The sequence below is a fragment of the Actinomycetota bacterium genome, from assembly GCA_030776625.1.
In the GTDB taxonomy this organism is placed as follows: Bacteria; Actinomycetota; CADDZG01; order CADDZG01; family WHSQ01; genus MB1-2.
Map to the genome: position 1 here is coordinate 741,509 of JALYHL010000001.1, position 93,296 is coordinate 834,804.

At 66.1% G+C, this 93,296-nt stretch carries 98 protein-coding genes and 1 tRNA gene (1 of these 99 cut by a window edge); 25 read left to right on the top strand and 74 right to left on the bottom strand.

The features are described 5' to 3' along the window. The 3 genes from M3N53_03575 to M3N53_03585 form a co-directional block, all read right to left on the bottom strand. Window positions 1–414, bottom strand: the start of a protein-coding gene (locus M3N53_03575) for an AAA family ATPase (protein MDP9067417.1). 3,060 nt of this gene lie to the left of the window's left edge; the window shows 414 of its 3,474 coding nt (coding positions 1–414); it begins with the start codon at window positions 412–414; its stop codon lies off the left edge, out of view. Between the two features lie 163 nt (window positions 415–577). After that, the gene (locus tag M3N53_03580) at window positions 578–1,045 is read right to left on the bottom strand and encodes a hypothetical protein (GenBank protein MDP9067418.1); all 468 of its coding nucleotides are present in this window, start codon (window positions 1,043–1,045) and stop codon (window positions 578–580) included. Window positions 1,046–1,350: 305 nt separating this feature from the next. After that, window positions 1,351–1,728: a VOC family protein gene (locus tag M3N53_03585; GenBank protein ID MDP9067419.1), complete on the bottom strand. Its 378-nt coding sequence runs from the start codon at window positions 1,726–1,728 to the stop codon at window positions 1,351–1,353. A gap of 207 nt (window positions 1,729–1,935) precedes the next feature. On the opposite strand from M3N53_03585, the gene M3N53_03590 reads away from it, so the two are divergent. Then, complete coding sequence (locus tag M3N53_03590; GenBank protein MDP9067420.1) at window positions 1,936–2,784, top strand: alpha/beta hydrolase; 849 nt, start codon at window positions 1,936–1,938, stop codon at window positions 2,782–2,784. Here M3N53_03590 and M3N53_03595 read toward each other — a convergent pair. Both M3N53_03595 and M3N53_03600 read right to left on the bottom strand, forming a co-directional pair. Then, window positions 2,781–3,776, bottom strand: a complete 996-nt coding sequence (locus M3N53_03595; GenBank protein MDP9067421.1) for a hypothetical protein — start codon at window positions 3,774–3,776, stop codon at window positions 2,781–2,783. The two genes, M3N53_03590 and M3N53_03595, sit on opposite strands and share 4 nt — an antisense overlap. Before the next feature lie 65 nt (window positions 3,777–3,841). Then, on the bottom strand, window positions 3,842–5,041 hold the full coding sequence (locus M3N53_03600) for a hypothetical protein (GenBank protein MDP9067422.1): 1,200 nt from the start codon (window positions 5,039–5,041) through the stop codon (window positions 3,842–3,844). A gap of 160 nt (window positions 5,042–5,201) precedes the next feature. On the opposite strand from M3N53_03600, the gene M3N53_03605 reads away from it, so the two are divergent. Further along, complete coding sequence (locus M3N53_03605; protein MDP9067423.1) at window positions 5,202–5,669, top strand: hypothetical protein; 468 nt, start codon at window positions 5,202–5,204, stop codon at window positions 5,667–5,669. Between the two features lie 87 nt (window positions 5,670–5,756). Then, the gene (locus M3N53_03610) at window positions 5,757–6,491 is read left to right on the top strand and encodes a maleylpyruvate isomerase family mycothiol-dependent enzyme (protein ID MDP9067424.1); all 735 of its coding nucleotides are present in this window, start codon (window positions 5,757–5,759) and stop codon (window positions 6,489–6,491) included. 51 nt (window positions 6,492–6,542) lie between these two features. Here M3N53_03610 and M3N53_03615 read toward each other — a convergent pair whose 3' ends face one another. The 3 genes from M3N53_03615 to ggt all read right to left on the bottom strand — a co-directional run bounded on the left by M3N53_03615 (window position 6,543) and on the right by ggt (window position 10,218). Then, a complete protein-coding gene (locus M3N53_03615) occupies window positions 6,543–7,094 on the bottom strand; it encodes a GNAT family N-acetyltransferase (protein ID MDP9067425.1) in 552 nt (183 codons plus the stop codon). Between the two features lie 103 nt (window positions 7,095–7,197). Continuing rightward, window positions 7,198–8,418 carry an MFS transporter gene (locus tag M3N53_03620; GenBank protein MDP9067426.1) on the bottom strand — a complete coding sequence of 407 codons (1,221 nt, stop codon included), beginning with the start codon at window positions 8,416–8,418 and terminating at the stop codon, window positions 7,198–7,200. A gap of 54 nt (window positions 8,419–8,472) precedes the next feature. Beyond that, the gene (gene ggt / locus M3N53_03625; GenBank protein MDP9067427.1) at window positions 8,473–10,218 is read right to left on the bottom strand and encodes a gamma-glutamyltransferase; all 1,746 of its coding nucleotides are present in this window, start codon (window positions 10,216–10,218) and stop codon (window positions 8,473–8,475) included. A 170-nt stretch (window positions 10,219–10,388) separates the two neighbouring features. On the opposite strand from ggt, the gene M3N53_03630 reads away from it, so the two are divergent. After that, complete coding sequence (locus tag M3N53_03630; protein ID MDP9067428.1) at window positions 10,389–10,556, top strand: hypothetical protein; 168 nt, start codon at window positions 10,389–10,391, stop codon at window positions 10,554–10,556. A 149-nt stretch (window positions 10,557–10,705) separates the two neighbouring features. Continuing rightward, complete coding sequence (locus tag M3N53_03635; GenBank protein ID MDP9067429.1) at window positions 10,706–11,650, top strand: EamA family transporter; 945 nt, start codon at window positions 10,706–10,708, stop codon at window positions 11,648–11,650. A gap of 14 nt (window positions 11,651–11,664) precedes the next feature. Here the strand turns inward: M3N53_03635 and M3N53_03640 are convergent, their stop codons facing one another. Beyond that, window positions 11,665–12,966, bottom strand: coding sequence for a hypothetical protein (locus tag M3N53_03640; GenBank protein MDP9067430.1), 1,302 nt, complete (start codon window positions 12,964–12,966; stop codon window positions 11,665–11,667). 320 nt (window positions 12,967–13,286) lie between these two features. Between M3N53_03640 and M3N53_03645 the strand changes: the two genes are divergently transcribed. Next, window positions 13,287–13,895: a hypothetical protein gene (locus M3N53_03645; GenBank protein MDP9067431.1), complete on the top strand. Its 609-nt coding sequence runs from the start codon at window positions 13,287–13,289 to the stop codon at window positions 13,893–13,895. A 175-nt stretch (window positions 13,896–14,070) separates the two neighbouring features. On the opposite strand, the gene M3N53_03650 is transcribed toward M3N53_03645, so the two are convergent. The 9 genes from M3N53_03650 to M3N53_03690 form a co-directional block, all read right to left on the bottom strand. Further along, window positions 14,071–15,543, bottom strand: a complete 1,473-nt coding sequence (locus tag M3N53_03650) for an SPFH domain-containing protein (GenBank protein MDP9067432.1) — start codon at window positions 15,541–15,543, stop codon at window positions 14,071–14,073. A 25-nt stretch (window positions 15,544–15,568) separates the two neighbouring features. Further along, window positions 15,569–16,066: a hypothetical protein gene (locus tag M3N53_03655; protein ID MDP9067433.1), complete on the bottom strand. Its 498-nt coding sequence runs from the start codon at window positions 16,064–16,066 to the stop codon at window positions 15,569–15,571. 51 nt (window positions 16,067–16,117) lie between these two features. Then, window positions 16,118–16,900, bottom strand: a complete 783-nt coding sequence (locus M3N53_03660; protein MDP9067434.1) for a thioesterase family protein — start codon at window positions 16,898–16,900, stop codon at window positions 16,118–16,120. Window positions 16,901–16,942: 42 nt separating this feature from the next. After that, the gene (locus M3N53_03665; GenBank protein MDP9067435.1) at window positions 16,943–17,302 is read right to left on the bottom strand and encodes a hypothetical protein; all 360 of its coding nucleotides are present in this window, start codon (window positions 17,300–17,302) and stop codon (window positions 16,943–16,945) included. Then, window positions 17,292–18,758: a site-specific DNA-methyltransferase gene (locus M3N53_03670; protein MDP9067436.1), complete on the bottom strand. Its 1,467-nt coding sequence runs from the start codon at window positions 18,756–18,758 to the stop codon at window positions 17,292–17,294. The genes M3N53_03665 and M3N53_03670 overlap by 11 nt, the downstream gene beginning before the upstream one ends. An 83-nt stretch (window positions 18,759–18,841) precedes the next feature. Next, window positions 18,842–19,432 (bottom strand): hypothetical protein, encoded by a 591-nt coding sequence (locus tag M3N53_03675; protein MDP9067437.1) that lies wholly within the window; start codon window positions 19,430–19,432, stop codon window positions 18,842–18,844. Between the two features lie 72 nt (window positions 19,433–19,504). Further along, window positions 19,505–19,987, bottom strand: coding sequence for a nuclear transport factor 2 family protein (locus tag M3N53_03680; GenBank protein ID MDP9067438.1), 483 nt, complete (start codon window positions 19,985–19,987; stop codon window positions 19,505–19,507). Between the two features lie 21 nt (window positions 19,988–20,008). Continuing rightward, entirely contained in the window at window positions 20,009–21,265 is a 1,257-nt protein-coding gene (locus M3N53_03685) for an MFS transporter (protein ID MDP9067439.1), read from the bottom strand. A 124-nt stretch (window positions 21,266–21,389) separates the two neighbouring features. Then, the gene (locus M3N53_03690; GenBank protein ID MDP9067440.1) at window positions 21,390–21,839 is read right to left on the bottom strand and encodes a cyclic nucleotide-binding domain-containing protein; all 450 of its coding nucleotides are present in this window, start codon (window positions 21,837–21,839) and stop codon (window positions 21,390–21,392) included. A gap of 61 nt (window positions 21,840–21,900) precedes the next feature. Here M3N53_03690 and M3N53_03695 point away from each other — a divergent pair, with 61 nt between their 5' ends. Next, window positions 21,901–22,770, top strand: coding sequence for a metallophosphoesterase (locus M3N53_03695; protein ID MDP9067441.1), 870 nt, complete (start codon window positions 21,901–21,903; stop codon window positions 22,768–22,770). Window positions 22,771–22,908: 138 nt separating this feature from the next. Continuing rightward, window positions 22,909–23,391 carry a CAP domain-containing protein gene (locus M3N53_03700; GenBank protein ID MDP9067442.1) on the top strand — a complete coding sequence of 161 codons (483 nt, stop codon included), beginning with the start codon at window positions 22,909–22,911 and terminating at the stop codon, window positions 23,389–23,391. On the opposite strand, the gene M3N53_03705 is transcribed toward M3N53_03700, so the two are convergent. Together M3N53_03705 and M3N53_03710 are read right to left on the bottom strand one after the other, a co-directional pair. Next, complete coding sequence (locus tag M3N53_03705; protein MDP9067443.1) at window positions 23,392–24,528, bottom strand: hypothetical protein; 1,137 nt, start codon at window positions 24,526–24,528, stop codon at window positions 23,392–23,394. After that, complete coding sequence (locus M3N53_03710; protein MDP9067444.1) at window positions 24,525–25,091, bottom strand: hypothetical protein; 567 nt, start codon at window positions 25,089–25,091, stop codon at window positions 24,525–24,527. Before M3N53_03710 ends, M3N53_03705 begins: the two co-directional genes overlap by 4 nt. On the opposite strand from M3N53_03710, the gene M3N53_03715 reads away from it, so the two are divergent. Next, window positions 25,072–25,575: a hypothetical protein gene (locus M3N53_03715; protein MDP9067445.1), complete on the top strand. Its 504-nt coding sequence runs from the start codon at window positions 25,072–25,074 to the stop codon at window positions 25,573–25,575. The two genes, M3N53_03710 and M3N53_03715, sit on opposite strands and share 20 nt — an antisense overlap. A gap of 385 nt (window positions 25,576–25,960) precedes the next feature. On the opposite strand, the gene M3N53_03720 is transcribed toward M3N53_03715, so the two are convergent. Genes M3N53_03720 through M3N53_03745 form a run of 6 tightly spaced genes read right to left on the bottom strand, consistent with a single transcriptional unit; the run spans window position 25,961 to window position 30,725 of the window. Continuing rightward, window positions 25,961–26,863 carry a sucrase ferredoxin gene (locus M3N53_03720; protein MDP9067446.1) on the bottom strand — a complete coding sequence of 301 codons (903 nt, stop codon included), beginning with the start codon at window positions 26,861–26,863 and terminating at the stop codon, window positions 25,961–25,963. After that, window positions 26,853–28,001, bottom strand: coding sequence for a cupin domain-containing protein (locus tag M3N53_03725; GenBank protein MDP9067447.1), 1,149 nt, complete (start codon window positions 27,999–28,001; stop codon window positions 26,853–26,855). The genes M3N53_03720 and M3N53_03725 overlap by 11 nt, the downstream gene beginning before the upstream one ends. Before the next feature lie 16 nt (window positions 28,002–28,017). After that, complete coding sequence (locus M3N53_03730; protein ID MDP9067448.1) at window positions 28,018–28,191, bottom strand: hypothetical protein; 174 nt, start codon at window positions 28,189–28,191, stop codon at window positions 28,018–28,020. 46 nt (window positions 28,192–28,237) lie between these two features. Then, window positions 28,238–29,035 carry an ABC transporter permease gene (locus M3N53_03735; protein MDP9067449.1) on the bottom strand — a complete coding sequence of 266 codons (798 nt, stop codon included), beginning with the start codon at window positions 29,033–29,035 and terminating at the stop codon, window positions 28,238–28,240. Beyond that, window positions 29,035–29,790, bottom strand: coding sequence for an ABC transporter permease (locus M3N53_03740; GenBank protein MDP9067450.1), 756 nt, complete (start codon window positions 29,788–29,790; stop codon window positions 29,035–29,037). The genes M3N53_03735 and M3N53_03740 overlap by 1 nt, the downstream gene beginning before the upstream one ends. Next, window positions 29,787–30,725, bottom strand: coding sequence for an ABC transporter ATP-binding protein (locus M3N53_03745; protein ID MDP9067451.1), 939 nt, complete (start codon window positions 30,723–30,725; stop codon window positions 29,787–29,789). Before M3N53_03745 ends, M3N53_03740 begins: the two co-directional genes overlap by 4 nt. Before the next feature lie 140 nt (window positions 30,726–30,865). On the opposite strand from M3N53_03745, the gene M3N53_03750 reads away from it, so the two are divergent. The 3 genes from M3N53_03750 to M3N53_03760 are packed head-to-tail and all read left to right on the top strand — an operon-like array spanning window position 30,866 to window position 33,733. Continuing rightward, a complete protein-coding gene (locus tag M3N53_03750) occupies window positions 30,866–32,017 on the top strand; it encodes a hypothetical protein (GenBank protein MDP9067452.1) in 1,152 nt (383 codons plus the stop codon). Beyond that, window positions 32,014–32,943, top strand: a complete 930-nt coding sequence (locus tag M3N53_03755) for an ABC transporter ATP-binding protein (GenBank protein ID MDP9067453.1) — start codon at window positions 32,014–32,016, stop codon at window positions 32,941–32,943. The genes M3N53_03750 and M3N53_03755 overlap by 4 nt, the downstream gene beginning before the upstream one ends. Further along, window positions 32,930–33,733 carry an ABC transporter permease gene (locus M3N53_03760; protein ID MDP9067454.1) on the top strand — a complete coding sequence of 268 codons (804 nt, stop codon included), beginning with the start codon at window positions 32,930–32,932 and terminating at the stop codon, window positions 33,731–33,733. Before M3N53_03755 ends, M3N53_03760 begins: the two co-directional genes overlap by 14 nt. Before the next feature lie 93 nt (window positions 33,734–33,826). Here the strand turns inward: M3N53_03760 and M3N53_03765 are convergent, their stop codons facing one another. Further along, window positions 33,827–34,618, bottom strand: a complete 792-nt coding sequence (locus M3N53_03765; GenBank protein ID MDP9067455.1) for an alpha/beta fold hydrolase — start codon at window positions 34,616–34,618, stop codon at window positions 33,827–33,829. A gap of 59 nt (window positions 34,619–34,677) precedes the next feature. Between M3N53_03765 and M3N53_03770 the strand changes: the two genes are divergently transcribed. After that, window positions 34,678–35,517: an oxidoreductase gene (locus M3N53_03770; GenBank protein MDP9067456.1), complete on the top strand. Its 840-nt coding sequence runs from the start codon at window positions 34,678–34,680 to the stop codon at window positions 35,515–35,517. Here M3N53_03770 and M3N53_03775 read toward each other — a convergent pair. After that, complete coding sequence (locus tag M3N53_03775) at window positions 35,514–36,173, bottom strand: TetR/AcrR family transcriptional regulator (protein ID MDP9067457.1); 660 nt, start codon at window positions 36,171–36,173, stop codon at window positions 35,514–35,516. The two genes, M3N53_03770 and M3N53_03775, sit on opposite strands and share 4 nt — an antisense overlap. A gap of 65 nt (window positions 36,174–36,238) precedes the next feature. Here M3N53_03775 and M3N53_03780 point away from each other — a divergent pair, with 65 nt between their 5' ends. Beyond that, window positions 36,239–37,279 (top strand): hypothetical protein, encoded by a 1,041-nt coding sequence (locus M3N53_03780; protein MDP9067458.1) that lies wholly within the window; start codon window positions 36,239–36,241, stop codon window positions 37,277–37,279. Window positions 37,280–37,285: 6 nt separating this feature from the next. On the opposite strand, the gene M3N53_03785 is transcribed toward M3N53_03780, so the two are convergent. Together M3N53_03785 and M3N53_03790 are read right to left on the bottom strand one after the other, a co-directional pair. Next, entirely contained in the window at window positions 37,286–38,467 is a 1,182-nt protein-coding gene (locus tag M3N53_03785; protein MDP9067459.1) for an FAD-binding oxidoreductase, read from the bottom strand. Window positions 38,468–38,516: 49 nt separating this feature from the next. Further along, window positions 38,517–40,721, bottom strand: a complete 2,205-nt coding sequence (locus tag M3N53_03790) for a transglycosylase domain-containing protein (GenBank protein MDP9067460.1) — start codon at window positions 40,719–40,721, stop codon at window positions 38,517–38,519. Window positions 40,722–40,814: 93 nt separating this feature from the next. Between M3N53_03790 and M3N53_03795 the strand changes: the two genes are divergently transcribed. Both M3N53_03795 and M3N53_03800 read left to right on the top strand, forming a co-directional pair. Next, window positions 40,815–41,297 carry a hypothetical protein gene (locus M3N53_03795; GenBank protein MDP9067461.1) on the top strand — a complete coding sequence of 161 codons (483 nt, stop codon included), beginning with the start codon at window positions 40,815–40,817 and terminating at the stop codon, window positions 41,295–41,297. Window positions 41,298–41,823: 526 nt separating this feature from the next. Beyond that, window positions 41,824–42,708, top strand: a complete 885-nt coding sequence (locus tag M3N53_03800; GenBank protein MDP9067462.1) for a GDSL-type esterase/lipase family protein — start codon at window positions 41,824–41,826, stop codon at window positions 42,706–42,708. Between the two features lie 3 nt (window positions 42,709–42,711). Here M3N53_03800 and M3N53_03805 read toward each other — a convergent pair whose 3' ends face one another. The 7 genes from M3N53_03805 to M3N53_03835 form a co-directional block, all read right to left on the bottom strand. Further along, the gene (locus M3N53_03805) at window positions 42,712–43,569 is read right to left on the bottom strand and encodes a PAC2 family protein (GenBank protein MDP9067463.1); all 858 of its coding nucleotides are present in this window, start codon (window positions 43,567–43,569) and stop codon (window positions 42,712–42,714) included. Between the two features lie 48 nt (window positions 43,570–43,617). Next, the gene (locus M3N53_03810) at window positions 43,618–45,396 is read right to left on the bottom strand and encodes a M3 family oligoendopeptidase (protein MDP9067464.1); all 1,779 of its coding nucleotides are present in this window, start codon (window positions 45,394–45,396) and stop codon (window positions 43,618–43,620) included. 48 nt (window positions 45,397–45,444) lie between these two features. Next, complete coding sequence (locus tag M3N53_03815) at window positions 45,445–45,741, bottom strand: hypothetical protein (protein MDP9067465.1); 297 nt, start codon at window positions 45,739–45,741, stop codon at window positions 45,445–45,447. A 297-nt stretch (window positions 45,742–46,038) separates the two neighbouring features. Beyond that, window positions 46,039–47,268, bottom strand: coding sequence for a lysyl oxidase family protein (locus tag M3N53_03820; GenBank protein ID MDP9067466.1), 1,230 nt, complete (start codon window positions 47,266–47,268; stop codon window positions 46,039–46,041). 105 nt (window positions 47,269–47,373) lie between these two features. Continuing rightward, window positions 47,374–49,131 (bottom strand): hypothetical protein, encoded by a 1,758-nt coding sequence (locus M3N53_03825; protein MDP9067467.1) that lies wholly within the window; start codon window positions 49,129–49,131, stop codon window positions 47,374–47,376. 181 nt (window positions 49,132–49,312) lie between these two features. Then, the gene (locus M3N53_03830) at window positions 49,313–50,134 is read right to left on the bottom strand and encodes a response regulator transcription factor (protein MDP9067468.1); all 822 of its coding nucleotides are present in this window, start codon (window positions 50,132–50,134) and stop codon (window positions 49,313–49,315) included. A 304-nt stretch (window positions 50,135–50,438) separates the two neighbouring features. Further along, window positions 50,439–51,827 (bottom strand): ferredoxin reductase family protein, encoded by a 1,389-nt coding sequence (locus M3N53_03835; protein ID MDP9067469.1) that lies wholly within the window; start codon window positions 51,825–51,827, stop codon window positions 50,439–50,441. Between the two features lie 56 nt (window positions 51,828–51,883). On the opposite strand from M3N53_03835, the gene M3N53_03840 reads away from it, so the two are divergent. Further along, complete coding sequence (locus M3N53_03840) at window positions 51,884–52,282, top strand: VOC family protein (GenBank protein MDP9067470.1); 399 nt, start codon at window positions 51,884–51,886, stop codon at window positions 52,280–52,282. Between the two features lie 112 nt (window positions 52,283–52,394). Here the strand turns inward: M3N53_03840 and M3N53_03845 are convergent, their stop codons facing one another. The 7 genes from M3N53_03845 to M3N53_03875 all read right to left on the bottom strand — a co-directional run bounded on the left by M3N53_03845 (window position 52,395) and on the right by M3N53_03875 (window position 57,841). Then, the gene (locus M3N53_03845) at window positions 52,395–52,601 is read right to left on the bottom strand and encodes a cold shock domain-containing protein (GenBank protein MDP9067471.1); all 207 of its coding nucleotides are present in this window, start codon (window positions 52,599–52,601) and stop codon (window positions 52,395–52,397) included. A gap of 145 nt (window positions 52,602–52,746) precedes the next feature. Then, window positions 52,747–53,229, bottom strand: a complete 483-nt coding sequence (locus tag M3N53_03850) for a hypothetical protein (GenBank protein ID MDP9067472.1) — start codon at window positions 53,227–53,229, stop codon at window positions 52,747–52,749. Window positions 53,230–53,303: 74 nt separating this feature from the next. Next, window positions 53,304–53,726, bottom strand: coding sequence for a PPOX class F420-dependent oxidoreductase (locus M3N53_03855; GenBank protein ID MDP9067473.1), 423 nt, complete (start codon window positions 53,724–53,726; stop codon window positions 53,304–53,306). Then, window positions 53,723–54,685, bottom strand: coding sequence for a VWA domain-containing protein (locus tag M3N53_03860; GenBank protein ID MDP9067474.1), 963 nt, complete (start codon window positions 54,683–54,685; stop codon window positions 53,723–53,725). Before M3N53_03860 ends, M3N53_03855 begins: the two co-directional genes overlap by 4 nt. After that, entirely contained in the window at window positions 54,682–55,620 is a 939-nt protein-coding gene (locus tag M3N53_03865) for a DUF58 domain-containing protein (protein ID MDP9067475.1), read from the bottom strand. Before M3N53_03865 ends, M3N53_03860 begins: the two co-directional genes overlap by 4 nt. Before the next feature lie 17 nt (window positions 55,621–55,637). Then, complete coding sequence (locus tag M3N53_03870) at window positions 55,638–56,579, bottom strand: MoxR family ATPase (GenBank protein MDP9067476.1); 942 nt, start codon at window positions 56,577–56,579, stop codon at window positions 55,638–55,640. 107 nt (window positions 56,580–56,686) lie between these two features. Then, the gene (locus M3N53_03875; protein ID MDP9067477.1) at window positions 56,687–57,841 is read right to left on the bottom strand and encodes a trypsin-like peptidase domain-containing protein; all 1,155 of its coding nucleotides are present in this window, start codon (window positions 57,839–57,841) and stop codon (window positions 56,687–56,689) included. A 113-nt stretch (window positions 57,842–57,954) separates the two neighbouring features. On the opposite strand from M3N53_03875, the gene M3N53_03880 reads away from it, so the two are divergent. Beyond that, window positions 57,955–58,902, top strand: a complete 948-nt coding sequence (locus M3N53_03880) for a VWA domain-containing protein (GenBank protein ID MDP9067478.1) — start codon at window positions 57,955–57,957, stop codon at window positions 58,900–58,902. A 27-nt stretch (window positions 58,903–58,929) separates the two neighbouring features. On the opposite strand, the gene M3N53_03885 is transcribed toward M3N53_03880, so the two are convergent. From M3N53_03885 to M3N53_03945, 13 genes are all read right to left on the bottom strand, one after another. Then, the gene (locus M3N53_03885; protein MDP9067479.1) at window positions 58,930–60,042 is read right to left on the bottom strand and encodes an iron-containing alcohol dehydrogenase; all 1,113 of its coding nucleotides are present in this window, start codon (window positions 60,040–60,042) and stop codon (window positions 58,930–58,932) included. A 10-nt stretch (window positions 60,043–60,052) separates the two neighbouring features. Then, window positions 60,053–60,628 (bottom strand): CDP-alcohol phosphatidyltransferase family protein, encoded by a 576-nt coding sequence (locus M3N53_03890; protein ID MDP9067480.1) that lies wholly within the window; start codon window positions 60,626–60,628, stop codon window positions 60,053–60,055. Between the two features lie 509 nt (window positions 60,629–61,137). Continuing rightward, on the bottom strand, window positions 61,138–62,004 hold the full coding sequence (locus M3N53_03895) for a PfkB family carbohydrate kinase (protein ID MDP9067481.1): 867 nt from the start codon (window positions 62,002–62,004) through the stop codon (window positions 61,138–61,140). A gap of 25 nt (window positions 62,005–62,029) precedes the next feature. Then, window positions 62,030–62,920 (bottom strand): hypothetical protein, encoded by an 891-nt coding sequence (locus tag M3N53_03900; GenBank protein ID MDP9067482.1) that lies wholly within the window; start codon window positions 62,918–62,920, stop codon window positions 62,030–62,032. 52 nt (window positions 62,921–62,972) lie between these two features. After that, complete coding sequence (locus tag M3N53_03905) at window positions 62,973–64,505, bottom strand: right-handed parallel beta-helix repeat-containing protein (protein ID MDP9067483.1); 1,533 nt, start codon at window positions 64,503–64,505, stop codon at window positions 62,973–62,975. After that, window positions 64,502–65,356, bottom strand: coding sequence for a carbohydrate ABC transporter permease (locus M3N53_03910; GenBank protein MDP9067484.1), 855 nt, complete (start codon window positions 65,354–65,356; stop codon window positions 64,502–64,504). The genes M3N53_03905 and M3N53_03910 overlap by 4 nt, the downstream gene beginning before the upstream one ends. Before the next feature lie 21 nt (window positions 65,357–65,377). Continuing rightward, window positions 65,378–66,634 carry a sugar ABC transporter permease gene (locus tag M3N53_03915; GenBank protein MDP9067485.1) on the bottom strand — a complete coding sequence of 419 codons (1,257 nt, stop codon included), beginning with the start codon at window positions 66,632–66,634 and terminating at the stop codon, window positions 65,378–65,380. A 99-nt stretch (window positions 66,635–66,733) separates the two neighbouring features. Next, window positions 66,734–68,071, bottom strand: coding sequence for an extracellular solute-binding protein (locus M3N53_03920; protein MDP9067486.1), 1,338 nt, complete (start codon window positions 68,069–68,071; stop codon window positions 66,734–66,736). A 16-nt stretch (window positions 68,072–68,087) separates the two neighbouring features. After that, window positions 68,088–69,287, bottom strand: a complete 1,200-nt coding sequence (ugpC, locus tag M3N53_03925; protein ID MDP9067487.1) for a sn-glycerol-3-phosphate ABC transporter ATP-binding protein UgpC — start codon at window positions 69,285–69,287, stop codon at window positions 68,088–68,090. Window positions 69,288–69,407: 120 nt separating this feature from the next. Next, window positions 69,408–70,088 (bottom strand): sterol desaturase family protein, encoded by a 681-nt coding sequence (locus M3N53_03930; protein MDP9067488.1) that lies wholly within the window; start codon window positions 70,086–70,088, stop codon window positions 69,408–69,410. Window positions 70,089–70,141: 53 nt separating this feature from the next. Further along, window positions 70,142–70,525 (bottom strand): TraR/DksA C4-type zinc finger protein, encoded by a 384-nt coding sequence (locus tag M3N53_03935; GenBank protein MDP9067489.1) that lies wholly within the window; start codon window positions 70,523–70,525, stop codon window positions 70,142–70,144. 190 nt (window positions 70,526–70,715) lie between these two features. Next, a complete protein-coding gene (locus M3N53_03940) occupies window positions 70,716–70,892 on the bottom strand; it encodes a hypothetical protein (protein MDP9067490.1) in 177 nt (58 codons plus the stop codon). Window positions 70,893–71,032: 140 nt separating this feature from the next. Further along, window positions 71,033–71,503 (bottom strand): SRPBCC family protein, encoded by a 471-nt coding sequence (locus tag M3N53_03945; protein ID MDP9067491.1) that lies wholly within the window; start codon window positions 71,501–71,503, stop codon window positions 71,033–71,035. Window positions 71,504–71,571: 68 nt separating this feature from the next. Here M3N53_03945 and M3N53_03950 point away from each other — a divergent pair, with 68 nt between their 5' ends. The 5 genes from M3N53_03950 (at window position 71,572) to msrA (ending at window position 76,639) form a co-directional block, all read left to right on the top strand. Next, a complete protein-coding gene (locus M3N53_03950) occupies window positions 71,572–72,423 on the top strand; it encodes a phospholipase (protein ID MDP9067492.1) in 852 nt (283 codons plus the stop codon). A 109-nt stretch (window positions 72,424–72,532) separates the two neighbouring features. Next, window positions 72,533–72,820, top strand: a complete 288-nt coding sequence (locus M3N53_03955; protein MDP9067493.1) for a GlsB/YeaQ/YmgE family stress response membrane protein — start codon at window positions 72,533–72,535, stop codon at window positions 72,818–72,820. 5 nt (window positions 72,821–72,825) lie between these two features. Beyond that, complete coding sequence (gene malQ / locus M3N53_03960) at window positions 72,826–74,676, top strand: 4-alpha-glucanotransferase (protein ID MDP9067494.1); 1,851 nt, start codon at window positions 72,826–72,828, stop codon at window positions 74,674–74,676. After that, window positions 74,673–76,082, top strand: a complete 1,410-nt coding sequence (locus M3N53_03965) for a RecQ family ATP-dependent DNA helicase (protein MDP9067495.1) — start codon at window positions 74,673–74,675, stop codon at window positions 76,080–76,082. Before malQ ends, M3N53_03965 begins: the two co-directional genes overlap by 4 nt. A 92-nt stretch (window positions 76,083–76,174) precedes the next feature. Continuing rightward, window positions 76,175–76,639: a peptide-methionine (S)-S-oxide reductase MsrA gene (msrA, locus tag M3N53_03970; GenBank protein ID MDP9067496.1), complete on the top strand. Its 465-nt coding sequence runs from the start codon at window positions 76,175–76,177 to the stop codon at window positions 76,637–76,639. Window positions 76,640–76,648: 9 nt separating this feature from the next. On the opposite strand, the gene M3N53_03975 is transcribed toward msrA, so the two are convergent. The 4 genes from M3N53_03975 to M3N53_03990 all read right to left on the bottom strand — a co-directional run bounded on the left by M3N53_03975 (window position 76,649) and on the right by M3N53_03990 (window position 78,050). Then, window positions 76,649–77,011, bottom strand: coding sequence for a PaaI family thioesterase (locus tag M3N53_03975; GenBank protein MDP9067497.1), 363 nt, complete (start codon window positions 77,009–77,011; stop codon window positions 76,649–76,651). Further along, window positions 77,011–77,229, bottom strand: a complete 219-nt coding sequence (locus M3N53_03980; GenBank protein MDP9067498.1) for a DUF3072 domain-containing protein — start codon at window positions 77,227–77,229, stop codon at window positions 77,011–77,013. The genes M3N53_03975 and M3N53_03980 overlap by 1 nt, the downstream gene beginning before the upstream one ends. Window positions 77,230–77,304: 75 nt before the next feature. Beyond that, window positions 77,305–77,697, bottom strand: coding sequence for a sulfite exporter TauE/SafE family protein (locus tag M3N53_03985; protein ID MDP9067499.1), 393 nt, complete (start codon window positions 77,695–77,697; stop codon window positions 77,305–77,307). Then, window positions 77,694–78,050: a sulfite exporter TauE/SafE family protein gene (locus tag M3N53_03990; GenBank protein ID MDP9067500.1), complete on the bottom strand. Its 357-nt coding sequence runs from the start codon at window positions 78,048–78,050 to the stop codon at window positions 77,694–77,696. Before M3N53_03990 ends, M3N53_03985 begins: the two co-directional genes overlap by 4 nt. A 71-nt stretch (window positions 78,051–78,121) precedes the next feature. Between M3N53_03990 and M3N53_03995 the strand changes: the two genes are divergently transcribed. Both M3N53_03995 and M3N53_04000 read left to right on the top strand, forming a co-directional pair. Continuing rightward, a complete protein-coding gene (locus tag M3N53_03995; GenBank protein MDP9067501.1) occupies window positions 78,122–78,805 on the top strand; it encodes an HNH endonuclease in 684 nt (227 codons plus the stop codon). Window positions 78,806–78,807: 2 nt separating this feature from the next. Further along, a tRNA-Leu gene (locus M3N53_04000) sits at window positions 78,808–78,880 on the top strand. A 23-nt stretch (window positions 78,881–78,903) separates the two neighbouring features. Here M3N53_04000 and M3N53_04005 read toward each other — a convergent pair. From M3N53_04005 to mfd, 13 genes are all read right to left on the bottom strand, one after another. Next, complete coding sequence (locus M3N53_04005; protein MDP9067502.1) at window positions 78,904–79,617, bottom strand: SCO1664 family protein; 714 nt, start codon at window positions 79,615–79,617, stop codon at window positions 78,904–78,906. Window positions 79,618–79,626: 9 nt separating this feature from the next. Next, window positions 79,627–80,157, bottom strand: coding sequence for a DUF3090 family protein (locus M3N53_04010; GenBank protein MDP9067503.1), 531 nt, complete (start codon window positions 80,155–80,157; stop codon window positions 79,627–79,629). Further along, window positions 80,158–80,769: an MSMEG_4193 family putative phosphomutase gene (locus M3N53_04015; GenBank protein ID MDP9067504.1), complete on the bottom strand. Its 612-nt coding sequence runs from the start codon at window positions 80,767–80,769 to the stop codon at window positions 80,158–80,160. Further along, a complete protein-coding gene (locus M3N53_04020) occupies window positions 80,766–82,703 on the bottom strand; it encodes an AMP-binding protein (protein ID MDP9067505.1) in 1,938 nt (645 codons plus the stop codon). Before M3N53_04020 ends, M3N53_04015 begins: the two co-directional genes overlap by 4 nt. Window positions 82,704–82,931: 228 nt before the next feature. Continuing rightward, window positions 82,932–84,116, bottom strand: coding sequence for a hypothetical protein (locus tag M3N53_04025; GenBank protein MDP9067506.1), 1,185 nt, complete (start codon window positions 84,114–84,116; stop codon window positions 82,932–82,934). Window positions 84,117–84,237: 121 nt separating this feature from the next. Continuing rightward, window positions 84,238–85,149 (bottom strand): Ppx/GppA family phosphatase, encoded by a 912-nt coding sequence (locus tag M3N53_04030; protein MDP9067507.1) that lies wholly within the window; start codon window positions 85,147–85,149, stop codon window positions 84,238–84,240. Continuing rightward, on the bottom strand, window positions 85,146–85,523 hold the full coding sequence (locus tag M3N53_04035) for a DUF501 domain-containing protein (GenBank protein MDP9067508.1): 378 nt from the start codon (window positions 85,521–85,523) through the stop codon (window positions 85,146–85,148). The genes M3N53_04030 and M3N53_04035 overlap by 4 nt, the downstream gene beginning before the upstream one ends. A 107-nt stretch (window positions 85,524–85,630) precedes the next feature. After that, entirely contained in the window at window positions 85,631–85,990 is a 360-nt protein-coding gene (locus M3N53_04040) for a S1 RNA-binding domain-containing protein (GenBank protein ID MDP9067509.1), read from the bottom strand. Between the two features lie 96 nt (window positions 85,991–86,086). Then, entirely contained in the window at window positions 86,087–86,515 is a 429-nt protein-coding gene (locus M3N53_04045; GenBank protein MDP9067510.1) for a septum formation initiator family protein, read from the bottom strand. Further along, window positions 86,512–87,795 (bottom strand): phosphopyruvate hydratase, encoded by a 1,284-nt coding sequence (eno, locus tag M3N53_04050; GenBank protein MDP9067511.1) that lies wholly within the window; start codon window positions 87,793–87,795, stop codon window positions 86,512–86,514. The genes M3N53_04045 and eno overlap by 4 nt, the downstream gene beginning before the upstream one ends. An 85-nt stretch (window positions 87,796–87,880) precedes the next feature. Continuing rightward, window positions 87,881–88,849, bottom strand: coding sequence for a nucleoside triphosphate pyrophosphohydrolase (mazG, locus tag M3N53_04055; GenBank protein MDP9067512.1), 969 nt, complete (start codon window positions 88,847–88,849; stop codon window positions 87,881–87,883). Beyond that, on the bottom strand, window positions 88,849–89,904 hold the full coding sequence (locus M3N53_04060) for a peptidylprolyl isomerase (GenBank protein ID MDP9067513.1): 1,056 nt from the start codon (window positions 89,902–89,904) through the stop codon (window positions 88,849–88,851). The genes mazG and M3N53_04060 overlap by 1 nt, the downstream gene beginning before the upstream one ends. Beyond that, window positions 89,901–93,269 carry a transcription-repair coupling factor gene (gene mfd, locus M3N53_04065; GenBank protein ID MDP9067514.1) on the bottom strand — a complete coding sequence of 1,123 codons (3,369 nt, stop codon included), beginning with the start codon at window positions 93,267–93,269 and terminating at the stop codon, window positions 89,901–89,903. Before mfd ends, M3N53_04060 begins: the two co-directional genes overlap by 4 nt. Window positions 93,270–93,296 lie beyond the last annotated feature (27 nt).

A 93,296-nucleotide genomic window follows, 5' to 3' on the forward strand; every position in this document is an offset into this window, starting at 1 on the left:
CACCGGTGTCCCCCAGACCGCCATCACTCCGTCTCCGATGAACCTCTCGACGACTCCTCCATAGAGCCCGACGATGTTCTCGGCTTGCTCGAAGTAGAGAGCCAGCATGTCCCGGACATCTTCTGGGTCTCTGTGTTCGGAGTACGTCGTGAACGCGACCAGATCCACGAACAGGACCGAGACGACCCTCCGCTCCGCCCAGACCGAGGTCGTCTCAGCGAACGGATCGGCCGCACTAACGGCTGCCTCGACTACGGGCGTCCCACATTCGCCGCAGAAGGCCCCACCCGGATCCAGAACGGCTCCGCATGTAGGGCAGCCGGCTTCCAGAGCCGCACCGCAAGAAGTGCAGAACTTCCGGCCGGTGCGGTTCGGTGCATCGCAGTTCGCGCAGAACAGCTGGGCTCCTTGCAAACTCTCTCCCGATCGCTTGCTGGTGGCACACCGCTTCTCCGCGGACCCAAGCGTAGACTGAAGTCGTCCAGCGTCTCGGCCGAGCGGTCGGATCGGCCGCAGCAGGAGTGCGGTGCCCTCAGCGACATCGTTCCGAACGATGAGATGAGGAGGCGTTCCTTTTTTAAGGCTCCTCGTTCTGCGCCGAGGGGAAGCGGGGCACGTACTCGCGTCTGAATCTGAAGTTATGCCGCAGTTGGGCTACGAAGTGGAGGAACCAGCTGATCAGGAACGCGGTTGCAGAGACTCCCACCAAGGCCCGGGTCGATCCGGTCAGTCGGTTCGTGACGAGTGCTGCCCCTGCGGCCAACAGAGCGGAGTTGATGCTCGCGATGACCGTTGGTGTGGTGATCATGAACTGCAGCCAGGGACGGAAGTTTGTTGATTCCCCGAAGCTGTAGGTGGTCGCTATCCCTGCCTCATCATCGTATTGCGATGTCGTGAAGTAAGGCTCCAGCTCCGGTGCCAACTCCAGGTAGCCGTGGCGCAAACGATTCATCGCTACCACGTGGTACAGGTCCTGCGCGTTGATCTGCACCAGACGTGCAAACGTAGCGATACCTAGGAAGAGCACGACCGGTAACAGGACCATCGCGAAGGTAAGAAAGGAGCCCTCGAAGGCAGTCGCGTCGGCAACCAGTGCCAACGCAACCACTGCCGCAGACAAAACGGTAAGAAACACAGTGGTCCGAGAGGACGCCTCTGCCCATGTCATCGAACGGGTCCCGAGCACATCCAATGCTCGGTGGCCAGGATGGTGGCCGCGCTATCGCTGAATGTCGGATATTGGCGGCCTAGACCGCTTTGATCACCTTCCATTCCACCCCCGGGCTTCATCCGCTAAGAGTGCTTGTGAATCCTGTGTTCTGCTCCGCGGCCGGTCGGCGCGGAGAAAGGTCACAGCGCCCGCTCGGCGACGGCCAGCAGGTTCCCCTCCGAGTCTTTGAACCAGGCGCCGCGTTCGCCCGAAACCTCCGCGATCCCGTCAACGGTCTTGATCCCAGGCATGTCGTACTCCTCGAACACGACCCCGTTCTTGCGCAGCTGATCGACCACCCCGTTCAGATCGTCCACCTGCCAACCCAACTGCGTGTGCGTCCCCGATGCCTGCCCGGACGATTCGAAGAGGACAAAGCGGCCCTCCCCGCATTCGTACTGCAACCCGTCCGGTCGCTCTTGGGGGGGCTTGAGGCCAAGCTTCTCCTCGTAAAAAGCGCGAGCTCGATCCAGGTCCTGAGCGGGAATCATCGCGGAGACGGTAGAGCTGCCAAGCATCCTGTCCTCCCTGACTTGACCAACAGTGCATCAGGCGCACTTCCTGCGTCCTTTGTCAATGCCCGTCATCAGGTACGAGGTGACGCTTCATCCGACCCACGCCCCGAGCCAGTGGAGACTTGTTCCACCTCTCGGCGCTGTCGCTTTAGCCATCATGGGACGCGCTGACATCTCCGAAGGAGGCTCTGTTCCGCCTAGGGTGAACTTGTGGCCGCTCAAGTGAGTGTCATCAATGGGGCCGAAGTCTTCTGGGAATCTGCGGGTGAGGGTGCGGCCGTCGTCTTGATCCACGCGGGCGTAGCGGATCTCCGCATGTGGGACGACCTCTTCGGGAAACTCTCGCTGGACTTCCACTGCATCCGCTACGACCTCCGGGGTTTTGGACGCTCCTCGTTTCCCCCGGGCCCGTTCTCGCACGTCGACGACCTCGAGGCCCTGCTCGATGCGGCGGGTGTTGATTCGGCCACTCTGGCCGGTGCTTCATTCGGGGGTGGAGTCGCGGTCGATTTCACCCTCGCTCACCCTCACCGGGTTTCACGCCTCGTCCTCGTTGCGGCTGCCCTGCGAGGCCACGAGTGGTCGGAGGAGGTACGCCGTTTCGGCCGCGAGGAAGAAGCCGCACTCGATGCCGGTGATGTGGACGCGGCCGTGGAGCTCAATCTCAAGATGTGGGTAGACGGACCGCGTCGGGAACCCACAGCAGTGCCAGCGCGAACGCGAGCAAGCATCGGGGAGATGCAGCGCAACGCGTTCGAAAAACAGATCGCCGCCTACGAGCAGACGCATCCGCCGACGGAGGTAGACGACGTCCAACCGCCCGCGGCCACCAGGCTGGCTGACATCCGAGTACCGACCTTGGTCGTCGTCGGCGAGGATGACGTTTCGGACTTCCTCGAAATCGCCGACCGCGCCAGCCGAGAGATCGCACACGCCCGGAAAGTTGTGATCCCGGGGACGGCCCACATGCTCACCCTCGAAAAACCCGACGAGTTCGCCAACCACGTACTTCGCTTCCTTAAGGAGCCTGAGACGGAGGGAGGACGGACCAACCTCTAGCGCGTGGGGACGAGCGCGCCAACCATGATCCCCATGACGTCCTCCCGTGGCCGCGTGTTGTCGTAGATCGACGTAAGGCGCAGCGTGTCCCCTTTCTGCACCCGGATGCCTCGCCCGCTGGACCACGTTGACATCTTCGTGAGGTACCACGGCTCACGCTTGATGCCGTAGCTCGCGCGCGACGTGTAGATGTCGTCATCCTGCGTCAGGTTCTCGAGGGTGAGACTGAGGCCACCGTCGTGGAGGTGCCCGCCCAGGAAGACGAAGCGGCCGCTCGTGGGCATCTTGTAGGTCCAGCGTTCCCTGTCGAGGCCACTCCCCTCGTCGACGTCGTACACGGGATCAGAACGACAGTTCCTGACGTCAAGCCACACCGGCTCGATGTTCGTAAGCCCCTCTGCCTCGGCGTCGGCCACGTAACGCATGTCGAACTGCACGTAGACCTCCGATGCCCCGTGCATGCCGTCGAGATGCGCGGTGAAGGCCCACCACGGCGTCGACTGGGTCAGCCGCTGGCTCACCTTCGGGTCCCATCGGTAGCCGTATCCATCCGGTAGGACGAACTTCGTCGCTTCCTTGCCCGTGGCGAAGAAGCGCTCGTAGCCGGGGAATCTCCCATCATCATAGGAATCGCACGTCATGTCGCGCTCGTAGGGGTTCAGCCACACGGCGTGGTGGAGGTGCACCTCGTGGTGTCCCACCGCTTTACCGTCACCGTCCACGAGCTTGGCTTGGCCCGAGGTGACGTAACCCGCCTCTGACGGAGCGGCGACGCCGGTCATGATCTCGTGCATCTCGCCGGCCTCGATATCGAACGGGCCGATCAAGCAGCGGTAACCCGGATCCGTCCGGAGGCAGTACGAGGGCACGGCCCCGAGAGGAGGCGTCGCACCCGCGGCCGAGGAGCCCGCCACCGGTGCCGCAACGAGTAGGAACGCCAGCACGAAACGTCGCAGGATCATGTGAGACGGCTTCGACATCGAGAGGTCCATACCTCTTGGCCCCTTCGCCGCTCGTCTACAGGCTTTTGGTGAACCTGAGACAGCGGCCGTGGCGGCTACTTGCCGGTGAAGCGCAGGATCTCGAGGCCCCGACGGTAGTCGTGGACGTAGACGATGTCGTCGCTGATCCACTCCGCCGACGAGGTGTGGCCCGCGATCGGCTGGAAGTAGCCGATCTCCTCCATCTTGCCGTTGCTGCTCACTTCGACGAAGCGGGTGCCCCAGTCGTAGTGGCCGATCGCCACGACGCCGCCGTTGCGCCAGTCCGGGTGCGGGTCGAACCAGTGCCCGCAGTAGAGCGTGTGTGCCGGAGCATTGCCGTCGGCGTACGCACCGCGGCCCCCAACGCGCCACTCCGACAGCTTCTTGAAGATCGCGCCCGGACGCGGGCCCTTCTTCACCGCCGCCCTCGCGTCGAACGTCGCCAGCGCGTGGACGTCATCTTGAGCGCAGTCGCTGCCGGCGGTGGAGGTGCCCTGCGGCGCCACCTCGGCGCTCATCAACAGAAGAGAGTCCTTCGCCTGTCGCGGCCAGATCGCCGAGTGGTAACCGAGCGCGTGGAAGTCCGGGGAGAAACCACTGAGCTCCTTCGGCTTCAGGGGGTTGCGCATGTCCAGGTAGAACGAGGGCTGCCCCGCGCCGATGAGCAGGCCGGGTGCGACCTCCTCGAAGTCGTGCATGTAGTTCGCCCCGTCGACGTGGTCTTTCCAGTTGGCGATCTCCTTCGGCTCCGCCGGATCACGCAGGTCGAGGACGTGACCCGTGCGACCGATCGCGTACTTGCAGTCCAGGAAGCACGTCCAGGTGTGATCCGACAGCGCGATCGAGCCCGCCACTTTCGGCGCGGTCTTGTCGCTGACGTCGATCACCTTCAGCGCGGTCGGTGACCCGCCCTGCGTGTACGCGTTCACCAACAGGATCTTGCCGTTCGTGTCCGGGTCCTCCTGGGCCAGCGCCGCTCCCGAGCCGATCTGCGGCGCGAGCAGCTGGCCGGCTAGCTGCGGCGACTCCGGCTTGGAGGTGTCATAGATGAAGAGGCCTCGCGGATCGGTCAGGTAGTAGTACTTGCCGACGAGCTTGCCGCCCGAAGTGCCGACATGACGCGGGTTGATGCTGACCCACTCGACGTTGTCGCTCGAGAATCCGCCGCTGTCGGCCGCGGCTAGGTTCGGCTCGGCCGCGGCGAGCGGCGCCGTCATCAGGACGGCCGCCGAGGCTGCGGCGATAAGTGCGATGCGATTACGACGCAAGTCCAACCACCTCCTGGAGATATCTGCGGGAAAGATTCGACGCCCCTCGGCCCCAGACCTGCTGGCCCGGACGGCCCGGGCGTGACCAAGCGCGGCGCCCAGCGGGCGCGACCTCAGCCGGACAGGTAACTTCGCAGCCGGGAGTGATCTCGTGGGAGGGGGAGCGATGGCTTCGCTGGACGGGCGCGGTGGCTCGAGCATGAAGACAAGAGACGGATCAGCGGGTGTTCGGCCGTCGAGGCGGGAGCGTTTCCCTCAGCTCGTTGCCCTGGTGTTCGGCGCGATGACGGTTCTGTTCGGGGCGTGGGCGTTCTTCGACCCGCGCTCGTTCTTCGACAACGTCGCCGTGTTCGAGCCGTTCAACCGGCACTTCATCCATGACATCGGGGCGTTCCAGATCGGCCTCGGGTCGGTCCTGGTCCTCGGCGCCATCCTGCGGGACTCTCTTCAGGTGGTCTTATCGGGTGTAGGCGTCGGCGCGGTCTTCCACGTGATCTCCCACATCCTGGACCGTGACATCGGCGGCAAGCCCGCTACGGACATACCGTTCTTTGCGCTGACGGCAGCGATTCTCGTGGCTGCCGCAGTGGCTAGAACCGACACGGTGAAAACCGACCGCTCTCAAGGCACCTGAGAGAAAGGAAGGATCCTCTGCCGGGCATGCCTCTGGTTCACGGAACCTAGGCGGCCGCGTCGGGTTGATCCCCGCTAGGCTGCGGCCATGGCCGAAGTCGCCGATCTCTACAAACAGCTCCGCGACGACATCTCTGCGCTCGTGACGGGGCTTGAGCCGCAGGCGCTGGAGATGTCGGTTCCGGCGACTCCCGGCTGGAGCGTCAAGGACATCGTCGCCCACCTCGCGGCCGACGCCACCTATGTCATCAACGGCGACTTCCCGGCGCAGTTCTTTCAGGCGTTCGGGGAGGCTGACGCCGTTGCCGTTCTCAACGACTGGACGGGGCGCCACGTCGAGGAGCGCAAGAGTCATTCGCTCGAACAGCTACTTCAGGAATGGAACGCTTCGGGGGATCAGCTCATAGCCATGATGCGAGGAGAGACGCCGTGGCCTGATGGGTCCTTCATGTTCGCCGACCGCGCTCTGTTGACAGACGCCACGGTGCATCAGCAAGACATCTTCGGAGCTCTCGGTATCGAACACGCCCGCGACAGTGCGCCGATCAAGATCGGCCTCAGGGGCTATATCACCGTGCTCGGATGGCGTCTCGCCTCCTCGGGCGTCCTGCCGCTGCAGGTGGATACCGGGGAGAAGTCGTATACCGCCGGAGACGGGGAACCCGCCGCGAGCGTCAAGGCGACTCCCTTCGAGCTGTTCCGCGCTATGTCGGGACGTCGGAGCCCGGAGCAGATCGCCGCATACGAGTGGCAGGGCGACCCGGCCCCCTACATCCCCTACTTCTATCCCTACGGCATCAGGCAAGACGCTTTGGTCGAGTAAGAAGCCGTGCCGCGGCCGAGCAGAGTACGCCCCTCAGGGTAGTAGCCCCTCTTACAGCTCTCCGGGCAAGAGAGACCACATGACGACGTCACCGCGACCGCCGCGTTGCAACGCCACCGAACGCAGGACGCCCTCGCGTGTAAAGCCGACCCGCTCGAGGACGCGTTGTGAAGCTTCATTGGCCACCGAGGTGACAGCCTCGATCCTCTCTAGCCCAAGACCAAATGCGTACTGCGCCAGGGCTCTGCACGCTGTCGTCGCGACTCCGCGTCCGCGGGCCGCGGGCAATAACCAATAGCCGACCTCGCCGATTTTCTCGTCCCAGCGGATCTTCCGCACAGTCCCACCGCCCATGAGGGATCCCGTTCCGGGATCACAGATCCCGAGGGTGGCGGCGTACCCCTCCTCCAACCACAGCGGAAGCCTCTCCTCGATGACAGCCCTCACCATCTCCAGAGGCGGGTGGGAGAACGGCATGTCCGCGGGCTCAACGATGCCGTCATCGTTCAGGGCCGCGTGAACGATCTCAAGATCGTCGACTGTGAACCGTCGTAACAGGACGCTATCGAACAGGATCCCTTCTGCAGGAAAGTCGATCTTCATATGCACCCCAACATAAGACGCCTCGACCGGCGCGGTCTAGATTCCTGCGGACGACGGTGCATGCGTGGGTCGCGCTCGGGCTGCACCTCCTCGCCTGCTTCTTCTACGTCCTTTCGGAACTCTTGGCGTCGCCGTCCGCGGTCGTGGCGAGGCGGCGCATCGCCTCGATCCCCACAAGCGGCCCCGGCACCAACAGAAGGAAAGCCCACCGCCAGGAGACCGCGCTCTCGAAAGCCGGGATCAGCCAGATCGTGACGACCGTCAACAAGAAGCCGCCTGCGAGCTGCAGGGTCAGTGCGGTGCCGACATAGCGCTGGTCCGCGTGTTCGGTCACGAGCGTCGAGTACTGGGCCGAATCCGCGACCACTGCCAATCCCCACACCAACGCGACCACGAGAACGATCCACGTCGCGCGCCCGAAGGTGAAGCCGATGATGACGGCGCAACCGCCGGAAACCGACAGCGACCAGAGGTTGAGCCGCGCCCTCCCCCACCTGTCGGCGAAAAGACCGCCTGCGTAACAACCGATTGCGCCGATACCGATCACGGCGAACGTCGCTGCCGCCGCGAAAGCTCCGTCCTGAGAACCGTTCACCGCGAGGGACGCGCGGAAGAAGACGAGGAACCAGGCCCACATCGCGTACAGCTCCCACATGTGGCCGAAGTAAGCGAGCGCCGCTAGGCGCAGCGTGCGGTTGCCGAACGCGAGGCGGGCCTGGCGCATGTCGAAGACCGCCTGCGGGAAGGGGAACGGCCCCTCCCTCACCAATGCCCACACGATTAGCGCGCCCACGACGGTCGCGACGGAGGTGGCCGTGATCACCGTCGGCCAATCGAGCCCTCCCAGCGCGTTCACGAGGTGAGGCAGCGCGCTCCCCAGCGTGAGCGCGCCGACCATCACGCCGAGCGCGGTGCCCCTGCCGGTCGTGAACCACGTCGCCATGAGCTTTAGCGCCGGCGGATACAGCCCCGCGAGGAACGCTCCCGTCAAGAAGCGCAGAGGGATCGCAACGAACGGCCCGTCCGCGAGCAAGAGCAGCAGGTTCACACCCGCCGCTCCGACCGAGGACACGATCATGATCGAGCGAACCGGCAGCACGTCCGACAGGTTGAGCATCGATGACAGCACCGCGCCTGCCACGAACCCGAGCTGGACCGCGATGGTGAGCCAGGCCGCCGTCGCATCCGTTAAACGCCACTCGTCACGCAGTTGTGGGATCACGGCCGAAGCCGAGAACCACGTCGACATGGAGAGGACCAGCGCTACCGCGAGGATGAGAAGGACGCGCGTGCGGCCCTCGGGCGCGACCAGCGTCGGGTTCATCCGCACATCATCCCGAAGCCGTAGCTCGGCCTTCGGATTCGGTGTTGCGACCGTCTAATCCTGTGCGCTCGAACCCCATTCGCTACGAGGGTCCGAGAACGCGCTCCGCTCACCCGACTCGGCGTCGTATGCCGCCGCCTGCACCACCGGGATTATGAAGTACTCCCCCTCCCGCTGCAGCCGGTGACCTCGCCGTTCCAACTCTTCCTGACTCCCCAAGGGCACACGCGCATCTTCGATGCCCATGTCGTCGAAGAAGCAGCGGGCGTCGATGCGTTCCGCGTCGACCGCCTGCGCCACGTTCAGATCGAAGTCGATGGTGTTCACGATGGTCTGAAGGACGCCCATGATGATGCAGGGCCCCCCGGCGCCGCCGACCGCAAGGACGGCCTTCCCATCTTCCACCACAAGCGTCGGGCTCATCGAGGAGCGCGGGCGTTTGCCCGGCGCCGGCGCGTTCGGGTGACCGCGCTGGTTATCGAAGTCGGTTAGCTCGTTGTTCAACAGGAACCCGGTTCCCGGAGCCACGACCGCGCTTCCGAACACCTGCTCGATCGTGCAGGTGACCGCCACCGCGTTGCCGGCCTTGTCGATGACAGATACATGGGTCGTGTGCGCCTGGTGACCGGAATCATCGGCCCACACGTCGGGCGCTGACGAGCGCGGCCGCTTGCCGGCTTCGTACTCCTTCGCTTGGTCAGGCTCGATCTCGGCGCGGCGCTGCGAAGCGTAGCGCCCGCTTGTCAGCCATCCCGTTGGAACGTCCACGTATGCAGGATCACCCACATAGGCAGCACGGTCGGCCCAGGCGATCTTCTGCGCTTCGGCTAGATAGTGGAGGTGATCAGCCGAGGTCTGACCAGCCTTGGCGAGATCGAATCCCCTCAGGATGTTGAGCATCTCGGCTATGGCAACGCCGCCCGAAGCCGGCGGCGGCATGCCGATGACCCGGCGCCCGCGATACCGCGACACAATCGGCTGTCGCCAGATCGGCCGGTAGGACGCCACGTCTCGGGCCCGCATGGTCGAGCTGCCGGACCTCTTCATCTCCTCGATGAGAAGGCTCGCTATCTTGCCTTCGTAGAAAGCACGCGGGCCCCGGGTGGCGATCAGCTCGAGGCTGTCGGCGTAGTCCTCCTGAACGAGCGTGGCTCCCGGCGGATATGGAAGCGTCCCGCCGACGAGATAGATCCGCGCCGACTCCGCAAAGACTCGAAGCCGGTGGGCATTCAACGCCATGTCTTGCGATAGCTCGGGGCTGACGGGGAAGCCGTCGCGCGCTAGAGCCTCCGCTGGGGAGATGACATCGGTGAGCGATTTCGTCCCGAACCGCCTCAGTGCAGCCGCCATGCCCGCGACCGTCCCGGGCACGCCGACTACCTCGTGGCCCGTGCCCCAATAAGCGCTGCCGTCTCGGAAGGTATAGCGGGATGGAGCGGTCTCTCGGAAGTCGAGCGCTGCGATACGACCCCCCGCGCTGCGATACACGAGGAAGCCGCCGCCTCCGATCCCGCACATGTCGGGGCGGGTCACGCCGACGGCGAAGACCGCGGCTACGGCGGCATCTATGGCGTTCCCGCCCTGGTCGAGGATCGACATGGCCGCGTCGGCTGCCAGGGGGTGGACGGAGGCGACAACACCTTTGCTGCCTCGAACCGGTTCGCGGTAGCGGGTCCCCTCAGCGGTAAGGGCCGTCGGCAGCTGAGCGGAGAAGAGCGCGACCAGCAGCGCCGCTAGCAGCCCGCGCCGCAACGCAGGGCGCTTACGGGAGCCGGTGATAGACGGGGAGATATGCCGCATGAGGGTTCATCCTGCAGGAGAACCCGCGGGTGGGCAAGGGCGTTTGGGACGTCGCACGCGGTGCCTCAGCAGTCCCCCTATCGGGTGAGGCTTCTATCCGCTTGGGGGATGCAGGTGTAGCGGCTGGAAATCGATACCAATAGGGACACAGACGGCAGAGAGGAGCGGTCATGGGCCAGATCCAAACGTGGAGCCAGCGGGAAGACGGCGACCTGACCGGCGTGACCGCGGTAGTGAGACTCGAGGCGGCCACCTTCACGCTCGACAGGCTGGAGCTGATACTGCAATTGCGAGAGGTGCAAGAACGGAACCAGCTGATGTCCGAACTGGTTGCCTAAGCAGAACCGGCTTCGCCCAACTCCGGCTGATCCCCGGATTCCCACTCCGCTGCGGTTGGTCCCGTTCCTCCGACACCTACCTGTGCCAGGGCCTGGTTGACCCGTAGAGTCGAGCTGACCTTGCAAACGGTGCGCCCACAGGAGGAGCGATGGCGACTCATCCCGCTCGGCCCTCGGGGACAACACTCGCGGCCTTCGCCGGCACCGTTGTCATCGGCGGAGCGAACTACATCGCTGTCAAGTTCAGCAACCAGGAGCTCGACCCCCTATCGGGCGCAGCACTCCGCTTCCTCGGTGCCGCGATCCTGTTGTTCCTGATCTGCGCCATCGGGAGATACCCGATGCCGCGCGACCGCGCGGCGATAGGCGCGGCGATCTACGGCCTCCTTGGCTTCGGCCTCTCCTATGCGCTCGTCTATTACGCCATCGTCGGGTTAGGCGCCGGACCGACCGCGGTGATAGTGGGCGCCGTTCCGTTAGCGACACTGCTTCTCGCCGCTCTGCACCGGCAGGAGACTCTGACGGTGCGCGGGATCGCCGGAGGACTACTGGCTCTGGTGGGTATCGCGATCCTTTCGATCGGCTCGCTGGACGCAGATCTCGAACCCTCCTACGTCATCGCTGCCGTCGTCGCGGTCATATCCATCGCGGAATCCAGCGTCGTCATCAAAGGCTTCCCGAAGACCCACCCGATGAGCACCAACGCCGTCGCCATGGCGGTCGGAGCGCTGTTCCTGGTGGTCGGGTCTTTCCTGTTCGATCAACGATGGGCGCTTCCGACCTCTGCTCGCACCTGGGCTGCACTGACGTGGTTGGTGGTCGTCGGTTCCGTTGGGCTCTTCTGGTTGTTCCTCTACGTCATCGAACGATGGACGGCCTCCGCAACGGTCTACGTGCTGGCGCTCATGCCGGTGGTCGCCGTGATCCTGGGCGCCTTTTTCGCGGACGAGGCCATCACGACCGAGCTCGTCGTCGGTGGCGCATTGGTGCTGTGCGCCGTCTATATCGGTGCCTTGCGCTCAAAGCCGCAGGACGCGCCCGCCGCCGTCCCGGAAACCGGCACCCTCCAGGCCGCCCCAGAACCTGCGGAGTAGCGGTTGCTCTACCTTTACTCTGGCAGCCCCTTGACTTCGAAGACGTCGAGGCCCGGCGCGCCGCTCGCGTAGATGCGGCCGTTGTACCAGTACGCGGACCAGTAGCTGCCCTCCGCGGGATCGAAGTACGCGATCTCTTCCGGTTTCGCCGGATCGCTGAGGTCGAGCACGTTCATACCCGACTGGAACCAGGCGGCGACCAGTAGACGGGTCCCCGGAATGAACCTGAAGTTGTGCGCCGAACAGGTGTAATCGAAAAGCCCGTCGCCGATGGGCGAGCCACGCGGGATGCTGTAGTAGCTCATGAGCTTGGGGTTTGCCGGGTCCGAGATGTCGTAGACCCAGACCGAACCCATGAACCCGTCGCGGCAGTCGTCCACGAACGTCTCCTCGCCGACCGCGAGGAGCTCCCCGTCGGGGCTAGCCTCAGCCGAGTGGTTGAAGCCGGTCAAGGGGTTGAAGATGCTCGACACGACGACTGGTTCGACGGGATCCGAGACGTCCCAGATCTGGGTCATCGTGTCTCCGGCGCAGAAAGCGAGCTTGCTCTTCGCGGTGATCCGGAAGCTCAGATCATGACACCCGGCGATCTTCGGATCGAAGGTTGCGACCACTTTCGGTCTCACGGGGTTCGACACGTCGATGATGTATTCGTCGCCGCCCCCTTCGGCTTCACCCTCGTAGCCCCATCCGCCGGGCGATGCATAGATGAGGTCTTTCCCGGGATAGGCAGTGAGGGTATGGGTGCCCCACGGCTTCTGCGCCACACTGCCGAGCACCTTCGGGCGCTGTGGGTCACGGACGTCGATCATCGTGATACCGCCGGACGGCTTCCCACACAGGTTCCTGTGGTACCCGAGCGCGAGCAGCCCCGGTCGAACGACCGCAACGTCGTTCTGACCGCCGCCGCAGGGGACGAAGGAAAGCTCCTTCGGGACCCGGCCGTCGATGTCGTAGATGTACGCCCCTCCCGCGGCCTCACCGCGTGCATCGCTGCCGTTCCAGCGGCCCATGTACGCATAGCGGCCCGAGAAATCTAGATCGGTAGCGGAATCCCACACAGCGGTGCCGTCCGGCACCGGCAGGCTCGCGACCAGTTTGACGTTGTCGCTCTTGTCCGCCGATGCCTCCGAAGTCGGGCCTGACCGACCGCTGTCACTGCCCGACTGACCCGCAAGCGCCAGGACCTGTGGGACCACGGAAACGACAACGGCAACGGCCGCGGTGACGGCGACACGGCACGATCTATGGATGCTCGATCCGACACGGCTGTCATCCCAGCGAGCGGTATCCAAAACTGCGGAGCTCTTGCGCATCACACCCTCCGTTCTACGCGCTTCGTCGCAGGTGGGCGGGCTGTCCTCGCACTTACGCCGCGAGACCAGGTGCCGGAGCAGCGCGCATCAGTTGCCCACCCCTTCAGGCTGATCTCCGCAGTCAGCGACGTATGGATTTGCCAAACGAGCACCGACTCCTCCCTGCGGCTAGCGAAGGATCCACCGGAACGAAGGCGTGAGGATCGGGGGAACAGGTGTTACTTCACCAGGCCCCTGCGGCTGTGGAGGATTCTGGCCAGATCCGGCGAAAGACCTATCCACGGACGAATCAACAGCAATCAGCTGGAGGAGGAAGCATCGTGAAGCGGGCACTCTGGATCGGCATCACCCTGTGCGTGGCGGCTGCCTCATCGGTTGCCACGGCGGCCCCGGCCCCTAAGGTCGTCATCGAGGACCCCATCGGTGACGCCAACTTCCTGAACGATCAGGGCACCGGAGATGGCTCCTTTGGGGACATCGTCACGCCGGCGGACGTCAGCAGCGTGACGGACTTCGAAGCGATCTCCATCGCGAACGACGCGAAGAACCTCTACATCAACTTCGAGACCGAGGCGGCGGCGCCAGCGACGCAGGGCGTCGGCTACCGGCTGCGGGTGAATCCCGATGGCCCCGGCGGGAGCTACTGCCTGCTCTTCGAGGTCTTCTACCCCGGTGCCACCGATGCTCTGACCGAAGCAGAGGGCCAGCTGCGTGACGTATGTGCCGGGGGCGACCCGGTGAAGCTACAGGTGCTCGGCAACCAGCTCGTCGTACCGCGGAAGGCAAGCAAGGCGCTCGGCAAGGGCAAGACCCTGAAGGCGCCTCAGGCTCACGGATTCATCTACTCCGGAGGCTCGTACCCGGCAGGCGTTGCGGGACCGGTCGCTGACACCACCAAGCCGGGGGCGGACTACAAGCTCGTCAAGTAGCCGGCACAAAACCAAAAAAAACAGAGCCCCTCGCTGCTCGGCGAGGGGCTCTTTCGCGTCACCTACTTGATCAACAACGTGCGACAGCTTCGAGCGAAGCTGCTAGAGCGCGCAGTTTGAGCGACACCAGCATGTGTTCCAGCACCTACCTACCGCCGCGCACCGCTCCAGGCTGCTACTTCTTCGGATCCGCCTCCGGGCCTCCATTGCCTGAGCCGTTGCCGCGCTCGCGGCCCTCGAGGTAACGCCCGATCAGCGCGGTCAGGCTGGAGCCGGTAAAGGATTCCAGCACGGAGTCGAGTTGCTTCACCGTGTTGGCGGTCGTCTGAGTGAGCTTGTTCGCCCCCTGCGTGTCGATGATGGTGATCTCCTTCACATTGCTGATCGGCTCGGCGACCGCCCGAGCGATGTCTGGGAGCCGCGAGATCATCAGCTCGAGGATCGCCGCCTCCTCGTACTCCTTGTATGCGGAGGCTTTTTTCGTCATCGCCTGCGCCTCTGCGTCACCGAGCAGGCGAGTGGCTTCGGCACGCGCCTGCCCCAGCTCTCTCTCCTCGAAGGCCCGTCCGGCAGCAGTCGCCTCGAGCGTCGCCCGCTCGGCTTCAGCGCGGGCGAGCCCAATCTCGCGCTGTTCGAAGGCGCGGCCACCGGCTACGGCCTCGAGGTTTGCGCGCTCCGCTTGGGCCTCCAGAAGCCGCCGGTCGCGAGCGGCTTCGGCCTCGGCCTTCACCCGATACCTCTGCGCCTCGGCCGCCTGCTCACCTGCGTAGCGCTGCGCGTCCGCCGTTCTCCTGATCTCGGCATCCAGCTCCTTGTCGCGGCGGTTCGCCACCAGCTCGGCGACCTTCGTCTCGGTCAGGACGACCTCGCGCCGCGCTTCCGCGTCGGCCAGAGGCTTCGCCTGCTCCGCCCGCGCCTGAGCGGACGCGACCTCCTGAAAGATCGCCTGCTCCTTGAGGCGCGTGACCTTCTCGGACTCCAACACCGCCTGGCGAGCGACCTCTTGCTTCTGACGCGCCTCGCGATTGGAATCGGCCTCGGCTATCTCCGCGTCGCGTCGCACCTCTGCCGCTGCCTTCCGCCCCAGATTTTCGATGTACTGCTCGGAGTCGGCGATCGACTGGATCGTGAATACGTCGATCGCAAGGCCGGTGCCCTGCAGGTCGCCGTTCGCCACCTCTTGAACGCGCGCTGCAAAGACCTCGCGGTCGCGGATCAGCTCGTCCACCGTCAGTTGGCCGATGATCGTTCGAAGCGAACCCTCCATGACGTTGCGCACCATCTCGGGGACCTTGGCTTGGCTGTCCAGGAAGCGCTGCGCGGCCTGGCGAATGGAGTCCTCGTCGTCTGCGATCTTCACGTTGACGATCCCTTCGACGGAGACCGGTACGCCCTGCGTGGTCACGGCGCCCGCCAGCCCAACGGGGATCGACTGGACCTCGAGCGAGATCCGCTTCGCGACGTTGACCAGGGGGTAGACGATGGCTCCTCCACCGACGACGACTCGGATGCCGCCCCGAGAGCGCTTCGACCCGGCGATGATCAAAGCCTCATTGGGCTTGGCTACCTTGTAGCGGCTCGCGGCGAAGGCGAGCACCGCCACGACGACAACGATCAAACCGATGACTATGAAAGGAACCTGTCCCACCGATGCCCCCGTTTCCTAATGCCGCCTAGCGGCGGGCGACCTTGAGCGAGTTCCCGAGAGCCTCACGGACGACGATCTCGTCACCCGAGTGGATCTCTTGCTCGCTTGTTGCTGTGAAGCTACGCGTCATCCCCTCGTGGTGGACCGAAACACGCCCCGTCTTGCCGGGAGCGACCGCTACCGTGCAATGGCCTTCGAGACCTACCAGCTGTGAGGCCGAGAAAGGCTCCGCGGCCTCTTGACGTCCGAGCACCTTGAAGAAGAGGAGAGCCAGGCCGCCGAGGACGAAAGCGGAGGCCAGCCCTACGACGACGGACTTCCCTTCGCTGACCTCCGTTGCCTTGAGCGCGAGCAGCCCGCCGCCACCGAACGCCGCTATCGCGGTGAAAAGAACGGGAGTGGCCGAGACGCCATCGCCGAGATCGAAGTCAAAAACGTCTAGGACGTCACCGAGGAGGATGGAGACCACCAAGAATCCTGTCCCCACCCCGAGCGCTACCCAGTAAGCAAGCTCGAGTCCCATCTTCCGACTGTATCGAAATGACCTGCTGCAGGTGCTCGTCCGCCCTCGCCTCTAGCCGCGAGGCGCTAGGAACAACGACTGCAGGCCGCGCCCGATGACGCCGCCCTCGTCCGAAAGCGTCGAGGTCGCGAGCCCGATGCCCGTGGGCTCGACGGTCGTTCGCGCGTCGAGACAGACCCACTCGCCGCGCGGCAGCCGGTGCAGGTAGACGCTGAGGTCGGGATTGATGAAGACCCACTTCGTGAAGTCGAGAGCCGACGAGATCCCGTTCCCGGAGTCGGCCAGGACCAGCACGCGGCTCAGCGGGCTGATCTCTTCGCCTTCGACGAGTGGGTATCTCATCCGTGCCCAGGTGGCTGCTGGACCGGGTTCGAGGAACCCGCCGCGCACGAAGCTCCACTCCATCGCGTTGAGATAGCTCGTCTCACCTGCGGGGAACGTGTCCGACGCCTCGCCCGCATCCGGTGGGGCCGGCGGAGTGTCTCCATGAACCACCTCGTCGAGCTCGAGCTCGGCCGTCCGGACCGCCCACCCCTGCGCTTTCATCACGACCCCGTCGTCGTCGGACAGCTCCGCAGCCGCGAGGACGACGCTGCGGCCGGGCCGGATCAGTCGCGCGCTCACCCGCAACGACGCGACCGGAACGGGCCGCAAGATCTCGAACGTCGCGCGCACGATCTGCATCTCGGGACGAGCGACTACCCGCTCGAGAGCTCTCCCGAGGAGCGCGGCGGGGGGACCGCCGTGCTGTGAGTCGGGGCTCCAGGGGCCGATCGTCCAGCCGGTGGAGATGAAGCGGTCGTCGCCGTCCGGGACGAAAAAGGCATCAGCCATAGAGGTGGAGGTGCCGCGGACGGCTGTGTCCGATGACGCGACTCAGGAACCGGGCTCCGAGAACAGCGGCGCCATGCGGATCTCCATCGACGCCTGGTCCGCGTCGAGAGCGTCGTTCGTCCACACGATCAGGGCCTCGTCGTAGACGTCGACTGGGGTGTCGGTCTCCTCGATCCACGCCATCAGCGCGTCGCCCCAGCGCTCCTCCAACAACGCCGCGCGCATCTCTTCGAGCCTGGCGGGAGACCGAACCGTCTCCGACGGGAGCTGGGCCACGACCTGAAGCGCCAGCACCCGCGACAGCACCTCGGCGCTTTCCGCCAGGAACACCTTCGGGTCCTCCTCCCGCACGACCGCGTACGCGCCTAGCCGCTGGTTCACGGCCGCGCTCTCAGGAACCATCCGCCTTCGGCAACAGCAAGGTCTCTGCGGGATCGGCTCCGTCGGCGTATGCACGCAGCCGCTCTTGTCCCTCGAGCGACAGCATCTCGATCGCATCGTCGAAGGTGAAGCGGTGGGCGGCGCGCAGAGCCTGCCCACCCGCGCTCGAGTGTCCCGGGAGGTCGGTCGTGAGGAAGACGAGACGGTAGTTCTTCAGCCCCGACGCCTTCAGCACCGACGCCTTACCGAGCGCCTTCCACAAGGTGTCGGTGCGCCGCAGCCCGGCGCGGGTGCTGGTGAACGCGCCGGAGACGTCGAAGAACCAGCGCCGCCCGAGCTTGTCCTTCGCGGAGAAGTTCACCTCGACGCCACCGCGCACGCGGCGGTCCTCTTCGAACTCCTTGAAGCCGCAGTCCCGCAGGACGGCCAGCGCGATCTCCTTGGCCCTCTGGCCTTCTCTGACCGCCCGGCTCTGATACTGCTCGTTCTCGCTTGCCTGCTTTGGAACTGCGGGGATCGAAACACGCCGCGCCGGAGGGCGCTTCGCGGATTCCAGAGCCTCTCTCTCGGCCTCCACCCGCTTGCGCGCCGCGACCACGTAGTCCGCATCGGTGTCGTAGCCGACGAAGTGACGCTCCGAGCGCACCGCGGCGACCGCGGTGGAGCCCGAGCCCATGAATGGATCCAGCACCACGTCGTCTCTATAGGTATAGAGCTGGATCAGCCGCTCCGGGAGCTCGACCGGGAACGGGGCGGGGTGGTTCACCCGCGTCGCGCTCTCCGTCGGGATCTCCCACACGTCGGTGGTCGCCTCCATGAAGTCGTCTTTGAAGATCGAGACCTCGGACGGAAGGTCGCGACGCGCCCGCTCACGGCGCGCCAGCGCCCGGTCGAACCGCCCCTTGGAGGCGACGATCACGCGCTCGGTGAGGTCACGCAGCACGGGGTTCGACGGGCTCTGGAAGGATCCCCACGCGCACGAGCCCGACGCGCCCTGTCCCTTCACCCAGATGATCTCGCCGCGCAGCAACAAACGCAGGCGGTCCTGGAGGATCGTCGTGATGTCCGCCGCCAGGGATCGGTACGGGCGTCGGCCGAGGTTCGCAACGTTGATCGCCATGCGGCCCCCCGGCTCGAGCTTGCGGGCGCACTCGGCGAACACCTCTTCGAGCATCTCGAGGTAGTCGAGGTACGTCGCCGGAACATGACCCTCGCCGAGCGCTTGTTCGTACTCCTTACCGGCGAAGTAAGGCGGGGACGTCACCACGAGCGCTACGGAGTTGTCGGCAAGCTCGGTCATGTTGCGGGAGTCGCCCTGGTAGATCCGGTCCAGCACGTGGGCCGGGTTGACCCGCACCTCGTCGTCGGAGGAGATCTCGGGCAGCGCGAAGCGAGAGTAGAAAGCGCTCGAGTCGTGGCTCTCCCTGCGGCCGACGCCGAACTCGGACGTCGAGGTAGGGCGTCTCTTGCCGGTCACATCCCCTCCTTGATCGCCCTCATCCTAGGGCCGCGGCCATCTCAGATGAAGGTACCCCGGCCCTACGACGGAAACGCGCCGAGCTACGGCTCGCCTACCTCCGGAAGGTCGATGCCGGAGATCTCCACCGCCTCGACCGCGTCCCTGAGCGCCAGCGCGCGATCGATGACGCGCAAGAGGTCGCCCACGTGGAACGAGTGCGAGGAGTGCGCGGCGGTGCTGAGGTCCAGCATGACCTTGCCCTTCTTGAACGACTTCTCGTGCCGTTTGCCCCACCGCTCGTAACGAAGGCGCGGCCCGAGCGTCAGCTCCCAGGGCCCGAATATCAGCCAGCGATGCCCCGGGTAATCGCGGACCACGAGGTAGCCGCCCCCTCCATTCCACACGATGCGGCGGTAGACGGTCTCGTCGAGCACGAAGATGTCCGACGGCGGCACGTCCGGCCACAGCGCCGCGAGTCCCTCGGACGTCGGCTTGATCTTCTCCTTGAGATCGAGCTCGACTCGGCTGTCCGCGTAGTTGAAGGAGAAGTCGAGGCGGTCGAAGTCGTTGGTGCGGTCGATCAGCGCCTCGATGCGGTGGTCCTCGCGCAGGATCGTTGCAAGCCGTGCCTCCCCGGCGCGAGCGGCGTCCAGGTCGCGATCCCAGTCCTCCGCTCTCCTGCCTCGAGCCATGGGATTAATCTACGTCGCCCCCGCAGCGCAGCGGCACCTCCCGACGATCGAGTGCCGACGGGTAAAGGAGGTCTACGCGGCCCCCGCAGACTCGCCGGCTCGGAACTTCCGAAGCTGCGCAGCGGCTTGTTGGCGCACCTGGTTCTTCACGACCGGGGTCCAGCCGAGTGCCACGCCGATGGGTCCAAGAGCCATGCGCGACCAGCGGTAGAAGTCGAAGTCGTCGCGGTGGCTGACGATGAGGCCGTCTCGGAAAGCGAAGGAGGACTCGATCTTGTTGTGCACGCGCCGCCCCGTCTTCGGAAAGTCGTAGATCGCTTCCCACCTAGCCGAGCCGGAGGCATCGTCGACGTGCACGTCGCTGAAGCTGACGTCGAGGTCGTTGCCGCTGGTGCAGAACATCCGCCACATAGTGCGGGCGCCGTCGGCGTCGAGCTGCGGGAAGACCGGATCGCTGAAGGTGCCGTCGTCGGCGTAGCAACGTGCCATCGTCTCGTGGTCGCCCTCAGCGAAGGCCGAATAAAACCGGGTGAGGAGTTCCGCGTTCGGATGCACGCGCTCAACGTATCTCAGGAGCTAAGTGGCAGCCGGAGAGGTCGCCGGAGCGAAGACGTCTGTTCCGGCCGGAAGGAACCTCGCCAGCCGGATCGAGTAGATGGCGGCGGCCCCGGACACGAACGCCATCAACAGGAACAGTTCCGCGCCCCGCCCCGCCCCGAGCAGGAACCCGCCCAGCGCGGGGCCCAACATGTTCCCGATGGACCAGGTGAGGCTGTAGGCAGCGTTGTAGCGACCGCGCAGATCATCGGGAGCGAGATCGTTCACCAGCGCCGGGAGCGCGGCTTGCATGAAGGTCTCGCCCATGGCGAAGATCCCGGACGCCGCGACGAAGAGGAGAACCGCTATGAGGCCTCCGCCGATGCCACCGGCGACCGCGGTCACTACCCAGGCGCCGGCCCACAACACTCCCACCGCCGCCATGGCCCCGGAGCGACGACGGCCGGAAAGGCCCCTCAGGACGACGAGCTGAATCCCGACGATGACGATCGTGTTGACCGCGTACACGATGCCGAGGCCCCGTGTGCTGAGACCCCCCTCCTTCGTTGCGAAGGCGGGGAAGCTCGACTGCAGCTGCGCGTAGCCAACCGTGATCAGCACCACGCTCAAGGCGAAGACGCGCATGAAGGAGGTGTCGCGGAAGAGGCGCTGCCAGCTCTGGAGGCCGGTCTCTTCCGCATCCGAGCGAGCAGGTCGCGGATCGATCTCGACCGCGAATCGCAGGACGGCGACATAGATCACGAACGTAAGCGCATCTATGAGAAACACCGTCATGAAGCTCTGGGGCCGCGACGCGTCGACGAGGAGGCCTCCGATGATGGCGCCCAAGCCGATCCCGGCGTTGAGCAGCGCGAAGTGGACGGAGTAGACGGCCGCGCGCTGCGACGGGTCCACCACAGACGCCATGAACGCGTGAGCAGCGGGCCACATCGAACTGATCGAAACGCCGAAGAGCAGCGCCCACGCGTAGCCCTCCCACAGCGCGTCTACGTAGATGAGCGATCCGGCCGCGATCGCGGCGAGTGACAGCGACAGCATCAACACCTTGCGCGCGCCAACCTTGTCGATCAACCACCCTGTGGTCGGCGCCACGACGAGACCTGCGACCGCGACCGTCGACAGCATCAAGCCTGCCTGCTCGATCGGGAAGCCGCGGGCGTCGCGGAGATAGATCACGAGGAACGGGATGATCATGCCGTTCCCGAGGGCCGAGACCGCGTCGGCGCCGAGGACGATCCACGCCTTGCGGGACAACTGCGGGATGAGCGAGCTCATGGTCTATTTCATATCAGCGCGAGCGCCCGGGCCCCGAGTACCGCAACCGAGGTGACTCCCGGCACGCTTACGCGCGAAACCTGCGTTTAACGCAGCTTTTGTACAAGAGCGATCGGGCGAAGGTTCAGCTCGCGGTCGTGATGTCGTACTTCTCCCGCTGCTGACTCAGACGAGCCTCGAGGGTCTCGCGGATCTGCGCGTCGAGGTCAGGCTTCCATGCCAACAGCGCGTTGAACGACTCCTTCGCCAACACGAGCAGCTCGACGTCTTCCAGTGCCTTGACGTTCTTCGTGTGAGTCGTTTCGCACAACAGCGAGTGCTCGCCGAAGTAATCGCCGGGTGCGATCTGGGCAATCTCGATGTCGGTGTCGTTCACCTCGTCGTAGATCTGGACTCGGCCGGTCAGCACGATGTACAAGGCCTCGCCCGGCGTGCCTTTGCTGAACACGCAGTCTCCCGCCGACCACACGAGGTTCACAGAAGCGCCGAGGATCTCGAGCAGGTCCTCCTCCTCGAGCAGGGCGAAGCCGGGCACCCGCTTCAGCGCCTTCACGAGACTGTGACTAACCGCCACCTCGAGCCTTCCCTCCTATGATCGCCGGCACCGAACCTAATCGCTCCTTCAAGGAGGGTGGATGTCGATCTCAAACGTGCCGGTCAGGATCGCCCAGATCTCGGACATCCACTGCGGCGAGAGCAGCTTCGATCCCGGCGCGCTGGCGGTCGCGATCGAGCGGATCAACGCGATGGAGCCCGACGTCGTGGTGGTCGCGGGTGACCTCACCGCCGCGGGCTACCAGTGGGAGTACGAAGAGGCCGCGAGCTGGCTGGCGAAGATCGAGTACCCCAAGGTCGTCGTGCCGGGCAACCACGACTCACGCAACGTCGGCTACATCCACTTCGAGCATCACTTCGGCGAGCGTTTCTCGCGCTGGCGTCTCGCGTTCGAGCCGGAGCGCGCGAAGAGGCTGGGCGCAACAGGGCTCACGATCGTCGCGGTGGACTCGTCCGAGCCGGACCTGAACGACGGCCGCGTCGGGCGCGAGCACTACCCGTGGATCAAACAGCAGTTCAGCGAGCCCAACGACATCACAGTATTCGTGATCCATCACCACCTCGTGCCGATCCCCGGGACCGGACGCGAGCGCAACATCATCCTGGATGCAGGAGATGTCTTGGCAGAGCTGACGCAGCTAGACATCGACGTGGTTCTGTCGGGTCACAAACACGTGCCGTATTTCTGGGGCGTCAACGGGATGTTGATCTGCAACTCGAGCACCGCCACCACGAAGCGCGTGCGCGGCCTGACACCTCCGTCGTGGAACGAGCTTCAGATCGACGCGTCGACGATCAAGTGCTACACGCACTACCCGGACGGACGCCGCGAGCTGTCGTTGATCTTCAGCCTCAGAACGCGCGAGATGACGCGCGAGGCGTTCTATCTGACAGAAAGGTTCCTCGGTTCGAACCGCTTGCTGATGGACCAGAGGCAAGTGATGGGCTAGCTCCACAGGAGCAGCAGGTTTTTCCTTCCATACACGCGCCTCTATCCGGCATCGACGGGACTCGTTTGGGGGATTCGTCGCGTTCGGTCATTTCCTATGTTGCCTCTGGGTGGAACCGATGCTTTCTGGAGGTAATCGATGGCAAAGAGAGCCACGTGGCTCGCGACCGTTTTGATAGTGGGTTCAATCGCAACGGCACAGCCGGCTTGGGCCGCGCCGTGCTACGAACAGTCTCAGCTCGAAGCGCAAATGGCCGCCGCTACCAACCAGGCTCGGCGCAACGCGGGGCTTCGCGCTCTCGCCGTAGACCCACAGTTGTCACAGGTAGCGGAGGTGCATTCCTATTGGATGGAGCGCCAGAACCGGCTGTATCACTCGAACCGTCTCGGCTGGAAGGTGACCAATTGGGTCTCGCTCGGCGAGAACGTCGGCTACGGAGGATCGATCTCGACGCTCCAACAGATGTTCATGGATTCTCCCGGGCACCGTCAGAACATCCTCGACCCAAACTTCACCTACATCGGTGTGTCGGTGAGACCCGAGGCGGGCCGGCTGTGGGTGACGGTGGTCTTCGAGTCACGATCGAACCCCGGCACCCGCCTCGACATGCGGAGCTGCTGACTACGTAGTCCCCAGGTCGACCTTGAAGACCTCCACGCCGCCGTCGCCTTTGCGCCCGTAATCCGAGGTCCAGATCAACCCGTCGACCCAGTAGGCGCCCCACGCCTTGAAGTCGTCCGCGATGTAGTAGGCGAGCTCCTTCGGCCGCATCGGATCACTCACGTCGAGCACGTTGAGGCCACCCTGGAACCACCCCGTCGCAAGGATCTTCGTGTCCGGTTTGAAGTCGTACATGTGCGCCGTGCACCACTTGTCGTAGGTGGCCCAGAAGCTGGAGACGGCCGCGCCGCGAGAGATGTTGTAGTAGCCCCTCGGCGCGGGCGCTTCCGGGTTCGTCACGTCATAGAACCAGAGTGCCCCCGTGGGGGTGCCGGTGCATGAGTTCACCCCGTGCGCCTCGTCCCCGACGACCAGTAGCTTGCCGTCGTCGCTGAACCCCGCCGAGTGGTTGAAGAACACCTGAGGCGTCGGGATCCGGGCCACCGTCTTCGGCTTCAGCGGATCGCTCACATCCCAGAGCTGCGTCTCCGCGCCTCCGGCACATGCCGCCAGCTTGCGGTCCTTGCGGATGACGAACGCGACGTCGTGACAGCCCAGCCCGTCGGAGGTGAAGGTGTACATCTTCGGCTTGGCCGGGTTCGTCGCGTCGATGATCCGCTCGATGCCCCGCTCCAAGTCACCACAACACCCGTTCGGGGAGCTGTAGATGATCGGCTTGCCGGGATAAGCGGTCATCGTGTGTGACGAAGCGCCCTCGACACCCGACACGATGCGGGGATCGCGCGGGTTGCGAACGTCGATGAAGATGACGGCCCACTCGAAGCCACAGCTCTGGTACACGTCGATCGCGATGAAGCCCGGCTTGACGATCTCGACCTCGGTGCCGCCGAGTCCCAGCGGGCCACAGGTGAAGGTCGACACGACCTCCATCGAGGTCCGGTCGATGATCGAAAGCTGCTCCCCGAAGGCGTAAGCCCAGCGTCCCTGGAAGGCGATCTCCGACACCCAGCCGAGCTTCAGGTCGGCGACCTTCTTGATGTTGTCGCTCTTGTCGGAGGTGGCCGTTGCCGACGCGGGCGCGAGCCCTGCGGTCACGAGGACAGCCACGACAGCGGCCGCGAAGATCTTCTTCATCATCCCTCCACTCTCAGTACGTCGATCCCGCGCTGCATGTCGACGGTGTAGACGACCTCGTCGGTGATCCAGTAAGCCGCGCTCGTGTTAGCTCCCCATCCGAGGAAGTAGCCGATCTCCTCGACCTTCCCGTCCGGCCGCACGTCGAGGAACCGCACGCCGTGGCCGTAGAAGCCGAGGGCGACGGTGCCGCCGTCCCGGAAGCCCGGACTGGGCTCGAACCAGTGGGCGGAACAGCCGTAGAACCCACTGACCGCCGGCTGACCGTCGACATACGTGCCGTTGCCCGGCACCCGCCACTGGCTGAGCGACCTGAAGGTGCGCGTCCGCCGCCAGTTCGACGCGTCCCATACCTCGAAGGCAGCATCGGTCTCGGCGTCACGGGTCTCGCAGCGAAGATGGTCGTACTCGGTTGCGGTCAGGACGAAGTCGTCCTTTCCGCCGCGAGGCCAGATGACGTTGTGGCCGGAGTTCGTGGACAGCTCCGACAGCGCGATCACCTTCGGCCGGGCGATGTCGCGGCGGATGTCGAGGAGAAACATCGGCGTGCTGGCGGTGAGGACCAAGCCCGGCCGCACCTCGGTCACGTCGTGGATGAACGTGTCCTTTGGCAGGACGTCCGTCCAGCGCTGCTTCAGCATCGGGGGCGCCCGGATCGCGCAGGTCGTAGATGCCTCCGCCGACCGAGCCGTAGGCCCACTTGCACTCGAACAGGCACTCGTAGGTGTGGTCACCGCCGCCGGGGATCGTCGCGATCACCTTCGGCTTGCTCTTGTCGCGGACATCGACGACGGTGAGATCGGCGTATTCCTGTCTCCCCCAGTACGTGAAGGGAAAGCTGCGTTGCGAGAGCAGCGCGATCTTGCCGTTCGTAGCGATGTCCTCGTTCTCCCAGAAGTGCGGCGCCGGAAGGTGCCCGACGAGCTGTGGATCCTCGGGGTTCGAGACATCGAAGATCAGGAGTCCCTGGCCGTTGACCGTGACGTAGAAGTAGTCGCCGACGAGACGACCTCCCTCCGCGAAGCCGGCCGCAAAGGGCACGTTGCGTAACCAGGTGACGTTGTCCGACGACACTCCACCGGGGCTGGGAGCGGCCGCGGCAGGAGCGGCGACCGCCAGCGCCAGCAGCAAGGCGAGGTAAGAACGGCTCTTGCCGATAAAGAGCGACCGCGTCTTCGCGATCGCGTGTAGGACCAGCACTGCGGACCTCCTGCGCACCCCACCCCTCCGTTCATCCTGCGCTGGTGCCGGTGGAGGGACCCTCCCCCCCGTGCCCGCGAGGCCCGGCCATCCAGAGGTCGGCGGTCATCCACCTTTTAGCTGCTCTCCGCAGTCAGCCGCCACAGTGATTAGCCACAGCGGGCCGAACTCCTTCAACCTCGATCGGAAGGCGCAACCAGCTAGGGAACAGATGTTCCGTGGATGAGGTGCCGGTTCAGGGCGTCCGGAGGGTGCAGGAGACGAGGTCGTAGCGCGGGATCGGCTTCGCGTCCATGGCCCGGCAGGTGAGCTGATGGGGTCCGTCCTCTCGCACCCGGACCTCCACCTCGGCGTGGGCACCTGTGGACAACGCGAACGTCGCGCCCACGCGTCCGTCGGACCTGGGATCCATCAACGACACGTCGTCGATGCCGACGAGCCCGGTCTCGCGTCGCAGGAAGTATTCGGCCGCCTGCAGCGGGAAGGGCAGACAGCAGCGGCCGCGATAGTGCTCCAGCGAGATGGTTCCGCGCGCGTAGTCCGACATCAAGCTCTTCACCTCGCCCGGCCCGACACGGCCGTAGTAGATGCCGTGGGGGAAGCAGACGAGGTTCGCGGCGAAACGATCGCCTCCGATGTGCGAGCACTCCCAGGCATCTGCATCGGGATCCGCGCACGCGACCCGTGAGACCTGGTTGCCGCGGATCGAACAGCAGGCGTCGTGGCGGCCGTGCGTACACACGAGGAACAACGGGTCAGTCCGCTGTGTGGCTTCGGCGATCGCTCCGCCGTCACGAAGCGGCGACAGGTCCACGTCGAGGAGATCGTCGAAGCTGTCCAACGCCAGGTCCGCGAGATACAGGTCACAGTCCTCGGTACGGAGGAAGTAACAGCGGCGCTTCTGCGACGACATCCGAACTCCGCGCCGGATGAGGACCACGCGGACGCCCGCCTCTCGCGCGCGACGTCGTAGCTCGCGCGCTCGCCGCTCGGGAAGGCCGCTCTGCAGGAGCGCGTCCGGCCCCCACGAACCGGGCTGTTCCACCAACAGCCAGCGGCGGACGAAGGACGCGGTTCCGTGCAGCGGTTCATCTCGGGCCAGCGCGGCGTCGGCGCAACGGAAAACGTCAGCCGTCAAGGACTACCTCTAGGAGGCCCTCCCGGACCAGCCGCTTCACCAGGATCACCGCTCCCTCCGCGTCGAGGAAGGACTGTAGATCGCGGACGGCGAAACGCTCTCGCCGAGCGACCTCCTCCATCGCCGCGCGTGCGACCGGCGGCATCTCGAGCTGACGGTCGGCAAGGAGCACCTTCACGTCTCCGTCTCCCGGGAACACCACGCAGACAGCGCCGCGGCGGCGAGCGACCACGGTGGTCGGTCCGATGGCATCTAGCTCGTCCAGCTGGTGCAGCTGCCCGCGCACTATGCCTTGCGACGTCGCCATCACGCGCCGAGCGACGCGTTCCGTCAGCTCGTCAACGTCGAGCTTGTCCAACCAGGCGCGCATCTCGTCCACCTGCTTCTCGAGCGTCTCGCGCAGCGAAGGCACATCTTGGGCACTTCCGTGCCGCAACCGTTCCTTGAATATGGGCTCCTGCTCGGCGAGCTTCACGATCTCTCGCACCACGTCGATGCCGTCGTGCGTCAGGATCCCGACCGTGAGGTGCGATGACGAAGACCTCGCTGTGGTGGCTGCATGCGGGAACCCCGTGGGGATGTAGAGACAGGCGCCGCGTTCGATGTCTTGGTCGATCAGCACGATGTCTTCGTCATCCCGGTCGTAGACGATCCAGTGTTTAGAGCCCGACACCTGCAGCACGAAGACGTCGTGGTCGTCGCGGTGGACGTCGAAGCCTCGCGAGCCGCGCGGGGTGATGTACGCGTTGACCTGGAGACGGTGCCCGAGTGCCAGCTCGAGGTCGCGGCAGAAATCGGTCAGCGGCTCCCAGTATCGGTGCAGCGACTCGAGGACGATCGTCCCACCCTCCGCGTAGCGCTGATAGACGAGCGCCGCGTTAACGACGTCCTCGCTGCCTTGCCCGCGCGCGCTCGTGGTGTAAGCGGCCGGCGGCAGTGTCTTTCCGTCCTTGACCATCCGGAGATTCGAGGCTCGCAGCCCGAGCGAAGACACCATCCGGTCCAGGTCGTCCGCGGACGAGAGGTCGTCGAAAGAGGCGTCGCCGTCCGGCTCCCGCAGCAGCGGGGCCAGGCCCCAGTGCTTATCGAAGAACGCGTCGACATCGCCGACGCAGCGCTCCAGCGCCGGCACGTCCACGGATCGAGTCGAGGTGCTAGCTGTCCTGCGAGTCGGAGTCGGAGCCTCCGGAGTCACCGTCGGTGCCGTCGGTATCCGTCCCGTCCGGGTCCGTGCTGTCCGGATCGGTGTGCGAAGCCGAGGTCGTGCCGGCGCCTCGCATCCAGGTCGTCGTGATGTCCTCGTCTCTCAGGACCCGGTCGTCGCCCATCGAAGCACCTCCCGCTCGTCTGACGGTCGCGCGCAGCCTAGTACAGCTAGGAGACCAGGCGCCTCCGCATCAGGCGGGTCGCGACCGCCCCCGCGACGAGCAGCAGCGCAAGGAGGTAGGCGACGTGCCACAGCGTGACGACGCCGACCTCACCCGTCGTCAGAGCGCGCAGTAACGAAGCCGAGTGATACAGCGGCGTCGCTTGAACGATCGGCCGCAGGTAGGCGGGATACAGAGACACCGGAAAGAAGGTCCCGGAGAACAGAAATAGAGGAAAGACAACGAGCGTCATGACCTTCTCGATCGAGGAGATCTCCTTCGTCATGCCAGTCAGCACCATCGCGCCCGCCGATAACGCGCCGCCGGACAACATCACTGCCGGCAGCGCCAGCAGCGCCCACGGAGAATGGATCAGGCCCAGCGCCGCCATCACAGCGAGGAACCCGGCTCCATAGATCGTCCCCCTGATGAGCGCCCACAGGATCTCTCCCAGCGCTATGTCGGCGATAGAGATCGGCGTCGTGATGATCCCGTCATAGGTCTTCATCCAGTTCAACTTGAAGAACGGCCCGAAGAAGCCGTCAAAGATCGCTCCGTTGAGCGTCGACGCGGCGAGCATCCCGGGCGCGAGGAACGAGGCATAGTCGAGGTGCCCTCCCGCGTAAGGAACCGACTCGACGTAGCGACCGACCCCGAACCCGACCGCCACGAGATAGAACAACGGCTCGAAGAACCCGCTGACGAGCGCGATCCAGTAGCGCTTGTAGGCCAAGACGTTGCGCTGGACCAGTTTGAGTGCCCGGTGTAGCGACGGCAGTGGCGAGACATGAGCCTCGACCGACATCAGGGCAGCAGCCTTCTCTCGAGGTTGCGGATCCCGATCGCGACGCCGAGCCCGAGCATCACCAGCAGGTACGAGAGGTGCCAGAGCGCAGAGACCTCCAGGTCATAGAGCGCGAGCTGCCTCACGAGCTCCACCCCGTGGAAGAGCGGCGTCAGGTGGGCGAGGGCCTGGCCCCACGACGGGAGCTGGTCGATCGGGAAGAACGTCCCGGACAACAGGAACAGAGGCGTGACTATGAACCTGAACATCCACGTGTAGGCGTCGTCCGTCTGCTGCGTAGCGGTGAATGCGAAGGTCGGCGCCGCACAGGCAAGACCGAGCAGGATGACGACGGGCAGCGCCAACACGGCTCCCGCTCCGACGAGACCGAATACCGCCATGACGGCGAGGAAAGGGAGCGCGAGCTGCGTCAAGACGACGCCGATCCACGAGAGCTCGCCCAGGAAGATGTCTCGCGGTGACAGAGGTGATGCGACCATGGCCTCGTAGTTCCTCTGCCAGGTGATCTTGCTCATGATCGGATACGTCGCGCTGAAGAACCCCGTCTGCATGCAGCTCGCCGCGAAGATCCCGGTTGCGAAGAAGGCTGTGTAATCAACGCCTCCGAACGCCTGTCTCTCTTGCACCAAGGACCCGAGCCCGAGGCCCATCGCAGACAGGAACATCACGGGCGTGAGCACCGATAGCAACAGCGAGCTGCGCCGCGACCGCCAGTACACGAGCCAGTTGCGACGAACGATCTTGAGCGCGTTCACTCGATCAAGGACCTCCCGGTGATCGTCAGGAAGACGTCTTCGAGCGTTGCCCGTCGTACCAAAGCACTGTCTGTCTCGATCCCGCGCTCGTGGATGGCGGTGAGCGCTGCATCACCCGCGGCCGTGTAGAGCAGGACCCGGTCGGGCAGCCACTCCGCCCGCTCCGCGAGACCATCCAGGGAAGCGGCGAGCCGCTTGCGCGCCTCATCGCTCAGCCGCAGCTCCAGCACCTCCCGCGTGCTGTAGCGCGCGATCAGCTCACGCGGTGATCCCCCCGCGACGATCTTCGCCTTGTCCATCACGACGAGCCGGTCGCACAGCTGCTCAGCCTCGTCCATGTAGTGCGTCGTGATGACCAGCGTGACTCCACTCTGCTTCAGCCTGTAGAGCCGGTCCCACACGAGGTGTCGCGCCTGCGGGTCGAGCCCGGTGGTCGGCTCGTCGAGCAGGATCAGGTCGGGCCGGTTGATCAGAGCTCTGGCGATCGTGAGGCGGCGCTTCATCCCACCCGACAGCGGGTCGACCCTGCTGGTCGCCTTGTCGGTCAGCTGCACGAACTCGATCAGCTCGTCGATCCGTTCCGCAGCAGTAGGGCGCGGCACGTCGAAGAAGCTCGCGTACATCTCCAGGTTCTCTCGCACCGTGAGCTCGATATCGAGGTTGTCCGCCTGGGGCACGACTCCGAGGCGCGCCTTTATCTGGGCCGCGTGGGTTGCGGGGTCCATCCCCATCACCTCGAGGGTTCCGGAGGTGCGCGGCGAGGTGCAGCCGATCATGCGCATGGTCGAGGTCTTGCCGGCGCCGTTCGGGCCGAGGAAGCCGAAAACCTCTCCCCTGCGGACCTCGAAATCGACACCGTCTACGGCCACGAGCTGCCCGAACGTCTTGCGCAGGGCGCCAGCGACGATCAAGGGGCCGGACGTGGGCGGGTTCATCCAGCGAACCCTAATCAGCCCGCCCCCCACAAGAACACGAGGGTTTTGAGCGCGCGTGTGGTCGCTATACGACCATTCAAACGCTCAAAACGGGGTGGGGTGGTCGGGGGCGTGCTGGGCGCGCCTTATCTTGGGGCATCATGGCCAGCACCCGAACCTCGATCGGGCGGCTGATCCCACCACGCAGCTCGCTTGGCGAAGGCAAGCGCTGGCGTTGGGTCGCCGTCGGCGTCGCGACCGCTGCCCTCGCCGCGCTCCCCGCAACGATCTCGGCCCTCCCGACCTCCGCGCCCGAGATACCCGCGGACGCCCTGCTGCAACGGATAGTCGCGTCCGAGGCGGTCCCCTTCCGTGGCTACGCCGAGAGCACCGGCGCGCTGGCCCTGCCGGACGTGCCACAGGTGGGACGCCTCGGAGACCTGTTCGCGCAGACGACGCGGCTTCGGGTGTGGGTGACGTCGCCGACGCGATGGCGGGTGGACGAGCTCCTCTCCGCCGCCGAGCGCGGCACCTACATGGATGCGACCGGCCTGTGGCTGTGGGATTCCGCTCGCCGTACGGCAACCCGGATAGACGGACACCCGAGCGTGCGGCTTCCGCGCGCTGCGGACCTTCTTCCGCCCGCACTTGGGCGTCTGGTGGCACAAGCCGCGAGTGAGACCGAGGTGACAGCGTTGACAGCGCGGCGCATCGCAGGTGTCGCCGCCGCCGGGCTGCGCATCGTGCCGACCTCCTCCACGACGACCGTCGGCCGAGTCGATCTGTGGGCGGATGTCTCGTCGGGGCTACCGCTACGCGTCGAGATCTACCCGCGCGGCTCGCAGGATCCGGTGCTGTCGTCGAGCTTCCTCGACGTCACTCTTGCTCCGCCGCAACGTCCGATCACTCGCTTCCGCCTACCTCGCGGAGCGATGCTGAACTACCGGTCGGTGACGGACTTCGCACACGAGGTGAATGAAGCATCTCCCTACGTGCTGCCGGAGGAGCTCGGCGGCATGACACGCGCGACCAGCGTGACGCGTGCTGCGGGCACATACGGCGAAGGGTTCGATCGGGTGAGCGTGCTGGCACTTCCCAGTCACCTGTCACCCGAACGCGCCGACGCGCTCGACTCGGCTCCCGTGGTCTCGCGGTCCTGGGGTTCAGCGCGCGTCCTGGAGACCCCGCTGGTGAACACGCTGTTCTTCACCTACGGCCACGCCGCGTTCATCGTCTCGGGCCCGGTCACGACCGACGTCCTAGAGGAAGTCGCGGCCGATCTCACCGCGCTGGCGACAGAGGCGGCGCTGTGAGCGCGGTCGTGCGAACCGATGGGCTCACCAAACGGTTCGGCGCGCTCGCGGCCGTCGATGAGGTCAGCCTCGAGGTGCATCGAGGCGACCTCTTCGGTTTCCTCGGCCCCAACGGGTCGGGAAAGACGACGACACTGAGGATGATCCTCGGGTTGATGTTCCCGACCGGGGGCAGCATCGAGGTGCTGGGGCGCCCGGTGCCGAGGAAGGTGCGCGAGGTGCTGCCGCGGATCGGCGCGCTGGTGGAAGGCCCCGGGTTCTACCCGCACCTATCCGCCCGCAGCAACCTCGCGCTGTTCGATGCGGCCGGTCCGGGTGGAGCCAAACGCACCCGCCACGCCCGTATCGACGACGCTCTGGAGCGCGTAGGTCTGGCCGGCGTCGGGCGCAAGCCGTTCAAGGCTTTCTCCACCGGGATGCAGCAGCGTCTGGGGCTCGCGAGCGCCCTGCTGCGCCCGCACGAGCTATTGATCCTGGACGAGCCGACGAACGGGCTCGACCCGCAAGGGATGCGCGACATCCGCGCTCTGTTGGTGGAACTGGTCGCGCAAGGCACGACGATCGTTCTGTCCAGCCACCTCCTGGGCGAGATCGAGAGCATCTGCACGCGCGCCGCGATCGTCCACCGGGGGCGCCTCCTGGCCCAGGACGAGATCCCGACGTTGTTGGCGCCGACCGGGCGCGTGCGTATCGTCACCGAAGACGCGGCGCAGGCGGAGAGGGTGCTCGGGCATTCGAATGGCTTCCATTCCGTCACGCGCGATCGATCGGGACTCGCGCTTCAGCTCGGCGGTGCGTCGCCCGAGGAGCTGAACCGGCGGCTCGTGACCAACGGTATCGACGTCCGCGAGCTGATCGTGGAGCGACCCACGTTGGAAGACGTGTTCCTGAAGCTCACCGCTGGAGGTCCACGTGTTCCTGGTTGAGATCCGCAAGCTGCTAACGCGGCCTCGCACCTGGGTCACGATCGCGTTGCTGACCTCACTGCCGACGATCGTGGCGGTGTTCTTGAAGGTGAGCGGCGTGGGGCCCCGGGCAGGCTCGGGTCCCCCCTTCCTCTCACAGGTGCTGAGCAACGGCGCGTTGTTCCCGGTCGCGGCTCTCGCGCTGATCCTTCCTGTCTTCCTGCCGATCGCGGTATCGGTCATCGCCGGTGACGCCGTGGCCGGCGAAGCCTCGGCGGGAACGCTTCGCTACCTGTTGATCCGCCCGGTTGGCCGCACGAGGTTGCTGTTCACGAAGCTCGCGATCACGACGGTGTTCGTGTTCCTGGCTGTCGTGATCGTGGCGGGCGTCGGCTACGTCGTCGGCGCCACGTTCTTCGGGATCAAGCCGCTTCCGACGGTGTCGGGCGCGCGGATCGCGGCGGAGGATGCGACCTGGCGAACCGCGGTGAGCGTGTGCTTCATCGCGGTCTCGATGCTCGGGGTAGCCAGCATCGCACTGTTCCTGTCGACCATCACCGATTCGGGTCTCGGCGCCGCGCTGGGTGCGATGGCGGCGCTCGTTACCTCGCAGGTGCTGGACCTGCTGGTGGCCGCGGAGAGCATCCGCCCCTACCTGCCGACCCACTACTGGCTCGCGTTCGTAGACCTGTTCAGGTATCCCGTGTTGTGGCACGACGTCATCCGTGGATTCGCGATCCAAGGCGTCTACATCGCGGTCTTCCTGGGCGCCGCGTGGGCGAACTTCGCGACGAAGGACATCAAGAGCTAGGTCCCCATCCGAGAGCACCAGGTTTTGAGCGCGCGTATGGTCGCTATACGACCATTCAAACGCTCAAAACCTGGGTTGGGAGTGGGCCGAGAGCTAGGTCCCGAGCCGGCTCAGCCTCTGACAGTCGTTCGGTTCCGGAGCAGTCAGGGTCTTTCCCCGCAGCGTCTGCACGATCAGCCCGAGCACCATCGGGTCGCGCGGCAGGTCGCCGTGGCCGGCCGTCGACGTCGGGCACACCGACTGCACCTGCACGTTCACCGCCCCCTCGAGCGTGGCCGTTTCGGGAGGAGTCACGGTCTCGTCGAACGAGGTCCACACGGTGACGAAGCTCGGCCCCGCGGGCGTCTCGTCCGGCTCGTTCAGCTCTTCGAGGAACCCCGACCCGGGCGTCATCTGCTCGCAGGCACCGGTGCACAACCCGGGGTCGGCGACCGCGGCTGCGCCCGCGATGTTCGTGCCGTGGTGCGGCGAACCCAGAGTTACCACGTGTCGGGCTCGGTGGAGCCCGTCGTGGTGCTCCAGGTACGCGCGGATCACGAGGCCGCCCATCGAGAAGCCGATGAGATCGACCGTGGACGAGCGTGTCGCTTCGACGGCCGCGGCGACGGTTCCGGCCGACTCCGTGATGTCGCCGATGCCGCCGCCGGGGAGATCGACCGACGTCACCTGCAGCCCCTCGCGCTGGAGCCGCGCCTGGATCGCCGCCATCGCCGACGAATCGCCGCCGAAGCCATGAACCAACACGACAGGGACGGGCCCAGATGCGCGCGGCGGCGGCTCGCTCTGCGTTCGGAGCAGGAGGACTACCGCGACCAGCGTGAGCGCGGTGAGTGCCGCGCTCACGATCAGCAGCCGGCGGCGTTGTGGGCTAAGAGCTGACAGCACGGCTCCATTGTGCGGGTGGCTCGGGCGTTCGGAGACCGCCCTCGGGTACCGTCCAACGCGTGAACCACGACCCGGTCCTGATCACCGGCTGCTCCACGGGCATCGGCCGGGCCACCGCGCTGCGCCTAGCCCGGAAGGGTTGGACGGTGTACGCGACGGCTCGTCGTCCGGAGACGGTCGCGGATCTACCCGGCTGCGAGGCTCTACAACTGGACGTGACGGACGAGGATTCGATGCGGTCCGCGGTCGATCACGTCGAGCAGCGTCACGGCGCCGTCGGCGCACTGGTGAACAACGCCGGGTACGGCGTCCACGGTGCATTCGAGACGACAGACCTCGACGAGGTGCGGGTTCAGTTCGAGACGAACTTCTTCGGGATGGCCCGCCTCACCCAGCTCGTCCTGCCGGGGATGAGGGCGGCACGGGCGGGCCGGATCGTGAACATCTCTTCCATGGGCGGACGTTTCACCTTCCCCGGCGGCGCCTTCTACCACGCGAGCAAACACGCGGTAGAGGCGATGAGCGACGCGCTCCGGTTCGAGGTGGCGGGCTTCGGGATCACCGTGGTCGTGATCGAGCCGGGCGTCATCAAGACACCTTTCGGCGACACCGCGATCGCAACCGTCGCCCACGCCGTCGAGGAGAACGATCCCTACTCGAGGTTCAACCAAGACCTCATGCTTCGCTTCGACAGCGCATACAACGGAACGATGAGCCGGTTCGCCGCGTCGCCTCCGGAGGCCGTTGCGAGAGTGATAGAGCGGGCGATCCGCTCGCCCCGGCCTCGCACGAGGTACCTGGTGACCGCGGGGGCTCGGGTCATGCTCGTGCTGCGCAAGGTGCTTCCAGACCGCGCCTTCGACGCGATGTTGAGCTCGCAGTTCCTGCGGCCGCGCTAGGTCGAGGAGCGAACCGCCTCCAGCGGCTCGGCGTTCGCCGCCGCGAACGCACCCGTCGCTTCAGCGATCAGTCGCTCGGCTACCGCTCTGTCCTCGCCGAATGCGACCAGCAGGTTCGTCGCCGAGTCGGTAGCGACCTGGATAGCTTCCTCGATGGTCAGACATCCGGACATCTCCAGCGAGATGACACCGTGCGACATCGCCCAGAGCTGCGTCGCGAGCCGCCACGGATCGCCCTGGAACCGACCCGCCTCCACCGCCCGTTGCACCGACCGCACCAGCCGCTCGAACGTCTCGATGCCGACCTCGGCCTCGCCCTCCTCGATGGGCTCCATGAACATGAAGCGATAGAGGTGCGAGTTCGCCAGCGCGTTTGTGAAGTAAGCGATGCCTTGAGCTACCACCTCGGCGACGACGTCATCCGAGTGAGGGAGCGCGTCCTGCAGCGCGGCCAGGCGCGCGAACCCCTCCCGGCGGAGCTCGTGTTTGAGCTCCTCCATGCCCCTGAAGTACGTGTACACGGCCATCGTCGAGGTGCCGACCTCGCGGGCGAGGCGCCGCGTCGTCAACGCGCCGGGGCCCTCCTGGATGAGCAGCCGCGCGGCTGCGTCGATCAGGGCGGTCCTTACCTGCGGGTCGGGCGGCTTCGGGCTCACGTTTGACAGTCTGTCATACCAGCGTTATGTTTCGGGTATAACGTCATTATGTAAAGGGAGGAGAGATGGCGCTCCTGCGGCGAGCCGGTTCGAGCCGGGATATATGGGCAGCTCCGCCCGGCGGCGCGGTAGCTGCGGCGGGGCGCTCGACCCTCAAGCCGGCGATCGCCTTCGTGGTGGCCGTGTCGCTGGGACTCGGCGGCTCGATCATGTACGCGTCGATGAAGACCTCCACCGCGGTCTCGGCCGAGGACGCACTCGCCGAGTTCCAGGCCAACAGCGCCTCCCGATCGGGCGACACGGACACAAGCGACAGCCCGAAGCCACAGCGGCCGAGACGAAGTCAAGACTCACCCGCAACCCGCGGCAAAATCCAAAAGCGCGCACGCGGAGCGGCAGCCGCGACGGGCGGCGGCAACGCGGCAGCGGCCCCCGCCGCCACGACCTCCGGCCCCGCGGAGCAGCCGCCAGGTGCGGACGGTGAAGCTCCCACTCGAACCCGTCCTGCGGCCGCGCCCCCGCGCCCCGACGAAGGGGTCTACGCCTGGGAGGTCGACGGCTACGAGCAAGCGCCGGGCGTGAGACGGGACCTTCCATCCCGCTCGCATCGCGTCATCACGCACGAGGGCGATACGGCCTGGACCGAGCACCACATCTTCTCCGAGGAGAAAGAGCAGTGGTTGAACCTCAACGTGCAGTCCGAGGGTGTGACCGTGACGGCCGTACGTAACCGTGTGGTGATGGGTCCCGTCACCGTCGACAAGACCGTCACCTACAACCCACCGGCGTTCGTCGCCCGCTTCCCAGCGAAGGTCGGCCGGACCTGGGAGGGATCGTGGTCCGGGAGGACCAGCGGTGAATACACGGCTCGCACGTTCGATCACACGACGCTTGTGATCGACGGGCAAGAGGTCGAGGTGTGGGCCAGCGAGATCATCATGAACATGCGCGGGGAGGTCGAGGGACAGGCGATCACGCGCTCCTGGTACGCCCCCGAGCATCGCCTGGTCGTGAAGCAGTATCAGAAGGCGGACTTGAAGACTGGCCCCGGTGCGTACCGCAGCGAGTGGACCGGTCAGGTCCTGTCGCTAGATCCCCAGACCTAAGAAGCGTTAGATCCCCGCCGCTGTTCGGCGAACCTCGCTGGGCTGGATGTCGTCGAGCGTCTCACCCCTGCGGATCCGCTCGAACGAGAACGGCGACAGATCGATCGTCGTGTAGCAGCCTTCGCTGACAAGCTCCGCTATGCCCCGTCCGATCGCCGGCGCATGCATCACGCCATGTCCGCTGAGGCCGCAAGCGAAGAGGAAACCTTCGACCTCCGCCAGCGGGCCGATGATCGCGTTCTGATCGAGCGTGTTCATCTCGTAATGCCCTGCCCACGCCCGCACGAGCTCGACCTCTTCGAAGCCCTCCACCCTCCGAGCAAGCGCGCCACGGATGATGTCTTCGAACAGGTACAGGTCGGGCGCGAGGTCGTCGGTGTCTGGATCGCGCTCGGGTGGAGGCGCGGTCACCGCCATATAGAGGTCCTCGTAGGGCCGGACGTACAGGCCGCGGCCGGCCACCGTCGGGTCGACCAGGTTCGGCATGTCGTCCAGGCCGTGTTCCGGACGGAACAGGAACGCCGTCCGCTTGCGCGCCTCTATCGGGATGGTGACACCCACCTGTCGCGCAACCGCCGCTGCCCGCGGGCCCGCGGCATCAACGACGTATGAGCACCGGATCGTTTTGCCGCTGCCGAGGCCCACGCCGGCGACGCGACCTCCGTCGACATGCACCTGCGTCACCTCTGCCTCGACATAGGACACGCCCAGCGTGATCGCGCCCTCCCGCACCGCCGCGAGGGCCCGAACTGGGTCGAACCAACCCTCGCCCGCGGTCCCGAAGGTCGCCCCGCCGAGATCGTCGCCCTTCACCCACGGGAACCGACGACGCAGCTCGTCCCGGTCCAACAGCTCGACCTGGGCGCCGTTGCCGACCTGACGGTCATAGGCAGCCTGCAGCCGCGCCCGGCCATCTTGCGTCGCGAGGATGAGGTAGCCGCGCTCGACGAAGTCGATATGGGGCTCCGCGGCACCGGGCAGGTAGTCGGCTAGCTGCGTATAGAAGGCGTACCCGAACTGCGACATCGCGACGTTCACGCCCAAGTTGAACTGCTGGCGGATAGCGGACGCGGAGCGAGCCGTGGAGGAACGCTCGAAGCCGAGGTCCTTCTCTACGACTGTAACGCTCGCGCCGACGCGGGCCAGGAAGAGCGCGGTGCAGGTTCCGATGATCCCGCCACCGACCACGACGACGTCGGCGCGATCGGGAGCTATGGCTTCTGTTCGAGTGTCGCCGTCAGTCGCCGTCGCCGTCCTTGCCCTTGCCGTTGCCGTTGCTGGACGGATGGTCCGAATCGCCGCCGTCGGAGTCGCCGCCGGAGTCGTCTTCCTTGCCCTTGCCTTCTTCGTCCTTTACGGGCTCGGGCGGAGGTGGTGGGGGTGGCGGGTTGATCTGGATGTCCGGGAGGTCCAACGGAACCGTGAAGTACGCGATCTCGAGGTCCTCGAGCGCGGCCCCCATGAACGCGGCCCAGATCTCCGCGGGGAACGTTCCTCCGGTCACGTCGATCCCATGCACGGGCCGACACTTCTCCGGGATCTCGCAGTACTGCATGAGCGGCGAGAGGTCGTCCTTCGTGCCCGGCTTCTTGTCACGACCCGGCTCGATCGGGTAGCCCATCCACACCACGGTCGCCAGCTGCGGCGTGTAGCCCGCGAACCAAGCGTCTCGGTTGTCCTGCGTCGTCCCGGTCTTGCCCGCGACGGGTCGGCCTATCTGGGCCGCGGTCCCCGTCCCGAACTCGATCACACCCTCCAACGACTGGGTCAACACGTCGACCGTGTTCGGGTCGATCACCTGCTCCGGCGTGGTGTCGACGGTGTTCTTGCACCGCATCTTGTCGGGGGCCGAGTACCCGATCAGACATCTCCCCCCACGGCTCTCCACCCACCGGATCGGGTTTATCTGAGGCAGCGCGCCCCGACCCGCTAGCGTGGCGTACGCCCGCGCCATCTCCAAAACCGACACGTCCAACGTTCCCAGCGACAGCGAGCAGTGCGGTTCGACCTCGCCGTTGGGACCGGAGCCGGAGAAGCCGAGGCGCGTCACCAGCTCGGCCACGTCCACGGCGCCGACCTCGGTGATCAGGTCCGCGTAGACGGTGTTGACAGAGCTCGCCGTCGCCTGGTTCAGGTCGAGCATCCCGTACGAGACGCCGCCGTAGTTCTCCGGCTGCCAGATGCCGTCGGGGCCGGCGCACGTCGGATCCTCGATGGTCTTCGGGCTCTCACCCGAGAAGCGCGAGTACGGCGAGATGTTCTCCTCGTATGCGCGCAGCAACGTGAACGGCTTGAACGCGGAGCCCGCCTGCCGTCTTCCATCGGTCGCGAAGTTGAACCCGCGCGCCTTCTTCACGTCGCTGAAGTCGCGGCCCCCGACCATCGCGCGCACATCCCCGGTCGGCGTAAGCGACACGAGAGACGCCTGCGGGTCACCACGTTCGGTGAGCCGCGCCTGGATGGCGGCCTCGGCGTCCCGCTGCATCTCCATGTCGATCGTCGTGTAGATCTTGAGCCCGCATCTGAAGAGGCAGTCGCCGAAGCGCGGGTAGAGGTAGTCCTTGCGCAACCACTCCAGGAAATACGCAGCGCCCTGCTGGTGCGCGCGCAACGGCGAGGATGTCTTGAACCTGAGCTTCTTCTTCGACGCCTGCGCCTCTTGCTCGGGCGTGATGTAGCCCTCCTCGCGCATAGCGCCCAGCACGTAACTCCGTCGCTCCATCCCGGTCTCGGTCTGCTGATAGGCGGCGGGCGCCGGGATCAGCCCGGCGAGGTATGCCGCCTCATGCAGCTTCAGGTCCTTCGCGTCCTTGGCGAAGTAGACGCCTGCTGCGGCCTCGATGCCGTAGGCGCCGCGGCCGAAGTACACGGTGTTCAGGTAGAAGTCGAGGATCTCTTCCTTGGCGTAGCTACGCTCGAGCTTGATCGAGAGGATCGCTTCTTTGACCTTGCGCTCGATCGTGCGCGAGGGATCTTCCAACACTGCGTTCTTGATGTATTGCTGCGTGATCGTGGAGCCGCCCTGTTGGACGCTGCCACTCGTGACGTTCGCCCACGCGGCGCGAACCATGCCCGCCGGAGACACGCCCTCGTGGTCGAAGAAGTCGCGGTCCTCGGCCGCGACCACCGCCTTCCACACGTGATCGGGCAGCTCCTTCGTATCGACGATGAAACGGGTGACCTCGTCCCGGTAGGTCGCGATCAGCTTGCCGTGACGGTCGTAGACCTCGGATGTCGAAGGGAGCTTGACCTCCTCGGGCAAGGGAACCTTGGCGAGGCTGTACTCGACGATGAAGTCCGCCGCAACGAGAGATATGGCCACTGCCGCGGCGACATTCAGCCACCACACGGGCCCCCAGCGCCGGGGCGCGCGCAGCCGCCCCGCCGGGCGAGACGCGCGACGGATCGGTATCTTCTGTGCGTGCTTGGGAGGGTTAGCCACTACGACCTCGGAGCCTCGGGATCCTGCTCAACGTAATGGATACCGCACCGGGAAGGCGTCTTATGAGAACGTGTTCCAAATGATGGAAGACATATGAACCTCGAAACGCTGCTCACTATCGCGGTCGCCGCGGCGATCTTCCTCGCGTTGGTTGCCCTGCGGCTGTTGCTCGGAGGCTTGTTCCGCCTTGTCCTCAAGCTGATGGGTCGCGCCCCGGCCCTGCGGACCCCCGCGGCCGTGAGGCGCCCCGTCGCGCGACCTCGATCGCACGCGATGCCGCACCGGGACTCGCTGGCGCGGGCCCGGGTCGCAGCTCAGCGGTGGGGCGCTCGGACCCTGAAGACGATCGGGGGCGGCATCGCGGCGGTGGGTCTAGCGGTCGCTAGAGCAGGTTGCACGGTGGCCGAAGCAGGCGCCGCTTACGAAGCCAAGCTCAGGGCGCGCTTGCCCGATCGACCGGCGGCGCCACCCACGGCCCCCGAGACGCCGTCTTCGGTCCCCCCGCAGCACATCGACCTGCGCGACGAAGATCCACTGGGTATGGAGCCGCCTCGGGCGGTTCGCTCCTCGCGCTGATTTAGCCGCTGCGCTTGCTGGCGGTGTTCTTCTTCCGCGCCGTCGTCTTGGCCTGCTTGCCTCCGGTGTTCTGCTTGCGCGCCTTCGTCGGAGCGGGCGCCGCGTCGCGGCTCTTGACCGCGGTCTTCTGACCGCTGGAGGACCCCGCCGTCTTCTTGCGGGCCGTCGTCTTCTTCGCGGTCGTCTTGTTCGATGGCGGCTTGCGCTCGGTGACCGCGGAATCAGCAACACCCGACTTCCGCTTCCGTTGCCCGGCGACGCTGTTCTTGGCAGCGGCTGCCTGCTTGCGCGTCGGAGGCGTCTCGCCCGGATCTCCTCGGGGCTCGCGTGCCCCCCGCCGTCGGTCGTCTTAGGGCCAGCGGTCTTACGCATCACCCGCTTCTGCTGACCCGTCGTCTTCTTGCCCGAAGCAGCTTTACGTCGCGCCGGCATCGAAACCCCTTTCGTAGAGAAACCGTTCTCGTAGCTATGCCCCACGCTTCTTAGCTGAATCGAACAGCAGGGAAGAACGGATGGCCGCGAGACGTTGGACATCTGGTGGCGTCGATCTCTTCTGTTCATCTTCGTTTCGCTTCCGGTGCTGGGAGCGGTGGGGTTCACTTTGCTGCGGGCTGAGCCGTTCGCGCCGCGGCCCCAGTTCGAAGACACACCCGCTCCTTCAGCGACCGCGAAGGCGATCCCGTTCCCGAACTCAATGGCCGCCATCGGCGACTCGATCACACAAGCGGTGAACGCCAGCCCCGACGCGTTCGGCGGCGCCCCCGCCCTCTCGTGGGCGACCGGCAAGAGCCGCGACGACGTCTCCAGCCACTACGAGCGCCTGCTGGCGCGTCACCCTCGGATCGAGGGCCGCAGCTACAACCTGTCGATATCCGGCGCCCGGATGTCCAGCGCCCCCGCACAGGCGCGGCGGGCCGTCGCGCGCCGGGTGGAGTACGTCACGATCCTGCTTGGAGCCAATGACCTCTGCGCCTGGAGCCGGCACGGGATCACATCCGAGGCCTCGTTCGTGCGCAGCTTCCGCCGCTCGCTGGAGATCCTGACGGAGGGTCTGCCTGAAGCGCGGATCTTCGTCGCGAGCATCCCGAACGTGGCGCGGCTGTGGGACCTCTTCCACGACGACCCGCTCGTAGTAGCGGCGTGGGACTACATGGGCACCTGTCGGGCGATGTTGTCCTCGAAGGCCTCCGAGCGCGACCGTGCCTTCGTCGCCGATCGGAACCTCGCCTTCAACGAGGCGCTGAGCAAGGTGTGCGCTGGCTTCGACCGGTGCCGTTTCGACGACTACGCGGTCTACGACCATCCCTACACCCGCGACTACGTCAGCATCGACTTCTTCCACCCGTCGCTGGTGGGCCAGCGCCAGCTGGCCGAGGTCACCTGGCGCGCCGGCTACTGGAGCAACACCTAGCCGCTACGGGCTGTAGGGAGTGGGGCCTCCGTCGCCCCTCTTCTGGTTGCGCAAGAACCGTTCGACCTCTGCGGCGATGTTCTCCGCGGCGGGGATCGGCTCGTCCCCCACCAACGTTTCCAGCCGTTCGATGTACGAGCTGGCTTCGGGATTGCCCTCCAGGATCTGCTCCAGCGCCTGACGTTGGGCCTTGTCCTCGTCCTCGAGCGCGCCCGCCCCGATCGTCACGGATAGGTGCGTCTCGACGCGTCGGACGAGGGCGATCGAGCCGGCCGCGTAGGGAGATGCGTAGTGCGGGACCTGCGCCCAGAACCCGGCGGCCGGGATCCCGTTCTCCGAGAGCGTCCACTCAACGAGGCTCACGGCGGCGGCCGGAACGCGCAGCAGTCCCTCGTTCGGCGCTGCACCTCGAAGCAGCTCCTCACTCGAGGCCGTCATCATCACGGGCGTCGGCGCCGTGTGCGGGAGCGCGGCCGGGATGGATCCGAGGCTCACGTGCTCGACGATGCCGATACGCAACGCGAGCTCCAACACGTCCGCCGCAAACTGGTTCCACCGGTAGTCGGGCTCGGGGCCCGTGAGCACGAAGAGATCTCGCTCGCGCACCGTCCGGCGCGTCAACGCCATCCGTGGCCACTCGAACCGAGAGGGCTTGCCGTCCACGATATCGAGGACGGGGCGGTGGCTGCGGTAGTCGTAGATCGCGTCAGAGTCGAAGGTCGCCACCAGCTGTCCGCCTTCGGCGATGTGTCGCGCCGCGCCGGAACCGGCACCGCCCGCGTCCACCCAGTCTTCGAAGGAGACGATCAACGCGGGCGCCACGACGTCGTCGATCTCGGCATGGAGCTCGTATCCCGCCATCACCGCACTCTAGTCACAGCGACTTGCTGCCGTAACGGCCCAACTAGCTCAGCCAGAGGGCAGCGGGGCTGCCGCCTCGGCCCGGTCGATGTCGCGTTCGATCACGCTGAGGCCCCCCTCCCAGAAAGCCGGATCGCTGAGGTCACAGCCGACGATGCGCGCGAGCTCCTCCGGTGACCGAGAGCCGCCGGCCGAGAGCATCTCGAGGTACCTCGGGACGAAGCTGTCACCCTGTTCCTCGTAGACGCGATAGACCGACACCGCCAGCAGGAACCCAAAGGCGTACGCGTAGACGTACCCGGGAACGTGGATGAAGTGGGGGACGTAGGACCACCACGAGCGATAGTCATCTTCCAGCTCGACCGCGTCGCCGAGCATCTCGCTTTGGGTCTCGATCCAGAGATCGCCGAGCCGCTCCACGGAGAGCTCCCCCTCGTTGCGCCGTCCGTTATGCACGCTCGCCTCGAACCGGTTCATCGCGACCTGACGGAACACCGTCGCCAGCGAGTCCTCGACCTTCTGGGCTAGAAGCGCGAAACGCGCCGACGGCGACTCCTCTAGCGCAAGCAATCGGTTGAAGACGATGGTCTCGCCGAAAACCGACGCGGTCTCGGCCACCGTTAGTGGCGTCGTGTGATGGAAAGGGCCCTGCGAGCTGCCGAGGGCCTGATGCACGCCGTGGCCTAGCTCATGAGCCAGCGTCAACACGTCGCGACGCTTGCTCGTGTAGTTGACCAGAACGTAAGGGTGGTGCGAAGCCGCGGTCGGCGCGCAGAACGCTCCCTGGACCTTCCCGGTGCGCGTCGGGACGTCGATCCAGCGCTCGTCGAAGAACCGCCGGACGAGGTCGCCCAGCGCCGGCGAGAACGAGGAGTAGCAATCGGTCACGATCCCGCGCGCCTCATCCCACTCGACCAGCGCCTCGTCCTCGGTCATCGCAGCGGCACGGTCGTAATAGGCGAGCTTGTCGAGCCCCAGAAGCTTGGCCTTCAACGAATACCAGCGTTGTGGCAGGTCGTAGCGGCCGCGCACGGCCGTCACCAGCGCCTCGACCGCGCCATCCGACGCTTCCTGAGACAGGTTGAAACTCTGCAGCCAGTGGTCATACCCGCGCAGGCGATCGTCGGTGGCTTTGTCGTGCACCAGCATGTTGTAGATGAACGCTCTGGTGCGAAGTCCCTCCTGAAGAGCCGCGGTCATCGCGCTGCCGGCGCGCCGGCGGACCTCCCGGTCGTGTGAGCTCAGGCGGCTGAGGGCGTCGGCAACGGTGGTGACCTCTCCGTCGAGCTCGACCTCGATAGACGACGTGAGCTCACTGAAGAGACGTCCCCACGCAGCCCGCGCGGTGATCGCCTTCTCCGACAGGATCTTCTCCTCCGGCTCGCTCAAGAGGTGATCGCGGAACCGGCGCATGATCTCGAGATGATGGCGCGCTTGGTCCAACCGCTCGTCGGCGAGCAACGCCTGCGCGGCCTCGTCCGGCAGCTTCGTCCATTCCAACTCGAAGAACAGCAACATGGTCGAGATCTCCGTTGCACGCTCTTGCACCCGTTGCAGGAGCGCGCCGCGTTCCGGATCTGCGGTGTCCGTGGAGAACCACAGGTGCGCGTACGAGGCGCCCCGGCCGATGAGCTCGTGGATCTCACCGAGCTCGGTCATGAAGCCTGCAAGGTCATCGGCATCGAAAGAAGCTACGCGGCCCTTGTTGCGGGCGAGGTCCTCGGCCCGCTCACGCGCGTCGTCCAGGAGGGCAGCGACACCGTCGGCGCCTCTGTTGTCCACGAGCGTGTCGATGTCCCAGGTGAGGTCGTCCAGTTGAGTAGTCATGGCGACAAGATACGGGGCGCTCGGCCGGCCTCTTTCACCTTCGGAAGCTCACACCGTGTCGCGCGGGCGCACCACCACCGTCTCGTGTTGAGGCTCCAGCGCGACGACTGCGTCACTGTAGAGATCGGTAACGGAAGGGTCGACGAAGATCCGCACGCCCTCTTGCTCCACGACCGTCTCGCCCGGGCTTGGACCGTCGGCGAGCTCCACCTGGATCTCGGTACCGCCGCCGAGTCCCTTCGCGGCGCGCAGACGGACGCCCGCATCTGGAACCGCCGAAGTGTCGACCATCCGCAGGGAGCGCCGCAGGACCTGGGCAGCGTCCGGCGTGATCTCGATGCTCATGTGTCTCACTCCTGTCGAGGGGATCGGGAGGTCGCTACAACCCGTTTACCAGGTCGGTCACCGCGGAGCCTTCGGCAGCTGCTAGCGTCGGGCGCGTGAGTCACAAGATGAGGATGCGACTGCTCGAGCTCGCGATCGTGTGGAGTCTGTATCTCGGGCCGCGCAACGCCACGCCCCAGCCCGAGATCCGCCCGGCGTACTGATCCCAGATCCTCGACAGCCCGCTGCCTCAAGACGCCTCGAGCGGGACCGTCTCCGCCTCGGATACAAGCCACACCGTGGCCAGCCGGCTGCAGCCTAGGTGGTGTCGGGCGGGCAGTGGTTCGGGCGGGGGCGCTGACGGGGGTCGGGCTGGCCTCCGAACCCGACGACGATCTTGCACGGGTCCCACGGATCGCTCCCGCGCCCGGCCTCGATCAGGTCGACCTCGTCACCCGTCACCTTGAAGTAGGTGTAGCCGACGTTGTCGCGCTCGTTCGATTCGAGAACGCCTGTGACGGGATCGGCCCACATCCGGATCAGGTAGTGACCGTCACCGTTGGTCCCGAAGTCGATGTAGTTGCCCGGCCGATCCCACTCGTAGATGTCGGCCCATCCCGCCAGCAAACCGAAGCCGGACTTCGTCCACACCGGGTAGAAACGATCCCAGTCGCGCAGCAGCTCGTCGCGATGAGCGAAGCCTTTGAAGTGCCTGTCCCCTGCGCGCTTCAGCGTTCCCGTGGCACGATCGGTCACCGCGAACAGCTGCAGTGCGACCGCATCGTGATGGTGATAGTGCCCGTGGGTCTTGTGGTAGCGCGCCACGCCCGCAGGGCGGTCGAAGTAGGTCCCGTCTGCGCGCTGCACCCGCTGTACCAGCTTCTGATCCTGGAACGCGCTGCCCGACCTGAATAGATCGAGCGGGCCGAGCCCGGTGTTGCGGATCCCGAACGCGAAGCGGAGACAGCGCACCGCCCGGTCCTCGACGTGCTCTTCCGGATGACATGACTCGGCCCCCGCGAGGTCGACGCCAGTCGGATCGGCGCCGCTCGCGCCGTTGGTCAGCGGCGTCAGGAACGTTGCCTCGTGGGGAGGCAATACCTGCAGGTTCGGAAGGACCGGCCCATCGTCGCTACCGAGCGACGATGGCACGGCCTCGAGCTTCGCCCGCATGCGAAACGCGGAGTCCGTGACGTCTCGGGCAGCGACCTCGATCCGCCAGCGGCCGATCGCAGGATCACGAACGAGATGCTCGGCCGAGTAGAGACCCTCGCCGGAGCTGAAGGAGATGCGCCCGCCCTCCGGGTCCGCGATGTCGATGCGGTAGACATCGTCGACCTGCGGATGGTCCAGCCCGATGCGCAACCGGAAGCCGGGTTCGGTGACGTCGAGCTGGTAGCTCCACACATCCGAACCCTGCGACGCCTCGACGTACGGCCCCTGCCAGAAGACGGCTTGGCCGCGCCGGAGCGAGAACCGATCCCGTTCGGCTGCGGTTGCGGGTAGCGCCAGGGCCAAAAGGAGGAAAGGGACCAGACAGCGGCGCATATGGGAGATATACGCCGCCGTCCGGTCCGCTCCTCCCGGAGGCGGCGGCCGGTCCGGGGGACTTGCCGTGGAGCCGGTCCCGTGACCGGCTCCACGAAACACCGCCTACAGCGCCCTGATCTTGCTCTTGGGCGAGCTTGCCCGCACGCAATCTCCCGCTGCAGGTGCGACGACTCGGTAGACCTTGGTCCTCTTTACGGTCACCTTGAAGCTGGCGAGCCCGAACGCATCCGTGGTCCCAGATCCGATCGTGCGGAACCGCGCAGCGGACGGTCTCTTCGCCTTCAGCTTCAGGGTCTGTGCGATCTCGCAGGCGTCTTCCGCGGCCTCCAGCGAGCCAACCACGGTCACCTTCCGCCCCGCCGGGACGCTTGACGAGCTGGCCTCGATCCCACTGGTTCGGGAGCCATCGAAGGGGGCCTCCGTGACCGGAGGCTCCGGCACGAGCTCACACGCCGCCGGCTGCTCGCCGCCGTTTGTCTGCCCCTGAGTGCCCCACGAGAGCGTGAGCGCGACGGACGGCTCTTCCGAGCAGAACTTGTCGTCGTTCTTCTTGTCGCTCCACACCGTGAGGTCCGTGACACCAGGCTGGTCGGTCTGCAAGCGGAAGTCGAAGGTCCCGTTGTCTCTCGTCCCTGACGTCGTCTCTACGTGCTTGTTGTCAGGCTTTCCGGCAAGCGAGTGCTCCCCCTGCGGCCCGACGGCGTCGTGCACACTGATGCACTTCGTGCCTTGTTCGGGGAAGGAGTGGCCATCCTCGGGCGCCCGGAGGTGGGGCGATCCGAGCGCAGAGATGTAACTGGTGTGGAACTTCAGCTGATCCGAGGGCCCGCTCGCATGTGCGTCGAGGTTCGCCGCTGCCACCGTGCGACCGACCTGGTCGGTGACCTTGACCCGGATCCAGTCACTGCACGGGAAGGTTTCCGTGTTGGGATCCTTCGGCATCAGCAAGCTTCCGGGCTTGTCTGGGTCGATCGTTCCGGTGGCCTTGGGGGCGTAGACGTCGTAGCGCATAGCGCTGGGGTCCTGCTGGTATGGCAACACTCGGGCCACATCCGCCGAGCCGTCCTCTCGGGCGATGACGATCGCGACCGCGGTGACCGTCGTCGGATCGACCGCTTCGTTCGTCTCCTTCGTGTCCGGGTTGTCAACAGGGTAGGTGCACCGCACGCCGTCTCCGAAGTCGTTGTTCACTTCGCCGCTGTTGCAGGTCGTCCACACAGGACTCGTTCCGGGAGCAGAGGTGGTGAAGTAAGCCGTGACCACCGACGAGTCCCCCTTCGCGGAATCCAAAACGCTGTTGGTCTTGCCGTTCGAGGCGGTGTACTGACCGAGCGGCCCGCCCGAGACGGGATAGGTCAGGTCGATCGCGGTCTCACCTGAGGTCTGCGGCGAGGTGCCGTGCAGGATTTTCACCGCCATGGTGTCGGCCGCGAGCTCCTCGCTGTTGGCGTCGTAGAGCGTCGCCTTCAAGGTGTGCGGACCCTCGAGGACGCCGGTCGGGCCCTCGGCGATGTCCCACTCGTACTCGAAGGTGTCGCCGCCAACGATGGTGCCACTCCCGATGGTGATCGGTCGTGTCAGCTCGTCACCTGGCAGGAGCTCGAACTCGACCATCGAGCCTTGCGGCGCGTTCCCCGCCCAGGCGCTGAGACGGTAGGTGGTGTTAGCACCCGCGTCGCCCGCTTTATCGTCGGTGAGTGTCGGCACCTCGCCTCCGAACGACGTCGGGCTGAGGAACTGGACCGATGCCGCGGAAGCCGTTTGGCCCCACGCCACCGATAGACCACTGAGGATCATCACCGACGCACACAAGACGCTGATGACGATCCGATAGATACCGCGATGCTTGACGATCTCCATCGTCTCTTCCTTTCGAACATGGTCCCGCATGAATGAGACCGGCCGCCTGACTTGGGTAGTTACGTCACATTCCTGGTGGTGTCTCAATAGGCCCACCCGCATCTGAGCTTTCAGTAAACGAAGTTGATCCCCATAGGCAGCGGCGATGAGCTGTTCGGGTCATCGATCCGGACGCGGCGTGTCACAACAGACCTTTGCGCGCGAGGTAGGCGACCGCCTGGATCTTGGTGTCGACCCCCAAAGCCTTCTGGATCTCACCCAGCTGGCGCTTCAACGTCGATTCGCTGACCGCGAGCTCGGCGGCGACGTCCGCGTAGCTGTTGCCGGAGGCGATCAGCCGGAGCACCTGGATCTGGTACTCCGACAGCCGCGGGACGGATGACGCGCCGGCTTCGAAGATGACCTTCGACGCAAAGGGCGCGAGAACGACCTCACCCGCCGCCACCGCGCGGATCGCCGACACCAGCTTTGCCGGACCGATGTCCTTGCAGATGTAGCCGCTCGCGCCGGACCGCATGACATCGACGACGTCCCCAGGATCCTCCGAAGCCGTCAACGCGACCACCCGCGTCTCCGGGCACAGCGCGCAGATCTTCCTGGCTACCTCGAGCCCGTCTGCGCCCGGCATCCGAAGGTCGAGGAGCACCACGTCCGGCTCCGTCGCAACGACGGCCTGTATCCCGTCCTCCGCAGAGGTCGCCACCGCCGCGACCTGGATGTCTGACGCGATGGCCTCCAACAACGTCTTCAGCCCGTGGACGTAGGTCGGGTGGTCGTCGATCATCGCCACGACGATCCGCTCCGAGGAGTCGGCCGCCACCGAACGTCGCTCTTGATCCGTTCCCATGCACGTCTCGCAGTCGCCAGAGGTGAACACCGGTACCCGGCGGGTACCCCCGTCTCCGAACAGGCGTGACATCCGACGGAACAGGCGTGACCACGGGGTGCCGCCGTACCACCGAGACGTCCGCGCCGCTTCCGTACCGGCTCCTTTGCCGGCCATGCACTAAGAGGTACGCCGGCGAGAGGGCCGCGGTAACGGATCGACCATGGCCGGTTGTGGACTTCGCCACATCCGAACACGCGGGCACGCGCCTGAGGAACATCGAGTCGGAAGGAAGCCACTTGGTAGCGTTGGCGTCCGCGGCGATGATGTGGATGAGCGAGCCGAGACGGCCGAGGGAAAGGGAGCACCATGGCGTCGAAGGACAAGGGTGGAAAGTCCGAGAAGAAGGCCCCCAAGAAGAACCTCAAAGAGAAGCGCGCGAGCAAGAAAGGCAAGAAGAAGTAGCCTCTGGCGTCCTCGGCTAGCGGCGGGGGCCGAAGGCGAAACGCTCGGAGTGGATCCTCCGCGGCGGCACGCCGGCCTCCTCCAACTGCTGGCGCAAGGCTCGCTCCATCGCAGGAGGGCCGACGATCAGGATGTCCGCGCCCTCGACGCCAGATCGCTCGGCGATCAACGCGGGAGTGATGAAGCCACGCTCGTCCTCGGGCACGATGAGGACGCGGAAGCCGGACACGCGGCTCTCGATATCCGCCAGCTCCTCCGCGAAGTAGGCCTGCCGCCGGTCGTTGACGCCCCAGTAGAGATCGACCTCGTAGTCGTCCCCCTCTAGCGCCCGCGCCATGCTGAGGAAAGGAGTTATCCCGATCCCGCCGGCGATCCAGATCTGGCGCCGTGACCTGATGTTCAGGTACGAGAACTCTCCGTAGGGCCCTTCGACCCGCGCGATCGCGCCCGGCCGGAGCTTGTGCAGCGCGTGCGTGAACTGGCCAACAGCTTTGACCACGAGCTTGAGATAAGGATCTCGGTGGGTCGAGGTGAGCGAGAACGGATGGAACTGGTTCCTCGCGTCGCCGGGGCGCAGCACGAGCGTCGCCGAGGGGCCGGCGGTCGTCAGACTCACAGGGTGGAACTGTGCGTTGAAGGCGTCGGAGTAGAAGGTCACGAACACGAACTGGCCCGGACGCGCCTGGAGATGCCTATCCACCGGCTCCATCGTTATCTCGACCACGGACCGATCGAACTGGCGCACGTCGGTGACGGTGTAGTCGTAGCGGCGCACCAAGAGGTTCCCGAGCACCGACCGGTAAGTGAAGGCGCTCATGGCCACGATCGACAGCGTGGCGAGGTAGAGCGTCAGCGCGGACGACGACGATTTGGCTCCGGCGGTGAGGAACACGTGCGCCGCCGCCACCGCGAAGATGACGCCGAACGAGCGCTGCACGTAGACGAAGGTCTCGTGCGTGAGGCGCGCGTACAGGGTGGCCGCTATCGCCGCGGTCATGGCAACAAAAGCGATGAGACCGAGCAGAACCACGACTCCCGCCGCTGGCGTCAGCAGACGGAGCGCGGTCTCCGGTGATACCGCGAAGCGCGCCGCCAGGATGAGGATCACGTGGCCGAGGATCAACAGGTAAGCGACCCGTCCATTGACGCGGTGAGCGCGATACAGAGCCTCCAGGCCTCCGAAGGCACGTTCCACCGTATGCAGCCGGGCGCCCAGGACGATGTTCAGCGCGAACGCCGCGACGCCGACGAGCCCCAGCGCGACCCCGATGCCGCTAAGCGCGGACGCAGCATCTGCGCACCACTGGTTCCAGGGCGTCGTCTGAGCCCACAAGACGGCCGGCGCCACAATCAGAACGATCAGCGCAAGGGGGGCGGGCGGTCTCACGACCTGTTCGGCGCGCACGAACCGAAAGCGTAGTGCCGCCAGCCGGACAGGCCACCACCAGGTAGAACAACGGGGTGGACAGACCTTCGATCGACGGCGTGCTGGAGACGGTGCTGTACTGCACCAGCGCGAACGAAGCCCAGGTTCATCAGTTCTACTCAGACACGCTCGGGCTCAGGAGGCTCGGACCCGGCAGCTCTGCCTATAGAGCAGGAACGCACGTCTTGCTCGTTTTCAACCGCGACGCGACGTCTGATCAACAAGATCCGCCACCACACGGCGCGAGCGGGCCGATCCACACCTGCTTCACTGCACCGCCGCGCGACTACGAGCGTTGGCAGACACATCTACTGGAGCGAAACGTCGCCACGTTCGGAGAGCGGACGTGGGGGAACGGCGTGCGGTCCTTCTACTTCGAGGATCCCGCTGGGAACCTGCTGGAGATCGCGGACGGCGACCTGTGGCCGCGCTAACGCGCCCACGCTCTCCACGGCGTCGTGAAGATCCGCGTCACGCTTGCACCTTGAAAAGAAAAGAGCCGTGGCAGCGCGTAGCCGCCACGGCTCCTCTCGAACGCTCGCCTACTTAGGAAAGAGCCTTCACGTTGGTCGCCTCCGGGCCCTTGGACCCTGCGCGCGCCTCGAACTCCACCTTGGCACCCTCGGCGAGCGACTTGAAGCCGTCGGCGAGGATGTTGGTGTGGTGGACGAAGAGGTCCTTCGAACCATCCTCCGGGGTGATGAAGCCGTACCCCTTTGCGTCGTTGAACCACTTGACCGTTCCAGTTGCCATGTAAAACACCTCCCTTGCGAACTTACGAACGAGGCAAGGAAGGCGATGGCACAACCACACTCACGTTCTGAACCTGATCAGCGTACTCCACCCGGCCCGCGAAGAACAGCGGCGGGTGGTTCTAAGGGACGTACCGCCGTCGGTGTTAGAGCGCCTTCAGCGTGAACTGGAGAGTCGTCGGGCCGCCTACGAAGTTGTGGAGGAAGATGTACTTCGTCCCGGCCCCCAGGGTGCCTGATTCATCCGTACCCTCCGTGTTGAAGGCCCCGATGTTGGCGCAGGCTTCGTCGAAGAGGTAGATGTCGATGTCCGCGGGCTGCGCCGGATCGGTAACGCCGGTGCCGGTTGCGTTGATCGAGGACTGGATCTTCTGGTAGGCCGCCGGAACCTCGAAGACGTATCCGTCGAACCCGTTGGTGGTGGGGATCTCGCACCTGTTGATGAACTCCTGCGAGGTCACGCCGACGACGGTTCCACTGGCACTGTAGAAGATCGGATGACCGATCAGGGCCGTCACTTCTTCGCTCTTGTAGGGCTTTGGCTTCTTCTTCTTGGCGGCCGCGGCGGGCGCCACGAGAGCGGCACACAGCGCCAGGACGAGACCGAGCACCAGCAGCTTCTTGGACATGACGTACCTCCATAGATATGTGTATCTACGGAGATTCGGCGGCCGCGGCCGTCCTCCTGCCTGGGGACGAGGGCCTAGCGGGCGCTCCAGGGACCGACGCCGGTGATCCGCTCGACCGCTATCCGGGTGGTGAAGCCCGGTGGCGGATCTGGCATCGCCGGGAACGCCACGTCCGGGCCCAGGTACGTATGTGCCAGCTCTTGGAGGAGCTCGGCTGCTCCTCCCTCTGTGACCGTCGCCCGTCCGTAGATCACGAGGTACTCCCGCAGCCCCCACTCGTTCACCGTTGCGGTTTCCAAGGACAGCGTCACGCGCGGGTCGCGCTTCAGGTTGTGGAGCTTGCGTTGATCGAACAGCGTCCCCATGACGATCTCGTCGCCGTCAAGCCCGACCCACGCGATCGTCACGTGTGGCTTCCCGTCGTCGTCGATCGTGGCGACGTGAGCGAGAGCGGGTGACTCCAACAACTCCCGGGCCGGCTCTGGGATCGACCTCACGGAAAGCGCCATGAGCGGCGGGCCCCGGCCGCGATCGCGAGCAGAGCGAGGATGGCTCCCGCACCCGCGAACGAGAAGGTCAGCTCCTGGTGCTCTTCGACGAAGCCCAAACGCGACCCGATCCCGCGGTAGATCTCGTTCAGCTCCTTGCTCGTCGGCGCAGTGAACAGACGGCCCTCGGTGCGCTCGGCCATCTTCTGCAAGGTGGGAATGTCCGGCGCGTTGCGGGGATCCCCGACCGTTTCCGTCGAGTCCGTGGGGCCGAGCGCGATCGCGAAGACGCTGATCCCAAGCTCTTTCGCCCGTGCCGCAGCCTCCAGCGGGTCGGCCTTCCCCGCCGTTTGCTTTCCGTCAGAAAGCAGCACGATCGCTTCGAGCGGTGGCCCCGGGTCCTCCGTCGCCGGCTGATCTCGGTGACGCCAGCGTTGTTTCGGATCGAGCCGCAGCGCCTGCATCACGCCGTCACCGAGAGCCGTGGATCCGGTTGCCTCGAGCGACCCGATCGCCTCTTGCACCGCCACGCGGTCCACGGTTGGCTGCGCCAGCACATCTACGACATCGCTGAACGTCACTACCCCTATCTGGAAGCGCGGAGGCAGGTTCTGGACAAAGTCCTGAGCGGCGCTCTTGGCCGCTTCGATCCGGTTGGGGAACACGTCGCTCGAAAGCATCGAGGCCGAACGGTCCAGCACCAGGACCACCGTCGCCTCCTCGCGCGGCAGCGTGACGAGCGCCTGTGGGCGCGCCAATCCGACCACCAGGCTCACGATCGCGAGGAGGAAAAGCAGCGGCGAGATGAGGCCCGGCCATCTCCTCTGAGGAACCACGCTGGCGAGCAGGTCGAGATTCGTAAAAGTGACGGGGAACCGAGCACCTCGTCGACGAAGGCGCAAGTAGAGCACGGTGAACACCGGCAGGAGCGCCAGTGACCACAGGAATCCCGGGGCCGCGAACCTCACGCAGCCACCCGTCGCCGGCGCGAGAGAAACGTCGCGAACTTCCTGAGCCAGTCTCCGGAGGTCCACAACGTGACGTGTCCGCTCCGGTTCGCTCTTAGCAGCGCCGCTACCTGTTGCCGGTCCGTGCGAGCGGCTTGCGCGAATCGCTCCTGCAGTTGTCTCGAGCGCGTATCCACCAGCAACTCGCGTCCTGTCTCCGGGTCACGCATCCAGATCTCGCCGACATTCGTGAGTTGCTGCTCCCGGGGATCGCGGATCTCGACGGCAACAACCTCGTGACGATCGCTGAGGCTCAACAACGCGGCACGCCAGTCCTTTGGCCCCATCAGGTCCGAAACGATGAACACCGCGGCGCGGGACCTGAAGATCGCCCGAGCCTGCCTAAGCGTCGCCGCCAGCGACACCGGAGCCGCGTCGACGACGGGATCGCGACGAAGTGCTGTGAGAACGCGCAACATCCCCGCGCGCCCTTGCGTCGGCCGCAAGATGCGCGGGCGTGCCTCGCCGTGCGTGATCAGGCCAACCCGGTTGCCGCGCCGTGTCGCGAGATGGGCCAGCGCTAGAACAACGCCTTCTGCGACGTCGGCCTTGCGTCGATCCGCGCTTCCGAAGTTCATCGACGGCGAGACGTCCAGCACGATCCACGTCGTCAACACGCGCTCCGCCACATCCACGCGCACGTGCGGCATGGACATCCGGGCGGTGACGTTCCAATCGATGTCCCGGATGTCGTCCGTGCCTGGTTCGTACGGACGGATCTGAGCGAGCTCTATCCCTCGCCCCATGCGCATCGCCCGGAACTCACCCGGCAACAAACCGTCGATGCGGCGCCCGATCTGCATATCCAGCGCCCGCAGGACCGGCTCCGGCATGGCACCCGGGCCGGGGCGATCCGGCGCGCGCTCCGGCGCGAGCTCTGGGAAGAGTCGTGGCACGAGCTTTGCCCGCTGCTCTAGGCGGTCTCGGCCGAAGCGAGCTCGACGTCGGGCACGGGCAATCTCTCTAGGATCTCGTCGATCAACTGGTCCGCGGTGACCTCGTCGGCCAGGGCCTCGTACGTCAGCGACAGACGGTGACGCAGGACGTCCTTCGCCAGCTGCTTGATGTCGCTCGGCAGCACGTAGCGCCGGCCTCGAACCGATGCCAGCGCCCGTCCCGCATGAACGAGGTTGATCGAGCCGCGTGGGCTGGCGCCGTACGCGATGTACCTCTTCAGCCGGCCGAGGCCGAATTGTTGTGGCGCCCGCGTCGCTACCGCGATCCCCACGGCGTACTCACTCACCTGGCGGTCGACGTAGACCTCATGCACGCTCTCTTGGAAACCGAGGAGATCTTCAGGCGACAGCACCTGGCGGACGTCAACCTTGGCTTGCAGCGAACGCTCGACCACCGTCATCTCGTCCGAGAAACCGGGGTAGTCGACGACGACCTTCATCATGAAACGGTCGACCTGTGCCTCCGGCAGGGGGTAGGTCCCCTCGGACTCGATCGGGTTCTCGGTCGCCATGACCAGGAAGGGGTCCGGGACCAGATGGGTCTTCTTGCCGATCGTCACCTGCCGTTCCTGCATCACCTCCAGCAGTGCAGACTGCACCTTGGCCGGCGCGCGGTTGATCTCATCCGCGAGCAAGAAGTTGCAGAAGACGGGGCCGAGCTCGGTTTCGAAGGTGCCGCCGCGTGGACGGTAGATGCGCGTGCCCACGATGTCTGCCGGCACCAGATCCGGCGTGAACTGGATCCGCTTGAACTCGCCCCCCAAGACGTCCGCCAACGTCTTGACCGTCAGCGTCTTCGCGAGGCCCGGCACCCCTTCGATCAAGAGATGGCCTCCCGCGAGCAGAGCGACGAGCACGCGCTCCAACATCTCGTCTTGCCCGACGATCACCCTTCGCATCTCGAACAATGCTTCTTCGAGCCTCGCCAGCCGGTCGTCTTCCGGCTCGCGAGCGAGCTTTATAGAGTCCGCAGCCACCTTGCTCGTCCCCTTTCCCTTCGTCACACTCATTGCGCCCCGACCCGGACCTCTATCTGGGTCAGGTCCCCCCGACGCAGAACCTCCAGCGTGACCAGCGCTCCCGGCTTGATCAGCCGGATCGCAGAGGCGAGCTCGGCCATCGTGCCAACCGGGCGGCCCGCGACCGAGACGATGACATCACCGCGTTTCAACCCGGCATCAGCCGCGGGCGTCTGCTTCTGAACGTCCGTTATTAACGCGCCGCGGGGCCCGCGGGCGGGGTCGGTTCCGACCACGCCGAGGAACCCCACCCGGGGTTGTTGCCCCTTGACCAGAGCGTCTGCGACCGAAGCGGCAACGTCGATCGGGATCGCGAACCCGATGCCGCTGTTGGCTCCGGTCGTGGTCGTGATGAGATCGTTGATCCCGATCACCCGCGCGGCGCGGTCGGCGAGGGCCCCGCCGGAGTTGCCGGGATTGATGGGGGCATCCGTCTGGATCATCGGCGCGGGAGTCCCGTCGCTGTCGACATCGATCGGCCGTTCGAGCGCGCTGATGACACCCGAGGTGACGCTTGCCGCGAACCCGAAGGGACTGCCGATCGCGACCGCGATCTGACCGACCCGCAGCGGTTCTCCGATCGCGAGAGCGGCTACCGGAAGCCTCCGCTGACTGGCCCGGACCACCGCGACGTCGGTTTCTTCATGCGAGCCCACCACCCGGCCCGCGATGCGGCGACCATCGGAGAGCCGCACGAGCACTTCCGACGCTCCCTCAACGACATGGGCCGCGGTGAGGATGAGCCCGCCCTTCTTGTAGACGACTCCCGACCCGACGCCCGCTTCCGTCTCGATCTGAACGACCGACGGGAGAAGATTGGTCGCCACGTTGGCCACAGGTTCCGCGCTCGCGGAGCCGGCCGTCCGATCCGGCGCGGCCGGTGCCACGGGAACGGGCTCTTGGCTTTGGCTGAGCCTTCCGAGCGCGAACCCGGCCCCGCCGAGCAGGATCGCCGCCAGCGCGGCCGCGATCATCGGTCGGCGCCTCCGGCGTTGTGGCGAGATCGGCGCCGAACGGAACGCCGGTGGCGAGAGCTGCTCGTGCTCGAGCGCGTCCGGATCCGCCACGCGTAGCCACGCGGGAGGCTCATCCCGTACTACGTACGGAGGTTGAAGGTCGGGTTCTTGCTTTTTCGCGGCCATGCCCTTCTGTCCTGATGCCGGCGAAGCCTAATCGGCCCTCCGGCGGCGGCTGTGCGCCAAGGGCCTCTCGACCGGGGAAGATTCTCCCCTCGGATGAAGAGGATGGGACAGGCATGGGAACGTTGAACTTCAAGTGGCCGCTGGCCCTGTGGGCACTCGCCCTGATCCCGCTCATCGGCATCGGCTACGCGAGATGGGTACGACAGGGCCGGGCGGCCGCCGAGCGCTTCGCTCGGCCTGCGATGCATCCCAACGTCCTGCCCGTCCGGCCGCGCTGGCGTCGGCATGTTCCGGTCGCGTTGTATGTCTGTGCGCTCGCCGCGTTGCTCGGCGGTGTGGCGCGACCGCAGGCGGCCTTCAGCGTTCCGCGCGAGCGAGCGACCGTGATGCTCGTCATGGATGCTTCCAACTCGATGCTCGCAAGAGATGTCGAGCCGAATCGGCTGGAGGCGGCGCGCGCGGCGGCGCGCGCGTTCCTGGACGCCGTCCCGCCGGGCTTCCAGGTGGGCGTGGTGGGTTTCGCGAAGAACGCTCGGGTCTTCAGCCGCGCCACCACCGACCGGAGCGCGGTTTCAAGCGCGCTAGACGATCTGGAGACGCGATCCGGCACCGCCATCGGCGAGGGAGTCTGGCGGGCGTTGATCGAGCAGGCTCCTCAGCTCGAACAGGGACAAGACGTCCCCCCGACCGCACTGGTCCTGCTGTCGGACGGCAACAACACCGCGGGCGAGATCGATCCCATCGAGGCCGCGCGCCGCGCGAACCAAGCCGGCGTCAAGATCTACAGCGTTGCGGTCGGGCTCGAAATACCACCCCCCGGGATGAGGGGACCGAAGCCGCCGGATCACAGCATGCTGCAGCAGGTCGCGGCGGAATCTGGTGGGCGATTCTTCAGCGCGGCCTCCGCCGCCGACCTGACGGAGGTTTATCGCAGCCTCGGTTCCAGCATCGCGACCGTTACCGAGCAGCGCGAGGTAACGGCGGCCTTCGTCGGTGTCGGGCTCGCGTTCCTGATCGCAGGCGCCGCGGTCGCTGCCCTGTGGTTCAACCGGATCCCTTGACCCAGCGATATCGGTGAACGCGCTCGTCTAGCTCCAGATGCTTCGGACCAGGCGCCGCACGGCGGAGTGATCCATCCCTACGTGCTCTAGCACGGTGAAGCGGGGCCGCGTCGCGGGGGCCGCGAGGATGACAGCCACCAGCTCGTCCTCCGTCAGAGAGAGATCGCGGGGGTGATCTGGAAGACCGAGCCTCCGCAGCAGCCGTCGCCACTCCTGCGGATCCTCGCCGTGGAGCGCGGCCGAGATGATGCAGCCGAAGGCGACCTGTTGTCCGTGCAGGGCCCGGCCCCCTAGCACCTCGTCTATAGCGTGCGAGATCTTGTGCTCGGCGCCGGAGGCGGGGCGGGAGCTCTCCGCGATCATCATGGACATCCCCGAGACGACCAGCGCGTTCGCAAGCAGCGTGACGACCTCTGGGTCCTCGTGCGCCTCGGCGACGTCTCGATGCAAGATCGATTCGATCAACTGGAAAGACTCCACCGAGAGCTCCCATCCCGCACGGTCGATGTCGTCAAGCCCGAGCGTGGCTGCCAACTCCCAGTCTCTCAGCGCGAGCGGGTTCGACAGGATGTCCCCTATGCCCGCTCGCACGGACGCCAGCGGCGCGGTCATCAGCGTGGGGATCGAGATGAACACACCCTGCGGCCCCGCAACGGGGACGGTCGCCCGCGTCGATACGTCGTCCGGCACGACCGCCACCGGAGAACAGATCCCGTCATGCGAGATCTGCGTGGGGACGGCGATGAAGGGCAGCCTCGCTATGGAAGCCGCGAGCTTCGCGACATCAAGGCAGCGTCCGCCTCCGATCCCGACCACGGCATCCGCGCCAGAGGCATGCACGCGCCTCGCCAAGCCGCGCGCCCACACCTGATCGGCGCTGTAGGGAGCAGCCTCGCTGACGAGTCGCTGCCCTAGGCCCTCAACGAGACCGCGGCCGTGGCGCGAAGCGACGACGTACGGCGTGCGCACGTCCAGCGCGTGGATCCTGCGCGCCAGCCGCTCTCCCGCCTGGTTCTCGGTGTCAGAGGCGGCGGAGAAGAAAATCTGCGGCAGATCCCTAACGCGAGATCGTGCGGGGCGATCGGTGGAGTGAACGGAGAGCTCCCGCTCCCCCTCCACCACAGACAGATGGTCTGGCACGGATGCGCGCCTAGCGTCGACCATCGAGCTCCCTTATCGCCCAGGCCATGCGTTGGACCGCGGTCAGGATGCCGAGCGCCGCGACGATCATCAGGGCGGCGATGATCGCCTGATCCACCAGTTGGTGCAGCAGCGCCGCTGCGACCAGGAGCAACATCCGTGCGTCGCGGCCTGCAAGCCCCACTTCCGGATCGACCCCCACGACCTGTCCCTTGGTGCGGGCGTAGCTGGTCATGAACGTCCCGACGAGTGCGAGGAGCCCGACGGCGGCGTAACGATCGAGGTCGGAGAAGGTGAGCCCCAGGATGAGCGCGGCATCGGTCCACCGGTCGAAAACGTGGTCGAGGTAGGAGCCGGAAGGCGAGGAGTCGCCCGACAACCGCGCCAGGTCGCCGTCGACGCAATCGGTTATCGATCCGAGAAGAGTGAGCAGGGCCCCGAGGGTGTACTCCCGCAGTCCGAAGGCCGCGCCGCCGCCAAAAGACAGCAGCGCGCTGATATAGGTGACGTGCGTCGGCGAGACCCGAGTGCGCGCGAGCATGCCGGCGACCGGAACCGAGATCGGCCGGTACACGTAGCGCGTCAAGGGGTACTTCAGCTCCAGCTTCGCCTCCTTCGCAACTCGAGCGGCACTGACCGAGCGGGCAAACCGCGCCGCCGCAGCCTGCCGCTGGCATCACAGGCGGCTGCTTTCTGAGCCGTCGCTTCGCTACTCCGCGCCGGCGATCATTGCCGCGAACCGGAGGCGGATGAACAGGATGACACACAAAAGATGAACGAGCCGCGAGCGCGGAGGCACGTCGCAGCCGTCCGAACGCGCTTAGTCACTTCGGGCGCCGCGTTATCGGGGTGGCGAACCAGACCACGGCGGCAACGGCAATGCCGCAGTACTCCCGCTTCCGTCGCGGATAACGGTGATCCCTCAGGCGCGGCGAGCTGGATTACGTCTAAACGTGGCTCGTGACCGCCCCTCGATGCGGCGGGACCCCGCCGCTGATTCGCAACGACGGCGCCCACTCGCCAAAGGCGCCACTGTGACGAGCTCCTCCGCCGCGCGATGAGCTTGCCCGATACCGCAGACCTGAACCCAGTTCATCAAGACTCCTCGCTGCTCTGATCGGTTCCGTCCGCGTCCGAGCGTTCAAGCACAAGCTGCGCCTCGAAAGGTCCTCGTCCCGTAATGACCCACGCGCCGCAGCGGGCGGCAAACGCCACCACGTCCTCCGGCGCCATCCCGGCCCCCAGCGCGTACGTCACGCCGGCCGCAAAGCTGTCTCCCGCGCCGTAGCGATCCACGATCGGCCTCGGAGGTTCGACGGGCGCATAAGGTCGCGTCGGACCTTCGGTCGTCGCATAGGTACCCCCTTTGTCACCGTCCGTTCGTATGACCAGACCGGGAGCGGGGTCTAGGTCGCCGTCGGCATACGCCTCCCCGGGATCGTTGGCACTCGACACGAGCGCGTCCAGCTGCACACCCGTCTGCTGCAGGAACGAAAGGACCCGCGCTGTCGCCACGACGAAGCGGGCAGAGCGCGCCCGTCGAAGTGCACCCACGTCGCCCGCGGTGAAGTAGACCGCGTCGACCCGAGCGAGCTGGTCCCAAGGAAGTGGGTCCGCTTCCGCCGGCTCCAAACGTCTGCCCAGCACGGTGATCGTTCGCTCACCGACCTCGTCGACGTGGGTGACGGCGCGTCGGGTGGGATCGTTGCGAACGGCGGCATGCACCCGAACGCCGAGCGAGCTGAGCTCGTTCCGAGCACGCTTCCCCAACTCGTCGTCTCCGAGCGCGGTGTAGAAGTCACACGACCCGCACAACTTCGCCAGCTGGACCGCGGCCCCCGCCCCTCCTCCACCGGGCTGCTCCCACCACTCGCGCGCATGGACGATGTCGCCGACCTTCGGCGTGTGGTCGACACGCATGAACGTGACCCACTCGACGTGACCGACTACCGCGGCGCGCATGGCTCCACCATGCCAGCTGAGGATGCTAGGAGGGGGGCCGGCCGTGGTCCTGCTCGAAGTGGTAGATGACGCCGTTGGTGAAGCCGTTCGTCGGCGGTCCCTCTTGGTTGTAGGGCTGGACCATGTAGTGCAGCGACCCTAGCAACGCGTCGGTCTTCTTCTTGAGATCGAAGTCGTCATCCAGTCCCTCGGACTCCCCCACGTAGTCGACCCCGAGCTCCCGCTGCGACAGTCCCGTCGCGAGGTCGATCGAGTAGATCTCGCCGCCAGCTTCGGTCCCACCCGCCACGAAGAGCCGGTCTCCGATGAAGGTGGCGCCGGTGATGCCGCTCGGCGGCACCGCGCCGGGCAGGCGCCGAACCGCCTTGATCGGGGTCGCGGCCGGAGCCGCGCGCTCCGCCGTTAGGTCGGACATCGCATAGGCAAGCAGGTCGTTGCCGGCTTGCGTCCACAACAACGTTCCGTCCGGAGACACCTCGCACCACATCGCCTTTTGGATCTCCGACGGGTCGAGCTTTACGTAGTAGTCCATCTTCAAGGTCTGCGGATCCGCGACCCCGATGGCACCCGTCTTGCACGTGTTGCCGGCGGGCGGGTAATAGCACTCGAGCGGGAGATACAGACGCCCGCCGCTATAGGACAGGTCACCGACGTGGTTGTAGCCCTCGCGTACATGGACGTCCGGCGGGATGACGTCGTCGTTGCGCCCGGTCTCGTTCAGCTCGGGATCGGTGCGGTAGAGACCGAAGTAGATGCCGGTGAAGTAACGGTTCCCGGCCTCGTCGTGGGTCATCCCTTGGTAGTAGTAGAGCGGGATCGGGGTGCGGCCCACCTCGCGCCACGTGGTTGCCGCGGCGGCAGGCGCCGCCACCAGCGCGACAAGCGCCAGCCCGAGCACCTTGTGAACGATCCTCATGCCACAGAGGGTTCCCCGTTCACCCCTGGTTAACCTGCCGCTCGGCGGCGCTTTACGAAGGAAGCTCTTGGGGCAGCGGTCGGCGCCTCAGCGCCGGAGCGGTGAGGTCGCGGCGCCAGGCGTACGCCAGCGCGGCCCCCGCCACCGCCAGATAGACGGCCAGGTTGATCCCGAAGTGCAACAGCACGAGGTCGACGTGCGCGCCCGCGATTCCGGGGTTGACCTTGGCCCCTCCCTGGACGTGCTGGACCAGCTTCACCGAGTGCTCGACCACGTGGTAGCCCTGGAGCGCGACCGCTGCTGCCAGGAGGGAGTCGCCCGCGCCAACGCGACCCCGAGGTCGCCACCCGCGGGCCCTGCCCAGCGCCACCACGCCGATCCCGACCAGAACCACGAGGTTGTAGACGAAGTGGATCCATTCCGCCTCGACCGCCGGGCCTGCGATCCCGCCCCTGCTGGGAACCCCGTCGACATGCACCCGGTACACCTGCAGCGCGTGTTCGACCATATGGAAGCTCTGAACCGCAAGACCAACGGCGAAGAGCGGCACGACGAGGTGTCGAAGATCGGCTCCCTCCCCATGCCGCTGCAGGCGAGCGCGGAACAGGGGCAGCGTCCGAGCCGCGGCGCGTGACGCGAGCAGCAGCAACAGAACCGCGAGCGCTGCGGCAAGCGCGATCTTCGGAAGGGCGCCCCACCCATCGCCCAGCTCGAAGGGCGATCGATCACGCACCAGCGAGTGCATGTAGGTGCCGACCGGACCGGCCTCACCCGCGAGCGAGTCATGATCCGTGGAAGCGCGCGACCGGTAGTTCACCGCGAGGCCCCACCCAGCCTGCGATCCCACGCCCGCCTCGGCGACACGATTGACCTGGTTCCCGGAGAACTCGCACATGGACATGTCACCGCAGTAGAGCCCCGCGCCGGCGGCGCCGTCTATCAGGTTGCTCCTCGCGACGCCGTGGCTCATCTCCGTGATCGCGACCCCTCGCATCGTCGTGCCGGTAACGATGTTGCGAGAGAAGTCGACGCGGGAGACATGAGAGACGATCCCCTCTTGGCCCCCTTCGATCTGCGAGTTCTCGACCAGGGTGAGAGGCCGGTTGTCGGCGTACCGGACCTCTATCCCCTGTGCGTACTCGCTGGTCATGTCGCTCACCCGGGCTCCGCTGATCCGGGCGGACGCGTCTACGACCTCGATCCCATGCAAGCGGACGCCGCTGATGGTGACGCCCTCGAGAACCACGTCCTCGGCCTCTCGCACGGTGATCCCTTGCACACCACCCTCGACGGCAAGGTCGCGCACCCGTACGTCATCGGCGGTGACCCGCAGCGCGATGTCGACCGACGCCGGAACCCGCAGCACGGCTCCCTGCTCACCCTGCAGTGTGACCGTCTTGTCGACGTGAACAGGTCCCGTGTGGGTTCCGGGACCTAACCGGATGATCGCGCCGGCGGGCGCGGACGCGATCGCGTGGCGAAGATCATCACCAGCAGGTACGTGCAGCGTGACCGGACGACCGGCTATCGCCACACCGGCAACGACCGCGACCGCTACGGCCGCAGCCGCAGCCGCGCGCTTCATTTCACCGACCCTGCCAAGAGCCCCTGGACGAAGTAACGCTGGAACGCGAAGAACACGACCAACGGGACCACCATCGACAGGAACGCAGCCGGGGCGATGATGTCGAGGTTCGCGCCGAACGTCCGAAGCTCTTGCTGGATGGCAACCGTGATCGGGATCGCGTCGGAGGCGGTGAACGTCAGCGCCACGAGGAGATCGTTCCACGTCCAGAGGAACTGGAAGATCAACAGCGACGCGATCGCCGGCATCCCCAAGGGCAACACGATCCTGGTGAAGATCCCAAGCTCGGACGCGCCGTCGATCCGTGCCGCCTCCAACAACTCGGTCGGGATCCCGATGAAGAAGTTCCTCAGCAGGAAGATTGCGAACGGAAGCCCGAACGCGACGTGGAAGAAGACTGCGGCCGGGATGGTGCCGAAGATGCCGATCTGACCGAACAGGCGTGATACCGGCAGCAGTGCCATCTGCAGAGGGACGATCAACAGCGCCACGATCAGCAGGAAGAGCGGCTCACGACCCTTGAACTCGATCCAGGCGAACGCGTACGCGGCGAGCGCGGCGAGCAGCACGACGAGGAGCGATGACGGAACCGTGATGTAGAGCGTGTTGAACAACGCCTGAACCAGGGACTCGTTCGCGAGCACCTCCTTGTACGGCTCGAGCGTCAGCTCACGCGGCTCCGTGAACACCGTCCACCAACCGCTCTCGGCGCTCGCGGCCGAGGACCGGAAGCTGGTGATGAGGAGGCCGAACGTCGGCGTCAACCAGAAAAGCGCCATCAGGAGCAGGAACAGGTGCAGCGGCCCGCGACCCAGCGCACGAACGAGACCACTTGAACGCGTCCCCGCCATGTCGTCAGGGGTTGCGGCCATTCAGTTCTCCCTCCGGAAGCGACGGATATTGATGAACATCACCGGGATCACGAGGATGAACAGCAGGACCGCGACCGCGCTCCCGACGCCGTACTGCCGGCTGCTGAAGGTCGTCTTGAACATCTCGAGCGCGATCACGTTCGCCTCGTCCTGTGAGGCACCCGGCGCTGTCACCAGGACGATGTCGAAGATCTTCAGAACGTTGATGACCATCGTCACGAAGACCACCCCGAGCACCGGGGCCAGCAGCGGCAGCGTGACGTGGCGGAACGTCTGCCACTCGTTCGCCCCGTCCACCCGGGCCGCCTCGAGCACGTCACGCGGGAGTGCAGCCAAGCCTGCGCCAATCACGACCACCGCGAACCCGGCCCACATCCAAGAAAAGGCGCCGATGATCGCGGGTGTCACCAGACTCGGGCCGAGCCAGTCGACCCCCGTGAAACCGGGCGAGAACGTCGACGCCGCGACCTGAGCCTTGAACGGCCCCTCGCCCAGGCCGGCGAAGGTGATGCTCCCGTCGTTCCCCGTCGTTCCGGAGGCGACGACCTCGCCCCCCGGACCCAGCACCTCCACGTCGGCTCCCGGGAGGCCGATCTCTCCTTCTTCCAGCTCCCCGGGCACGCCTCCGCCGGGCTTGAAGTCACGCCAGACCACGACCGCCAACCCATCTGCCGGCGCAGCGGGGGCCGCCGCTTGCACAGCCTCGCCCGGGACGTCGTCCTCGGCAATCGCCGTCAACCCGAGCAGCGCCGTATCACCGGCGGCGAAGTCCTGCGTCGCGACGATCGGCGCGCCGGGCGCGGCCTGCTCCAGCGGGACGTCCGGCAACACCTTCGCCTCCGGGTAAGCCCCCGGCCCTTTGAACGTGTTGTAGACGACACCCGTCGCGGCGTTGATGAAGCCGAGCTCGGGCGAGGGCTCGTACATCACGCGCCAGATCACACCCGTCGCCAGGAACGAGATCGCCATCGGCATGAAGACGATGATCTTGATCGCTGTGGCGTACCTCACTCGCTCGGTGAGGATCGCGAACATCAAACCGAGTCCGGTGATGATCGCCGGCGCCGTCGCGACCCAGATGAAGTTGTTCTTGATCGCCGTCTTGATGCGAGGCGTCTCGGCTACGTCTTTGTAGTTGTTGACCCCGACGAAGGAACCCGCGTCGTCGCGGAAGCTCTGCCCGATGGTGTCGAGCGTCGGATAGATCACCAGCGCTCCTAGGAACAGCAGCGCCGGCCCCAGGAAGACAAGGGCCATCCACCTCCGCGCACCTCCCGGCGGTGGCTTTAGCTCGAGCCTGGTCCGGGATCGCGCGCCGGCGCCGGCGGCCGCAGTGCTCGCCATACCTCGCTACCCCTACGACTTCTTCTTGAAAGCCTTCGCGGCGTCCTTCTCGAGAGCCGCCGCGATGCTCTGCGCGTCGTCGGGGTTCTTCAAGAAGTCCTGGAAGCGCAGCCACAGGCCGCGGCCCGTCGTCCCGCCGAACTCCGGTGGCTGCAGGTCCGACAGGTCGAACCTGACCGCCTCCGCGGTCGCGATCGCCTCCGCCGAGCGCTGGGTGATCTCGTCGGGGTAAACGCCCGTGTCGAGGTTCTGGTTCGCGGAGGTGAAGCCTCCCTGCGACGCCCACACCTCGGCCGCTTCCGGCGTCGCGAGGTAGGCGAGGAAGTCCTGCGCCGCCTCGTTGTCGGTCAAGGCCACCGCCGCATCGCCACCGCCGACGACCGCAGGCTCGGAACCGTCGATCGCGGGGAACTCGAAGAAGTCGAAGTCCTCGCCGGCCTTGGCGCCCGCCTCCGCCGTGATCACGCCCGGGACGAAGTCACCCTCGTAGACGGTTGCCGCCGCGGGATCCTTGGTGAAGACCTGGTTCACCGAGGTCGTGAAGTCGGTCTGCAGCGCACCCTCCGTCCCACCGGCCAGGTTTGCTTCGTCGCCGACGAGCTCGGCGAACGTCTCGAGCGCCTGGATCACGCTGTCGTCTGTCCAGGGGATCTCGTGGTTCGCGAGCTGGTCGTACATCTCGGGCCCCGCGGTCCGGATGTAGATGTTCTCGAACCAGTCGGTGAGCGTCCATCCGTCGGCGCCGCCCATCGACACCCACGGAACACCGGACGCGTTCACCGTCTTCGCGGTCTGAAGCATCTCGTCCCAATCGGCAGGAGGCTCGACCCCCGCCTGCTCGAAGACCGGGATGTTGTACCACCAGGTCGATTTGTTCGAAACCTTGAAGTAGACGCCGTACAGGGTCCCGTCCACGGAGCCCAGCTCGGTCCAGACCGGCGCGAAGTTCTCACCGAGAGCAGTGGAGACCTCCTCGTTCGCCTCGGTCAACGAGCCATCGGCGGCAAGGCTCCGAACAAGTCCCGGCTGCGGGACCAGTGCCACGTCCGGAGGGCTTCCCCCCTCGATCTTGTTGCCGAGGAAGGCCGCCATGTCGTCGCCAGCGGAGGTGAACGATGCGTCGTGACCACTCGCCTCGCTGAATGCATCGAGGACGTCCTGGAAGCTCTTCTTCTCTTCTCCCGTGAATACCGCCGCGACCTCGATCGAGCCGCCACCTTCTACTTCGGCCTCTTCGGTCTCCTCTTGCGGCGCCGGAACGTCACCGCCGGTGCACGCGGCCCCGAGCATCATCAGCGCAACCAAAATCACCAGGTAACGACGCAACTCTGTCCCCCTTCGCTCGTCCACGTGCCTTGGCCGTCTCCTAACTTCCGTAGATCCCCGACCCGGTAGCCGGGTCGAAGAAGTGCAGCTGCGCGGTGTCCACCGCCAACTCCACCTCTTTGCCGCGCGCGACGTCCGCCTTGGGATCGACCTCGGCCACGAACTCCGCGCGGCCTGTGGCTCCGTCGCCTTCGAAGCGACCGGCCTCGACCGCGCCGGTGTCCACCGCGAGCTCCTTGATCTCCTCTGTTTGCACGCGCGGCGCGTCGACGCCGAAGTGGACCAGCGTCTGGGTGCCGAGGGCCTCGACCAGATCGACGGTGGCCCGCAGCCGGCTCTTGCTACCGGCGGGGGCGAAGCTCGCCTCTTCGAAGTCCTGCGGGCGCAGCCCCACGATCACCTCTTGGTCGAAGAAGCGCTCCAACTCCGGCCGCCGCATCAGCGTCTCTTTAGCGATCTCCAGCCGCTGGCCGCCGACCGAGACGGAAGCGCCTCCATCTGAGCGTTCGAGCTTGCTCGCGACGAAGTTCATCGCGGGGCTCCCGATGAACCCGGCCACGAAGAGGTTCACGGGCCGTCCGAACAGCTCTTGCGGCGACCCCACCTGCTGGAGCTCCCCCTTGCGCAACACGGCGACACGATCACCCATCGTCATCGCCTCCACCTGATCGTGCGTGACGTAGATAGTCGTGACATCGAGATCAGCCTGGATCCGTGCGATCTCAGCGCGCATCTGCACGCGAAGCTTCGCGTCGAGGTTCGACAGCGGCTCGTCCATCAAGAACGCTTGCGGCTCCCGCACGATCGCGCGCCCCATCGCTACCCGCTGTCGCTGACCACCCGACAGAGCCTTGGGCTTTCGGTCGAGGAACTCCTCGAGCCCGAGGATGCGCGCCGCTTGTTGCACCCGCTTGTCCATCTCGCCACGCTCGACCTTGGCCAACTTCAGGCCGAAGGCCATGTTGTCACGCACGGTCATGTGCGGGTAGAGGGCGTAGTTCTGGAACACCATCGCGATATCGCGATCCTTCGGCGGCATGTCGTTGACGACTTTCTCGCCGATACGGATCTCGCCGTCGGTGATCGCCTCGAGGCCGGCGATCATCCGCAACGCGGTCGATTTCCCGCAACCGGACGGCCCGACAAAAACCATGAACTCGCCGTCTTTGATCGTGAGGTCCAGCGAGTTGACCGCGGCAGGCCCGGACGCGTACCGCTTCGTCACACCATCGAGAACGATCTGTCCCACCGACTGGACCCCCCTCCCGTTGCTGGTCGACCGACCCTATATGACGGAAGACGGGGAAGATCCTGTTAACGCCTCCAAGGAGAGGCGTCCCAGGCGTAGACGAGGCCGGCGTCAGACGTGTTCGGCAACCCCGAGGGTCTTGCAGGTAGGAGAGGTCTCGACCTCGTCCTTGTCGGGGAACGTCCCGAGGACGAAGTCACCAGCGTGCATCGTGACGCCGAACCAGTACTTCTCATTCTTGAAGTGGTGCAGACGGTGCGCCCGCCAGATGAAGCGGTAGACCCGGGAGCGCGGCTGGTAGCGGGAGTGGATCAGGTAATGCGTCCACTCGTAGGTGAAAAGTATCGAGAGCCCGGTCGCGGTCGCGGTCAGCCCGAGCCTCAGCGTCGGCATGAGAAGCAAGTAGAGGAGAACGGCGATCGCGATCAACTGCACCAGTACCGGGAACGGGATGAAGATCCAGTCCGTCCGCCGTGGATCCCTGTGATGTGCACGATGCTTGCGCGCCACCAAAGGATCGAGCTTGCGGCCGAACAACTCCTTCGGCTTCCAGTGGAGGATGAACACGTGGATCATCCACTCGATGAAGGGCTCCGCGGCGATGAACCCGACGACCACCACGAGGTCCCACCAACTCCACTCGCCGAGCGCTATGCGAAGCGCCAGGGCGAGCGCCAGCAGGGGTGCGACCACCTTCGGCGTCTTCTGTGATCTGAAGAACCGCCACTCCTGCGCCAACGTCGTAGGACCGGGCGCGAGGTCACGCTGGATCCTGTCACCCACTGCGTCCATCGCGGTCCTTTCGCGCCGGAGGGATCCAGCGTAGCGGACAGCGGCGGCGGCTTCTAGGCCGTGGTGCGCTCTGCTTCTGCTTGATGCTCCACACAAAGGCGAGCGTGAGGTATCGCCTCGAGCCGGTCGCGGCCGATCGGCTGGCGGCACACCTCGCAGCTTTCGTAGGTCCCGTCCTCGATGCGCCCGAGAGCGACCTCGATGTCGGCGAGCTCGGCCTCGAACCGGTCGGAGATCGATAGGTCCTTCTCGCGTTCGAACAGCTCGGTCGCGACGTCGGCGGGGTGTTGATCGATCTGCGTCAGCTCTTGTAGCTCCGTGCGCTCCGACTCATCGCTTCCGGTCTCTTCGGCGATCCCTTGGCGCAGGCGCGTGAGCCGATCCCTCTCTAGCTCTAGACGTTGTCGAGCCACTGCATTGAAGTCCGAGTCGTTCACAGCGATCACTCCTCCAAAGATTGATGAAGACGCGTCGTGGCGTCGAGACCCCAGACGAAGCGGCTCAGCCGACGCGGCACCCATACCCGGCGCCACACGAGACAAACGAGCCGCGCTTCGCGACGAGCTATGACGCCATCATGAGCGGGCCGACGGCGCGCATCCGCCGACGAACCTCATCGAGCATGCTTCAGCCGCCGGTCGGCGACTCCGCTTGCGTGTCGGGGCCTTCGTTTCCCGGCGCGTCCTCGATCGGTCCCTCCGGGTCCTGTGGGACCTGTTCCGCGGGATCGGTGTCACAGGCCGGCAGGAAGAGCAGCGACCCGCACAGAAGAACTCCCGCCACCCGGCGGCGCAGATGAGTCATTAGATCCACTCCCCTCGCAAAAGGACCAGCGCGTCCAACCTCTGAAGACGCGGGCGTGAAGACGCTCCTCGCGCTGATACCCGGAGCCGGCGCAAGCTAACCGGGGGCGGCGCGAGCGTCCTCGTCAGAAGGAGTTGGAATCAACCACGGCTACTACGCCGCAGGTGCTCCCTGAAGCCGTGGAGAGCGATCTCGACGGCCCAGTGCTGCGCCCAGATCAAGATCGGCCGGGCGACATGGATGACGCGGCGGATGCCGCGGTTGGCGATCTCGACATCCCACGTCACGACACACAGTGCGCCCGGGGGCTCGTCGTGGAGCTCGAGTCGCGCCCTCCCACTGAGGTCGCCGGAGACGTCACCTTCGATCCATTCCGCCGCTCGCGAGTCGGTGACGGTAACGCGCACCGTCATCTTGAACGGGACGGGCGGGTCGATGCCGAAGGAGATCGTGGAGCCAGGCGAGAGCGCCTCGCCCTCTAGCTGGACGTTGCGCATCCAGGGCCACCAGGTCTCAAAGCTGCCTACCTGTCCCAGCGCCCGCCATAGCTCTACCGCAGACGCATCGAAGTGGTGCGAGCCCGAATAAGAGACGTCGAACGCGGATGTCACTCGGCGACATTAGAGGGGCATGCGTGGCGGGCTAGCGCGGGGGTAAGAAGGTCCGTCGAGGGGGTTGGATGTTTGGCCGAGACGTCATAGGGATCATGTTGAGGGTCGCCGGGGTCGCCGCGGCAGGGGCCGCGTTTGCCGGGTGTGCCGATGACGCGGCCCGGAGCCCGCTACCGCTGTTCGATCGCGACCCGGCCGCGCCCGCGGAGGAGGGGCGGCTCACGGCACGACCGCTCGCGGATCCACGCGGGGAGCCCCACGTAGGACTGCACCCACTCGGCTTGACCGATCAGCGAGACGCTCTCTTGTACGTCCCCGCGAGCTACCGGCGGGGAACGCCGGCGCCGATGGTCGTCATGCTCCATGGCGCCGGCGGGTGCGCCGAGCGAGGGCTCAGGCCATTCATCCCGCACGCGGAGAGCGAAGGGCTCATCCTCTTGGCCACGTCTTCAAGGGACCGGACATGGGACGTGATCGTCGGCGACTTCGGGCCCGACGTCGCTTTTTTGGATCGAGCCCTGAAGGAGGTTTTCGAGCGGTACTCGATCGATGAGGACCGCCTCGCCGTCGAAGGGTTCTCCGATGGCGCCTCGTACGCCCTCACGTTGGGGGTGACGAACGGGGATCTGTTCAGCCATGTCATCGCCTTCTCCCCGGGTTTCATGGCGCCCGGAGAGAGCCGCGGGAAGCCGCCGATCTTCATCTCGCATGGGGTCGAAGATAGGGTGCTCCCGATCGACGTCACAAGCCGGAAGCTGGTTCCCGAGCTCGAGCGTAGGGGCTACGACGTGAACTACATCGAGTTCCAGGGTGGGCACGCGCCCGCTCCCGACATCGTTCGAGACGCGCTGGGATGGTTCTTGGGCACCGGCGTCGGTGCCGCCGACCGCTCTAAGACCACGGGTGACGACCCCTGCTGATCGTGGCTGAGCTCACGGCTTCTTGCGGGCGCGGGCTCCTTCCGTATGGACGACGGCGCGCAGCGGTGGCGGCGGGTAGCGCGGCAGCTAAGTGGGTAAGGCGGCCCTCGTGCTCGGTTTTCTGATCTCCCTGTTCCTGATCGGCGTCCTCGCCGGATACCTCGCGCGCCTCTTCGTCGCGGGGCCCGACCCCATGAGCTTCGGGCAGACCGTGTGGTTGGGCGTCGCCGGCTCGTTCATAGGCGGGACGATCGGAAGCCTCTTGATCGCGAAGACGTTCGCCATCGCCCCCGCCAGCCTCGGCCTCGCGCTTCCCGGGGCCGTGGTTGCCCTGTTGATCTATCGCAAGCGCAAGTATGGCGAGATCATGCCGCCGCGGCACGGGAGAACGTTCTAGCCGAGGTGGACGCGACGCAACTAGCGGCGCGCTGGGGGATCCAGACGCGCTATGAGAACTACAACAAAGAAGTAAAGACGGTGCCTCAGCGCACCGTGCGCGCTCTTCTCGACGTGATGGACGCGAACGAGGTCGGTCCCCCGCCCGCTGGCGCGCAGGTCACGACCCTTGCGGGCGGTGCCGACCTGACGAACGTCGTCGCGCTGCGCACGGAGGACGGCGGCGAAGAAGCCGTCGCCGGTGAGCTCCCAGACGACCTTCCGCTCGGCTACCACCGGCTCGTCCGCGACGACGGCAGCGAACAGTCGCTGATCGTGACTCCCTCCGCGTGTTACCTCCCGCCACATCTGCGCGTGTGGGGTTGGGCCGTGCAGCTCTATTCGGTGCTATCGGAGACGAGTTGGGGGATCGGCGACCTGCACGACCTGCGCCGCTTCTGCGGCTGGGCGAGCGAGCGCGGCGCCGGAGCCATCATGTTGAACCCGCTGCACGCACCGCTGCCGATCCCGGCGCAGCAGCCAAGCCCCTACTTCCCGAGCAGCCGCTGTTTCCGGAACCCGCTCTACCTGGCGCTCCAAGACCTCGAAGGCGCGGCCGGGTCCGCGCTCGTGGACGAGCTCGCCGCCGTAGGTCGTTCGTTGAACGGCGAGACGACGATCGATCGGGACCGCGTGTACGAGCTGAAGATGCGGGCGCTGGAAGAGCTGTGGCAATCGGGGTCGAGGGACACCTTCGAGGCGTGGGCCGAGGAGCAAGGAGACGCCCTCACCAACTACGCCACCTATGCGTCATTAGCCGAGGCTCACGGCGGCGGGCCCGGCTACGGGTGGGACGAGCCTCTCGCCCGCGGCGAGGCGGAGGCGGTGAAGGCGTGGCAGGCCGAGCATGCCGACCGCATCGCCTTCCATGCCTGGATCCAGTGGCTCCTAGATCGGCAACTTCGCGACGCATCGGCCGCGGTCGGGATCGTCAACGACCTTGCGATCGGGGTTGACCCAGACGGTGCCGATGCGTGGCTGTGGCGGGAATCGTTCGTCCGCGGCGTGACGGTGGGCGCGCCGCCCGACGAGTTCAACCTCGCGGGTCAGAACTGGGGACTGCCTCCGCTCGACCCGTGGAAGCTGCGGGCGGGCGGTTACGAGCCCTTCATCCAAACGATCCGGTCGGCTATGCGCCACAGCGCGGGCATCCGCATCGACCACGTGATGGGGCTGTTCCGTCTCTTCTGGATACCTGACGGTGCAGACGCCGCGGCGGGCGCATACGTGAGGTATCCGCACGAAGATCTGCTCAGCATCGTGGCCCTAGAGAGTCACCGCGCGCAGGCGTACGTCGTCGGCGAGGACCTCGGGACGGTCGAGGACCTCGTGCGGGACGAGATGGAGCAACGCAAGATCCTGTCGTATCGCCTGCTGTGGTTCGAAGAAGATCTTCCGGAGGAGTACCCGGAGCTGTCGCTGGCGGCAGTGACGAACCACGACCTTCAGACGGTTGCAGGACTGTGGTCGAGGAGCGACATCGAGGCGCAGCGGAAGGTCGGCCTCGAGGTCAACGTCGAGGGGACCGAGGCGCAGCGGGAGCAACTGCGGAAGTGGCTAGACCTTGACGACGAGGCCCCGGTGGCGGACGTGGTGGCGGGGGCGTACGGGTTGCTGGGCCGCGCAGCGTCTGCCGTCGTCCTGGCGACGCTAGAGGATGCGCTCGAGGTCGAAGAGCGACCGAACATGCCGGGTACCACGAACGAACGTCCGAACTGGTCGCTGCCGCTCCCGCTCCCGCTCGAGGCGATCGAACGAGACGAACGGGTGGGGCGCGTAGCAGATCTCCTCGCTCAGGGGCGAAAGCAGTCAAAGTGAACAAGGCGACGGCCGCTCTGCACGAGGTGGCGCGCGAGCGCTTCGGGTACGAGTCTTTGCTGCCGGGCCAGGAACAGGCGATGACCGCAATCCTGAACGGCAAGGACACCCTCGTAATCATGCCGACCGGCTCCGGGAAGTCTGCGATCTACCAGATCCCGGCCCTCTTGCTCGACGGCCCGACCGTGGTGGTCTCGCCTCTGATCGCGCTGCAGCGGGACCAGGTCGAGGCACTCGAGGACACGGGCGTGGCCGATGCGGCGCAGGCGAACTCCACGCTGACTCAGACAGAACGTTCCACTACCTTCGACCGCCTCGAATCCGGAAAGCTCGAGTTCCTGTTCCTCGCGCCGGAGCAGTTCGGCAATGAAGAAACGATGCAGCGCGTGCGCGACGCAAACCCGTCGCTGTTCGTCGTGGACGAAGCGCACTGCATCAGCGCGTGGGGCCACGACTTCCGCCCGGACTACTTGAACCTTGGAGCCCTCGCGCGCGACCTCGGCCGTCCGCCGATCCTGGCTCTGACCGCGACGGCATCTCCCCTCGTGAGGGATGAGATCATGGCGCGGCTCGCGCTGCACGATCCCGTGGTCGTGGTCCGCGGCTTCGACCGCCCCAACATCCGTCTCGCGGTCCGCCGGTTCGCGGACGAGAACGCTAAGCGCAGGTCGCTCCTCGAGTCCGTCAAGGAGGCGAAGAAGCCGGGCATCGTCTACGTCTCGACGCGTCGACGCGCGGAGGACCTGGCCGGCGAGCTGTGGCAGCAAGGCGTCGGCGCGGTCTACTACCACGGAGGTATGAGCCGATCCGAGCGCGACGAAGCCCAAGCGGCGTTCATGGACGAGGCGTTCGAGGTCGTCGTTGCGACCACCGCGTTCGGGATGGGTATCGACAAGCCCGACGTCCGCTTCGTCTTCCACTACGACATCCCGGACTCCGTGGACTCGCTGTATCAAGAGGTCGGAAGAGCAGGGCGAGACGGCGGACCCGCCGAGACGATCCTCTTCTACAGGTCTGAGGATCTCGGGATCAGACGCTTCTTCGCCGGCGGCGGCGGCTCGGATGAGGAGGCGGAGCAGAGAAAGATGCTGGAGCAGTCGCGCCTCGACATGATGCGCGCGTATGCGGAGACAGTGGACTGCAGACGGCAGTTCCTGCTCAACTACTTCGGCGAAGCCTTCCAGGACCCGTGCGATGGCTGCGATAACTGCGAGGCGGGAACGGGTATCGCGGACCCCCCGACGCTGCCGTTCGAGCTGAACGCGAGGGTGCGTCACGAGTCGTGGGGCGAGGGCATGGTGATGCGGTACGAGGGCGACAAGCTGGTCGTCCTCTTCGACGACCTCGGCTACAAGACGCTGTCGGTAGACATGGTTACTGAGCGCGGCCTGCTCGACCCGCTCTAGCCTCCACCGCTCGGCATGTGGGAATGGCCTCCACTAACTCCGCGTGGTGCCTATGCTGAAGCGACACGTCACAAGACACGAGTGAGGCACACATGGAGAAGGCAACTTTCGGAGCGGGTTGTTTCTGGGGCGTCGAGGCGGCCTACCGGCAGATACAGGGCGTGCTATCCACCGCGGTCGGTTACGCCGGCGGCACCGCCGTCAACCCGACCTACAAGCAGGTCTGCACCGGCCGCACCGGCCACGCCGAGGTGGTCGAGGTGACGTTCGACCCCTCTCGGGTCGGCTACGACCAGCTGCTGGAGGTGTTCTGGGAGAACCACGACCCCACGACGCTCAACCGGCAGGGCCCGGACATCGGCACGCAGTACCGCTCGGCGATCTTCTTCCACACTCCTGAGCAGGAGGCCGCCGCGCGGGCGTCACTCGAGAAGGCGCAGGCGAACCTCTCGCGCCCGATCGTGACGCAGATCGAGCCGGCGTCGGACTTCTACATCGCCGAGGACTATCACCAGCAGTACCTGGAGAAGCGGGGCCTCTCCACCTGCCGGATCTAAGTCAGACGCTCAAGAGATCGTCGTGAAGGTGGCGGTCGCGTAGGCGATGTGGTCGCCGGTCTCCTCCTGGACCACCTCGGCCTCCAGCACGGTGAACCGCTTGCCCTTGCGGCGGACTTCCGCGGTGGCGACTACGACACCCTCGTGGCCCGGCTCTAGGTAATTCACCTTCGCCTCGACCGTCACCGGTTGCTCGTCGCCGAGGGTTGACGCGAGCGCCGATCCCATCGCGCAGTCGGCAAGGGTCGCTATCGCACCGCCGTGCAGGATCCCGCCGTCGTTCAGGTGTTGCTTCTCCGCCCGCATGGTGAGGCGAGCGCGCCCGTCACCTCGTTCATCGATCTCAATCCCGAGCGTCTCGCGGAACGCCACTAAGAGTCGCCGCCGGACGTGCCGCGGCCTGTCTTCTTCTGGAGCTCGTCGATCCGCTGCGACGCCTCGGCCTTCGTGAGGTTCTCGTCGACCTGCTCGCCCGCCTCGGTCGCAAGGGTGTTGAGATACGACGCCTGCGCGCCCGTCATCTGCTCGTCGCCCGTCACCCACTCCTCGGGGTCCTTCTGAACGTTGCTCGCGTTGGACGCATCGGTCATGGATCTGCCTCCCTGGTAGGGGTTCGTCCGTGGCGGGTTACCCAGGAGAGCCGGGCCTAAACGAACATATGTTCGCTATTTGGCCGCGGACTGCCGCCGTTCCCGCCCCTGAAGTACCAGGCGAACACCGACCGCGATCACCACGCCGCCGAAGATCCTCTGGAGCAGGTCCGGCTCGATCCGCAGCGCCAGATCGGCGCCTAGGTAGACCGACAAAGTTCCTCCGAGGGCCATCGCCGCGGCAAGCCGAAGGTCCACGAACCCGCGCCGGTGATGAGCTATCGCCCCGACGAGCGCCGTCGGCACGATGACTGCGAGAGCGGTCCCCTGCGCCGCGTGCTGATCGATGCCGTAGCCGAGCACCATGACGGGAACCATGAGCAGGCCGCCCCCGATCCCGAAGATCGCAGACAGGCCGCCGACGATGAGACCAACCGGGATCAGCCACAGATAGGCGACGTCGATCACGTCACCACCATCACGATCCCGGTAGCGATCATGATCACGCCGAAGGCGATCCTCAACGGTCCTTCATCGGATTCGGCCATGATGCGCGCGCCCAGCGGCGCTCCCGCGACCGCGCCGATGGTCAGAGCGAGGGCCGCATCCATCTCGACCTCGCCCGCGCTGGCGAAGACGGCCGCACCGAAGGCCGCGATGACGACGATGGCCGCGAGCGAAGTCGCGTGAGCTTCATGCTGCGAAACGTGAAGCACCGCGAGCAGAAGCGGCACCATGACGATGCCACCGCCGACGCCGACCAAGCCACTCGCGTAGCCCGCCAACACCCCGATCACGAGCGCCACTGCGAGCCTCTTCATCCAGACATCGAACCACTCAGCGCGCGCTTCTAGCGGCAGGACTTGTCACACCCTCTCTCTAAGCTGAGGTCATGGCACGTGATCGCGTGTACGACGTCGATGAGGAAGCGTTCCGCGCCGCGGTCGCTGCGAACCTCTCGCTGCGCGGCACCATCCGGTCGCTTGGATTGCACGACCACACGAATACCTACAAGCGGATCCGGCAAAGGATCGATGAGCTTCAGTTAGATACCTCACACTTCGGCCGCAGCCGCGTGATGTGCGGTTATAGCGACGAGCAGTTGAGAAGCGCCGTCGCCGCCTCCCGGTCGATCAGACAAACGCTGCTCGCGCTAGGCCTCAGGGGAGAGGGCGGCAACTACAGGATCGTCCGACGGGAGATAGCAAGACTCGGCGTGAGCACCGCGCACTTCACGAGCAGGGGCTGGCGCAGGGGCAACACGACACCCGTCACCCCGGCTCGGGACCTGTCGCAGGTGCTGGTACGAGGATCGTGCGCATCCACGACATCCGTCCGGAAGCGGTTGTTGCGGGAGGGGCTCAAGGAATACCGGTGCGAGCTGTGCGGCCTCACCGAATGGCGCGGCGCGCCGATCCCTCTAGAGCTCGACCACGTGAATGGCGTGAACGACGACCACAGGCTGGAGAACCTCAGGTTGCTCTGCCCGAACTGTCACTCGCAGACCGACACCTATCGCGGCCGCAACCGCCGACGTTGTGAGGCGTCTCGTGTGACTCAACTCAGTATCTTGTAGTAGCCCCCGTACTCCAACGGCAGAGAGGGGTCGCTTAAACCGGCCACAGTGTGGGTTCGAATCCCACCGGGGGCACCTCTTCGTTTCGATCGCCGTCCTCAGATGAGCGGCCACGGTAGGGGCCGGTCGGCTGGCGGTGCTGGGAAACGGTCCTCTACCAGTAGGCCCGCCACTCGCTCCAGCGTTGCCTCCACCTCCTCCGGCGACAACAGCTGCGACAGCTCGTCCTGCAGCTCCCCCGGTTCCGATAGCGCGGCCCCCAGAACCTCGAGCCGCTCACGCAGGTCGTCGCCCAACGGCTCCTCGGCGTAGCTCCAGATCACCGTGCGCAACTTCGGCTCGACGTGGAAGCTCACACCGTGGTCGACCGCCCACAGCCTCGCGTCGCGATCCTCGATGACGTGGCCGCCCTTGCGATCCGCGTTGTTGATCACCGCGTCGAAAGCCGCGAACGTCCGTAGCTCGTCCGCTCGCTCCTCCATCAGGACGAAGTAGTGGCGGTCCGGGTCGTGCCCGATGAAGAGCTGCAGCGATCCCTCGCCCATAGGCGCGTCGTCGCGCAGCACGGTGGGCGGCACGATGGGCCACCCCGCCGCGCGCGCAACGAGGTACGCGGCAACCTCGCGGGCGGCCAGCGTCCCGTGCGGGAAATCCCACAGCGGCCGCTCACCGCGCTTCGGCTTGTAGACCGCGTGCACCTGCTCGTCGCCGCGCGTCACCCTCGCGAGGAACGTGTAGTTGGACGAGTAGGGCAGGAGCCCGAGAACCTCTACATCCCCGCCCGCCAAGAGGTCGAGGAAGTCGTCGCTCAAGACGAAGGCCTAGCTCAACCGGTGCCCATTGGACGCCGGGCATCTGTGCCCGTCCGGGTCCATCGGAAGCCCGCACAGCTGGCACAAGGGACGACCCTCTGCAACCACGGCGAGCGCGTGCAGGATGAACGCGCGTGCTTGCTCGCGCGCCAGCAGGATCCGAACAGCGAAGTCGTCGACGTCCGGCCCCTCGTCTTCATCATCGTCGTCAACCCCGCCGGCGCTTACGGGCTCGAGAGCGACCACGACGGACTCACCGTCTTCTTCATACGTAAGCCCGATCGTTCCCACCCTCCACTCGGGCTCGATCGGCGCGCTCAGCGAGTAGCGGGGGTCGCGTTGTGGCGTCGCGGCCGCGATCTCATCCGTCGCGTCGATCAGGAGCAGCAACTCCTTGAGCTTCTCGGCGAGCACCTCGACCTGTCCCTTCTCCAACTGGTAGGTCAGCGTCAATGTCTCGCTGCGCGACTGCAGGAAGAACGTCCGCTCCCCCGGCCTCCCGGTGTAGTCGGCGGTGAAGACCTCCGGTCGAACCTCCATCTAAGCCTTCACCAACTTCGGCATCGGAGCCGCGTTCAGCGCGAGGACCTGGGGGCCGTAGTCACTCACGTTCAGCACCGAAACCGAGGCGGGACCGATGAAGATCCGCTGGAACAGATCGATGTGGAGCCCGAGGTAATGCGCGACCACGAGCTTGATCGTGTCACCGTGCGACACGCAGCAGATCGAATCCCGCGGGTGCTCCGCGCGCAGCCGTTCTAGCTCGTCCACGGCGCGAGTCTGCACCTCGCGCAGCGTCTCGCCTTCCGGGAACCGAACCGCCGACGGCCACCTCTGCACAGTCCCCCACAGCTTCGTCCGCATCAGGGACTTCAACGACCGGTTGGTCCACTTCCCGTAGTCGACCTCGCCGATCTGGTGGTTGACCTTGACGTCGAGGTCGTGAATGGCTGCGATCGGCCGCGCGGTTTCGATCGTGCGATCGATCGGGCTGGAGTAGATGGCCTTCAACGGAACCTCGGCGAGATGCTGCGCCGTCGCCTCGGCTTGCCGCTTGCCCTCTTCGTTCAGGTGCACACCCTCCATCCAGCCGGTGAGCCTGTGACCGGTGTGAGACGTGACGCCATGGCGAACGAGATAGATCGTCGTCACGGCAGCGACTTCTGGACCGCCGCGAGAGCACTCGGGTTCTCGAGCGAGGAGAGGTCGCCGGGGTCTTCTCCCAGCACCTGCGCCCTGATGGCACGTCGCAGGATCTTTGCGGAGCGCGTCTTAGGAAGCTCTTCTACGAAACGCACCTCTTTGGGGGTGAAGGCCTTGCCGAGCTCGTCCCCGATCGCCTTCTTGACCTCGGCCCTCAACTCCTCGGACTCGGGAGTATCGGGGCGCAGGATGCAGAAGCACCATACGACGGTCCCCTTCACCTCGTCCGGCACCCCTACCGCGGCACACTCGACGACCGCGGGATGTTCCACGGCCGCGGACTCGAACTCGGCCGGCCCGATCCTCTTGCCCGCGACGTTCAAGGTGTCGTCGCTGCGACCGTGCAGGAACCAGTAGCCGTCCTCGTCGATCGACGCCCAGTCGCCGTGCACCCACACTCCCGGCCAGCGCGACCAGTAGGCCGCGAGATAACGCTCCTTGCTGCCCCAGAAACCGCGCGTCTGGGCGGGCCACGGCTTCAGACAGACGAGCTCGCCCACCTCTCCCCGCACCGGCCGACCATCCGCGTCGAATACCTCCGTCGCCATCCCGAGCGAAGGCGTCCCGAGCGAGCAGCTCTTGGTCGGGATGACTGGAGCTTGGCCCAGGAAGCACGCGCCGACCTCGGTCCCACCCGACAGGTTGATGATCGGGCAGCGGCCTCCACCGACGACGTCGGAGAACCAGCGGTAGGGCTCGGGGTTCCACGGCTCACCGGTCGACCCGAGGATGCGGAGCTTCGACAGATCGTGCTTGCGCACGAGGTCTTCTCCCGAGGGCATCAGAGCGCGGATCAGCGTCGGAGAGACGCCGAGGATCGTGACCCCGTGACGGGCACAGATGTCCCATAGCCGGTCGGGGGCGGGATGGTTGGGCGCGCCCTCGTACATCACGACCGCCGCGCCGTTCGCGTGCCCGCCGACGATCTCGAGCGGCCCCATGATCCACCCCATGTCGGTGACCCAGTAGAGGACCTCGCCGGGGGCCGCATCCAGTTGATAGCGGACCTCCTGGGCGATCTTCACGAGGAAGCCGCCGTGGACATGGACGCTTCCTTTCGGCTTCCCAGTGGTGCCGGAGGTGTAGGCGATCATGTACGGCGCTTCAGGGTCGAGCCGAGCCGCCTCGCACTCCGGCGACTGCTGCCCGAAAGCATCGACCCAGGTGATGTCACGCTCGGTCATCGTGCAGTCGTCGTCGGGGAAGCGGCGGAACACCACGACCTTCTCGACGCTAGGAGAGTCCGCGATGGCGTCGTCCGCCGTCTCCTTCATCGAGACCTTCCCCCCGCGGCGCCAGAAGCCGTCCGCGGTGATCACGACCTTCGCCTTCGCATCGTTCAGACGGGTGGAGATAGCCGGCGCGCCGAAGCCGGAGAAGATCGGCAAGTAGATCGCCCCGATCTTGGCGCACGCATACGAGGCGATGGCCGCTTCCGGGATCATCGGCATGTAGATCCCGACGGGATCACCTTCGCCTACACCGAGTGCCTTCAGCCCATTGGCGGCGCGGTTCACCTCCGCCGCGAGCTCCGCGTAGGTCAGCGTGCGGGTGGCTCCATCTTCGCCCTCCCACACGATCGCCGGACTGCCGGCGAGATCCCCCGCGGCGTGGCGATCGACGCAGTTGTAGGTGAGGTTGACCTTGCCCCCGACGAACCAGCGCGGCCACTCCGGCCCCTGCGAATCGTCCAGGATCTGGTCGTAGGGCTCGAAGAAGTGGAGGCCGAGGTCTTCGATCGCGGCAGCCCAGAACCACTCTGGGTCCTCCTGCGAACGGCGCACCAACGCGCGGTAATCAGCGATGCCGTGCTTGCGCATGAAGCCGGTGACGTTCGCGCGCTCGATGTATTCCTGCGTGGGCTCCCACACGAAGTCGCTCATGGTGCGGAGGCTATCAACGGCTCCCGTCCAGCTTTGTAGAGGAAGGCGCACCCGCGCGTTCCCCCTCTGCCGTCCAGCTTTGTAGAGGAAGGCGCACCCGCGCATTCCCCCTCTGCCGTCCAGCTTTGTAGAGGAAGGCGCACCCGCGCGTTCCCTACAAAGCTGGACAAGAAAGGAGGCGACCCCGGGACTGGAGCCGCCTCCTTCCTCTTCCCGCGAGATCTCGCGTTACTTGACGACCACCCGGCCGCCCATGGAGGGGCCGTGGACCAGGCAGAAGTAGAAGAACCCCTTGTCCGACGACCGGTCGGCCATCTTCACCGTCCACGGGTTCGCGTCGAAGGTCTGCTCATCCGGGAAGACCGGGACCTTCAGACCCGAGTTCTCCAGGTCCCTGTTCCCGGTCACCCTGCGGTTGCCCGTCTCGTACACGATGCGCTCGTCTACGTCGACCTCGAACTGCGACATGTCGGCGCAGGGCGGTTCCGTTTCCGAGAACGAGGCCGGTAAGTCGGGCGACGTTCCCTCGTCGCCGTCGGGGTCGCACACGGGCACGAAGCCGTTCCTAGCCAGGTCCCGGGCCTTCGGCCCTCCGAAGGTCGCGGTGTGGGGCTCGACCTCTTCCATGAAGTGGTACTGGACGCGCGCCCCCAGCGGAACGCGGATGCGCTTCGGGTACATCGCGAAGATCGAGATCGGACCACCGGTGGCACCGACGAAGACGTCATAGACCTTCTGCCCGCTGGCGGTCACGTGCGACGTCCGCTTGGAGTTCATCCGGCTGTGCAGAGCGAAAGCGTCCTCTCTGTCCTTGGCCTTCAGCTCTGCAGCGCGAGCATCCAGTTCCTCTTGAGTAGAGGCTGTCTCCTGCGGACCCACGACATCCACTCTCAGATTGCCGCCGATGTCGGTCCCGGGTGAGGAAGCAGCCCATAGGGTCTCGCCCTGAGCGGCTTCCACCCGCACGTGCACCAGACCGTCCTCTCCTGCGGTAGGCAAGAAGAACTCGTCCTCCTTGCCGGTCCACACACACGGGTTGTCGGCGGCTCCACACTCGGCTGTGGCGAATGAGGCCTCGTTGAACTTGAGTGCTCGCTCACCATCGTCGGGATCCCTCAGGAGGAAAAAGAACGGGTCTCCGAACTGGGTGAAGTTGTCGCCGAACCACTCCTGCGGGTACGTCGACTCGGCAAACAACGCCGCTCCGTTGTTGTTGAAGACGATCGTGTCACCCGAGTGCACCTTGATGTGACCGGGGTACATGCGTGCTGAGAAGCCCGGCAATCCTTCTTCGAAGAAGCCCTGCCCCACCTCGATGGTGAAGGTCTCAGCGGCCTTCGCCGACCCCGGAACGAACAAAGTTCCCACTACTGCGAGCGCGACAAGCGCGCCGGTCTGCTTCCTTCTTTTCACACGACCTCCTTGGCCTGTTCCGCCCGAACGGGAACAGGGTCGCCCTCTACCGTTCCGGAATAGTTACGGGATCGGCACGACGGGCACCAGGGGGTTCGAAGAAAAAACTTCGCAGATGGACCTAGTCATCCAGTAACTGGATGACCAATCCGTCCAAGATGTCCTTTTCCGACGTCAGGACCTCTGGCGCGTCGAAGGCCTCCATCACGCACAGCAGGATCTCTGCGCCCGCGACGATGACGTCCGCGCGGCCCGGCTCGAGCCCTTTGATGCGTTTGCGCTGCGTGTAGGTGAGTGACTCCAAACGCCGCGCCAGCATCCGGACGTCGCCGTGGGTGAGGACGGCGTGGTGCGTCACGTCCGGGTCGTACACGAGGATCCCCGCCTTCAGCGCGGCGAGCTGAGTCACGGTTCCCGCCACCCCGACCAGGCGAGCCCCCGGCGGGACCTCCAGCTCGTCCACCACGGCGTCGATCTCTCCGCGGACCTCCTCGCGCAACGCCTCTAGCTCTTCCGGCGCCGGCGGGTCGGTGCGCAGGTGCTTCTCCAGCATCCGAACGCACCCGATGTTCAATGAAACCAACCGCTCAGGCCGGCCCTCGCCCCCTATGAACTCGGTTGAGCCGCCGCCGATGTCAACGACCAATACCGGCCCCGCGTCCGGAAGATCCGAGAGCGCGCCGAGGAATGTGACCGTGGCCTCGGCTTCACCGGACAGAAGCTCTGCCTCCGTCCCCGTCAGGTGGCGGACGCCGTCGAAGAACTCGTCGCGGTTGTGAGCGTCCCGCACCGCGGACGTCCCCGTCACGCGCAGCTTGTTCACGCCGAGCTCACCACAGGTTGCGGCGTAGTCCGCGATGGTCGCGAGGGTCCGCTGTAGCGCCTCCGGCGCCAGAACGCGACGTTCGTCGACGCCTTGGCCGAGGCGCGTGATCACCATGCGGCGTTCTATCGAACGGAACCCTCCGGCCTGTCCCTCAGCGACCAACAGCCTCGTGGAGTTGGTGCCCACGTCGATCGCAGCCACTCTCATGAGGTCTGCACGCAGGGGAGCCGGCAATCGGGAAAGCCGCTCTGCGACAACGCCAGCGCGCCCACGGGATTCGGCGACACCAGATGATGGGCGAGGTGCGCGTGCAAGCACTTGACGCGGTCGGGCCCTCCGCCGGGTGGCGCCGGTGGAGGATCCAGCACCTCGTGCGCGTCGCGTCGGCGGCGCAGGTCGTCGAGCGCGCCCCACAAGCGCGCACGGAGCAAGGGGTCCTCGCCCAACCGGTCGTTGAGCTGCTCCATCCACCCCTCCGACTCGAGCTTGCTCGCTCGCTTCACGAGCAGCGGACAGGTGAGCCAGTAAAGCGTGGGGAACGGCGAGCCGTCTTCGAGCCGGGGGTGGTTCTCGATCGCCATCGCGACGCCGAGATGACAGCGGCGCGCAACGCGCCATTCACCTCTGAGGGGACGGCCGAGTTGCCGCTCGACGACCGCTTCGTCGTCGGCGGAGTGGGAAAGCGGAGCTACCTGCGCCCCTCTTTGTGCCGCTTGAGGTCGACGAGGCGCTCCTGGCTCTGGCTCATGAAGGTCTTGAGCTTGCGCTCGAACTCGGGATCGCGGCCGCCCTTGCGGGGGGCCTGCTCCGTGTAGCCCGCCTGAGCCTGCTTGATCGACAGGTCGATCTTGCCGTCTTCCTTCTGACCGACGACCTTCACCTGGACGCTGTCGCCCTCCTTGATGAAGTCGCGGATGTTCTTCACGTAGTTCACGTCGACCTGAGAGATGTGGACCATGCCGCTCTCGCCGCTCTCGAGCTTCACGAAAGCGCCGTAGTCCGTCACCTTCTCGACGGTTCCCGTGACTACCGCTCCTACCTCGACCATGGCGAACATCGTAACCCCCCGCGACACCCGCCCGAAGAAGACGACGCAGCGACATGATCCCGCTGTCGCGGAGCTGCCTTCGGGCCGCGGAGGCTTCTAGCGCAGACCGAGGAAAGACAGGAACCCGTCGACGAAGCCGGGCGCGGGGGTAGCCGGTTCCGGTGCCACTTTCTTCTCCTTGTCGGGCCGGCTGCTGCTGCGACTCGGGGGCATCACGACGTAAGCGGTCTCGCCCGGGCGCACCAAGCCGATGCCGCGGGCGCGCTGCTCGAGGAAGTCCGGGTCCTTCAGCCGCCCGATCCTGCCTTCGAGGCGCCGGTTGGAGCGTTGGATCTGCTCGAGGTCGTTCGACATCCCGTGGATCCGCTCGCGCTGCTCGATCAGCTGCCGGGTCGGCTCGATCGCCATCGCGCCCAGAAGCCCGAGCACGAGCAACAGCGCCACGATCTGTGGACCCATCCCGAGGCTCGGCAGCCGGAACCTCTTGGCCTTGTTACCCCCACCGCGCATGGCCAGCGCCTTCACGAGCGCGACCTTGGGAACGCGCGCCCGCCGGGATACCGAGCGCTGTCGCCGAGGACGCCTTCGATGCGAAGGAGCTGGTTGTACTTCGCCGTGCGCTCACCGCGCGCCGGCGCACCCGTCTTGATCTGCCCAGCGTTCGTCGCGACCGCGATGTCCGCGATCGTCGCATCTTCCGTCTCGCCCGAACGGTGCGAGATGACGGTTGTGTAGGCGGCCCTCTGCGCGAGCCGCACGCACTCGAGCGTTTCGGTCAGGCTCCCGATCTGGTTCGGCTTCACGAGGATCGAGTTCGCCGCGCCCAGACTGATGCCGCGTTCCAGCACCTCGGGATTCGTTACGAACAGGTCGTCGCCGACCAGTTGGACGCGATCGCCGATCGCGTCCGTCAGCGTCTTCCAACCGTCCCAGTCGTCCTCCGCCATCCCGTCCTCGATCGAGACGATCGGATAACGCTCCACCCAGTCCGCCCAGAACTGCACCATCTCGTCCCGCGACAGCGTGCGACCCTCGGAGGCGAGGACGTAGCTGTCGCCCTCCGCGATCTCAGATGTCGCCGGGTCCAGTGCTAACGCGATGTCCTCGCCGGGCGTGTAACCCGCGGCTTCGATCGCGTCGAGCAAGAGCTGGATCGCCTCTTCGTTCGCGCCGAGGTCCGGAGCGAACCCGCCCTCGTCACCGACACCCGTGGCGAGGCCGCGATCGACCAGCTGTTTCTTGAGCTGCGCGTACGTCGTCGTCCCCCACTCCAGTGCCTCGGCGAAGCTCGCGGCACCGACCGGAGCGAGCATGAACTCCTGGAAATCCACCGAGTTGTCAGCGTGGGCGCCGCCGTTCAGCACGTTCAACAACGGGACCGGCAAGACGTGGGCGGCCGGCCCCCCCAGGTAACGGAACAGCGGCAGGTCCAGCTCCTGCGCGACCGCGTGCGCGACCGCCAGCGAGACGCCGAGGATCGCGTTGGCGCCGAGCTTTCCCTTGGTGTCGGTTCCGTCCAGGTCGCGCATCAACGTGTCGAGGCCGCGCTGGTCGAGCGCGTCGAACCCGAGCAGCGCCGGGCCGATCGTGTCGTTGACGTTGTCGACCGCCTTGGTCACGCCCTTGCCGCCGAACGCCTTGCCGCCGTCGCGCAGCTCGACGGCCTCGCCCGCGCCCGTCGACGCTCCCGACGGCACCGCAGCTCGCCCGCGGGCGCCGGAGTCGAGCCCGACCTCCGCCTCCACGGTTGGGTTCCCGCGCGAATCGAGGATCTGACGCCCGGCAACGAAGACGATTTCGCTCACTCTGCTCCCATCGCTTGACGCCCGCCACAGCAGAAACAACAGTAACAGCGCCCTCTCCGCCGGCACCGGAACCAGGGCCGCGCGGTCAGAAGGAGGCGCGGAACCTCACTGTGGCGGCTCGCAGCGCGCCTTCGGGGTCGATGCCGCGCACGCGGGCGAGCGCCACGAACCAGAACAGCACGTCGCCCAGGCTTTCCGGAGTGGGGGCGGCCGCGAGCTCCGCCACCGCCTGCGACAGGTGCCCCAGCGCCTGTTCCTCGGTCGGCTGAAACCCCAGAGCGGAGGCGCGCTTCTGGATCTTGCAGGAGTACAGCAGCGCCGGAAGCCCCGCGGGGACGTCGTCGAACGCGCCGTCTCGCTTCTTCTCCTCAGCCTTGATCGATTCCCAGTTCCGGACGACCTCGCCCGCTCCCGTGACCGCGACGTCGCCGAAGACGTGAGGATGACGATGCACGAGCTTGACCACGAGGCGGTTTGCCACCGACGCGACGTCGAAGCGAGCGTCGTCGGCCGCGAGTTGCGCGTGGAAGAAGACCTGCAACAACAGGTCGCCGAGCTCCTCTTCGAGATCGTCCCCTAGCGCGGCGCGATCGATCGCGTCGAGCACCTCGTACGCCTCTTCCACCAGGTGGACCCGCAAAGACTCGTGCGTTTGCTCTTGATCCCAAGGACAACCATCGACGCTTCGAAGCCGCGCCATCACCTCAGCAAGCCCCCCGAGAGCAACCGCCGCCCGCCGGGAGATCGCGGCGCCGTGAGCAGTCGTCAGCGCGTCCACTGCACGCGCCGGTCCGGCCATGACCTCCGCGCCTGAGCGCGCCAGCTCTCGCACGCGCACGGAGTTCGGGTCCGCGACCAAAGCCAACATGTCGTCGTTCGGGGCCGGCTCGTCGTCGAATGCACCGGCGGGCGTTCCCGCCGCATTCAGCCGCTCGACCAAAGGGTGGCCGGGCCGCTCGAACACCACCTGCTCGCGCGACCGCAGCGCGTCCCACTCCGCCAAGGTCAGCGATCCCGCTTCTTCGGGTGCGAGCGCGACGACGAGCAGAGGCACTATTCAGCGGGTGACGGCGCCGGGGCCTGATCCTCAGCCGGCGCGGGTGTCTCGTCGGGCACCTCGGCCCCCGGGACATCCTCAGCGCTCGGGTCTACGACCTGGAACGTCTCCTCGTCGAACTCGCCATAGCGGGGGTTCACCTTCACGTCCGCTTCCTCGTAAGCCTGCGCGACGTACTCCTCCCACGCCTCGTCGGCCGCGCCCGTTCCAAGCTCTTGCTCGATCTGACCGACGACGTCCTCGAACGGCGCCAGCCGCCGGTCCGTAACGCGGATGACGTGGAAGCCGAACTCGGTCTTCACCGGGTCGGAGACCTCACCGATCTCGAGGTCTGCGGCCGCCGCCTCGAACGGAGGGACGAACTCTCCGGGCGAGAAGAACCCAAGGTCACCCCCGCGGCCCGCGTTGCTCTGGTCGGTGGAGTGCTCCTTCGCAAGCTTCGCGAACAGCGTCTCGACCTGTCGCGGCGGCGCCGCCTGCAGTTGGCGAGAGAGCCGCTGCGCGAGGGCCTTGCCCTCGACGAGGATGTGTTGCGCCGCGGTCTCCTGGAACCTCGCCTCGTTCTCTTCGTAGAACGCCTGAAGGTCCTCCTCGGTCGGCCCCGCGTTCTCGGTCACCTTCGCTCTGAGCTCCTCTTCCAGGAGGCTGTCGCGCACCAGCTCCTCGAGCTGATCGAACGTCAGCCCCTGCTCCTTCAAAGCCTCTTCGAACGCTGCCTCGGTCTCGAAGTCCGCCTTGACCTCGTCCAGCCTCTGGGTGAGCTCTTCCTCCGACACCGTGATCCCGAACTCAGCCGCCTTCGGCTCGAGCACGGCGCGTCTGATCGCTTGCGTCAGCAGCTGCTGCTCGACCTGTCGCTTCAGCTCCTGCGCATCGCCTTGCTCCGACAGCCGCTTGAACTCCGCGGACGCGGCGAACCGGTTGAGGTCGGCGGAGATCTCGTCGACGGTGATCTTCTGTCCGGCGACCACCGCAGCCGCGGGCTCCAGCAGGTCGCCACAGCCGCTCGCGAGCAACACGAACGCTCCGCAGGCAACGAGTAGTCGTCTCATGCGGGCGAGGTTAACTGTTGTAAAAGATCCGTCACCCACGGAACCACGCCCGTCCGCGGCAGCACGCGCTCGGGCACGAGCAGTGTGCGGTTCTCGGGTTTCCACTGCGCCGACGGAACGATCCTCTGCAACCGGACCTGGCGCGAATCCTCGAGCTCGATCGGACGGATCCTCAAGTTACGCGCGACCGTTGCGGCTTCGTTGATGCCTGCCCTCGACATCAACGCGCGCAACTTCGCCACCTCGAACAGTGCCTCCACCACATCCGGGACCGGAGCCCCGTAGCGATCCACCAGCTCGGCGCGCACCTCCGCAAGCTCCTCGTCCGTCCGCGCCGAGGCGATGCGCCGGTAGGACTCGAGGCGCAGGTTCTCATCCGCGACGTACGTCTTCGGGATGAAGGCGTTTAGGGGCAGGTCGATGCGCACGTCACCGTCGAGACCCGGAGGAAGGCTGCCCTTCGCCTCCTCGACCGCCTGCGACATCAGCTTCACGTAGAGATCGAAGCCGACCTCGGAGATGTGCCCGTGCTGCTCGGCCCCCAACAGGTTGCCCGCGCCTCTGATCTCGAGGTCCCGCATCGCGATCCGGAAGCCGGACCCGAGACCCGTCTGCTCCGCGATCGTCTTCAAGCGCTCGTGCGCGTGCTCGGTCAGTGCCCGCTGGGGCGGGAAGAAGAGATAGGCATAGGCGCGCTCGTGCGCCCGGCCCACCCGCCCGCGCAGCTGATACATCTGCGAGAGACCCAGCAGGTCGGCCCGCTCCACGATCAGGGTGTTCACGGTGGGGATGTCGAGCCCGGACTCGATGATGGTCGTGCACACCAGAACGTTGGTCTTGGCGTCTCCGAACTCGAGCATCGTCTGCTCGAGCTGGTTCTCGTCCATCTGCCCGTGCGCAACCGCGACGCGGGCATCCGGCACCAGATCTTGCACCCGTCGCGCCGCGGCCTGGATCGTGTCTACCCGATGGTGCACGTAGAACACCTGCCCGTCGCGCAACAGCTCGCGCCGGATCGCGGACGACAACGTCTCTTCGTCGAAGTCACCGACGTAGGTCATGACGGGATGTCGGTCCTCCGGCGGGGTGTCGACGATCGACATATCGCGGATCCCGGACATCGCCATCTCGAGCGTGCGCGGGATCGGCGTCGCGGTGAGCGTCAGGATGTCGACGCTGGTGCGGAGCTGCTTGAGACGCTCCTTCTGCTCGACGCCGAAGCGCTGCTCCTCGTCGACGATCACGAGCCCTAGGTCCGAGAACTTGATGTCCTTGCCCAGCAGGCGGTGCGTGCCGACGACCACATCCACCTTGCCGTCGGCGAGGTCCGAGATGACCTTCTTCGCCTCGGCGGCGGACAGGAAGCGAGAAAGCATCTCGACCCGGACCGGGAAGTGCCGGAAGCGCTCCGCGAACGTGGCGTGGTGTTGCTGGGCGAGGATCGTGGTCGGCACGAGGACCGCCACCTGCTTGCCCCCCGCCACGGCTTTGAACGCGGCCCGTACCGCGATCTCGGTCTTGCCGTAGCCGACGTCGCCGCACACGAGCCGATCCATCGGGAGGTCTTTCTCCATGTCGTCTTTGACCTCGTCGATCGCGCGCAGCTGGTCCGGCGTCTCCTCGTAGGCGAAGGCGTCCTCGAGCTCGCGCTGCCACGGCGTGTCGGGGCCGAACGCGTAGCCCTTGGCGCGCAGGCGGTCGGCGTAGAGCTTCACTAGCTCGTGCGCGATCTCGCGGGCGCGGCGGCCGACGCGAGCTTTCGTCTTCGCCCATTCGTTCGACCCGAGCCTGCTCATCTTCGGCAGCTCGCCGCCGATGTACTTCGAGACCAGGTCGACCTGGTCGCTGGGGACGTAGAGCCGGTCGCCCTTAGCGTACTCGATCACCAGGTACTCGCGGTGAACCCCCAGCAGCTCCCGATCCACCATCTCGATGTAGCGGCCGATGCCGTGTACCTCGTGGACCACGAGATCGCCGGAGGCGAGATCGAGGGGGCCGGAGGCCTCGCGTCTCTTCGACTGGATCCTGCGCTTCGCAGCGCCGGAGCGGCGCCCGGTGAGGTCGGACTCAGCGACGAGGGCGAGCTGAGCCCACGGGAGCACGAATCCGCGCGCCAGCTCTGCGATCACGATCACTCCTCCCGGCGCCGAGTCCTCGGACGGAGCCACATCGCTGATCGGGAACGCGGTGCCCGCCGTGGTCTTCAGGTTGTGCTGCAGGCGCTGTGCGGTGTCGGGCAAAGAAGCGGCTATCACGCCGCGGTAGCCGTTCTTTATCAGCGAGTTCAGTCTCTCGACCAGTTGCTCCGGCTTGCCTGCGGTCGCGGTCCACGTGTCCACCGGAAGCGCCTCGGATGACGGATCGGCAAAGCTGGAGATCAGCAGGCGGGTTTCGAGGGCCTGGAGCGACTCGTCCAGCGGCGCGTAATGACCGCCGTCGGAGCCCGAGATCTGAGACCACTCCGTTACCTGCTCCAAGACCTCGTCCGCGCGGTCCCGCACCCGCTTCGGCTCCAGGATCGCCACCGGCGAGTCCTGCGGCAAGAAGGTCGGCAACGGCCGAAGGCCGCCCGTCAGCAACGGAAGGAGCCGCTCGGCCCCCACGTCGATCACCCCTTCGGCCAGTTGATGCAACGTTGGATCGTCTACCGACCGCGCCAGCTCGGCCGCTCGCGCTCGCGTGGCCTCGTCCGCCCGCAGCTCGCGACAGGGCGCGACCGACACCGCCTCGACGGGATCCAGCGAACGCTGGGACGCCAGCGCGAACTGTCGCAGCGAGCTGATCTCGTCACCCCAGAGCTCGGCTCGCAGCGGCCGTTCCGAGGCGGGCGGAAAGACGTCGATGATCCCGCCGCGCAGCGCGAACTCCCCCCGGCGCTCGACGATGTAGTTGCGCTCGTAGCCCATCTCGACGAACCGCTCCGTGAGCTCATCGAGGTCGACGAGCGCACCCTCGCGCAGCTCGAGGGCCTGGACCGCGCCGCCCGGCCGCGCCACCAGCTGCGTCACGCCTTGCGAGGTCGTGACCACGACGAACCGGTCGCCGCGGCTGAGGCGCGACAGGACGTGGAGCCTGCGGCCCATCGTCTCGACCGAAGGCGACAGCGGCTCGCCGGGCAGCACCTCCCACCCAGGAAAGATGTCGGAGCCGGAGCGACCGAGGAAGGCGTGGATGTCGCGGGCGAGTTGCTCTGCCTCCTCCTGGCGGGCGGTGACCGCAAGCACCGGCCGATCCAGGTGACGGACCAGCGCAGCGAGCAGGAACGGCCGGGCAGGCTCCGGGACGGTGACCGACGAGCGCGCGCGCAGAAGCGCCTGCAGGCGCTCGTCGGGCAGCAGGTCGAGAAGCGGAGCTAGAGATGCCACTACGACTCCAGTCTAGGTGCCGCCGAA

Excerpts from the sequence above, each read along its gene's own strand:
- M3N53_03580 (MDP9067418.1), bottom strand. The coding sequence starts at position 1,045 with ATGGTCCTGTTACCGGTCGTGCTCTTCCTAGGTATCGCTACGTTTGCA.
- M3N53_03750 (MDP9067452.1), top strand. The coding sequence starts at position 30,866 with ATGGCCAGCACCCGAACCTCGATCGGGCGGCTGATCCCACCACGCAGC.
- M3N53_03700 (MDP9067442.1), top strand. The coding sequence starts at position 22,909 with ATGGCAAAGAGAGCCACGTGGCTCGCGACCGTTTTGATAGTGGGTTCA.
- M3N53_03605 (MDP9067423.1), top strand. The coding sequence starts at position 5,202 with ATGGCTTCGCTGGACGGGCGCGGTGGCTCGAGCATGAAGACAAGAGAC.
- M3N53_03900 (MDP9067482.1), bottom strand. The coding sequence starts at position 62,920 with ATGAGGATCGTTCACAAGGTGCTCGGGCTGGCGCTTGTCGCGCTGGTG.
- M3N53_03910 (MDP9067484.1), bottom strand. The coding sequence starts at position 65,356 with ATGGCGGGGACGCGTTCAAGTGGTCTCGTTCGTGCGCTGGGTCGCGGG.
- M3N53_03930 (MDP9067488.1), bottom strand. The coding sequence starts at position 70,088 with ATGGACGCAGTGGGTGACAGGATCCAGCGTGACCTCGCGCCCGGTCCT.
- M3N53_04060 (MDP9067513.1), bottom strand. The coding sequence starts at position 89,904 with ATGAGACGACTACTCGTTGCCTGCGGAGCGTTCGTGTTGCTCGCGAGC.
- M3N53_04020 (MDP9067505.1), bottom strand. The coding sequence starts at position 82,703 with ATGAGCGACTTCGTGTGGGAGCCCACGCAGGAATACATCGAGCGCGCG.
- M3N53_03685 (MDP9067439.1), bottom strand. The coding sequence starts at position 21,265 with ATGAGCTCGCTCATCCCGCAGTTGTCCCGCAAGGCGTGGATCGTCCTC.
- M3N53_03620 (MDP9067426.1), bottom strand. The coding sequence starts at position 8,418 with ATGAACCCGACGCTGGTCGCGCCCGAGGGCCGCACGCGCGTCCTTCTC.
- M3N53_03940 (MDP9067490.1), bottom strand. The coding sequence starts at position 70,892 with ATGACTCATCTGCGCCGCCGGGTGGCGGGAGTTCTTCTGTGCGGGTCG.
- M3N53_03895 (MDP9067481.1), bottom strand. The coding sequence starts at position 62,004 with ATGCGCGCCGCGGTAGTCGGTCACGTCGAGTGGGTCACGTTCATGCGT.
- M3N53_03825 (MDP9067467.1), bottom strand. The coding sequence starts at position 49,131 with ATGGAGATCGTCAAGCATCGCGGTATCTATCGGATCGTCATCAGCGTC.
- M3N53_03845 (MDP9067471.1), bottom strand. The coding sequence starts at position 52,601 with ATGGCAACTGGAACGGTCAAGTGGTTCAACGACGCAAAGGGGTACGGC.
- M3N53_04030 (MDP9067507.1), bottom strand. The coding sequence starts at position 85,149 with ATGAGAGTGGCTGCGATCGACGTGGGCACCAACTCCACGAGGCTGTTG.
- M3N53_03795 (MDP9067461.1), top strand. The coding sequence starts at position 40,815 with ATGAACCTCGAAACGCTGCTCACTATCGCGGTCGCCGCGGCGATCTTC.
- M3N53_03735 (MDP9067449.1), bottom strand. The coding sequence starts at position 29,035 with ATGTCGGTCGAGGCTCATGTCTCGCCACTGCCGTCGCTACACCGGGCA.
- M3N53_03995 (MDP9067501.1), top strand. The coding sequence starts at position 78,122 with ATGGCACGTGATCGCGTGTACGACGTCGATGAGGAAGCGTTCCGCGCC.
- M3N53_03615 (MDP9067425.1), bottom strand. The coding sequence starts at position 7,094 with ATGAAGATCGACTTTCCTGCAGAAGGGATCCTGTTCGATAGCGTCCTG.
- M3N53_03695 (MDP9067441.1), top strand. The coding sequence starts at position 21,901 with ATGTCGATCTCAAACGTGCCGGTCAGGATCGCCCAGATCTCGGACATC.
- M3N53_03610 (MDP9067424.1), top strand. The coding sequence starts at position 5,757 with ATGGCCGAAGTCGCCGATCTCTACAAACAGCTCCGCGACGACATCTCT.
- msrA (MDP9067496.1), top strand. The coding sequence starts at position 76,175 with ATGGAGAAGGCAACTTTCGGAGCGGGTTGTTTCTGGGGCGTCGAGGCG.
- M3N53_03880 (MDP9067478.1), top strand. The coding sequence starts at position 57,955 with ATGGGAACGTTGAACTTCAAGTGGCCGCTGGCCCTGTGGGCACTCGCC.
- M3N53_03850 (MDP9067472.1), bottom strand. The coding sequence starts at position 53,229 with ATGTCCAAGAAGCTGCTGGTGCTCGGTCTCGTCCTGGCGCTGTGTGCC.
- M3N53_03705 (MDP9067443.1), bottom strand. The coding sequence starts at position 24,528 with ATGATGAAGAAGATCTTCGCGGCCGCTGTCGTGGCTGTCCTCGTGACC.
- M3N53_03815 (MDP9067465.1), bottom strand. The coding sequence starts at position 45,741 with ATGAGCATCGAGATCACGCCGGACGCTGCCCAGGTCCTGCGGCGCTCC.
- M3N53_03665 (MDP9067435.1), bottom strand. The coding sequence starts at position 17,302 with ATGGTTCCTGAGAGCGCGGCCGTGAACCAGCGGCTAGGCGCGTACGCG.
- M3N53_04040 (MDP9067509.1), bottom strand. The coding sequence starts at position 85,990 with ATGGTCGAGGTAGGAGCGGTAGTCACGGGAACCGTCGAGAAGGTGACG.
- M3N53_03730 (MDP9067448.1), bottom strand. The coding sequence starts at position 28,191 with ATGGGCGACGACCGGGTCCTGAGAGACGAGGACATCACGACGACCTGG.
- M3N53_03675 (MDP9067437.1), bottom strand. The coding sequence starts at position 19,432 with ATGGCTCGAGGCAGGAGAGCGGAGGACTGGGATCGCGACCTGGACGCC.
- M3N53_03640 (MDP9067430.1), bottom strand. The coding sequence starts at position 12,966 with ATGCGCAAGAGCTCCGCAGTTTTGGATACCGCTCGCTGGGATGACAGC.
- M3N53_03990 (MDP9067500.1), bottom strand. The coding sequence starts at position 78,050 with ATGAAGAGGCTCGCAGTGGCGCTCGTGATCGGGGTGTTGGCGGGCTAC.
- M3N53_03810 (MDP9067464.1), bottom strand. The coding sequence starts at position 45,396 with ATGACTACTCAACTGGACGACCTCACCTGGGACATCGACACGCTCGTG.
- M3N53_03595 (MDP9067421.1), bottom strand. The coding sequence starts at position 3,776 with ATGGACCTCTCGATGTCGAAGCCGTCTCACATGATCCTGCGACGTTTC.
- M3N53_03630 (MDP9067428.1), top strand. The coding sequence starts at position 10,389 with ATGGGCCAGATCCAAACGTGGAGCCAGCGGGAAGACGGCGACCTGACC.
- ggt (MDP9067427.1), bottom strand. The coding sequence starts at position 10,218 with ATGCGGCATATCTCCCCGTCTATCACCGGCTCCCGTAAGCGCCCTGCG.
- M3N53_03655 (MDP9067433.1), bottom strand. The coding sequence starts at position 16,066 with ATGGGACTCGAGCTTGCTTACTGGGTAGCGCTCGGGGTGGGGACAGGA.
- M3N53_03915 (MDP9067485.1), bottom strand. The coding sequence starts at position 66,634 with ATGGCCCTTGTCTTCCTGGGGCCGGCGCTGCTGTTCCTAGGAGCGCTG.
- M3N53_03870 (MDP9067476.1), bottom strand. The coding sequence starts at position 56,579 with ATGCGAAGGGTGATCGTCGGGCAAGACGAGATGTTGGAGCGCGTGCTC.
- M3N53_03950 (MDP9067492.1), top strand. The coding sequence starts at position 71,572 with ATGTTTGGCCGAGACGTCATAGGGATCATGTTGAGGGTCGCCGGGGTC.
- M3N53_04010 (MDP9067503.1), bottom strand. The coding sequence starts at position 80,157 with ATGGAGGTTCGACCGGAGGTCTTCACCGCCGACTACACCGGGAGGCCG.
- M3N53_03820 (MDP9067466.1), bottom strand. The coding sequence starts at position 47,268 with ATGCGCCGCTGTCTGGTCCCTTTCCTCCTTTTGGCCCTGGCGCTACCC.
- M3N53_03635 (MDP9067429.1), top strand. The coding sequence starts at position 10,706 with ATGGCGACTCATCCCGCTCGGCCCTCGGGGACAACACTCGCGGCCTTC.
- M3N53_04035 (MDP9067508.1), bottom strand. The coding sequence starts at position 85,523 with ATGGCGATCGAGAACCACCCCCGGCTCGAAGACGGCTCGCCGTTCCCC.
- M3N53_03585 (MDP9067419.1), bottom strand. The coding sequence starts at position 1,728 with ATGCTTGGCAGCTCTACCGTCTCCGCGATGATTCCCGCTCAGGACCTG.
- M3N53_03660 (MDP9067434.1), bottom strand. The coding sequence starts at position 16,900 with ATGGCTGATGCCTTTTTCGTCCCGGACGGCGACGACCGCTTCATCTCC.
- M3N53_03830 (MDP9067468.1), bottom strand. The coding sequence starts at position 50,134 with ATGGCCGGCAAAGGAGCCGGTACGGAAGCGGCGCGGACGTCTCGGTGG.
- M3N53_03780 (MDP9067458.1), top strand. The coding sequence starts at position 36,239 with ATGGCGCTCCTGCGGCGAGCCGGTTCGAGCCGGGATATATGGGCAGCT.
- M3N53_03805 (MDP9067463.1), bottom strand. The coding sequence starts at position 43,569 with ATGGCGGGATACGAGCTCCATGCCGAGATCGACGACGTCGTGGCGCCC.
- M3N53_03875 (MDP9067477.1), bottom strand. The coding sequence starts at position 57,841 with ATGGCCGCGAAAAAGCAAGAACCCGACCTTCAACCTCCGTACGTAGTA.
- M3N53_03980 (MDP9067498.1), bottom strand. The coding sequence starts at position 77,229 with ATGACCGATGCGTCCAACGCGAGCAACGTTCAGAAGGACCCCGAGGAG.
- M3N53_03745 (MDP9067451.1), bottom strand. The coding sequence starts at position 30,725 with ATGAACCCGCCCACGTCCGGCCCCTTGATCGTCGCTGGCGCCCTGCGC.
- M3N53_03905 (MDP9067483.1), bottom strand. The coding sequence starts at position 64,505 with ATGAAGCGCGCGGCTGCGGCTGCGGCCGTAGCGGTCGCGGTCGTTGCC.